This window comes from Pedobacter sp. A2324, assembly GCF_059693705.1.
The window spans coordinates 855,652-970,994 of sequence record NZ_JCASSK010000001.1 but is presented as its reverse complement, the minus strand read 5'-3'; the positions used below and the strand labels follow the sequence as shown (position 1 = coordinate 970,994).

The following is a 115,343-nucleotide window of genomic DNA, read 5'->3' as shown; positions in this document are numbered from 1 at the left end:
CAGATACTGGAAGTGAATGAAGATATCAACGTATCATATATCAATGAGAATTTGCTGGCCATCCATCAGAATATTGTTTACTATCTTCAGGAAAATAGTGAAACCAGGCGATATCATTACCTCCGGCAAGTTAAGAACGCCTTTAGGAAAATCGGCATCATTGCCATTCGTAATGTAGTTGACTTAAAAAGGAATATAGACAATACCTTTAAAAACGAGCCAAACTATAAAGTAAAGAAGGCAAAGTTGGAGCACCTGGATATCAAGCGCAATGATATCTCCAACCTAATAAATCTAACAGATAAGCTGATCTCGGGCGAAGAAGAACAGACATTTTTCAAAGTCGCTACAGATGAAGAACTGCAGCGGATTATCCAGATTCTAAAGAGCCAGCTTAATACCTGCAGGCATAACCTTATTGATAATCAAAAGCAAATCATAGAGTATTTGAACAGGCTTCGGGCCCAGAATATAATGGTTGAGAAAATCCGCCAGCTCAAATACCTTAAAGACCAGTTTGAGCTTAGGACCCGGACAAATATCGAACAGGTACTGGAATCTGAAAATCCCCTGCTGTTTGAGCCCAATCCATCCTACTCGCTAAAACTTTCCCTTGATCAACTACAAGGCGATGATAATAGTCTTGAGCTTATCAGAAAAGTTCACGGTAGGCAGAGATCCGGAAAGGCAATTAAACAGTCCGTTGCAGATACCGATCTAAGCGAATACCTCGATTCAGAATCAGAACAGGTTCTTCAGGTTAATCTCGAGGAGGTTAAAAACAGCTTTCTTGCGGGTAGTAATAACCTATTTGATTTTTTGCAGACTTATGATTTTGGGATGGACCTTAGCTTTGAGAAGCGGCTAACAGTGTACTGCCAGCTGATCTCTCAGTACGACATCCATTTTAGGCTTACTGAGACCTATCAGGTCAAACAAGGAACAGAATATTTAATGATATATCCCGAATAATATGAGCACAATACCAAAACAATCCTCCGACATATTCGAAATTCTGAGCAAGGGACAGTTCATCTGCTCCAATAGCACCAAAGACTATATCCGAAAGCTATATCTGGTGATAAGCGAAGATTTTGATGCCTACTATGAGTATTTTGCAGGCATTAACATGATTATTGAAGAAGGGGATGAATTCTACCATTTCGTACGCTCGGAAGTACGGGCAGAAGTAGAGCGCAAGCTTGAAATTGTTATGAAATGGATTGATATTATCGACTTTCTAAAAACATTCGATGTCAGCTTCGGTTCAGGCACACGCTTTAGAGCGGCAGATATATTGGCAAGACTGAGTGTCGACGCAGATCTGAAGAGCAAATTGGAAGGCCTTAAAAAATATGCTCCAGGTAAGGATAGGCATTCAGATATTATGGAAAAAGTTCTTGATCTGCTAGAGAAGGAGAATTTCATTGAAATTGAAAATGACATATCACAAGAGTATAAGACGCTGGCATCGTTCGCTTACTTAGAAAAATTAGTGCTGATTATTAACATCCCTGAAGAGATACAGAATGAGATACCTCAATAAGATTGTGTTTATCAATAGCGCCAATATCGCATACGGTGAGATTGGCATTGCCGGAAATGTGCACTTTATAGGAACACAGGGTGTAGGTAAGAGTACCTGCCTTCGTGCCATACTGTTTTTTTATAATGCAGATAAGCTAAGGCTCGGAATCGAAAAAGGAAAACGCTCTTTTGATGACTACTACCTACCCCATGGAAACTCTTTCATTATTTATGAGGTTAATACAGAGATGGGTGCATATTGTGTGTTGGCTTATAAATCTCAGGGGAGGGCCGCCTTCAGGTTTATCGATGGAGCCTACAATAGAAATAATTTCATAGACCAGGATAATAAGGCAATGCTTTGGGATAAGGCCCGAAATACCTTTTCAAGAGGTTCCGCCTATAGTCGAAAAATTGAGCGTTATGAAGAATATCGTGACATCCTGTATGGAAACAATAAGGGGTTGCCGCCGCAGTTCAGAAAATATGCGCTAATAGAAAGTAAGTCCTATCAAAATCTTCCTCGAACGATACAGAATGTATTTTTAAATTCTAAGCTGGAGGCCGAGTTCATTAAACAAACCATCATTATGTCGCTTAATGAGCAGGATGTTAGCATTGACCTCGACCAGTATGCACTGCATTTAAAAAACTTCGAACAGCAACTGGCAGATATAGGAAAATGGACTGAACAAAATAGGTCTGGGGAAGTTGTCGTCCGCTTTCTTGCTGCGAATATATCATCCCTACACAAGACCGTGGGCTTCTTGTTAAACGAAAAACAGCAGTTCGTGCAGTCACTTATCAATTCACATTCTGCCCTGGAACAGGCGCATCCAGGATTGGTCAAACGACTTGACCAGCATAATGAAAAACATGTGTTGGCTGTGAAAAAGGTTCAAGAAGCTGATGATAAGTTCGGCGAAAAGAAAGCTAAAATAACGAGAGAAATCACCCTGATGGATGCCAAACTATCCGAAGCCAGAAGTAAGAGCGATGATTACCAGAAGATAGATATAGCGGGCATAATCGAGCGTGTATCCAAGAAGTCTTCGTGGGAAAATAGAAAAACCAATATCCAAAAAGAAAGCGATCTTCTCTCCTTTCGCTATCAGGAGATTACCGCCAAATATGCAGCCTTGCTCCTTCAGCTAAGTAATCAATTGGAACAATTTATTAATGAAAAAGATAGAGAAGGTAATAACAGAAAATCATCATCCTATCAAACCAAGGATGATATTGGGAAACTATACGAGAAAATTGCCACAAACATAGAACTCGAGCATGCCGATATTAAGACAAACGCAGAACTTGTGGTAAGTGAAAAGAAGGAAGCCATACATGAATTGGAATTAAAGAAAAAAGAGGCTGAGTTAAAACGTTGGTTTGAGCTTGAACTAGCAGCTGTGCATAAGGTAGTTGCTGATGCTGACAAAGAATTAATGTCTATAAAAACAGATAGAACGAGTAGTAAGGCACAGATTGAATCTCTTCAGAAAAGCTGGAGCCTTGATGGTAAAATGCTTGAAGTTGATTTTGTATCCCGGCGAGACAGACTTAATGAACAAATTGCTGCAGCCAACATAAAAATTGATGAGCGTAAAACGATCATAGAATCCAGCCGCAATTCGCTCTACGAATGGCTGCATGAAAATAAGCCGGGCTGGGAAGATAATATTGGCAAGGTTATTAGCCAGCAGTCGGTATTGTTCAAGTCCGGGCTGTCACCGAAGAGTATTACAGGTGACGCGAATCTGTTTTACGGAATTGAGCTCGACCTTTCTTCCATTGATACGGTCGTTAAATCAATTGCTGACTATGAGCAGGAAATCCAGCAGTTTGCTGAGGAAATTATTGCATATAAGGCATCGCTAGCAGTTCTCGCGGAACAACAGGTCGAAGAAAATGAAAAGCTTAAAAGGAAATATCAACCTCAGATCAAAACACTAAAGGATTTGATAGCCAGAAGAGAATACGACGAGGCAAAATATACTCAACAGCGAGAAGTTGCCATTCTTGACAGGGATGAATGGCAAAGAAAGGCCGAATCAGAGCAAATGGCAGAGTTAGTAAATATCAAAGTTGGAATGCATCGTGCTAGCGAAGAAAAAATTTTGGCTGACGAACAGCTTCTTACAGTACAGAAAAATATAAAACGGCAACTCGAGGATAAACGGCGTGAAAGAGACCAAAAGATCTTGGCCGAAGATATGGAACTCGCCCAAGTTTTGAATTCAATACAAATCACTATTGATGTTGAGAAGAGCAAATTTGAAATCCGTGAAAAGCAGATTTCCACCCAGAAAAAAAAGGATTTAGAAAGTGAGGGAGCTGATGTTGAGCGCATCAGCCAGATTGAAATCGAGCTGGCAGAAATAGACAAAGAACTTTACTACATAGATAGCAACAGAGATAAGGTAGCTGAATATAATAAGGATAAACGAGAGCTCTTTGATCATATAGATGATTTCAAGTCAAAGAAAAAACTCGCCGAGGCGAAACTCTCTCTCGAACAGGAGCGTCATGAGACTGCGAAACTTAAACTTCAGGAAAGTGTCAATGTTTTGAACATACTTATATCATCTATAGAAGGGGAACTGCGCGATATGACCGAAGACTTGGAGGCCTTTGAAGACTTTTGTAAAACTGATGTTTACCTTTTGCTTAGTGCAGATGCCCAGATTACAGGAAAGCAAGTCGAAGTGAGCCTGCGCTTGACCAAACTTATCGCTTCTATCTACGAAAAAATTAATGAGTCGAGTTTGCGTATGAATGAGTTACGTGGCAGCGTTAATAAATTTCTCAGCAATTTTTCAGCTGGAAATATTTTTGGATTTGAAACCAGTCTTGCTGATGATGCGGATTATCTTCGTTTTGCAGATAACCTCAGCGAATTTTTAGAAGAAAATAAAATTGAGGAGTATGAGAAACGTACTAACGAACTTTTTGCAAGCCTCATTTTTCAGGTCGGAAAAGAGACAACAGAGCTGGTATCTAAAGAAAGTATAATAAGCAAAGTGATTTTTGAAATCAACCGCGATTTTGTGGAACGCAATTTCGTGGGAGCGATCGGGGAAATAGAGCTTAGGGCATCACCAAGTAAAAGCAAGCTGGTTACATTGCTCCAGGAAATTAGGACTTTTAATGATGAATATGCTACTAGCTTGGGCGGAGCGAACTTGTTCAGTAATAATGATTCAGCCCAGAACAATAAGAAGGCGGTAAGTTATCTTAAAAGCTTTGCAGCAGAAATTTCGGCATCGAAACAGAGTGAAGTGACTCTTTCGGATACTTTTGAGCTGCGGTTTAGGATTGAAGAGAATGGTAATGATAGTGGATGGGTCGAGAAATTGACTAATGTTGGTTCAGAGGGTACTGATGTGCTGGTGAAGGCAATGATCAATATTATGCTGTTAAACGTATTTAAGGAAAACGCCTCTAGAAAATTCAAGGATTTCAGGTTGCATTGCATGATGGATGAGATTGGAAAACTGCATCCTAACAATGTAAAGGGAATTCTAAAATTTGCAAATGATCGTAATATCGTGCTAATCAATAGCTCGCCAACGTCCTACAATGCGGTTGATTATAAGCATACCTATCTGCTAAAAAAAGATAGTAACCATGCTACCGTTATAAAAAGATTAATAACCAATAATATCACCAATGGAAATTAGTGGTGCATTAGCAGATAAATTATTGAGATTGGCAAACGGTGAACGTCTGCCGTCCAATACACTTCGGAGCGAAGTGGTTTCAGAGCTTATCGCGGAGGGCATTATCTTGGATCAGAGAAAAGGGCGTCAGAAGAGTCTACTATATATAGCTGATGCTAGAGCCCTATTTGCTTTCTTGAGCAATCATTATGCGATAGAGGACCTAAGTGCTTATGCTGCTGTTCTTCGAACGAAAGAATTGTCCCGAGCAGAGCTTAGCCGTGGGACATCGGATTCAAAGCTAAGGGCGGTTAGAACGTTCAAGGGATTTTTGGTGAATAGCTTTATGCCAATCCCTGCTTTGCTAGATGGAGAGCGGATAAATATTCATCCGCAGGCAGGAACATTCCAGTTTATCTACCGATACGAAAATTTCATCCCTGACCCAAGCGTGGTGATCGTAAATGTTGAAAATGCCGAAAATTTTAGCAGCATTAGCTTCCAGAAATCACTCTTTGAAGGAATTTCTCCCCTGTTTGTAAGCCGATATCCGCAAAATCAAAGTAAGGACTTGCTGAGATGGCTTCACGGCATCCCTAATGCTTATCTTCATTATGGGGATTTTGATTTTGCCGGTGTGAATATCTACCTTAATGAATATAAGCGCTCACTTGGCGACCGTGCTAAATTTTTTATCCCATATAACCTTGAAACGCTTATCTCCAATTTTGGTAACAGAAAACTTTACGACATACAAAAGCCCAACTTTGATATTACTGGAATTGAGGAGCATGGCATTCTAGATCTCATCAGGCTTATTCATCTATATAAAAAGGGGTTGGAACAAGAAGTTTTGATTGATCATACCTAACAGTAATCCATTAAGAATTTATTTGATAGCACCTCTTTAAACGCAATGCAAATAAAAATTCACCTGTTACCTAGATGGCTTAATCTCTAAATTATTCTACACCATAAAACAATTGCTACAAATGTTCATACCAGTAATAAACACCGAGAATATCGTAATTGTTGATCGTGAAAGTGTGACGATTGCTGCAGTTCTGACTTCTATTTTCTTTCGTGAAGGAAACTATCTGCCTCTATTTTCCTTTCCAGCAGCAAGAATGTTCAAAGGTGCAGAAGAAAATGAATATAATACGCTTTCAAATAGTCATTGCTTACACAGTGCTGTTTTTATCAATAATGCACTAGCGAGGCTTGGAAAATTTGATAAGGTAATTTTCGCTGGAATGAGTGATGAGCAAAAAAGTTATTTTTCATTGGGAGAATCAGAAATAATTGAAATTAATACACTAGAAGATATTTATGTCAATCTCAAGGCTCTCTGCTTCTCGTCTCTATCAGCCCTTAGAGTTCGTAGTTCAGAATGTTACCAGGGATTGATAAATGCATGCAATAATAAGAAGTACCTGATAATTGATGAAACTGCATCAGAAGTTGCTATTGTACAAACGGCAAATGAGGCGATCGTTGTCATTGAAGATGAGGAAGATTTAACGGTGATTATTGCAATGAATTATGCTTTATCTATAAAGGCAGACATCAAGATTGTCAAGGCAACCCATGAGGATGAAATTTATGCATTACACGGAAAAATTGAGGATTGGAAAGTGAGCAATAACGAAGATGCATACCTCGACATAGCGCATGAGATAGCTGAACGTACAAGGGATATTAATTTCGACAGTTATCAATTTTGCACATTTTTTACAGCAGGATTACCATATTCTCTTGTGCTGAAAAATATAATCCTAATGACCTACGTAAATATTTTGCAAAGGCCTGATATTTTTATCATGAACAATCTGCTGTTTGAAAAAATTACTACATTCTATTCCGGTGTAATTTTTTCACCAGGTTTTTTCACAAGTGAAGAAACGCGGAATGTTCAGCTGATATTGGATAAAAACAATTATTACAATCGAGAATTACTGGGTAAAAATGCGACAGTAAATAACTTAGACTACCATCTTCAGCATTTTCCTTATGATATATTCCATATCTGTAGCCATGGTGGTGAAGTCGGCGGCTATGAGGTCAAGCAAGAATTTGTCGACAGTGCTGGTGAAAGACATCTAATGGAATATGATGAGGTTGTCGGTTTCTCACCTGATACGAGCGATGGTATGGTAAAAGTTTCCAGTAAATCCATTTTCAAAAAACTTGATGGTTACCAGTGGAAAAGTAAGGAACTCAAAGACAAGACACCTGATTATGTCTTTCAAGATATGTTTAGGATTTGGAAGGCACATGAGGGAGAAAATCTAATAAGAACTCCAAAGGAGAGAATTGCAGGATCCTGTGCGATCGTCTGCACACACAGTCTTCACCAGGGGATGGTGAGAAGCCTTGCAAATCATAGCTCTCCTATTATATTCAATAATACCTGCTGGTCCGCAATGGAAATGTCCAAGATGTTTCTCAGTCAGGGTGCCCGTGGTTATATTGGAACACTCTGGGCTGTCAATACCGGAGTAGCTGAAGAATTTGCAAATAACTTTTATCTCAATGCTTTTGACCAGCCGATAGCTAAAGCATTCTATGAAAGTATCTACCTCACCAGAGAAACTGATTCTGCGGAAATTTATATCTTCTGGGGACTGCATTTTACTTCTTTTCAAAAATGTCGGGAGAAAAGAGAGGTTGTAGACTTCAGGATATTTATAGAGTTAATGGATGAATATCTTACCTATAAGAAAAAGCAGCTTAGCTCAAGTAAGGAGGTATCAAAAAACATACAAGAAATCATAATTAGAATAAAGGAAGATCTTCATAGCTTTCCTACCGCCTATTTTGAGCGTTGGCATAGCTATTTGAAAAAGAACGTACAGTGAACCATTATATAAGCGAACTTGGAGAACTCAGAAAACGCACCATTTAATGAATATTTCAATCTTAGAACGTTTGTGCTAATAGTGGTATTTGTCGGTTAGCAAAGTCCATATTAAACCTTCTTTATACATGTCCTGGAATTTGTAACTGGACTTATTTTTAATTATTAAGCAGCATTTTTTCCGTTAAAATAAATTACTTTTTTGCATCAGTGTGCGAAAATGTGAAGCCTATATCCTAATAACTTCTAAATCATCAAAAAAGTATTAAAATGGATCCAAGAATTTAGTTTTTCATGTAGGGTTCACTTTCATACCGGCTTTTTATTAGATAAGTTTACTTTTATGATTTCAGGATTCTCTTTTTTTCTCAATATCAAAGTTGCTACCGTCCACGTGCTGCTTTTCGGATGGTCAAGAAACATTGGTTGAATACCGCGATCGGCAAATAACATGTAACCCATTTTATCTATATCATCCAATAGGTTTTGAAGGATATAGGCTACCTGAATACGATCTAAGGTTTCTGACATTCCGCTTAAATCTCCATAATCTGTAATAGTTTCAAATACATAGGAAATAAAATCAGATTCTTCTTTTATCCTTGACTCATCATAGTCAGTGTTATAGCCATGTACTTCATTAATAATATTAAACAATTTTTTACCAGATGTTACTTGAGAAAGGAAGAGTGGCTTTTCATTTTCAGAATCAATGTCAATTGCTTTTTTTAGAACTGAGCGAACCCAATTGTCATGGTTAGTCTTAATATATCTTAAGATTTCTTCATTGTAAGTGTCCACCAGTTCATCTATTTCTTTGTGGTGGTTTCGGCATAGAAGTATCAAATTTTCATACTGGTCATAATTTATTATTTCTGGTATATGCCTCGGACCGTTCGTTTTTGAGCTAATAATATGACATTCCTCCCCAATATTGAATTCCTCGGTATTCCCTTCGCTAGTTACTAATTCAGTTTTACAAATTGCACAACGGTTACCCGATTTACCCCAAAGAAATTTTCTTGTTTTATCTGAAATGGCCATATTAGAAATTACATTAATGAAGTTAAGTTACTAATTTTAATTTTAGACAATCTCAGATGACCTATTAACAAATTTTAAAATAATTTGCAACTTTTGCCAATTCCTAAAAATCAATCAAGAAAAAATTCGAAATTTTCCCAGTCAGGGCTAAGGTGTAAAAGCCATATCATCTGGCACTTGTCCAGAATAAATAACCCAATAACTACGAGTCATAAAAAAAGATCTGCGGCCAGATAAGGCCAGCAAATTTTGATTTTCCTAGTTAATTATTAGCCTCATCTTTGCTAACCCCTATTGCATTTGCTCGCCACAGGATATAGCCTAGTCTACCACAACATTCAGCAACAAAATATTCAATATCCGCAGGCACATCGTTTACGATACGAAACCTAATTTTATACTTTGGGTTGTAGCTGAGGTAGATTACCAGATCATCAGATTGAAAACCTCTACCAAGTAAGGATTTTAAATGAACATGTTCAAGATCTCTAGCTGCATTTTGCAACCTGTCGTTCATCACTTTGGCTAACGCTTTTTGAGGTTTAAAATCAGTTTCTAAAATGGCAACCACGGTTACAGTCATACAGCAAAAATATATCTATAAACCATATTAGCAAACACTGACCGCTAATTATACTGATAATGAGCGGAATAATTTTTATTCTATTCTGACATGATAAGTCGTTTCAACATAAGGTATAATAGACATCTTACCCAAAGTGTCAATAAAAACAATTGCTCAATGAGAACTTTGCACGAAAGTTAATTGTAGATGGATTATTTCAGAATCAAAGAAAAACGGAGCTTGACAAAAGATGCGGTGATCCGGCTCTTGGGAAAAGAGTTGAAAATTACTGAGGATGAAACTCTCAATAGAACCCTGGACTTTATTTATGCCCTGGCAAACCTGGCAGTAAAAATAGAATTGAAAAAAGGAAGACCGAAAAAAGAACGGATTATTAAAAAAGATCTTAAATAAAAAAAAGAAAATGGCAAGATTAGCAGATTTATACATCAGGGTCAGTACAGATGAGCAGGCTGAGAAAGGGTATTCATTGAGAAGCCAGAAAGATGTATTGGAAAGATACTGTGATATAAACGGAATTAGGATTAGAAAAATCTTTACCGAAGATCATTCGGCAAAAACCTTTAATCGGCCCCAGTGGAAACAACTGCTTACGTTTTTAAAAAGATCCAAGCGCGAATCAGACCTACTCCTATTCACTAAATGGGACAGGTTCAGCCGCAATACCAGCGATGCATACCAGATGATTGCATTTCTTCGTAAGCTCGGGATTGAACCACAAGCTATAGAACAGCCACTGAACTTAGACGTTCCCGAAAATAAGATGATCCTTGCGGTTTATTTGACTACACCAGAGATTGAAAATGACAGGCGGGGATTGAGTACAAAAGCGGGTATCCGTCAGGCTAAAAAGGAAGGACGTTGGACTGGTCCCGCACCATTGGGATATGTAAATAAAACCAAAGAGGACGGCTCTAAATACATTTGCCACAAATTTCCGGAAGCTGCGATAATCAAATGGGTATTCGACCAATTGGAAAGAAACGTTTTTTCAGGGGAGCAGATATTGATCGAAGCCAGGGAGAAAGGGCTTAAATGCAGTAAAAACAACTTTTATTGCGTTATAAAAAACCCGATGTATTATGGGAAGGTTACTGTTCCAAGGTTCAAAGATGAAGAAGAGGAACTAGTAGATGGGAAACACCAGGCATTAATAAGCGAAGAGCAATTCCATAAAGTGCAGGAAATCCTAGCCGCGAGGGGGAAGGTACATGGTAGGCAGGTTTCTGTTCCTGAGCAGATGCCTCTAAGGGGATTTCTTATGTGCCCAAAATGCACAAGAAAACTCACAGGAAGTGCTCCTGGCGCTAAGGTTACTCGCATTTATTACTACCATTGTCATTCCAAATGCGGGGCTAGAATTAGGGCTAATGTAATGAATGCCAGATTTGTTGAGCACATCGAAAACATTAAACTGGAAAGTAAATTTGTTCCTTTAATCTCAATCGCCTTAAACGACGCCTACGAAAACCAATTGAAAGACCTTTTGGAAGAAAAGAAAAAACTTAAAGCACAGATCGAAGGCACTCAATATAGAATCCGGCAAGCGAGAGAAATGCTTTTGGAAGGTGCGTTGGATAGTTCAGACTTCAGGGTCATTAAGTCGGAAAACACTGAGAAACTCGAGAAGCTCAGCGCTTTACTCCAAGAGCTAAAAAACAAAAACAAAATCATTCTCGACAGAGAATATATCATCGGACACGCTCTAGGTTCTATTGAGAATCTAAACGTGCTTTTTACAAAATCAGATATCGAAGAGAAAAGATTGTTGATTAGTCATCTCTATCCAGAGGGAATAAGTTACAAACATGAAAAATTTAGCTATCATCACTTCAATAAAGCTGGACGGATAATATTTAACTCTTCATTAATTTCTTTATAAAGGCTGTTCGAAAAACCCTTGTAAAGAAATTAATGCTTTTTTATTAAAGAATGATATTGATTTGGCTGAACATATATTATTTCATTTCCAAAACAGACCTCATATGGCTAAAAGTTTTGGAAAATACATCGCCCGCGATACTTGCCTAACCTTTAACTTCCCACCCTACCAAATGGAAACTTATGTGTACCGACCTGGATTGAGGTGCTATGGATCTCTGAATCGCTGCTAGTAGTTTCTCCATAGCAAAAAAACGCCTAACAAACCAGTTTAATTTTGCTAAAAAAAGGAATTTTTCTTATCTTAAATGAGATATAAAATTCACTTACAAAAACTGCAGAAGTATGAAAACAGCAGACCTATACATCAGGGTAAGTACTGATGAACAGGCGGAAAAAGGCTATTCCCTGCGAAGTCAACAGGAAGTATTGCGAAAATATTGCGACCTACATTCTATTGCTATCCGGGAAATCTTTATAGAGGACCATTCAGCCAAAACATTCAAAAGGCCTATATGGCAGAAATATCTGGTTTATTTGAAAAGAAACAAAAAAAAATCAGCATTACTTCTGTTCACCAAATGGGATCGCTTTAGTAGAAATACCAGCGACGCTTATCAAATGATCACAAAGCTCAACAGGCAGGGAATCGACCCTCAAGCCATTGAGCAACCATTGGATCTCAGTATTCCAGAGAATAAGATGATGCTTGCAATCTACCTTACCGCACCTGAGGTGGAGAATGACAGACGAGGGCTTAATACTAAATCAGGCATCAGGCAAGCCAAAAAGGAAGGCCGTTGTACCGGAAAGGCGCCTCTGGGATATATCAACAAAAGTTATGAAGATGGCAGAAAATATATAACACCAAAAGAGCCACAGGCGAAGATAATGAGATGGGTATTCGAGGAATATGCCAAAGGGAATTATTCGGGAGAGCAAATATTAAAGGAAATGAATGATAAGGGGCTGAGATGTAGCAAAAACAACTTCTATCACCTATTAAAGAATCCCATGTACATGGGGAAGATCAGAGTTCCAGCAGAAAGAGATGAGCCGGAAGGATTAGTGGATGCCCTCCACCCTGCCTTAGTTACTGAGGAAATATTTGAGCAGGTACAAGTCGTTTTAGGGCAAAAAACAAAAGAAGTCAATGCTATCAAGGTATTTGACCCTAACGATCTACCTTTGAGAGGATTTATCAATTGTCCAAAATGTACGAGAGTTTTGACTGGAAGTGCATCAAAGGGCAAAACCAGTTATAGTCTATACTATCATTGCAAATCATCATGCGGCGTCAGATTTAGGGCCCTAGAAGCTAATGACTCATTCAAGGATTTGTTAACAATGTATATTCCGAGAAACCCCGATGAATGGAAAAATGAATTTGTTGATTCTTTCAATCAACAAATTAAGTGTAAAAAGAAAGATCTTAAAATATTGAAAGATAAGATTGCTGCCCTCAATACAAGAATAGAAACGTCAAGAGAAAGGATGTTGGATGATGAAATCGAGCCATCTGAATTTCGTAAGATCAAGGGAGAGACAAATCTTGAGATTGAGGCCTTGGAAACAGAACTTTTTAGTATCGAGCCGGAAAAAAACACCGTGGCCTCTATAAAACATACTATTGAACAAGCCATTCAATGCCTAAAAAATATTGACAAATATTATGATTTAGCAAGATTAGATATGAAAAAAGAGATCATAAGCACCATTTTTCCGCAAAAATTGCACTACTCTGAAGGCATAGGTCGAACCCAAAAGTCGAACTTTTTCGCAAGCCTAATTTATCTGAAAAACAGCGAGTTACGAGAAAAAAAAATGGGACAAAACCATTCGAAAATGTCTTTGTCCCATACGGGGTGGCTGATGGGGCTCGAACCCACGACCCTCGGCACCACAAACCAATACTCTAACCAACTGAGCTACAGCCACCGTATTTTTTAGTGTCACAAAAGTACGATTTTTACTATTCCCTCCAAATATTTTTTTCAAAGATTTGGTAACATTTTTTTAATCTGCTAAAATTCAATAGTTTGAAATGAAAATATTTTTTCTGGTACGGAGATCCTAACCGATTTTAATGCCAAAAACATACCTTTACGGCGTTTATGATCGAAATTTATACAGACGGAGCAGCCAGTGGAAACCCGGGACCAGGTGGTTATGGCACCATTTTAAGGGCCGGACAACATTATAAGGAACTGAGTGGTGGTTTTAGAATGACCACGAATAACCGTATGGAGTTGCTGGCAGTAATTAAAGGTCTTGAAGCATTGAAAAGCCTCAACCAACAGGTTACTGTGTTTTCAGACTCTAAATATGTAGTCGATGCCGTAGAAAAGAAATGGGTATTCGGATGGCAGACCAAAAACTTCAAGGATAAAAAGAACAAAGACCTTTGGATCCGCTTTTTACAGCTCTATAAACTACATCAGGTGAAGTTTGTTTGGATCAAAGGACATAATGACCATCCCGAGAATGAAAGGTGCGACCGTTTAGCTGTTGCCGCATCGCAAAACAAAGCCGAACAAGCCATAGATACCGCTTTTGAAGCAGAGCGCAAATTGTTGTAAAAGATCAGCAACCTCAGTCATTTTATCGTATAATTCCAAATTGCAAATCAGGCCAGTTATAATTTTGTTGCTATTTTGCAATTGAATAAACCCTTGGTTTAAAACCGTCAACATGGAGAGCACAATAGGCTTACTGGAAAAAATCAGACACCACGATAAGGTAGCTGTTGCACTAAATGAAAACTGTAAAATCTCCCTGCCCCAGGAGGTGATAGAAATTTTGTCCAAACCCCACAAGCTTTCCTTCTATTATTTCCAATACATTGACGAAGGAAAATCTACCTTTAAAACGGATTTAACTGAGTTTGGCGCAGGAGATGGCGACCTGGTTTTTGGTTTACCTAATCAGATCTTTACCAAGCTTCCCTACGATAAAAGCAATCAGCAATATGCCTTATCGTTCGATGAACATACCCTATCGCTCTTACCGGGATCTTATCCTTTCCTTGCCAACACTACAAATATCCATTCCATATCATTTGATGAGGCCTCACGGCAACGCATAAAAAACCTTTTAAAAGGGCTTTTCCAGCTTCTTCACAGTCCAGGAAAGCAACAGAAGGCAGAAGTGATACTGGCACATCTTCATACCCTGATGGTTGAATTTAATCATGCCTATTTCGAGCAGAACCCGAAACAGGAAATAGAAACCAACTTTAAACTATCCAAATATCAGGAATTCAAGCTTAGGGTTGAAGACAATTTGAGCAATCATCAGGATATTAAGGCCATCGCAGAACAGCTGTCCCTCCATTCCAGTACGCTATACAGCATTATTAAAGAACATACCGGGCTTTCTCCAAAAGAATGGATCACTAACCGACTGATACTGGAAGCGCAACGGAAACTGGAGTACTCTAACCCATCGGTTAAAGAACTGGCCTATGAACTTGGCTTTACCGATCCCGGATATTTCTCCCGCGTGTTCAGGCGCAATACAGGCAAAAGCATCACACGCTACCTCGCTGAACGAGATTCGTCCCACAACTAAAGAGATTCGTCCTCACGCCCCTTTTTTACCGGTCATATCTTTGCTGTATAATTTTTATAGACATGAAAACAGCATTAATAACAGGAGCAAATAAAGGAATAGGCTTCGAAACAGCAAAAATACTGGCACAAAATGGTTATTTCGTTTACCTGGGATGCCGCACATTAGAAAACGGACAATCAGCCGAACAACGGCTTAAAAGTGCAGGATTTCAAAATATTGAAGCGCTTTTAATTGATGTTACAGATGATCAATCAGTCCAGACAGCCCGTAAAACCCTTGGACAGAAGACGGCAACTTTGGATGTGCTTATTAATAACGCCGGTATCTCCGGTCCTTTTGAGCAATCTGCACTAAGCTCGGAAATTTCAGCTTACCAAACAGTGTTCAATACAAATGTTTTTGGCGTAGTCAGGGTAACCGAGGCCTTTATCGACTTGATGCAAAAATCCCCTGAACCGAGAATTGTGAATGTGAGTACAGCCATGGCTTCGCTCACAATGGCTGCAGACATATTTGGAAACAATTTCCCAAAAAGATATGTGATCTACCAATCTTCCAAATCAGCACTCAATATGTACACCATCAATTTAGCTTTTGAGCTTCGTGATACCAGGTTCAAAGTGAACGCTGTATGTCCGGGATACACCCAAACCGACTTCACCAATCACCAGGGTACCAGCACACCTGAGCACGCAGGTCAGCGAATCGCCAAATATGCACTTATAGACCAGGATGGGCCAACAGGTAAATATTTTAGCGAAGAGTACTTTCCTGAACCGGCAAACTGCCCCTGGTAAATTGCCGCTAATTAATGGCACTTCATATATAAAAACTGTGATTGGAGCATTTGGCTAGGATAAAAGCACCCAAAATCGGGCTTGCAGGCATTACGCCGGCACTTTTATAGGCCTTTTATCCTAGCATGTTCCCATCTGGTTCCTTTCTTGTTCCTTGCAGTATCCCAGCTGTTACCTGCGACGGTGCCGGGAAACTACTGGCAAACCCCTGCTGCTACTGGCAACCAAAGATGATTCAGAGGGAAAAACGCCTGTTATCTGGCTTCAATTTTTATCGTTCCGGTTTTCAGGTTTTTCCCCATCACATTTAATTCAATTGCTCCGGCCTTTTGATCAGCCTGCAAGGTCACCACCAGTTTACCACTAAACAACTTCATTGTGGGTTTAACAAAAGATTCTAATGATGTGGCATCGCCATTGCAAACCGCTTTGAAATGTCCAGCCCCTTTTACTTCAAAATTTAAAGCATCAGTTGCCGTCGGACATGGATTCCCATTTTGATCGGTAACCGAAACCGTTACGTAACACAGGTCTTTGCCATCTGCATCGATACGCACCCGGTCTGCAGATAACTTAATCTGATAAGGTTTCCCTGCGGTAACAATCTGTTCTTCCTTTACCGCTTTACCATTTTCATCCAGTGCCACTACCTTCAATGTTCCCGGTTCATATTTAACGTCCATCCACATCAGGCGGTACCTGTTCTGTGGCGAAGATTTATCTTTTTTCCTAATGCCTAAACTTTTACCATTCAGAAATAGTTCGGCACTGTCATAACTCGTATACACAAATACAGGTGTGGTTTGTCCTTCCCTGCCCTCCCAATTCCAATGCGGCAAAAGGTGTAATGTAGGTTCTTCTTTGTTCCAGCGGCTTCTGTACAAATAATATCTGTCTTTCGGTAAACCGGCAAGATCAGAAATACCAAAATAAGAACTTCGCGAAGGCCAGCTTTCATCATAAGGAGTAGGTTCTCCCAGATAATCAAAGCCTGTCCAAACGAACTCCCCGATTACCCAGGGTTTGTCGTCCTGCATCACAAAATCATCGTCGGGCAGGTTAGACCAGCTGCAATATTCCATATCATAGGAGGAGGACTGCAAATCAGGATACTTTTTATCAAAACCTTTTACAACCGGAAATTTATAAATTCCTCTCGAACTTACCGTTGATGCGGTTTCTGAGCCCAAAATGAATCCCTGAGGAAACGCTTTATTGGCATCTTCATATAAATGCACACGATAGTTTAAACCCGGAATATCCAGTAAAGCACCAAAGCCCGATTGCATGGTCGCCTTCACCTGATCCATACCCACCGTTACCGGACGGGTTGGATCTTCGCGGTGGAAAATTTCCTGCAACCATTTAGCCCTTTTTACACCTTCAGCACCAAACTGATCAGGAACTTCGTTACCCGAACTCCACATCACAATACAGGGATGGTTTTTCGTTGTCTTTACCAGGTTTACGATGTCTTTTTCAGCATCGGTGTTGAAATATAAATGGTAGCCATTTTCCACTTTCGCCTTTGCCCACTCATCAAAACTTTCGGCAAGAAACATAAAACCCATTTCATCACAAAGCTCCAATTGTTCGGGCGAAGGCATATTGTGGGAGCTTCTGATGGCATCGCAACCCATCTCTTTGAGTATGGTGAGTTGTCTTCTCAATGCAGCAGTATTGATTGCCGTACCTAATGGTCCGAGGTCGTGATGCAGACAAACGCCCTTAAACTTCCTCACCTGTCCGTTAAGGGTAAAACCTTTGGCCGCACTGTAGCTAATTTCCCGTACGCCGAACTTAGTTTTCACTACATCTTTAAGTTCGTTCCCCTCATAAACGCTCGATACTGCAGTGTATAAATAAGGCGTTTCAGGGCTCCAGAGGTTGGGGTTGCTCAACTGAATGTTCTGATCAGCTTCATTTCCGAAAACCGATCTGGCCGTATCGATAGCTACCTGCTTTCCGGTTGCATCCAGTATTTTCGTAATCAGGTGCAACCTGGCGTCCGATAACTTTGTTTTGATGTTTACCTTCGCAAATTCTTTTTTAGCAACTGGTGTAGCGACGGTTATGCCCCAGTGATCAATACTTTTTTCATCTTTAATAATCAGGTGAACATTGCGGTATAAACCTGCACCGGGATACCACCTCGATGATTTAGCCTTGTTTTTTAGCTGTATAGCCAGTTGGTTCCCTTTCGCATTAATGTCTTTCGTAATATCTAAATAGAAATAGTTATAGCCATAATTCCACTGCCCTATTAGTTTTCCGTTCAGGTAAACCCGGGGTTCACTCATGGCGCCATCAATCTGCAACAATACTTTCTGGTTCGGTTTAATCACCGGCAGATCCAGTTTCTTTCTGTACCAGCCTTCACCAACATAAGGAAGTGCTCCGGTCCTGCCGGTTTTTTCTGTCGGGTGGGTTTCCCCATTCTGGGTAATGGCTGTAACCTGTTTGTCGATTTCCTTATCAAACGGGCCACTAATGGCCCAGTCGTGAGGAACCGTTACATTTTCCCAGCGGCTATCGTTAAAGTCTGATTTAGATGCGCCGGTGAAAGCCCCTTTTGAAAACTTCCAGCCGGTTTCCAGCAAAATTTCTTTCCTTTGGGCAACGGCATTTACATAAGCACTACAGGCAACGACAAGTAAAAGGAACGTTTTTTTAAACTGATACATGAAGATAATTATTTGAGATAAATGGATTCAACAACAATACTAAGTGGCAACTCACCTGAAGTATAGCCAAAGGTAAGCTCCAGTTTTTCGGCATTGCCTAACTTAAAAGGCGACTGGTTTGCGCCCTGGTAATAAAGCGGCTGAAAACCCGGATAAGGCCTGGGTAACAATAGCTGATGGTCGGACTTCAGCTGGTTTAATGGAACTTCTATTAACTGGAACTTATCTGAGGTCTGGATTTCGGCAGAGAAAAATTGCGCATCGCTGTCAATCAAACCAATCTTCACTTTTGTACCATCCGTGTTCGATTTTATTTTAACGACAAGGGTTTTAAACTGATCCAGTTCTGTTGCCCTTCCTGCCGTTTTATCGGCAAAAAAAGTTTGAAAACCCATCAATTGTCCGGCTTTGGGTTTATTCATTGCCAGCCCAAGATTTAATACGGTAGGGTTTTCGTCGGTGCTATAGTCTACCTTATTATTTTGCCAGTCGGCATTGTAAATATTGATTTGCTTCCCGTCATTTGCGGCATCGAAAATTTCCAGGTATGCAGATGTAGCTGCAACATAAGATTGGTATTCCGGATACTCCAGGCGGTCCCAGGCAGCTGGGTCACCCTTTACACTTCCCGGAAAACTGAAGTATCCACCACTGGCCTGACGGACGATAATCTGATATTTAAGCAATCCATTCTTCACCAGCACAGCCGGTACTTCAGCGGAGTAACGGTAAGGTGTTTTGTTCTCCAAAGGAATCTTTTTCCAGCGACCCGCAGCATTTAACTGAACAAAAGCTGAATCACCCTTAGTCAAGCCAACAATTTCAGCATCAATTACAAAAGCACGCTGTTCGGTTAAGGTACTATAAGGCTGATGTTTAACCACAATGGTGTTTACGGACGACTTAGGCGCCACAAACTCACCCAAACGGATATTTCCATAAACAGTTTGGGCATTTAATTTAGTGTTCAAGCCTTTTCTGGTAAGCAAATATGTTCCCGGTGCAATATTAAAATGACTTCCCTCTGCATCGAACTTCACCGTATTAAGGGCATTTAAACCATTGATCATAAACCCATTTCCCAGATCAGGCAAATTGATTTCCATTGGAACCTTAACCCAGTTGATTAAGGTTACGGCTTTAGCGGGCGAAGCTTTTTCAAAAGGATCTTTCACCTGAATAGCATCAGGCATCACTTCAAGGCGCCATACCCCTGGTTCAATCTGGTCCAGAAAGTAAGCACCCCTCCCCTGATAGTTAACTACCTGCGAGCTTCCTACACCGGCTATATGCTGCAAGGTTTTTAACTGAACCGGAAGCGAAGTTGTGCTATTCGAATAGTAAAATGCATTTGGACTATTCATTTCGCTCAATCCTTTTTTATAATCTATTTTAAAGGGCCCAAAGGCATTCGGGTTTTCGGCATCAGCCAGGCGCTGATTTTGGTGAAATACATTTGAGGCAATCAGCATGCTGATTGCTTTAGAAGGCGTATAGGCCAGGTTTAAATAATGGGTTTGATATTCCGTATTGGCATAAGCCGTGGCCATCGGATCGTAGGCAAACTGTGTAGCCCATTGAAAGCCTGCTGTTCTGAAACTTCGCGCCATAGCAGGATACATTACAGGAGCCATTACATCACCGGCATCGAATTCATAAATAACCTTAGCCCGCCGGTTGAAAGCCGGAATGGTGTCGAATGGTATTTTATAAGAGGCTACATTGGGCAGATAGTTCCCCTGCAAGGTATGCCCGGCAACCAGCCCGGTTGGATACCATTGAAAACTATGTCCCTGAACGTTAGCCTTCACAATGGCACCAGCATACCATGGCGATTCACTGATATTATAGAAGATGGGTTTAGTCCAGCCTGAACTTTTTATTGCAGCCACCATACGGTTTACATATTCTGTTACCAGTGTTTTCGGGCCACTATGCTGAGGTTCATTATTCACCTCAGCGGCCAGAATATCTGTATCCTGCTGATAGGTTAAGCCGGTGTAGGGATTTTTATGCTTGAAAAACTGTTTGAGGTAATTCTCCTGCGCTTTAAAAGCAGCCTCATCTGTCAGTGCCCTTTGCTTACCAAATACATTCGAAAAACTACCTGTAGCTTCATCTTTTTCCGGATAACCATTTCCCCAAAAGGCAATTGGCGTTACCAGTGTTTTGATATGGCGTTTTTTTAATTCTGCAATCAGAAAATCAAACAGGCGTAAATGCTCATTATTGAGCAGGTTACCATTTAGATCAGCTATCTCCTGGTCCCACACATGCACACGAAAAGCATCAAATCCCAACCTCGAAAAGTGATAAACATCGTCGTGTATAGCCTGTTCTGCCGTTTTTCCTGTCTTTAGTATTGCCCTGTAACCATAAGCAAAAGGTGCGGTATAGTTGGTACCGAAAAATGCGGCTTCCTTATCATCTTTTTCCCATCTGATTACGCCTTTTGCATCCACATAAATGCCTTGTCTGTTTTGTGCATTAACTGTAAGGCACAAGCACGCAAAAAACAAAACCACGGAAATTTTCTTCATTAAATCCATAAACGAATATAACAGCCTTTAAGCTAAATCATTTTTTTTATTCTAATTGATATTAAGGCAAAAAGCCATCCATAGCAACTGTCGGTTTACCCGAATCATCAAAAGCACCAAGCTTGTAACCACTCCAGCTATTGTATGATTGTGGTTCCCAGTAGAAAACCCCTAACCCTTTATTATTCGGCAATGATTTATTTTTGGCAATCAGATCTTTGATAAAAGCTTTACAGGCCACCGCTTCTGATACCGGCATACCCAGTTCGCAGATCATCACCTCTGAACCATAACGGGATACCATATCTGTCATATTGGTTAAACATTGTGTGTTCTTCGCCGACCAGTCGGTAGCCGATGGATACATCGACATGCCAATCACGTCCCATTTAGCACCATTATTTTTTAACCCATCGAAAATCCACCTGAATAAACTATTATCATAACCATTGGAAATATGCACCACTACTTTAGTGGACGGATTTACTGCTTTCACGCCATTATAACCTGATAGTATCAGATCAGCAAAATTCTTCATATTTACCGAAGCCTTTCCATCATTCCAAAGCATGCCGTTATTGGTTTCATTCCCTACCTGTACCCATTCAGGAACAATTTTGTTGGTTTTTAAAACAGTCAATACTTCTACCGTATGGTTATAAACCGAGGTTTTTAGTGCGGCAAAATCCTGGTTTACCCAGGCCGCAGGTTTGTTCTGCTGCGCAGGATCTGCCCATGAATCGCTGTAGTGAAAATCAATTAATAGGCGCATATTGGCAGCCTGTGCCCTTTTGGCTTTCGCCAATACATCAGCGGTATTGCAATAGCCTGATGCCGGATTTACCCAAACGCGCAAACGAATGGTATTGATCCCTTTATCTTTTAAAATACGGAGTAAGTCCTGCTGCTCTCCTGCAGCATTGTAGAATTTTTTCCCGTTTGCTTCCATTTCTGTTAACCAGCTCACATCTGCACCCAGGGCATAAGTACCAGCTGGATCCGGTAAAGGATAAATTTGTGTTTCGCCCTTAACTGATTTCTTGCAGGCCGCCCCTGCAATAATAAGTAACAAAACAACTGCGAGCCATTTTGTGCGGTCTAATTTTATGTTCTTTAACATTGTTTCCTTATTTAACCGAATACGTATAATTTCCATCACCGGCACTTAAATCTAAAGTCACCGTAAATACTCCTGTTTTGGCTACTGGTATATTAATACCGCCCCAGTTTGGTGCGCCGGCAAAAACCAAAGCACCTGATGCATCAACTTTATAACTGATGTCGTAACCGCCGTTTGCGGTAAACACAAAAGTTTTACCTGCGGTAAGTGATACATTTGCTGCTACCCATTTCATGGTAGTTGCATTGTACACTAATGGCGTTGCAGATGTACTCCAGCCGTTATCATCGCCCGAGATATAAAATTTCACTGGTGTATAGCTAATCGTCATTGCCGTTACATCTGCATTCACCTTCATATAGGCGGGTGCCGGCGTCAGGTATAAATTACCTCCGGTTAAACTCATAGCAGTGGCTGTTCCACCCCAGCCATAAACTTTTGTGGCATCAAGTGAAGATACCAGCTGAAAGGCATCACCTCCGTAACCATCGGCATTGGGTAGGTTCAAATACCCTTCGTATTTATTATTAAACTTAGCTGAAGTGAGTACAAATCCGTTCGATCTGCTGGCTGGCGTTTTCCAGGAGTTACCGCCTTTGACGATTAATGCCGGATACTCAATGATTGCTTTATAAGGGTTTACACTTAATGTTAAGGTAGCAAAAACCGGCTTGATAGCAGATGCAACACCCGTATTCTGGTTAACCTCAGCTTTTAACCGGACTGCGAGGGTGCTTGCTGCACCTGTAGGTAACATCAGCTGGTTGGCCAGAAGGGAGTTGAAATCTGCACCAGTGTAAACTTTTGTCAGTGTTCCGGCCGGAAGTTTCACCGATACCGCATTTGCCCAGGCGTTTGCGCCAGTTGTATCTGTAGGCAAGTCAAATTCGAGCGAGTAGGTTGGCACCACGCTTGCCCCAAAATTTGCAGCATTGAAACTAAAGGTCACTACATTGCTGGCATCAGTAGCTGCCGATAAAACTACATTGGTAGCAGAGCTTTTAAAGGACAGCGAACCTGCAGCAGGAGGATTAATTACATTTGTACTGGCCTCTTTTTTACAGGCCTGAAAAAGGCCAATCAAAAGAAAACTGTATATAATGGTGAGGAATATTTTTTTCATCGTTTTAATTTTATGTTCATGATTGATGAAGCTGCCCTTGTTTTCATGTCCTGATGATGTGATCAGGGCAGCTTATCCTGCAAAAGATTAATAGCCAGTATTCTGACGTAAGTTTGGATTAGCGGACAAATCTGTCGGTGGCAAGGGAAACAGATTGTATTTACTGTTTACAGCTGTTCCTGCTTTTACACCGCCTTTCCAGGCCCATAAATAAGCCGCTGTAGAAAATTTACCAAAGCGGATTAAATCGGTTCTGCGCGTAGCTTCATACCACAGTTCCCGTCCACGCTCATCAAGAATAAAATCTGTTGTTAAGGCTGTTGCGTTGATGTTACCTGCCGTACTGCCATTATAAGCACGGGTACGTAACCTGTTTACATAATCCAGGGCGGTGGCTAAACTACCGCCGGCACCTCCACGCAAAACGGCTTCTGCATAAGTGAGATAGGTTTCACCAAGGCGGAAAAGCGGGAAATCGATATCGGAGAAATCCTTCGCTACATCCTGGTGCGGAGCAGGCCCACCAGAACGGGTTTTGTTTCTAAATTTTGTACTTGAATAACCATCTGCTGATACATATAAATCATTTACCTCCAGGTTTTGTCCCGACATATAAAACTGTGCACGGGTATCAGTTGCACCGGTTTTATCGGCGAACAGGTTTACAAACTGCTGCGTAATTCTTAACCCACCCCAGTTACCGCTTGAACCGGAAACATCGGCAGGAACACCTGCAGGCCCATGCATCAGATAGGTTGTACCTCCATAGTTCTGTGTGCTGGTACCATCGTAATTAATGGTGAATATATTCTCGTCTGTATTCAGATGATTATCAGCAATGGTTAACTCACGGTAATTGCCATGCAGGGTATAACCTGCAGCCGTAATTTTATTGCAGTAAGTAATTGCATCTGTGTACCTTGCTGTTCCGGTGTACACTTCGGCATTTAAATAGATGCGTGAAAGTAAAGCCCAGGATGCCGCGCGGTCGGCCCGGCCATATTCGTTAGCCTTGGGTGCAGCCAAATCGTTCTCAATAGCCTTCAGTTCTGATTCAACATAGCTGAACAAATCTTTCCTGGCAATTTGTTTTGGCAAATCCTTGCCTCCAATTTCAGTGGTTTCAGTTACCATAGGCGGGTTACCATAAATGTCCATCAGCACGGCATACTGATATGCCCTGATGAAACGGGCTTCAGCCCTGAAACGGCGCACCTGATCGGCATCAGCACCCACAATCCCTCTTTTACTTAAATTATCATCCGATGACTGATTGATAAAGTCGTTACAAAGCGTAATCTGAAAAAAGGATCGGTAATATAATCCGTTAATGATTGAATTGATTGAACCCCAGGTGAGTTCGTGCAAACCCTGGATACCTGCATCATTCTGCCACGACCAAACGGCCTCATCGGTGGTCAGCTCCTGTAAATTCCAGTATAAACGGAGAAAATCAGAGTTTCCTTCATCTTTAATTATTTCTGCAGGAATATCCGCCTGCCCTACAGAAGCGTTTCCGGTAAGTGCAAAAGCACCATAAACTTTTGCCAGGGCCTGTTTATAACCCGCCGCTGATGTGTACACCTTATCGGCAGTGAGGTCATTGGTAGGTACCAGATCCAGTTTATTGCACGAGCTGTTTAAAACTGCGGCTGTGCAAAGCAGCATGAATAGTTGTAAAACACGTGGTTTCATATATTTATTGTTAAAGCTGTTCATCATCTTAAAAATTAACATTTAAGCCCAAAGAGAAAGTACGTGGACGTGGATAGATGTTGTTATCTACGCCTGATGCTACCTCAGGATCCAGTCCCTGATATTTGGTAATTACAAATACGTTTTGTACGCTCGCTGTGAGTTGCAGGTTGGCTTTGGTTTTCAAAATCTTGCCGAAAGCATAGCCCAGGTTAACATTATCCATCCTTAAGAATGAGGCATTCTGCACATAGTAATCACTCAGTAACTGCTGTGCTTTAAAGTTTGTAGTCAGGTAATTTGGTGAGGCATTTAGAATAACCGAGGTGCCCAGAATCTGATTCAGGTTACCACTCTGACTATAATTGTTATTGTAAACATAGTTGCCCAGATTAGCCCTTAGCGTGAATGATAAATTCCATTTTTTATAGCTCAGGTTATTACTGAAACCCAGAAATAATTTCGGATCGGCTTGTTTACCTTTCTTGAAATCGTTTTCATTAATCACCCCATCGCCATTCTGGTCTACATAAACCCCTTCAACCGGATTTCCGTTCTGATCATAAACTTGTTCGAACAGGTTGAAGGTACTTTTCGGACCGCCAACAGCATTTATGAAAGCATTTTGTCCGCCTATCCCACCGGCAATGGTGCCGCTTGGAAAACCAGCATAATTAGGATCGTTAGGAACCACAGTAAGGTTAGTAATCGTATTTTTATTATAGGTAGCATTAAAGCTAAAATCCCAGTTGAAATCATTTTCCCTCACCGGATTAAAACCTAAGGTCAGCTCAACCCCTTTGTTCTCCATATCACCAACATTTACAATGGCATTAGCTGCAAAGTTGGTACCTGCTGGCTGTGGGATCAGGTTGAGCAAATCGCTGGTTTTCTTTTTATAGAAGTCCACACTACCCGTAATGCGGTTATCCATCAATCCAAAGTCTAAACCAATGTTCAGGGTTGCTGTTTCTTCCCATTTAATATTGGAGATATAGGCACTTGGTCGGTACATCTGATAAAAGGTATTTCCAAACTGATATTGTGCATTTAATGAACTTAAACCATAGGTAGACATATAGCTGTAGTTGCCAATGCCATCCTGCTGCCCGGTAATACCATAACTGGCACGCAATTTCATAGTAGAAATGGTTTTAATATCTTTCAAAAAGGATTCGTTCTTTACCGTCCAGGCTAATGCTACCGATGGAAATACGCCATATTTAAAGGCCGGACCAAAACGTGATGAACCATCTCTCCGAATGGTTCCGGTAAGTAAGAAACGTTCGTCATAACTGTAATTCAACCTTCCGAAGTAAGATATTAACCTGTATTGCGGCTTATTAAAAGCAAAGGCCGGATCTGAATTGATCACCTTGTTTCCGTAAGCATCAAAGCTCGGGAAATAATATTGGGTAGTTAAATAGTCATTATAGGAGTAACCTGCAGTTGCATCTACCCTGCTTTTGATTGATTTAAATTCTTTAACGTAATTCAGGTAAAAATCGAGTACGGTATTTCTCCGGTTTTGTTTGTATTGATTACTAACGCCGTTGCTTAAGATAGATTCCGCAGCATTTGGATCTACGTAAACGGTACCCTTCCCTGATGCCACATCGTAAGCAGCATTCAGGTTGGCATGCAATTCAGGCAGGAAGTGGAATTTATAATCCAGCTGGATATTGCCAATACTGCGCATCGGCTTTGCCCTGTCTTCACGTTGTTCCAGTAAACCCACCGGATTCCGGCCAACCAGATTCACCAATCCTGTTGGCGTGCTGGGATCCAGCCATTCCCAATAGCCGTTATAATCGGCACGGTTGGTATAAGTGGCCTGTGTAGGATCGAAACTCACTGCTCCGCCAATGGCCGAAGTATTTGCAAAACGTGTCTTTTGCATACTACCCTTCAAATTTACATCCAGCTTCAGGTGATTATCAAAGAACCTGGGATTAAATACAATGGCTGCAGAAGTTTTCTCCAGCTGATCGGTTCTTAACACGCCAGTCTGGTTTTGATAACCAACGGATAAACGATATGGCAGCTTTTTTATCCCCCCGCTGATGCTGATGTTATTATCGGTAGAAAAACCATCCTGATAAATCAGATCCTGCCAGTTAGTATTGAAAGTTCCAACCTGAGCCTTCTGTGCTGCTGTACCTTTTGCATTTACAATCGAACGTATATCATCGGCGCTTAAAACATCAAGCTGTTTGGTTAAGGTGGAAACCGAGTTCACCGAATTGAAGCTTACTTTTAGTGCATCACCTAAACCTTTTTTGGTTGTGATAATAATTACACCGTTGGCAGCTCTGGCACCGTAAATTGCCGCTGCTGAAGCATCCTTCAATACAGTAAAAGTTTCAATATCATTCGGATTGATAAAGCTTAAGGGGTTTGATGCGCCGGATACGCCACCGTTTTCCAGCGGTACGCCGTCGATTACAAATAAAGGATCGTTACTCGCATTTAGCGATGAACCTCCGCGAATACGGATGGTACTACCGCTGCCCGGCTGTCCGCTATTGGATGTGATGGCCACCCCTGATACTTTACCCGATAACATTTGTTCGGGCGTACTGATGCTTCCCTTCTGGAAATCTTTTACACTTACTACTGCTACAGAACCCGTCAGGTCTTGCTTTCTGGTTGTACCATAACCTACAACAACCACATCATTTAGTGTGGCAGCGTCTTCTGATAAGGTTACTGTAAGTGTTGTGGTGGTTGATACTGCAATTTCCTGTGTTTTAAAACCAATAGAAGAAAATTCCAGTACACCAGCCTTCGCCGGAATCCTGATGGTAAACTTACCGTTGGCATCCGTAGAAGTGGCAATTGTAGTACCCTTTAAACGAACACTCACACCCGGCATTCCCAGATTATCAGGAGCGGTTTTCACAATCCCGCTAATGGTAGCCTGCTGTGCAAATAGATATCCGTGGGTAAAAATCATGAGTAAAAGCATTAAAATCCGCTTGTTACTCGTGAGAAAAGATGTAAAAATGTGCATAGAAAATATGGTTAGAATTAGTAGCTACAAATCAAGTCTAATTCTCCATTTTCCTTTTGTGCTATCGTTCTTTTATTTTGTGCTATCTAACATAATATGCGTTAAAGCGATCGTCGAAAGCATTTTTCGCCTATTACTGAAATAAAACCTTAACTTTAACCTCCAGAAAAACCTGATGACTTCACTAACCAAAAACTTCTTATTTTTTTTGATTGTATTTTCTGCAGGACAAGCTTTTGCCCAGAATTTAAAGTTTAGCCACATCAGTGTGGAAGACGGTTTATCGAACAGTACCGTTGAATGCATCTTTCAGGATTACCGTGGATTTATGTGGTTTGGAACCCGGGATGGTTTAAACAAATATGACGGGAATCAGCTCACGGTTTTTAAAAACGATAAATCCAGAAATTCGCTAAGCGACAACTTCATCAGGTGCTTCTCCGAAGATCAGCACCATAACCTCTGGGTAGGAACATCAGACGGATTGAACAGGTTTAATGCAGAACAGAATAACTTTATTACTTATAAAACAAAAAGCAATAAAAATAGTGTCACCGCTATCCTGGAGATCGGGAAGAGCATTTTTGTAAGCACCTACGGCGGCGGACTGAATATTGTTGATCAGCAAACACAAAGTCTTGCACCGTTTACATATCACACTGCCGGCCAGCTCAGCAAAAAAGATTTCATCAACGATCTGTTTAACGATGGACTTGGCAATATCTGGATGGCAACCGATCAGGGCATTCAAATCCTCAACCTGAAAACCAAAAGGGCTAAGGCAATTGCTGGTTTAGACAAATATGTTATCCGGAGTATCAAAAGATCGCCTGGCGGCGATTATTGGTTTGCGACAGAAGAAAGCGGACTGATCCGTTATCAGTTAAATACAGGCAGCATCAAAATTTATCAGCATCAGGATAAAAACAAGAACAGTATTGCCAGTGATCTGGTGAGAGCGATTGCTTTTGACCAGCATCAGCATTTATGGCTTGGCGGAATTAACGGTGGCCTGGATCTTTTCAATCCCGCTACAGAAACGTTCCGGCATTACGAGAATGAGCCAGGCAATATTTCCAGCCTTTCGCAACGAACTGTATCTGCCCTATTTGCAGACCGGCAGGAAAATCTGTGGATTGGTACGCACCGTGGTGGTGTGAACCTCTATAGTCCAAAGGCAGAAAAATTCAGGCTTTTTCGCCAGGAACCGTATAAAAATAGTTTAAGCTATAACGACGTAAAAGCTTTCTGCGAAGATAAGCAGGGCAACATCTACATTGGTACAGATGGCGGAGGTCTTGATATTTACCAGCCAGGCACAAACACTTTCAGGCATCATCGGTATAATCCTTTTGATCAGAAAAGTATTGGTGCCGATGCCGTACTTGATGTTACCCAAACCAGCAATGGCAACATCCTTGTAGGCACCTGGGCTGGTGGATTGAACCTCGTGAACAGCGACGGGTCTTTTACCCGTTTTACCCACAGCAGTAATCCGAATTCTATTTCTTCCGATTATGTGCAGAAAAGCTTTGAAGACAGCGAACATCAAATCTGGATAGGCACTTACTATGGTGGCTTAAATCTGTTCGATCCACAAACCAGGCAGTTCAGGCGCATCACTACCGGAAAAAACGGCGGCAAAATCATGGGAAACAATGTGGTTTCTATAGCCGAAGACCAGGATAAAAACATTTGGATAGGCACGGATGACGGAGGTTTGAACTGCTATAATCTGCGCACACAGCTAGTAAATCATTATTTTTTGGGTGGCAAACTACCCGACCTCAGGGTTATTTTTATCGACCGGAAAGGAACGGTGTGGGTTGGACAAACCGGATTGTACCGTTTGAATAAAGCCAGAAACAAGTTCGACCTCTATACCACAAAAGCGGGTTTAGGAACAGAATTTATCAAAGGAATTGCAGAAGACAGGCAGGGAAATTTCTGGATATCCACCTCGAAAGGCTTAACGCAGTTTAATCCCGAAAAACAAACTTACAAAAAATACAATACCGGCGATGGCCTGCAAGGCCTCGAATTCGAAGCTAACGCTTACCTGCAAACCAGAAAAGGTGAAATCTTCTTCGGCGGCGTGAACGGATTTAATGCCTTTTTCCCCTCTGATATAGCAACTAATAAATTTGTCCCTCCGGTTTTTATAACCGAATTCCGGATTTTTAATCAGAAAATTATCCCCAATGCACCGGAAAGTGTTTTAGATCACGATATCAGCTTTACCGATGAGATTGAGCTCGACTACGATCAGGCATCTATTTCTTTCCGCTTTGCAGCGCTAAACTATGTATCGAGTGAAAATAACAACTATGCCTATAAACTAGAGGGTGAAGATAAGGACTGGATTAATATTGGAAACCTGACTCAGGCTTTCTATACCAACCTCGATCCGGGCACTTATACTTTTCGGGTGAAGGCATCAAATAACGACCATGTATGGAATGAAGCCGGCAAAACCATCAGGGTTGTTATCGCGCCCCCTTTCTGGTCCTCATGGTGGTTCAGACTTATTGCCATTTCACTCGCAGCCTACATTGCCTATGCTGCACTGAGCTTCAAGAGGCGATTAGAATTGAGAAAAATTGAGGAAGAGAAACGTGAGGAAATCCACCAGACGCAGTTACAGTTTTTCACTAATATTTCGCACGAATTCCGAACACCGCTTTCTTTGATCCTCGGACCGATAGAACGTCTGCTCAGGGAAGATACCAGCGAATCCTTTGTGAATTATTACAATACCATCCACCGGAATGCAAACCGCCTGCTTAGGCTAATTAACGAGTTGATGGACTTTAGAAAGGCCGCAACAGGTGCCCTTAAACTCAACGTGATTGACGGTAACCTCAATTTGTTTATCGATGAAGTGGCGGAAGAATTTTTGGAGATGGCCATGGAAAAACAGATAACATTTGAGGTAGAAAAAGTCAGCATCCCCGCTGAGGTTTGGTTTGACAGGCAGGTTATCGAAAAGATTATCCTGAACCTAATCAACAATTCCATAAAATATACCCAAACAGGGGGAACACTGAAACTTCAGATACTTAATTCATTAAATGGCATAGCGCCAGCCTTCGGGAATCAGCTGAGCGTCAAAAGCAATTATGTTGGCCAGTCATACGTTTATTTCAGGGTAATAGATAGCGGCATTGGCATATCAAAAGAATCGATCGGACATTTGTTCGAACGGTACTACCGCATCACTGAAAGCCATTTGGGCTCAGGGGTTGGCTTAGCCTTTGTAAAAAGCCTGACACTTTTGCATAAAGGTGTAATCCAGGTATCGAGCGAAAGAAATAAGGGTACCGAGATTATCATTGGTATTCCGGCAAATAAGGGAGATTATTCCCTAGCCGAGCAATTTAATCCGAATCATGCGCCCGGAGGTACCCGTTTGGAAAGCATTACCTATCAACTGGAAAAAGCTTCGCAAACCGCATCTATTCCACAAACTGTAGAAAATGTGGATGTATCAATACTGATTGTAGATGATAACGAAGAACTCCGGACGTTTTTGACAGAGACATTGAATCCCTTTTACAGGATTATCGAAGCCAGCGATGGTGCAGCCGGATTGTTTCAGGCACGGGCGGAAATGCCAAACCTCATCATCAGTGATGTAATGATGCCAGGCATGAACGGTACCGAGTTTTGCAGATTGCTCAAAGATGATATCAACACCAGTCATATCCCCTTTCTCATGCTTACGGCTAAAAACAGCATTGAAGCGGAAATTGAAGGGGCATCATCGGGTGCAGACCTTTATTTCACCAAACCCATCAACATAGATTTGTTACTCATTACGGTAAAAAACATTCTGGCGCAACGCGAGAAACTAAAAGACCATTACCTGAATAACAAGGAAACAGCACCCCAGGAACTTGTCCATTCAGAAAAAGATAAGGTTTTCATGTCGAAGCTACTCGCCATCATTGAAGAGCAGATGATTAATCCAGAAATGGACATTGATTACCTGTGCAGGGAAATCGGCATGAGCCGCACCAAGCTTTATCAGAAAATCAAAACCATTACCGGACAGTCGATAGGTGAATTTGTACGGTCGGCCAGGCTTAGAAAAGCCGTAGAAATTATGAAGACGGAAGATGTATTAATGACCGAGGTAATGTACCGCATCGGCATACAAACCCAGTCTTATTTCACAAAAGCCTTCAAGAAGGAATTCGGGCAAACGCCAACAGCGTACCTGCAGGCGATAAAGAAAAAAGTATCTTAGTCGTGAATAAGATTAGCTTCCACGTTAGCAATTTTACCATTTTCAAACACAAAATCAAAAGTCCCGCCTATTTCCTGTTCAGCGAAGCTTCCTTTAAATACAACTTCCAGGTGTGCAGTATTACCAGCGACGGTGAGATCCACCTGTCTGGTTCGGGTTTGATAGCCGATGAAATAGCTGTCAAAGTATGATTGGATTTCCTTTCTTCCACTGAAAACCCTGCCTACCGAGGGATCATCAAGAATGGCATCAGGTAAATAAAATTCAAGATACCTGTCGGTATCAAAAGAATTGCCTGCAGCAATCCACTCACTGATAAAATGTGTGATATTCATGTTAGATATACTTAATAGTTCCTTTTAGCGGAACTTGGGTTAATTAAAAGAATGCCTGAATTCGAGCGGAGAAAGGTTGGTTTTATTCTTGAACAGTTTGTTGAACGACTGAGGGTATTCGAAACCAAGTTGATAGGCAATCTGGCTCACTGAAAAATTGGTTGTGCTGAGGATATCCTTGGCCCTGTCGATCAGTTTCTGGTGAATGTGTTGTTGTGCATTCATACCGGTGAGTTCCCTTAGCAGGTCGCTCAGGTAGTTGGGAGATACATTCAACTTTTCTGCCAGATCCTGCACCGTTGGCAATCCTTGCCCTAAAGTAGTTCCAAAATTGAAGTGCTCGTCCAACAGCAGGTCCATTTTTTCGAGCAAGGTATGGTGTTCTACTTTTCTAAATAAAAACTGGCGGTTATAAAAACGGTTGCTGTAGTTTAGCAACAGTTCAATCTGACTGATCATTACATCCTGACTGAAATGGTCCAGCCGCTGATTGAGCTCGTTTTCAATCTGCCTGAAAAGCGTAAAAATCATTTCCCGCTCCTGCGCGGTTAACTGAAGCGATTCATTGGTTCCATAGGAGAAGAAACCATATTTTTTGATGTTGGCAGCCAGCGAATAACCTTTTAGAAAGTCAGGATGAATCAATAAGGTCATACCCGAGCAATCCAGGGAACCGTCTGCCTCTGCAACCAACTGGCGGGGCGATAGAAAAGACAGTCCACCATTATTCAGATCATAGTGATCCTGTCCATATCTGATCCGTCCACTCGAAGGCTCTTTGTAGGAAATCTTATAAAAGTCCATCATAATGCCTCGGGTAAATTCCGTTACATCAACAGAGATATCCTTGTATTCATTCAGGCAAATGAGCGGATGCTTAGGTTCGGCCAGGCCCAGCGCACTATTCATGGCTGCGATGGAGTGAAATACTAAGGGGGTATGGATGGACTTTTTCATAAGGTAATGCTACAAATTTAAATAAATATTTTCCGCTTATCCTACATTTGTTGGGCAGTAGGTCTGATGATCATCTCACTCACGTCCACGTTTTCAGGCTGATCGATAACATAAGCTACAGCCCTTGCAATGTTTTCTGCAGCAATAGCCACCTCTGCCAACTGGCCAATCATCGGTTTTACATTTTCATCGGTTATGGTATGCGTTAGTTCAGATTCTGTAACTCCCGGAGAGATGATACTGGTACGAATGTTATAAGGTTTGACTTCCTGGCGCAAGCCTTCGCTAATCGCCCTTACGGCAAACTTCGTTCCCGAATATACGGCACTCGACGGTGCTACCAGATGACCCGCCACAGAAGATACGTTAATAAAGTGTCCACTGTTTTGCGCTTTAAAATGTGGCAATACTGCGCCGATACCGTAGAGCACACCTTTGATATTCACATCAATCATTTGTTCCCATTCCTGGTAATGCAGATTTTCTAAAAGCGATAAAGGCATAACCCCAGCGTTATTAAACAAAACATCTATCTTTCCGAAGGCATTTAGCGTGGCCTGAGCCAAAGCATCCACTTCTTCTCTTTTGCTTACATCTGCTGCAAAAGCAATTGCTCTGCCACCCGCTTCAGTAATTTCTGAAACCAATGTATCCAGTTTATCCTTTCGTCTGGCAGCAAGGCTTACTATCGCACCCTGTGCAGCCAATAATTTTGCTGTGGCTAAACCAATCCCACTGCTGGCGCCTGTGATGATGATTACTTTTCCTGAAATATTGTTCATTGTTTTATGTTTTTTGTATAGCCCAAAGATGGGGCAGTACAAAACATAAACTGTATCCAGACCCACGGAAGGTGTATCCATTTTGAGCGGGTGTGACGTATGTCACATTCGTCAGCAACATTTCTGAATGTGACCTACATCACCTGCTTTTCTTTTTTATTAGCCTCACTTTTGAACTATCAACAACGGAGGTACATCGCAAAGATTCATTGCTGTGTGTGCCGTCAAAACAACTGTAGAAATTCAATATTAAAAGAAAAATAAAATGGAAAAAGAACTCATCGTAAAATGGAGAATCAAAGAGAGCGAAACTCCGGCAATTTTAAACCTGTTGGAAGAACTGGTTGAAAAAACCAGAAACGAACCAGGTAATATTTCTTACCATATCTACCAGTCTGCAGAAAACAATAACGAACTCATCCTGCACGAGCGCTATGTAGATAGTGATGCTGTAGAGTTGCATAAAAGCTCAGATCATTATCAGCAAATCGTATTTCAAAAGATCATTCCACATCTGGAAGTCCGCGAAGTAAACATTTTAAAAAAACTTTTCTAACTCAAAATATCATGTCAAAAAAAATATTAATCATTGTTTCCAATGCAAAGGTAATTGGACCAAAAAACAGAAAAACAGGTGTATTTCTTGATGAAGTAGCCCATCCCTATGTAGCTTTTGATGATGCCGGCTACCAGATCGACTTTGCCAGCATCACCGGTGCGGTACCAGCTCTTGATAATATGGAGGCAAAAGACGAAGAATCGAATTCGCGATTCCTGCAGGAAGGCGGCTGGGAAAAAATGCAGCACAACACCAAACTTGCTGATGTAGATGCCAGTATTTATGATGCGATTTTTGTTCCTGGTGGTTTAGCTCCGATGGTAGACATGCCCGAAGATGCGCTGTTGAAAAAAGTGATTGCAGAAACCTACGAAAGAGGCGCCGTAGTTGGCGCAGTATGTCACGGGCCGGTTTCATTATTAAATGTAACACTTAGCGATGGCACCTATCTGGTAAAGGACAAAAACATCACCTCTTTTACCGATGAAGAAGAAAATCACTATGCAAAAGAAGATGTTCCGTTCCTCCTGGAAAGTGCGCTTACTGAACAAGGTGGCAGGTTTCATGCGGCAAGCCCATGGTCGGATAACAGCATTGCAGATGGAAATCTGGTGACTGGTCAAAATCCGGCATCTGCACATGGTACAGCGCTAAAGGTAATTGAAATTTTAGAAGCATAATATTCGTCACCAGATAAAAAGGCTGTATCACTAAATAAAAAATGATACAGCCTTTACCTGCAATCGGCAGCGTTTAATACAACCGGCTGAGTGTTTCCCTCGATACGCCAAGGTAGGCTGCAATCAGTTGTTTAGGGACAATATTATAAAGTTGCGGGTACATGGCCAGTAGCTCTTCATAACGGGTTTTGGCATCGTTATTCATGAACGATAACAATCTTTTCTGCGAGGCTACGTAACCTTTATTGGAGCGCCATCGAAAGAAATATTCCAAAGGGTAAATTTCTTTGCACAACTTCTCTCTATCCTCACTGGTCAGGCATAATACCTGTGCATCAGTAACACAGTCAAGGTTTACTGTTGCAGCCTCGCCATTATATAAAGCATTGTAATCCGAAGCCCACCATGTTTCCATCGCAAACTGCAGGATAAACATTTTCTGATCATCATTAATGTAAAAGGTCTTCAAACACCCATCTAATACAAAATACTCACAATCCACCCTGTCGCCAACGTTGATAATTGTCTGGCCTTTTTTAAACGACAGCGGTTTAAAGTGCGAATAAAAGTAGTCAAACTCTACATCAGTAAGCTCAATGGTTTTGTTAAGGTGATTTTTCAAAATATCCTGTGAAGACATATAGTACGGGTTCTGATGGACAAAGATAGCGAATTCAGGGAAGCTGTACCCAATTGCAATTTGACGAAAAAACTTAACAATAACTTAACAGGTTGTATTCGGAAAGTGAACTGATTTATGTGGTTATTTGATTGAGTCGCAATTCTTCTATTTAACGATTCCACATTTTATATGCATCCAGCTAATGTAGTGCTACCCTTTATCGGCGAAACCCATCTGAGTATTCCGCTTACCATTATTTTTTTAGTTTGCCTGCTGGCTGTAGTTGGCTTCGAGTTTGTAAACGGATTTCACGATACCGCCAATGCTGTTGCTACAGTGATTTATACCAAAGCACTGAAACCGGTCATTGCTATTCCCTGGTCGGGCTTTTGGAATTTCATGGGCGTTTTCACGGGAGGTATCGCTGTTGCCATGGGCATTCTCAAACTCGTACCCCTTGATGCCCTAATGGATCTGCCCGTAGGTGTTGGGGCTAGCATGGTACTGGCTGTCTTGCTGGCCTCTATTGCCTGGAACCTCGGAACCTGGTATCTGGGCATCCCATGTTCCAGCTCCCATACCATGATCGGTGCCATGATTGGTGCCGGACTGGCCTTCACCTGGTATTATGGTGGCAAGGGCGTGAATTGGGGAAAAGCAGAGGAGATTGGCTTATCACTTATCCTTTCACCGGTCATCGGATTCGGACTGGCTGTTTTACTGATGTATTTTTTAAAGCATATCATTAAATACCATGCGCTTTTTCACATCCCGCATGGCGAGAATGATCGTCCACCGCTGCTGATTAGAGGTTTATTGATTACCACCTGTACATTGGTGAGCTTTTTCCATGGCAGCAACGACGGGCAGAAGGGTGTTGGCCTTTTAATGCTCATCCTGATTGCTTTCCTGCCGGCCAGGTTCGCCGTAAATCACCACATTCAACAGGATAAGGTGATGCGTGATTTGAACAGCACTGAACAGATTATCCAGAAAATAGCCGTTCTAAATCATGGTAAATCTGTTAATGTCGCCGATTTCACTTCTAAGATAGAACAAACGAAAAAACATCTCCTGTTGAAGAGCGAGACAGATAAAGAAAACACCTATAAGTTCAGAGAACAGATTGAAGCCGTAATAGCTGCAATCAAAATAGTTGAAGACGACAAATCGCTTGTTATTTCTGCAGAAGATCACCGGAACCTCAGCAGCAATAAAGATGAGCTTTCGAAGCTTGTGGATTTTGCACCATTATGGGTAATCCTCACCATTTCCATCTCACTTGGCCTTGGTACCATGATCGGTTGGAAAAGAATTGTAGTAACCATTGGCGAAAAAATTGGCAATGAACACCTGAATTATGCCCAGGGGGCAACTTCAGAAATTGTAGCAGCTTCAACCATCGGACTAAGCACGGCCTTCGGTTTGCCTGTGAGTACTACTCATGTCCTTTCAAGTGGTATCGCGGGGGCAATGGTTGCTTCTGGAGGAAGAAAAAACCTTAACAATAATACCTTGAAGAATATTGGCCTCGCCTGGGTACTTACACTCCCGGTATCCATCATTCTTGCTATCTTGTTGTTTATGCTGTTCCACCTTTTTATCTAACCTGATTTTTAACAAAAACTTGCCATGAAACAAATACTTGTTGCTACAGATTTTTCAAAAAGTGCAGCCAATGCGTTTACCTATGCCTTGTCGATGGCTAAGGTATTGAAAATGGAGGTTGCCGCTATTCACGCCATACATCCAACCGAAGGGATCAACAATAGCACTTACAATGCCATATTTATCGAATCTTATTACCAGAATAAACGGAATGCGCTCGAGGCTTGGGCAAACCTGATCCGTGAAGAACAAGAGCTCACAGAGATTAATATATCCACAAGCTGTGAGGTGGGTTTCCTGAGATCGGTTATTCTTGAATATACGAAATCGAATCCGGTAGAATTGCTAATTATGGGTATAACCGGCGCCACAGGTATTGCCGGTATCGTTGGGAGCAACGCCAGTATGGTAGTTTCCAAAATGAGAATCCCAACCCTGATTGTGCCTATAGAAAGTATTTTTCCGGCCGAGCCCGTCATCACCCTTGCAACCGACTACGAAACCAGGCTATCACACAAAGATGTGGTTGCGCTTAACGAAATGCTTAAGGCTTCGGGTAGCAAAAGAATGCAGGTGCTTTATGTAGCAGAAAAATCTGACGAGCAACACATACAAACCGGTGAGCACAGCATCCGGACACTCCTACCACACACCCAAATTGACTTCAATTATATCCGGCACAACAGTGCCCCTAACGGTATTATGGATTTTATTGAGCAGAACCATACCGACGTTTTATGTCTGGTTAAACATCATCACAACATTATTTACAGGCTGTTCACCACCAGTACAGTAAATAAGGTTCTAAACAAATCTGTAAAGGCGATATTGGTACTGCATGATTAGTGTGAGCAAACCATTTAAATACGGGTGTAATATTTAATACTTTAAATGCGCTTCTATTTTAATGGAATAGTAAAAGTAAATACAGAACCTTCTCCTAAATTACTTTCAGCCCATATCTTTCCGCCATGAAGTTTCACGATTTCAGAAGATACATATAGCCCTATTCCAAAACCAGAAATCAGGTTATTGTTATCTACACGGTAAAAGCGTTCAAATAATTTTGGAAGCTCTTCTTTCCTGATGCCGATTCCCTGATCCTTCACACTAACTTTTATCTCATCCTGATTAGAAGTACAGGAAACCTGGATCATGGAATCAGGCGCAGAATATTTGACGGCATTCCCAATCAAATTTGCAATTACCTGTCCCAGCTTACCTTTGTCGGCATTGATTACCTGGCTTTCAACCGGTTCAAAAATAAACCTATGGGTACTGTAAAGCATGGTAACTTCTTCCTGCGCATCTTTAATTAAATTAGCAATGTCGAAATCAGACCGGCTCACTTTTAGTTGAGCAGCTTCCAGCCTGGAAAAGTCAAGGAAACCGTTGATCATATCAGTCATGCGTTTGGTTTGTTTTACAGACTGTGATATGGCCCGGCGGATAACCTGATCAGTGTTTCCCTGAGAACGCATTTCAAGCAACTGCAGGTAGGCCGATAATGAGGTTAATGGCGTTTTCAGCTCATGGCTCACCATACCCATGAAATCGTTTTTCCGGATATCCTCCATTTTTTGCTCTGTGATATCCATCACCACACCCGTAAAAGCCGAAAAAGCACCTGATGGGTCTGATTTAAGGTTACCAATAGCCCGCAGCCAGCGCAATCTTTGATCATGTAAACCGATAACGGTATAGGTAACATCGTAGTCTCCGTTGTTATAAATGGCGTTTTCAAGCTTTTCTGAAACATAATCCTTATACTCGTCGGTAATTTGCGCGATGGCCTGCTCGATAGTAAGTGGTTCATCAGGGTAATATCCATGCAACTCTTTCAACCGGGCATCGGTTATGAATTCCCGGGTAACTGAGTGAATGTACCAGGTTCCAAAATTTGCAGCATCAATAGCCAGGCGAAGGGCCTGTTTACTTTCCTCAATGGTATGCTTTGCATCCAGGAGTGCTTCATTTGCAGCAGTCAGATCTTCGTTTGCTGCCAGAATCTGTTCGTTGGATGAAGTAAGTTCCTCATTTATAGCAGCAAACTCTTCATTCATCGCCTGCAGTCTTTCTGCGCTTTCCTTCAGGCGCTGCTCCCACTGGTCTCTTTCTGTAACATCCCTCGTGGTTCCAGATACGGCAATTACCTCTCCACTTTCATTAAATACAGGATTTAATATATAATCATAAAGCCTCCTGCCCAATGTGGCATGCGGAAATGCAACCTCGCCCCGTATACTACTCCCTGTTTCCCTGATGCTGTCAATTTCACGCTCGTGCATTTCAGCATGCCATTGCTCGTAACCATTTTCAATAAGTCCCTTTCCAATGGCATCATCCCACGTTTTCCCCCACATGTTGAGGAGGGCTGTATTGGCATACGTGAAGCGGTAGTCCAGATCAAAAACATACATTAAATCAGGGGTACCCGAAGTGATGGTTTCATAAGTGCGTTTTTGCTGCTCCAGAATTTCCCTTGATTGCGCAAGGGATTGTTCAGCTAATTTCCGTTCGGTAATATCCGACGCTAAACCAAACCATTCAGTAATCTCGCCTTCACTATCAAAAATGGGCACTGCACGGGAAAATGTCCACCCAATTCCTCCATCTGCACGGTTCACCCGATGCTCGAGCTGAAAAATACTTTTGTTTGCAATGGCGTATGCTATTGCAGCCTCTACCATCTCAAGGTCTTCATGGTAAACATTTCTGGTTTTCCATTCTGGTGTTGGCTTATCGGCATCCAGCAAAAAGCCCCTTCCATCCAGCTCATGCATGATGCTCCAGTCAGGATTCAGACTATACACGACGTCGGATGTCGCTTTCAGTAAAGCTTTGAACCGCTCATCGTTTGTGGAAGTTGAATGTGGCTTGCCAGATGGTTTAGTCATAAGGTCGTTTCAGATATTATTTTTAAACGGAAAAATAAGAAAAATGTTCATGAAGGTAGCCATATTTCGCAGGGTTTTCATACGTCTCGAATCTAATAGAAACATAACACTCTAAATCAAAGTGCTTTTCTGTCGTTGTGAGCGGTTCGTAAGGTACTGCTGGGTTTTGATATTTTCCCACATAATCAACTTGTCTTCAATTTTTGAAAATACCCTGATATCTCCATCCTGAGAAATCACCAATCCAAGGGAATTCGGATGTTTCCAGCAGTAGGCAATCATTGAGCGGTGCCGGGTACCGTAATGTTTAGGATCATATGGAACCAGTGATTTTGGCGTAGCGGTAGCTGTTGAAGAAACATAGATTTTTTTGGGCATCCCTTTCGCCCTCAGTACCGCGCCGAAGCCATTGGTAATCATATTTCGATCAAAAAGGACCACTCCATCTACACAGGTTTGGGAAGCAATAAAACTGATCGAACCCTTAATCTCATCCGCGGTACCTTTCTTTTCGCTTAAGGCCTGCGATTCCCATTGGTATAGTTTCCTGCTAATTGAACTTTTCCCAGACTGAAACTGGCCCTCAATGGTATTTTCGGAAACGAAGTTATCAATTGCTGATTTAGCATGAGCAATCATGGCAAGTGTAAGCCGCTCATAGTGAATCTGGTATTTGATATCCAGGTCTGCACGATCATCGGCAATCAGAATGGCGCCACCGTGCTGATAATTCTGAATCTTGAGCAACAGCCTTGAAAATGTTTGAATCCAGAGGCCATCCAGATATTCTTCCCAGTCCTGATATTTTTCGGCAGGATGAAATTCATCCAGATATTGATGTATAGCTATCTTCAAAAACTCTGCATTCCGTTTAAGCATTTTAGATATTGGCCCGATTGTCAATACATCCAGATAACGTTTTACCAGCACATTCTGCTTCAGGGTAGCCAATAACTCATAGTCGAAAAAGACGTGGAGCGTGCCAATATCACTTACGGCAACCTGAAACAGGCCCGGCTGTTCAGAATCCGTATCCGACTCATAGTTTAAAAAATTCTGATAATGCATCGCCTGGTCAATCATTCCCCATATGTAAAGCCCGCCCTTATCATTGAAGTATACTGCAAGCGATGAACTCGAGGGATCTGCAGCCTTTGAAAGTTTTGCCAGTGCTTTTGTATTCATTGCGATTGGCTTTTCAAAAGCCACGCAGCTCCACCTTTCCGGAACAATAAAACCCGGTGGCTTTGGATCGGGATTTTCCGGATCGATGAAAGTAACCGTTACTTTAATCAAATCACTCTCCTCCTTGCACATGCTCGAGTAGAACAAACAATCAAACAGGGCCTCCAAAACGCTCAGTTCAGGAACAGGCACCCTGCTTCTATTTAATTTCAGCTTATTTTGGACCAATACGGCAAGGTCCTGTGGACGGGAATTTTCCAAATCGAATGAATTTAATGATAAACAACAAGCCAAAGCAAAGGTTTTGCTTTCACAATAATTAAGTGATTACCAATCAAATGCCCGAATATGAACCCACAATAAACTTGCTCACAAATTTTGCCCACACAACCGGATTATAAAGTTACCTTAAAAAAGTATATGACAACTCGAGCCCCTAAAAAGAATACCTGAGCCCCAGTTGAATTAAATAACCTGAGTTGACACTGTTATCCTTTCTAAACGTACTTTCAACGAGTTTACCCGCAATAGTGGCGAACTGAAAGCTTGGTGCCGTACCATTTGCACTTACCTGATCCAGACTAACCGGAATCAGAATAGAACTTGCATTTACCAGTTTTCGTACACCCCAGTCTGAATGGAGCAGGTTACCCAGGTTTAACACATCAGCACTGATTGTGAGAGAATGCTCACGAGCACTTCCCTTTATCAAAAGATTCAGACTGACTTTCAAATCAAACTGGTGCCGCCAAGGCATCAAAGCCCCGTTACGTTCCGCATATTCTCCGGCTCTCCTGCTTAGGTATTTATCCTGACTGATATACGAAAAAAAAGCTTTCTGCTGGTCGAGTGCCGAAAAAACAATTGCAGAATTAGTACCTGATGCCCTGATCGGAGAAAAATTAATTTCAGAAGGATCTTTTGGAATATAAATGAGCGACCGGTTTGCACCGTCCCCAGTTAGATCCCTTCCGTAGGTGTAAGAAAACCTCCCGTCTGAACTTCCCTGATAAAAAAGTCCGAGATCTAAACGGATTCTGCGTGCAAGCTCAATGGGCATAGTGAGGGCAGATACGATCCGGTGTGGCATAACGAAACCAGCATCCGCCAGCGGGAGGTCATTTATCCCGTTTACCGATGGGGTAGAATTCAGGGCAGAAAGTGTTTGATCGCCCTCTCCATCATTGTAATTTTTAGCCTTGCTTTTTACATAACTGATTGAAATATCCAATCCTGAAGAAAATTTGCGTGTTAATGTGAACAGCGCCGAAGAATAATAACCCTTTGAGGAATTCGAGATTGATACCACACTCATCGCAGAATTCCCCGAGGCATCTCGTTCCCCCTTCGCATTCAGGGGATTAATATATTTTAAGTTATTTCGCTGTGGATAAACCAGCCGGTGATCAGGATATCCGCTAATATTCAATGTTAGTGGCTTAACGAGATTTAAATCACGGAAAGAAATGCCTCGTATATTACGGTTAAAAGTAAGTTCAAACTTTCCTTTTAGGCCTCCTGGCAGTTTCATTTCGAGAGATAGTGTACTTTTCCAGCTTTGTGGCATTTTAAAATCGCGCGAGAGGACACTGACCACAGCCGGAATGACATGGGTTCCCTTTGATACCGAAAGCTGGCGGGGATCCGGGTCGAAAGATACCGGGGTATTTTGCTGTCCCTGCCAGGTCTGACTGATCTGATTCACGCCCGAGTACCTTGCCTGAGAGATCACCCATACAAAAGGGATCCTGCCGGTGAATATTCCTGTTCCCGCTTTCATCACGATCGCCCCATCAGCTGACAAAGCATATCTGAGCGACAGCCTTGGAGAAAGCAGCAAAGCCGGGCTGGGAAGCAAAGCGGTGTTTATCCTTTCTCCCTCAGCATATGCAAGGGATGATACAGCTGGATTGCTTGCCAGATTCCGTGGGTAAAGTGCCATGTCGCCCCTGGCGCCCAGATCAAGCTGCAGGCGCTCACCGCCATGAATGGTGTGTTGCGCAAAAGCCGATAGATTAAGGTAATCGAAGGCGTAAGATGGATCGTTATCCATTCCCTCCGGCACAAAGGTTAGAGCATAGTCGACAGGTTTGTTACCCGATACAAAGTCCTGCCACGAAGCAAACGTATAATAGCCCGAAGCAAAAGGCATGTAGCTGTTTTGCGTTTGCATATAGTCGGCCTGAAATCCGATTATCCAGCTGTTCCGGCCTGGTTTCCAGCGCAGAATATCACTCACAGAGTATAAAGATACCAGACGCTTGTTATTCATCGAAAAGGGTTCATAACCAAAAGAAGTGAAAGGAAGTCCGTCCTTTAAGATATCGACAAAAGGGAAAGGTCTGCTATCCGAAACCCGATATTCATGTTGTCGGGTAAAGGAGGCGCGAAGGGCGTTATTCACAGTGGACGATAAACGGTAATCCCACTCTGCAGAAAGCGAATAAAAAATGGATTTGGTATCGAAATTTGAATTGCTGAATGGGAGTGCATTGATACCACGCCTTCCTGCACTGGAAGAAAACGGGGTAAGCGGACTACGCGAACCATTTACAAGTTCAGGCCTGTTGCTCATGAGCTTATTGTAACGAAGGCTCAGTGTATTATTCTCCCCAATATTCCAGTCTAAACGGCCCAGCAAACGGTTACTGGCAGGTTTAAAGTTGTAATCCTGATAAGCTCCGGTATGATACCCATACTGAGTTGATAGATAGTTGCTGATCTGATCGAGCTCGGCTGTATTTGGCCGGGCAATATCAGCCGCACTTCCATAGGGCATATCGCTGGTAGCTGCGTGATAAATCTGCGGCGGATATACTTCAGTTTCCCGTTCCAGACTAATAAAATAAAAAAGCTTATCTTTTTTAATGGCACCTCCCAATCTAAATCCGTTGAGTGCATAACTGATTCCTGTTCTCCCATGATTACCAACAGTAGCCAGGCTCACGTTACCCGCCGACTCACGCAAAAAAGAATAGGCCGATCCCTGAAGTGTATTGCTTCCTGAGCGACTGATGATATTTACGGCACTGCCAATGAAACCTGATTCCCAAATTGCATCATAAGGCGCATTATTCAGGTAAATTTCTGCAATGGCATCCAGGGAGATGGGCTGCGATCCGTTTCCCGGGAGGTTATCCCCAACACCAAAGTTATTATTAAACTCCGAGCCATCTACTGTAATAAAGTTTTGCCGATAGTTTCCACCTGCTATTGCAGCGCCGTTTGCTCTTGGATCCAGACGGATAAAATCGGCAATGGATCGCTTTAGACTGGGAAGCATCCTGATTTTATCCTGTGGAATTTGTATACCATGAGCGGCCTGCATGGAACTTTTTGACGCCGCTTTCTTTAAAACAGCTATATTGATATCAGCTAAAATAATCGGTGCGCTTTCCAGTACGATATTGATTTCCTGGGGTTGCGCAAGGGAAAAATAAAGCTCAGCACGGAGGAATGGGAGCGCGCCCGGAGAAGAAGCCTCCAGTCGGTAAGGGCCACCTGGAATGATGCCGGAAATCTGATAGCCGCCTTGTTGATTGCTTACGCAACCATAAGTTGTCCCCTTACTTAAATCCCTAAGCGTAATCGTAGCTACAGCAATTGCAAAACCCTGATCATTAGTTACCCTGCCCGACAAACTTGTCCGGGTTGTCTGCGCAAGCACAGACAAATTAAGCAGCAGCAGTAAAATGATCAGGGTACGCATATTGCATCTAAGTGGACTTGATTAAACCACTCCTCCCATTAATGGGTCTGTCTTTCCTTCTTTTCCTGTTTCTACTCGTCCCGCAAAACGTTCGAAGAAGTGTGACTCATTTTTCACACTGACCTTGAAATCGTACCAGCGGTAGCTTTTAGCAAGGTCCATTATAACCGAAACTTTTGCTTTGGCAGCAAGCTTAATTGTTTTCAAACCGGTTTTATAGGCCATATCTTCAATATCCACTACAATTGCCTTATCGCTGGTATTGTCCAAAGTGAAATCAAGGTTTCCAGATAAACTGTTTTTCAACAAACCGGACTGATAATTACATTTCACCTGAAGCGCTGAGTTAACCGAAGTACCGGCAAATTCACGAAAAAAGCCATTTGGACCATAAGCCCTGAGATGGTATTGCCCGTTTTCAAAATCCTTGGCTAACCATTCATCGGTCAAATGATCTCCGGCGCTTACCGTATAATCCCAAACCCGTAAAGTTTCTCCTTTAAAAGGGCTCATGGCGTAAACGGTAAAAGGGGCACCGGAAGCACGCTGACCAAAAACATGATTTGCCGCAGCAAAGTTAATTTTGATCCGGCCATCAGTCTTTGAGCTATCCACATACAATTCATAAGGTAGTGCGCAGGCTGCACGGATTCCTTTTTCCTGCTTAGGAAAATAAGGAGAACTAGCCGGATCAGTATTAATCATATCGATCTCTTCGGCGCTCAGTTTTCTGTAATTATCCGGGAGTTCTTTAAATTTAGCGGAATAAATATGCTGCATAAACGCTTCCTTTACCAAACCCTTCGGATACGAAATCTGCTCACCGTTGTAAGGACGAAATACTGAGCTCAGGTCTCCGCAAATCGTTCTTCTCCACGGGGTGATATTCTCCTCAAGAACCTTCTTTTTGTACTTTTTTTCAATAAAGTGCTCCAGGAACTGCAGTGAAGATGTATGATCAAACACCTCTGAATTCACATAGCCACCCCTGGTCCATGGAGACACGATTACCATCGGTACCCGATAACCCAGCCCAATCTGGCTTTCGCGGATATTAGCCTCTTTCATCGACGGGTTAGTTTGCTGATCTTTGGTAGCAAAATCCATCTTCGTATCGATTCCCTCAGAAACTTTTCCTGAATGTGCTTTAAAAGGATGTGGCGGTACAAAAGGTGGTATATGGTCGAAATAGCCATCATTTTCATCGTAAGTCATGATGAAGATTGTTTTTTTCCATTGTTCGGGATTTTTGGTCAGGATGTCCATTACCTCACTTACAAACCAAGAACCAAACCAAGGCACACCCGGGTGATCAGAAAAGTTTGCCGGAGTCATTAGCCAGGAAACTGTAGGCAGTGTTCCCTGGTCAACATCTTTTCTAAACTGGTGAAGGATGTCGCCTTTAGGGATATTCAGCTCGCGTTTTTCGCCTTTATCCTCATAAGTCATTGGCTGAAGGGCATGGAAATGCTCATCGCCGGCATTCACCGTAAATGCATTTGCATTCAGTTTTTGAGCTTGTGTAGAAAGCTTCGCATGGGCATCCGTGGTATATTTCTGCTCTTCATCCTGAGTTTTAAGGAGCAGTTTTTTGATTGCTTCCAGCTTGGTTTTTTCCTCTTCACTTAAATTTTCATTGCCCGATTCGGCAATTTGTTTTAAAAGCAGTTCCTTTTTTTCCTGAAGATTGGAAATTGCTCCTGGTGTCAAACGCACATTATACTGCTCGAAATATTCCATCACATTAGTTCCGAAATTACTCAGCCAGGAACTTGATTCTCCGTTCAGTCCGAAACCCATGGTCAGTTCATTCTGGTAAATTTTCCATGAAACTCCATTTTCTTCTAACCGTTCGGGATAAGTTTTCCAGTTTAAAGTGGGCTTATCGTAGTTGCTGATGTTCCATAAATGTGCCACACCTTCAGGCTTATTCTGTTCCCTCACGGTACCTGTCATCCAGTAATAACGGTTCGGGTGTGTTCCGGCAATTACCGAACAAAAGTTTTGATCACAAACGGTAAAAGCATCAGCAAGGGAATAATAAAATGGGAAATCTTCGCGCTTGCAATAACCGATAGTCAAAGGCATGTGTGCATAGGTAGCTTTGTAGGGCTTTTTAACATCCAGCCAGCGGTTGTACTTGCCGCCATTCCGGGCATCCGTCTGGTCGGTCCAGTTGTGCGGGGTCGATCCCATCCAGGCAATCTTGGTGTCCTTAATATCCAGGTGCCATGGTGCATAGGTTTCACCATCTTTATTGGTTTGCAGCCAGACTTTATTTTTATCAGGCAGGTTAATTGCCCTTGGATCATTGAATCCCCTTACTCCCTGCAACATTCCAAAGGCGTGGTCGAAGCTCCGGTTTTCCTGCATCAGAAACACAATGTGCTCGGCATCATAAAAAGTACTGCCTATTGCCGGATTAATAGCCAGTGCTTTCTGAATTGCTGGCGGCATTGCTCCGGCTAAGGCAGCGCCTCCTGAGAGGAGGGCTGCCTTTTTAATAAAATCTCTACGTGAATCCATATTTATAAAAAGTGCTTTAAAATGAGTATCTCGCACCAAGTTGAATTTGGTAAGGCGTGCCTGCCGCCTGGGTTACCCCCACGTTTTCGTTTACACGATATTCATACTGTTTTTTTGTTTGATCGAAACGCGTAACAGTAAGTAAGGTCTGGTCGCCAAGGTTGTAGTTTACCCCCCAGTTTTTATTGAGGAGGTTGGCAAAGTTGAAGGCATCAAAACTTAAAGTCAGTTTCTGGTTCTTATAAGTTTTGAATTCCTTCTGAACGCGGATATCGAATGTTCCTGCAAAAGGGTTGATACCTCCGTTACGGTCGGCAATTTTACCCAGACTTTTAAGGATGTATTCTTTCGATCTGTTATCAGGATTATTCAGCACTTTTTCCATTGAAGCCTTGTTGGCCGCGCTGGTAAGCGGACTGTTCGGATCGAAAACAAAAGCGAGGTCATTATCATTACCCGGGCCACCAACAAAATCACCGTTTATATCCGCATCAACAGTCATAGAATAACGCGTTCCGCCAATACCCCTGAATGTGGCAGCCGCCGAAAAGCCTTTCCAGCTTGGTGTACTTCCGTAAACAACAAGCTTATTTCTGAACTGATTATCAGAGTAAACTACCTGCGATAAATCTCTCGGATCCGATTTTACCGGCCTGAATGTAGAAGTGTTAGCCACGTTACCATTGTAAGATGAATTATCTCTGGCATCATTCAACGTGTAGCTAACATTGATATAGCCATCTTTTAAATAACGAAAGCTTGCATCTAAAATCATCGCTTTCTGTTCCAGCGTGGCACCATTGGTAAGCATCAGTACACGGCCTACTTCACTGGTTTTACGGCCTAAAACATTATTGGTAATTCCAGCTGCTGTAATGGATGCAGCCGGTACAAACACCCCCCTGTTTTCTTCATTAGCCAAAGTGAAATACGGATTATCCACCAGGTTTTTATCCAGATAGACGTAGTTATTTTTCGTGTAGGAATACAGCAGGTTGATTCCCAGTCGCAGGCGATCGCCGATAATTTTGTTATAGCTCAGGTTAGCTTTGAAAATTGAAGGCATTTTCAGGTTCGGGTCATTCAGGTTGATTGTGGACACTACAGGTGCGCCTGCAATTACACCCGGAACGGTTGAGGGATCCTGGCGGTATAGCGGGAAATTTGGCGTTGGTACCAGGCTTGGCCCGGAGGCTGGTCTGGATACATCAATCGAAGCGACCTTAGTTCCGCTATTCTGAATATTATTCACCTGGGCATAGTTTACCGGATAAGATGAGAACAATCCGCCACCTAAACGGATGATGTCTTTTTTCTCACTGTTAACATCCCATGTTAGTTGGAATCTGGGCTGAATTTTACCTGCGTCTGTAATTTTGCTATCAGTACGAAGTCCCAGCGTCCGCTCCACGACAGGATTGTAATCCGCATGGGTTAAAAAGCTGGTTACATCATAACGAAGACCAATCATCGCATTTATGTCTTTACCAAGGTCGGTTTCCACCTGCCCGAATAAGGATAGGTTTAACAAATATTGCTGTACCGTTGGGATGCCATTAATTGGCGCTTCCCTTGCATAGCGTGATGCATTAAGGTTGTTGAAGTCGGCCAGACTATTGAAGATAAACCGGCCATTCTGCTCGCTTGAAAGATAAGTGTCCATGTAAGTCAGGGTATTATCCGTACCGAATGTGAACTTATATTTACCCACATTGTAATAAGAGGTATTGATTAACTGGACCTGGTTCTCCAGGTTATTTTCCGGAAAGAAACGTTGTCCGCCTAACTGAACCGTTCTGTTGCCCAGCGTACCGTTAGGTAAGGTTGAGCGTACGGTAACAATCGCTCTTGGAATATTTCCCGCCGGAAGCTCGCTGTTGGGTACATAATCCCGTGTAGCGGTTTGGTACTGCAATTTAAATTCGTTTAAAAAATTTGGACTGAATTGTGAGCGCAGTGAAACCAGTGTACTATTTTCTTTGGATTTAAAATCGCCCCATACTTCAAAAAGGTTAATATTGGAATTATCACTGTTACTTACAGGATTTAACCAGTCGCTATAATTGTTTCTGATAGTTAACCGATGTTGATCATTAATCTGCCAGTCAATCCTTGCGAAGAAAGTATTGGCGAGGGTTTTCCTTTGGAATTCGCCCACCTGAGGGCCCGATCCCAAACCATATTTTGCTCTGCCAATGTTCACCACACTATCAAGGGCACCTTTGCTGATCCCCAGACTTATCGCATCAGCATCATCCCTGATATCGGCGATAAAAAACGGCATCGTTTCATCCTGACGATCAAGGGCGGTAAAAAAATGAAGCTTGTCCTTGATAATTGGTCCACCCAAACTAAATCCATATTGATTGGTGGTGAATTTCTGTACCCGTTTGTTTCCACGGATATCGTAAGGGCTCGCAAGGAAATCCGAGCGATAATAATCAAATACCGAACCTGTTAAGGTATTGGTTCCTGATTTTGTTACGGCTGACACGGTACCACCACCTTCTCTACCCCTGCTTACATCATAAACATTGGCCGCGACCTCAAATTCCCGGATGGCCTCCAGCGATAAGGAATACGGACCACTACCAATAGCACCTGAAGTAAGGTTGTTCCTGGCACTGGCACCGTCAATTAAATAATTGGTAGAAGATGCCCTTTGACCTGAAATATTGGTTCCATTCGTTGTAGGTGCAAGAGCAGAAAGGTTGTTAAAGTTTCTGTTTTGCGTTGGCAGTTGTTGAATGTTCTGCGCCGTGATGGCTGTACTTGATCCAAGCCTGTCGATACGTTTAGTTAGCGTATTCGCACTTATGTTTACCTCATTCAGCTGGGTATTGGATTCACTCAGTTTAAAATCGGCCACGATATTGTCCCCCTGGTTCAGCGCCAGGTCGGTTTTAGCCTGCTTTGGATAGCCTATATAACTAACCGTTACGCTGTAGGGTCTGCCCAGTGGCAATTGAATTAAGGCGTAGGTTCCATCTTTGCCGGTGGCCGTAACGGTTCTGAAACCAGTTGATTCATTGCGTACAACAATAGAGGCTCCGGGGATTGCTATCCCCTTTTCATCAGTAACCCGGCCACGGATAGAAGCATCGGTACTTTGACCATAAGAACTGGCGGCAGAAAAAACTAAAAACAGGCAAATCAGCAGCGGCTGAGCCCAAAACAAAATATTTCTTTTCGAAAGGTTAAAAAAATGGTAATAAACTCGCATATTTATTTGCTTAATTGATTTTTGGAAATTGATTAGTATAAGATGCCACTGCTTCAGCAGCCATCTTCCCCGGGTTCCTATTGGAGTAGGAATCCGGTTCTTTTTTTTATTTAACTTTACTTCATCTTGCCGGATTAAGGGTGATCATTTGATTGGTTTGTTCGTAACTCACACCGGTATTGCGGGCTATCTCAAGCAACGCATCTGCCAGCGGCAGGTAACCTAGTTTAAACGAGTATTTTCTTGTTTCAGGTCCGGATATCTTCACCGGAATATTATACTGGCGGCTAAGCACCTGGGCAATTTGAGCTAAATCCATCTGATCGATATATACCGATCGGTCGTTTTTCCAACTGCAGAGCTGTTTCTGGCTGTCTCTGGTAAGTGCTGTTTCACCGCTTCGCAAATCGTAACGGATCACCTCGCCGGGCGTAAGACCGGCATGTAGTGTACGTAACGCCTTGCCCTGTGTTTTTTCAACTTTTACCTTTCCTGTATTTACCGCTACCTGATAAGCTCCGGTTTCAGGATAAAAGTTAATATTGAAGGAGGTGCCTAATACTGTGGTAATGAATTGACCTGAAGAGATACTGAAAGGGTGTCGGGCATCGCGTTTTACTTTGAAAAATGCTTCTCCCCGATCCAGCATCACGATTCGTTTTTCAGATCTGTTCAGATTCTTCCGTACACGAAGGGAGGTAGCAGCATTCATGAAAACCTGCGTACCATCGGAAAGTGTTATTTCTTTTACCTGCCCTTTTAAGGTAGTGAAAGTATCGTAAGCAACTCTTTCAGCCGCTTTCTGATGGGCATGATTTCTCAGAAACAATATCGTTCCCGCAACAAGTAAAATGGAAGCGGCAACAGACCAGCTCGCTATAGCACTGAAAGATGTTTTGCGCTTGCGGGTGGTTTTAGAAAGTATACCCGCAAAAAGCTGAGCAGCAAGTTGCTCATCCTGCTCAGAGCTTGCCGCCCCCTGGTATTCTGGTTCAGAGAACCAGCGGTCAATAATTGTTTTTCTCTTCTCATCCAGCTCCCCGGCTTTATACTGCATCAGGATTCTGGAAAGGATTTTTCGCTCTTCGGGTTTCATTCATCCATAAAGCGTTTGAAAACGAAGAAAGTACTTTAAGCGAATATTAACATTACGTTAATTTTAATCTGCCACGCAAACGCCTAAGCGCCTCAGAAATATTGTTTTTAACAGTTTGCTCTGACAGGTGTAGTTCCCGTGATATTTCGCGTACCGACTTGTCATCTTCACGGCTTAGTTGAAAGCATAACTTCATATTTTGAGGCATCTTTACCAACTCTGCATCAATTTCTGTTTGCAATTCTTTTAAACTAATGCTTTCTTCGATTCCAGAATGATTTTGAAGATCGGCGATTAGCAGATCCACTCGCTGTAAACGGACCTTATTCTTTCTAAAAAGATCAATCACGTCGTTTTTGGCAATCCGGAATAGAAATGGCCACAGCGAATCGGAAATAATTAGGCTGCCACGCTTGTCCCAAAAGGTAACAAATGTGTTCTGAAGAATGTCTTTAGCCTGATCTTCATCGCCTATGAGCTGAACAATGGCAGCAAGCAGCCTCTGCCAGTAAGCATCGAAAACACATTTAAATGCTTTTTCATCTCCAGCCTGGATGGCTTGTAGAAGCTCAATATCTGTCTTGCCGTTCATCATGATTTGTTGCCGGCAAAACTAGATATTCAATTGTTAAGGCACCGTTAAGCTTAAATGAACAACGGCTTTGTTACCTATCCGGTTTATATATTTGCTTAATAGAAGTTCATGAATGTAATCAACGAATCAGGCCTGCTGGCAATTTCCACCAGGTTGCAACGCCTGAGCGAACAAATCAGGAAGGATGGCTTTCTGATCTACAAAGCGAATGGAATTCCCTTCGAACCTAAGTGGTTCCGGGTAATCTACACACTGCATTTCAAACCGGTATTATGCCTTGTAGAACTGGCTACAGAAATTGGTTATACCCATCCCTCTACGATTACCCTCTTGAAAGAACTGGAAAAGGAAAAGCTAATCTCATCCAAAAAGGCAGATGCAGCCCGTTTGGGGCATTATCACTTCATCAATTACTGAATTAACAGACACACAAAACAACCTAATGAAAGCTATTGTTGAAGTAGAGCAACAATTAGCGGAAAAAAGCTTTTTCGAAAGGGCAAAGGATATCATGAAAAAAGCAGAATAACTAGCTCACCAAAAGAGCTTGATTAACCCGCCCTACCAGCTGATAAATATCAAAAGGTTTGGCAATGAAGTCATCAGCTGTACATTGAAGTTTCATCTGGTCAATTCTTTCATGAGCACTCATCATAATAATTGGAATATGACCTGTTTTTTCGCCAGATCTCAGAAATTTACAAACTTCAAGACCGTTTCCGTCCGGGAGCCTGATATCCAATAAATAAAGGTCAGGTTCATTCACAATCTTGCGGGCCATAAAGGAGGAAACATCTGAAAAGGCATATACCTCATAATCCTCGCCTTCCAGCACCAGGGTAATTACTTCTCTTATGTCGGCATCGTCTTCGAGGATACATATTTTTTTTGGCATGCTTGTCTTAATAAATCACTTCGGGTTGACTGCATAACAACAACTTTTAGATATTGTTTACAATTTGTTGCCACATAATGAAAATATCTGATTTAAGACTAAAAAATAAGAGTATTAAAAATCCCGCCACAAGGTTTCAAAATCACCTTTTGCATGAAATAGTAACATTATACAATCGAATCTGCGTAATGCCATTGATAAACATCCGAACAGATTTCAGCAACTCCTTTAAAACAAATGCTTGATGAAGGTATTTCGTCTTGCTAGATTTATTAAACCATCACATCATCGTTTCGCTAAACTTTTAATACCTTTACGAAAAATGCGCTCGAATGTTTAAAAAATACTTCCTCCTGATTTTATCTCTTTCATTTCTCACCATCCTATCCTGCTCACACCAACCGAAATTAACTTCGAAAAACGATGTTGATATGCTGTTGACCATATTGAAAGCTAATCTTTCACAGCAATACTTTGATAAAGCAAAAGCCGTGGATTTGGTTAATAAATTAACGAAAATGGAAAGCCAGAAAAAATTCGATCATTTGACCCCGACACAAGCTGCCAGAATGATCACATCGTTTCTACAGGCAGAAACACACGACAAGCATTTCAATGTAACAGCATACCCGGCTAATCCTGAGAATGCGGAGGAAGTAAAACCGCTTAAGCAGTCTGTTGCTGGAATTAGTGATTACAGGATTTTAAAAAACAATATTGGATACATTAAATGGGACTTATGTATTGCAAATGAAAACGCATTCAGGGAAATTCGGAAAGTCCTAAACACACTTACGGGCTGTAGGGGTTTGATTTTTGACTTAACAGAGAATCCGGGCGGCGATGGCGCAAGCAGTGCATTCTTTAATCAGTTTTTGTATCGCGATAAAGGATATCAAACGCTATTGAAAAAGAAATGCACCGGAGATAAAGAATGGCATGAGAGTGAAGTAATTTTCAATTATAAGGATGGTCCGACTTTTTTTGACAAGCCAATCTATATCATAGCATCCAAAAACACATTTTCAGCTGCTGAATATTTTGCATTTACGGCGAAGGAAATGAAAAGAGCAATAATTCTTGGTGACACTACGGCAGGTGCTGGTAATCCGGGTACCTCACAAGGATTCAGGACACCCGAAACAGATACCATTTTCTGGATGTTTATTCCAAACTGTCAGATCGAAACCAAAGATGGACATTCCATAGAAGGCATTGGAGTTGCACCTGATGTGCTACTGAAAAGTGACCAATGGCTTCAGGAGACTTTGGTTTACGTTGCTAAACATGCTAAATGATTTTTCAGCCGCAACTCAGGGATACTTCACCATGCTACAGATTTCATTAGCTTGATAATACCAGACTGGCAATGGGTTCCACGATCGAAGTGGAACTGATATTGATAACCCGGCCCCACTTGTAACTGATCATATGCGGAACAGCCAGCATAGTGTTTTCTACAACTATTTTTAGCTTAACCGGTAACTTCAGCCTTTTTTGAATAAATTCACATAGGCATTTACAGCAGTCTGAAGAAATTCCCTGGTTTTCCCCTCTTTCAGCTTCCCCTCCTCATCAATCGATTCGCCGATTTTTGCCAGATAGACTTCAGGTTGCTGCATGATCGGCATATCTAAAAATACCAGACTTTGCCTTAAATGGTGATTGGCACCAAAAGCAGCGAGATTGCCCGGTGAATTACTGAATATCGCTGCAGGCTTACCGCTCCAGATACTTTTCCCATAAGGGCGAGAGCCGACATCAATAGCATTCTTTAATACTCCAGGTACCGATCTGTTATATTCCGGTGTGATGAAAATGACGCCATCAATAGTAGCCATTTTTTCTCTGAAGATGGTATATGCTTCGGGTACATCGCCTTCATCATCAAAATCCTGATTGTAAACAGGTAGATCAGCGATGTTAATGATCTCAAAATCAAAGCCTCCAGGGGCCATATCCACTACCGCTGCTGCGATTTTCTTTGAGAAAGAAGCTTTACGCAAACTTCCTGCTATAATTCCAATTTTCTTGCTCATATGTTCCTGCTTTAGTATCTTAATATACATCATTTCAACGATACTGAAATATTAAACCAGACAAGATGAACAATGTTTGCAGGCATTTTCCGATTTTTTACTTAGCTACATCTGTAATTAATAAATTATTCGGCAACAAAAATTCCTTATAATTGTTAATACGGAAACTATGAGCAAAGTATTTACAATTACAGAAGGACTTGAGAATTTAGGAGCGCTGCGTACCGGAGGACAAGGCTCCGTATACAAAGGAAAGCGTATTGGTGCAATTTACTCTGCCGTAAAGCTCATCCCAACACCCATTTACACGGAAGACCGCAACGATAAAAATTACCGCAATTTTGAAAATGAAGTATCAAAATTGCTCAAGGTAAACGAGAATCCGAGTCCCAATGTGGTGAAGATGCTCAGTTTCGGCATCACCGAAAGCGGATCATTCCCTTTTATTGAAATGGAATATATTGAGGGTCCGGATCTTTGTGAACTGCTTCAGGAACCACATGAAAAGATTTTCACCATACAGGAAACAGTTAAAGTAGCCCATCAGCTCGCAGCGGCACTGGCGCATTGCCACAATCTGGGCGTAAAACATGGTGATGTAAAGAGCAACAACGTAAAATACAATGTGCATACCGGCAACTATGTGCTACTCGATTTTGGCCTGGCTATATTGAGTGATGAGCAACGCAGAAGCAGTATCAGGCATGCCGGTGCAGTTGAGTTTATGGCGCCCGAACAAAATGAAGGCAAAATGCTTCTGCAAAGTGATGTATACAGCTACGGCATTATTTTATATGAATTACTGGCCGGACAGGTACCTTTCCCCCTACCCGGCAACAGCGACACAGGACGCAATACCGTCATGATCGGGCACATGGAAACTGAAGTGCCCAACCTACTCGATTTACGTCAAAACAACCTGCCAGCCAGCTGGAGCGAGGAACAGAAAACCCGGGAAATGCGAGTGCCGGAGTGGTTGCTCAGTCTGATCAATAAATGCCTTCAGAAAGACCCGATGCTGAGATATGCCGACGGAATGGTGTTGCACGAGGCCGTATTAAATGGTGGATTGATAGTACCACCAGCCCCCCAATCACCAGCAATCCCGTCCACCCCTGTAATTAACCCCGACCTGGAATTTCTTCGGACAGAAAACGAATCTCTTCGTCAACAAATTGAAACATTAGAGAACACCGTAGCGCCTGAAGGAAGTGGCATACAACTATCACATTTTGCATTTGCCTGCCTGATTATCGTGATTGTTGGTTTGATGGCTATTGTCGGCTATTCGCAATTCGGTAAAAAAGAAGAAATGCAGGAAGTAGTCACTCCTGTAGATTCGATTCCATCTGCGCCCGATACCACAGACGCCGAGCGAATAAGACTGGCTCAGGAACGCAAGGCCGCAGCTGCTGCAGCAACCAAACGCGTGGTGGATAGCGCCATTAAAGCCGAAATAAAAAAAGCGCAGCAGAAAGCCGCGGACAGCACAGAAGATCTTACGCCAGATACTTCGCTTAAACCGCTACAGTTTTAATAAAATAATACATTGGCCCTTTTTGGCTTTTTACACATTGTAATTTATGGAGACAAAATCAAATTTCTGGCGTCGCATTGGCATTCAGGATTGGTTTCTGACGGATGAAACCAAAAGGAACATAGAAAAGCTGCCGCAGCTTACCCCGGATACCATATATAGCTTTATTGTCGATAAATTCCAGGAGTCAATTAACGAAATGTCGTTTGCCGACCGCGTCGTTTTTTATCACGAATTCATCATTACATTTAATGCAGAAGACTACCAAGCCTTTACCGACAATAAACAGGGTATTTTTGGTTTAATTGTGCAGGAATCGGTTAAAAAATTCTACGATATTTTGAAAGAACATCGTCAGGCAGGTAAAACGGTAGAACCTTCGGGATCGAAATGGGTCTTCCGCCTGGTTTCCCATCCTGATTATGCCCGTGGCGACAAAGGCTTCATTGGAAAATTGCTTCCTGGAAATAACCAGAAAGCTGAGAATCTTCGTGTTACCTTTATTCCCCGTCAAACCGGTATTGCCCAAACCTTCGATGTGAATAATGACATTTTAAAAGGCTTTACCTATTACAGCGATGGCTACATGGAGATCCCCTACGAAGCTCAGCTCGAATATACAGAGGGTAGTCCTGCTCAGGCAGTGCAATCTGTAATTGCGCGCCTGGAAACCATTATCCCCGACAAGCAGTATGCCGGTAAAAAAATAGAGTTTCTGATTAAAACAGCAGACACTATTGTTTCCGGGAATGAAGATGAGCGGGATGACCCGAATATCTTTAAAATTGCTACTGAATGGGCCAATTCCCCACACCTGCATATTCGTTATAACCAAGCCGACGGCAACTTTTATCTGGCTTCTTTCGGGGAGGTAACCACCTTAAATGAGGTTCTGGTGCCCCAAAGTGAAATCAATGCGCCACAGTGGGTACCATTGCCGCTCAATTCAAGGATGTTGCTAAACGGCATTATCGGCTTAAACCTGTTTAAATCCTAAGTATATGTCGCAGTTACTTTCCATTCTGCTGTTAACCCTCGTCACCGCCCTTCTGGTTGTACATTTTAAAGACATTAAAAATCCCCGAAACTAATATGAATAAGTACTTTTTCGGAATCACAGATACTGGTAAAAGCAGAGATAACAATGAGGATAGCTTTATTGCAACATCGCTTACCGAAGACCGGCTAATCCTCGCTTCGGTGATAGACGGCGTTGGAGGCTATCATGGTGGTGAAGTGGCTGCTGCAATCGCCAAAGAAGAAATCTTGAAGCAGTTTAAAGGTCTTTCGGTAGATCCCATTGCAGAAATGATCAATGCTTTCAATAAAACCAATGAGGTTATTGCTGTCCGGAAAAAAACAGAGAAAGAACTTTCGGAGATGGCCTGCGTGGCTACCCTTGTGCTGGCAGATATTGAACACAATCAGTTTTATTATGCCCACGTTGGCGATACCAGATTATATTTACTGCGTGACGGATCGTTAGTCAAGATTTCTAAAGACCATTCTTTTGTGGGTTTCCTGGAAGACTCGGGAAGGCTGGATGAGACCGCAGCCATGCAGCATCCCAAACGCAACGAGATCAATAAGGCGATAGGTTTTAGTGATCAGATGAGCAGCGATGAAAGTTACATCGAGACGGGCCAATCGCCCTTTCTTCCTGGAGATTTATTATTAATCTGCAGTGATGGACTTACCGATATGGTAAATAAACAGGACATTATTACCTTGCTGCTTCAGGGAGACGACCTCTCCAAAAAGGCGGAAAACCTGGTAGCCATGGCCAATGAGAACGGAGGACGAGACAACATTACAGTGGTATTGGTCCAAAATAATAAAAAGCTTCAGCAAGCTGCACCAACCAAACCGCGCCCGGCACAGCAAACCGCTACAACTGCAGAACCAACAATGCAATCTCCTATCAATAATAATCATCATAGCCCCTCAACAGCTCCGGCAAAACCAAAAAGGAACTTCTGGTTTACCGCGTTGGTGTTCTTATGCCTGATCCTGCTCGGCGCTACGGTATTTTTGTTTTTACAAACCCGGCGCACACCCGAACCGGCATCACCCCAGGTTTTATCGCCGACAACCACCGTCAGAAACAGCCAGGAAAAATTACTCCAGGATGCATTCGATAACGCTGTAGGTGATACAGTAGTACTTTCCGACTCGATTTTTAAAAGTCCCGTGCTCATTAGTGATACGCTCAGAATTAGAAAAGATACCTTATATATTCTCGCCCGCGGGTTGGTATTGCAGGCTGATACCGGATACAAGGGTGCAGCACTATCCATGCTTACCCCGGCAAAGTTATTGGGTCTGGACAGCCTGCAGTTCAAAGGCTTTGCTAATGCGGTCTCCATTTCGAATCAGGCATTGCTGCTTAAAAATGTGCGCTTTACGAGTTGCAAATTACATGTCAACAACAACCTTAATTTTCCTGATCAGCAAATGGTAAGTGCCGGGTTCCCAAACATAGTAGTATCCAGCAATACATCCCCTAAATCCACAGATTCAAAAAATGGAGCAAAATAAAGGGCCAGTTATCATAAGCCGTTCACGGGAAAGAATATTCATATCAGCCATTGGGCTGGTGCTGGCTTTGTTCTTTTACCAGCTGTATAGCATCATCCAAACCAGGTTTGCAGAAGTAGCCCCAAGATTAAAAGCGGGCACGATGGTGAACCTAAACGCCGAAAACCCGGCTACAAACATTAAAAATCTGCTGAAAAAAGGATATTACTTTGAAGACCGACGGGATGTAGACCTGATTGAAAAAACCGTAGCCAATGCAACGGAAAGCAAACAGGAACTTGATAACATTGGCGAAGTAAATAAACGCCGCTACTTCCTGCTGGCCGATGAGGCATTCAAAAATGGAGGTCAGTCGTTTAAGGCAAGGGTACTGGCATCGCGCGCATTGCTCGGTTATACAGGCGAAGATTCGCTCACCTTTGCCCGCGAACTACAAAATCCCCCTCAATACTCCGCTTTAACAAATATTGGACTGGGAGCGCACAGCATAAGCGGGACGATTGTCGAAAATGATCAAGCTGTTCAGGGTGTATTGGTTCGGTTGGAAATGGTACTGCCGCAAGATAGTTTATACAATGATGAGCCTTCAGAAGCGGTTAAAAACACCGTAGAAAAAGGAAATGGCATAACAAAGGTCTTCATACCAGACAGTGCCGGCAAACGGAAATTGCAGCAATTGACCGCCTATGCAAGATCAGATGCCAACGGTGAATTTCATTTCAATGGGTTGCCGGATAAAGCTTTTAAAATACTTCCTTTGAAACCCGGTTTTCAATATGGTGCATCAAAAGGAGTGCAGAGCCTTACCGAAGATGCCGAATTCTCTTTTGAGCAACGCCCGCATACCATAAAGCTGTTTTCGACCAGAGATTTCAATATTCTTAAAAAGGAAAAATCATTAATCATCCGAACCCCTCAGGAATTTAACAATTGGTTCTTCGTCATCTGCGCCAGTCTGATTGGTGGTTTTTTTCTCGTTCACCTGGTTTTATCCTGGAAGTTCAGTACCGCCGATCAGGTCATATTACCGGCAGTAATGTTGCTTACCGGCATTTCATTCCTCACGTTACTGAGTTTGCAGGATCCGCTACGTGATCGTTTTTTAGCCAAAGATTCACTTTTATATTTACTAATGGGCTTCGCTAGCATACTGGTAATGCAATGCATCAAATTACGCCCCTTCAACACCGATACGGTAGTTTACCGACTGCTTTTTTTTAAAAGTATTCGGTCTGCCGCCAACGGATGGCCCTGGGCATTAGCTGCCATCGGCTTACTGGCGATTACCATTTTATTTGGAACCGGGCCCGAGGGCAGCGGTGTAAAAGTCAACCTTTTTGGCTTTCAGCCCAGCGAAGTGGTCAAATACCTGATTATTTTCTTTCTGGCCGGATTTTTTGCCGTGAACGAGAAACTGATCAGTGAATACACCAGCTGGAACAAAAGATGGTCATTCTTCTCCTTTGCCCTGGTGGCCATATTGCTTACCCTGATGTTTTTCCTGGTACTGGGCGATTTAGGTCCCGCGATGGTGGTGTGTTTCACTTTTATTATTTTATTTTCATTCTCGCGGGGCGATTTTATGTTCATGGCCGGAGCAGTGGTATTATATGTGCTCGCATCCTGGCTGTTCGATAACGTCTGGATCGCTACCGGAATCACCCTGCTTTTGGTTGGCATACTGATGTTCTTCCAACGCAGGCAACTCAGCGAATCTGCAATCATGGTACTGGTGATTATGTCGGCCTTCTTAACTATTGATCAGATTCCGTATCTCGATCGCGTTTTTCCAGGCCCCGTACAACGCCTTGGCGACAGGAAAGCCATCTGGAATGATGCCTGGAACAATGAAGTTTACGGTGGAGATCAGGTAGCAAATGGCTTATGGGCCATGTCTACCGGCGGCGCAACAGGTCAGGGAATTGGTCAAGGCTTTGCGAAAACCATTCCGGAAGCACACACAGATATGATTCTGCCTTCCATAGGTGAAGAGTTCGGACTTACCGGAATGTTATGTATCTTTTTGCTTTTCCTGCTATATCTGCACCGGTCGATCATCATTGGTCGCCGAACCGGATCCCCGTTTCTGTTTTATCTGAGTGCAGGGATCGGCGCTTCCACATTTGTTCAGTTTTTATTGATTGCAGGCGGCTCAACCGGTGCCCTGCCTTTATCGGGGGTATCACTCCCTTTTCAAAGTTATGGCGGGTCGTCGCTGGTGCTCAACTTCCTGGCGGCAGGATTTTTACTTTCGGTTTCAAAGGTAAGAGGTACCGCATTGCAAATGGAATACGTTGCCAAACAACAGGATAAAAATCTGGTACCCGCGCTGATTGCGGCATGTTTTGGCGTTGTTTTACTAGGTGCTAACGTGGCAGGATATGTATTAAATAACAAAAAATGGGTGGTGCAACCTGCGCTCGTAGCCGACCGGAGTGGCGCAAGGATGTTCAGCTATAACCCCCGGATTGCCATACTCATGAACAGGTTGAAAGCTGGTAGCATACACGACCGTAAAGGCGTATTACTGGCAACAAGCGATGCCGATAGCGTAAAGGCGCAACATTTTAAACTCCTCGGCGCCGGTATTTCAAACTATAACCTGGATTCTGCCGTACACCAGCGTCTAGACCGTTTCTATCCCTTTGAAGAACAATTATTCTTTTGGACAGGCGACGCAAACTCCGGGGTATTTAACGGCAGCATCAACGGATACTTTGCGGATTACGAACATGCAGCCGAACTTCGTGGTTTTCAGCTCCCCGCGAAGAGCTTTGATGTAATTGCAAAAAGATACAGTGAAAACCGTTTCCTGGCAAGGGGCGTAAAAGAAATGACGGTGGTGAAAAAAGATTATGCAGCGCTGTCGCCACTACTGCTCGCCGGTATCAGCAGCCAGGAAGTAGAAGCATTTAAAAATAAAAACCGCGATGTGCAACTTACAATTGACGCCGGTTTACAGACAAAAATACAGAAATCAATTGCACAGGATACCTCGCTAATGGATAACCGGGTATCTGTGGTGATTATGGAAGCCAGCACTGGCGACGTACTGACTTCGGCAGTTTATCCCCTACCCCCTGTACACGACTGGGAAAGGTTAACCATGACCAATGCAGAACAGAACCAGCTTGCCGGCTGGCTTACGACCTCCGACCTGGGTTTCACCACCTTTACACAACCGGGTTCTACGGCTAAACTCATCACTGCCATGGCGTCTTTTAACAAGCTTGGTATGGCTGCTCCCGAAAAAAAATATCAGGTGGAAGCCAGGGAACGCATCCGTACCAAAGGAATTGAACCGGATGAAACAGGATGGATTAACCTGGAGCGGGCTGTAGTCAAATCCAACAATGTATATTTCATTAAACTAGCCAATCAGGAACAATTGCAGGAAAACATGGGCGATCTGTACCTGAAAACCGGAATGTTTCTTCATGGTGCAGGAGGATATTACTACAATAAGCCCACCGAAAATGTGGCTCAGCAGGAAAAGTGGAAACAACTCTGGCGAAAAACAGAATTTAATACCAAACCCAAATATGATCCTGACAACATCCGTAAAACGCGGGCCAAAGGTATATCTGGCATGTCATGGGGTCAGGGGGCGCTAATTGCAACACCTGCAGCAGTAGCACGCATGGCAGCAGGGATCGCAAACAATGGCGACATGATTGCCAGCAGATTTGTGCTGAAGGTTAGCGATCAGTCTCAGCCGCAAAAGTCTGGTACGGAATTAGTAAATGATCCGCGGTACGCGCAGCTAATGAAGGAGTATATGATTAAGCAAAGTGAGCTGAAGTCAGGGATACTGGGTGTTAAGGTTGCCGGAAAAACTGGTACACCGGAGCGAATCTGGAAAAAAGCCCAAATCAATGATGGCTGGTATGTATTTTTTGCACCAACTGCAAATGCTAAGGGAAATATTGTTGTCTGCGTGCGTATTGAAGCCACAAAAGGCTCTTCAGATGCCGTAAAACTCGCGGGTAAACACGTAGTGCCGTTCTTAAAGGCTGGCGGCTATATTAAAAGCATCGTACCGGCTGATGAAAACACAAATGATGCACAAATGCCTTAATCACATTAACTGAAATGAAAATGATATTCGACCTATTTAAAAGCAAAGGCGACAGCCAACCGGATGATGTTAAAGGAATCAGACATGAGGTACTTCAGTCTGTGAAACAGGAGCTACAGAAAGCCGAGGGTGGCGAGGGTGCAAACATTAAAGGACTCGCGCTTTATATCAACTGTTCATCGGCAGAGCGCCAGGTTTACGAAGCCGCTGTATATGCAGATGAACCTGAGCAGCTTAAAAATGAAATACAACGCATAAGCGATGACTACTCCCTGGATTTACCTGGGAATTGGTTGCTTACCATTCATTTCGATGAAACCCTTCCCGATGAAGCCATAAAGATGCCGCAATTGCCGGTAGCACTTTTTGTAAAAACCAAAACCCATTTTGTTAAACTGCAGGCAACTGCCTACATCAAAGCACTTAGTGGCAAAACCTCCCGTCCAGGATATCTGATTAGTTCAGAGGGAGGCAAATATAATATCGGAAGAGATGAAAAAGCACAGTCTGACGAAGGTTATTTCCGCACCAACCATATCGCATTTCCATCAGAAAGTGATGATGAACGGAATAAATACATCAGCCGCCAGCATGCCCACATTGAATGGAATAAGAATCTCGCTAAATTTGTAATCTATGCAGATGAGGGAGGAATACCACCACGAAATAAAGTAAAGCTCCGTTCAGCACTCACTGAGAAGATAGTGAAACTCCACGCCACACAAATCGGTCAGGAGCTTGAAGAAGGCGATCAGATCATCCTGGGGGAATCAGTAGTGTTAGAGTTTAGTTACGAAATCCCAGATGCTACTCCTGAATCTTAATCCGTACAGGGCCTTTAATGTGATCAACGTCGACAGGTATTCCCTTTTGTGTGATCACCACTTTACCCTGGCGATGCAATTCGATAGCCGTATCAAGAACAGCTTTCATATGCTTACGCCAATCGTTGGGAAATAACATACGGGCAATTTCCGACGGACAAGTACTTTTCTCAGGACCACGTTTTGCGGCAGTAGATAAGATTGTTGAGGAGATATCCATTTCTAATTAGTACGTGGGTGGTTTAATAATGATGTTGATAAAATATCAACGTGATATTCAAACTTATCAGGATTTTAAATGTTTTGCATTTTTATGTATATTTGATTATGAGTAATAACAAAGAGTTCGATCGTATTATACACTCGGATAGTTCTGGAAAGCTTTACATCAAAAGTAATGATTTTTTCAGCCAGCCTAAAGTTAAGCAGATGGTAAGTTCGATGATGGAATCAAACATCTTCAAAAAAATTACCAAGGAAAAAAATCTGAAGTAGTATGCCATTTAATCTCCTGCTTTTCCCCCTGGTAGGCGGTTATTACATTCTAATTCGTTTCGAACTTCTGCGCTATATTCAATATAGGCTAGAAAGTCAGCGGATTCTTTTAAATTCAGCTTTTGCAGGAATAATATTATTGGCTTGCTGTTTCGTAATGAGGGGTTTAGTCAACATCATATTACCTTCTGTGATCCAATACCTTGGAGAACATATGCCCGTAAAGTCTCAATATTTCGGTACCACAAGTTTTTCATTAGTTGCAGCCGTTTTATTCACAGAGATCGCAAATCTTTTCGTCAACAGGAAAAATGCAATTAAACAATCCTTAAAAAAAGCCGGCAATGAACTCGAACTATTAATGAGTTCATCATTTTTTGATGCACATTTACTACAATTTACCATGGATAGTGGTAAGGTATACATTGGCTGGGTAAAAGAAATTCCTAAGCCATTTACCACCAATTATATTAGAATCACACCGGCCTTAAGCGGTTATCGAAATGAAAAAAAGGAATTGGTATTTACTACACAATACCTGAGCGTATATGCCTCCTATATCACCGATGGCTCTGTGTCAGATCAAAGCGAACTGATGACAGACCTTGTGCTCAAGGTCGACAAAATTAATACAGCATCTTTTTTTGATATGGAGATGTACAAACGGTTTAATCCTGAAGAGGAGGAAAACCCAACAGCTCATTAAATTTCATGATATCAAGCAATTTTATCTTGCCATTGATATCATATTTTACACCCCTAACTTCAAAAAATTCAGTAATACTGCCTTTGGAATAGCCAGACTGCTGGTTCTGCTATACCTGGCGATGGTTATACCCAGCAGATGTCCTTTACGGTCAAATAGCGGCCCTCCACATTCTTCAGGTTTAATCGCAATATCGTGAATAAATACCTTCTCAAAACCATCACGACGGACTGATTTGCCTCCTGCAAACTGCTCTGCCGGATGTTTGGATTGCGCTGATAAACGTGAAGCCAACAGGATTGGTTTAGTATAGCTACCAAAATCATTTTTCCATTTAAAAATAACCACATCACCGGGCCAGAAACTCATGAGAGCTGGTGCAAATTCATCCGCTTTCGTAATCGTCTTGCCATTAATACTCAGGAGTTCATCTCCGATTTTCAAACCTGCCTCACCCGCCGGACTATCTGGTTTGATCAGCGAAAACTGTGCAGGCTCGGAGTTGTACATTACCATTGCTCCAAGGTAAGGCTGACTGCTCACCTTTGGCACACTCAAAAGCTTGCTGCTCACAATACCATCGCCGATGGTTCCATCGCCCGTTAATGCATAAATTAATTGACCAGGCCTTAACGGAGATGAATCTTTCATCAGACTTCCTACATCAATTCCGCCAGGTATTGGATGCTGAACTTCAATCAGCACAAGATCGTTCGCCTTATCCCTTGACAAAACTTTCAACTGGTTTTCCGGATAGCCTGTAAGTTTAGGATTTTCACCAAGCATAGAATTTTTGCTGATCAAAAAGTGCCTCTTCGCCCCACTACCTCTGCTGGTAAATAAAGTACACTGGATAGGCTGAGTCTGGCCGTTAAGCAAGCTGGTTAGTAAAAAAAATTGTTCCTTTATTCCAGGTGCAGCGGTGGGCTGCCTCAACAAGCCTTTGTTTAATGCTGTCAGAGAACGGGAATGGCCTGTGATGGCATCCTCCTTTTCGGGAAAGGATGTATAAGTACGCGCTTCCGCTAATGCAGTCCGGTATTTGCGGTAAAGGTCTACCGGAATTTCAAAATTCTGATCTTCCGCAACATCTATTGCGCTATGAAGCCCAATCACCCGGCCAGATGCGTCAAACAGCGGGCCTCCGGAATCTCCGGGCTCCATCTTACAGGTCGACCTGATAAACCCGTATTGATTTTTTACTTCGGCCACTTTCCCAATCCTGATGGTCGGCAGGTTCTGGTTCAGACTTTCAGGGTAAGCAATACTGAGGCAAGGCTCATTCGTAACCAGATTCCCCGAATGTCCCATTTCTGCAAAGGGCCAAACACCTTTATCGGTTATTTTCATCAGCCCTACATCGGGCATTCCCGGCGTAGCCGGGTTATCAATCCTTCCTAACGCTAAAGCAATACATTCCCGGCCGTCAGGAAAGAAAACTTTATAATTTGTTCCCGGAATGGTGGTATGTGCAGCAGTTAAAATGTAGCCGTCAGCAGTGACCACTACCCCACTGAACTGGGCACTTGTCCGCTGATTTTGATGAAGGTCGAAACCCCACATCCTTACAGAAGCAGGGTAAGCTTTTTCGATGGCCAGGTTAATGGCATCTTCGAAACGCTTAATCTTTTTTTGTTGTGCATCAGCACCGATATGGATCAGTAAGAAAACCATGCAGGCACAAAAGTTTTTATAATTGTTTTTCATTCGTTTGGGTAATAAATAACCCGGTATACCTTTAACAGGTAATACCGGGTGTATAGGTAGATGGAGGGCATTAATCGTAAATCTTTAATTCTTTAGGTGTGGCTGGTTAAAGACCTCTGCAAGTTTTTTATTAAGCGGTTCGCCTCTTAAGCCGTTACCGATAATCTTACCCTGAGCATCGAGCAAAAAACTTGCAGGAACTGCACGTACACCGTACAGGCGGCCAACCTCATTATTCCAGCCTTTCAAATCTGACACATGTGTCCATGCCAGCCCGTCTTTTTCGATAGCTTCCAGCCAACGCTCTTTTACATTATCCAGTGAAACAGAAATGATTTCAAAGCCTTTGTCTTTATAAGTTTGATATTGCTTTACCAGGTTGGGGTTCTCAGCCCTGCATGGGCTGCACCAGCTGGCCCAGAATTCTACCAGCACTACTTTCCCTTTATAATCAGCTAAAGACACCGGTTTTCCTATTGCATTGTTTTGCGTAAATAATGGTGCTTGTTTACCTAAAGCGGTGGTAGTATTCGCTTCAATCCGCTGAGCAAGCTCTTTACCTGTATCGGTTTCTCTGAATGCTTTTGGCAATGCATTAAAAAGTGGAGTTACTCTTGCTACATCAACTTTACTTCCGGCAGCCTCAGAAAGCGCTACGAGAGCAAAATAGGAATTTGGATGGTTCTTCGCGAAAAGAAACTGCTTCTCATTACGGTCCTGAATGTTCTTACGGAAACGTTGATCTACTGCCCTCGTATAAGCGGTATCTTTCTTTTGTGCTTCCGTTCCCCTGTTGAAATCAATATTCACCGCCTTAGTTAAAGCCATAATCGTTCCGCCAATTTCCTTATTATAAGCTTCCGATTCATCGTACACCTTCGAACCCTTGAAAACCGCATTTTGTAAGGAATCTTTTGAAGTAATTGAAACTTGCTCTTTGCCGAAGTAAAAGTAAATCACATCACCAGTATACACTGCCTTTCCTTTACCCCCTCCTGTATGGTCGAGTGCCATACGGGCATAGGCATTGCCTGAAACATAACCCGAGAACTTAAAACTGCCATTAACCAGTGCTACAGAATCTTCATGTCCTACCCCATTGTCCATGTAATCAATATAAGCCATAGCAGGCTTATCGAGTGTTCCGATTTTGCCGTTTAAACTGAAATTGGGCGCCTGTGCAAATGCACAAAAAGGCAGCAATATTGCCAATAAAATGATGTTGTAAGTTTTCATATGAATGTGTTATATCTTATTTTTTAATTTGGTGTTCATTGGTTGATTTAAATTATTTTCTGATTACGATATCTACCGGGGATCCGGGAATGCCATTAATGGTCTGAGTAACGACGCCGTTTTTTCCTACGCTTACATCAAGTGTATACACCGATCCCGGGATTCCAACTGTAAGGGTGTTGTCGTCGGCACTGATTTTGAGCATAGAGACTTTTTTACCTCCAAAATCCGCATCTAGCGCCCGCAGATCTTCATTCAGTGGGTTATAGCGATAAATCTTATCGTTCGAAGTGAAGTAAAATACATTAAGGCTGTTGCGCTGCCATTTCGTGTCGGCATTAATAAGTGATGTTCCTTTAAATAAGCGCTTGCTTTCGGCCTTTATTTTCCTGTTTACCGAGTCGAAAGTATAGGTAAAGCTTAATTCATAGATGTTTCCATCAGGAGATTTGAAATAGGCGTAATATGTACCCGCCTGGCCGGTCTGCATGAACAGCAAATCTTCCATACCAATATTTTTGGGATCAAATGCTTTTCCATCAGCATCTACCAGATAATCCTTGCCCAGATAACTTCCGTCTCCTGCAAATGTGACAAAGCCTTTTGATTTGATATCGAAGCCAAAGTAAAAGCCGGGGGTACGGGTAAAGTATTTTGACAGGGTATAATCGCCCGCCTGATCATTGGCAAACTTCCCATAATCCGGTGCGAACGGGGCGGTAGACAAAACACCTACATACAAACGCCCATTGATTACACCAGTTGGCACTGTACCCATATAAGCTTCCAGCCGGCCTGTCGTAATCGTGGATGGAGGCGTAAAAAACTGGTCGTTAAAATACGACTTGCGCAATAAAGTGCTGGCCTCTAAAATCGGGCTCTTTTTATTCGGATCATTGCATAGCACCCAATACTGCTGATTGGTAATCGGCTGGTAAGGCAGCGGATCGTTGAAATACAGCTGAACTGGATGAGTCGGTAACTCATCGCCGTGAAACGATTTGTAAATATCCGCAATAACAGTTGTATTGTCGGGCTTTACAAATGACAGCTTAGCGACACCATTATCATCACTTAACACCAGTTTACCTAAACTAAACTGTGTGGTGCCCAATATTTTAAAGGGAATAACATATTTTAGTCCATTGCGTTTGTCGGTAATCGTCAATTTCGCATTTCGCAGTCCGGGAGCCAGATTGTAAACAATTTTGAGTGGATATCCGGTATAAACAGCACTTCTCAGTTCCTCGTTTACTTCTATGCTCCACTGATATTCAAGATCTGTCTGTGGGTTGGCATCAGCCAGGCTAATACCTGGTTTCAGGATCAGCGAATCGCCTAAAAGTGCTGCAAAAGTCGAATCCTTGAAAGCGGTCAGGGTAGGCTCTGAAGGCGGGTGATAATCGTAATTACCTAAATCCTTTTTGCAGGCCGTATATAAACCAACCATTATGGCCAGTACTAATATCAATTTAAATTTCATTTTTAGGTTGCCTTAATGATTGTTAAATAATAATCTGTTTTCCACTTTCATCAATAAAGAAATAGCCATTTACCTGTGCAAAATATTTCAGGGTAAACCGTTTGGTGGGTGCGGCTTCGCTATAAAATTCATAATCGTCCGAACCGCTTTTTTTCACCAGCACATATCCTTTGGCAGGATTTCTGGCAATCCAGGTGGCGGGGTCTTTCAGAAAGATGCGGAAGTTATCGATGTAATAAAGACTTCTGGGAATCTCCATATAAGCGTTAGGTTTAGACTGATCCACGAGGTCTACCGTTCCGGAACCGATCAGGAAAAGCTGATGCTTGATCCGGCCATAGTCGCCCAGCTGCCCCCAGTACACCCACCAGGCTGGTTTTTCCAACCGGTTGGAAAAGATATACTTCTTAGTGCGCAGCGCCAGCGGCATATCGCCTGCGAAGTCGCCACCGCTTACTGTTCTTAATCCCAGTGTAACCGATTTGTTGGCCAGTGATTCATCAGTATTTTTTAGAATCAGCGGAATGCGTAACGTCGCTGAATCAGCAGGCAAAGTATAGCTGGCTTTTAAAGGCTCATAATGCGTTCGCTGTATTGCTGTAGTGAGCGAATCAACCACTGCCAGGTTAAACTGGCGGTTTCGCGAAACGCGTGGTCCGGTTACCACAATCGGAATCCATAGGGTATCCTGCGCAAGGCTGGGATTATAGGCAAATGAATAGCTGAGGGTAGTGGTATCCTGATTACCATCTTTATCCAGATAACGGAGGTACACGTTATCTTTCGAGCTATAGGGCATCATGTCATTCTTTTTACAAGCCCACAACATCGTGCTCAATAGCAGGAAATAAATTAAATTATTTTTCATTTTCTGGTGCATGTTTAATTTCTATAAGATTGCTCATCAACGGGAAGGGGAAATACGAATATTTTATCAGATGCCGGATAGATCAAACCGGAGGTGGTGACCACACTCAGGTTCAGTCGCTTATGCATAAAGAAATTCTGGCTCTCACCATAAAATTCTTTGCGGTATTCGCCTTCCAGCAGCCCAATAAAATCAGTCCTGGAAATGGTTGAGGCAATGTTTGTGCCGATGCCTCTGTGCGTTCTCAACGTATTAAAATAATCAACAGCTGCAGAAGGATTAGTATCAAAACTAGCTTCTGCCGCAATGAGGTACATCTCACTTAAGCGCAGTGCAGGCGCCATGAGCGGATGCAGATTTACTAAAGGGGTGGAATTCACAACATACTTTTGAAGGAAAAACCTGTCAGAACTATTCGCCGCTTTAACCAGTTTAAACCATTGTTTATAACGCCAGTCATCTGCCCCAACAGTGCCAAGGTTATAAATGGAGTTAATCTGATCAGTTGTGGCAGTGTAATCCGGATTGGTATTGGAAAACAACCCGGTTAGCTGATCCTGCGACTTCGGAACAAACCACCCAAATAATAACTCATTATAGAAAATGCGGTCTCTTGCAGAAACATTGTCATTGAAGAAATCTTCCTTTACCGTCCAAGGGAACTTCAATGATTCAATCACTTCTCTGGCATTACTCAGGCTGTTCACCATATCTCCCTTATATAGATATACCCTTGCCAGTTCACCCGTTACGGCAAAGTAATTAAGCCGGTGTCTTCTTTGCTGTAAAAAAAGTGAAGTATTTTTCAATTCCGTGCCCTTTTCCGAGTTGGCATATCCAACCACATAACTGGCTGCCAAAATCGGGTCTTTACCTTTGAGCAATGCTTTCGATTCATTTAAATCGGCAATAATTTTGTCCATCACCTCGCTAACCGTAGAAAACGGCGTGGTTTTGGTGCCGACCGTAGTCACATAAGGAAGTGCCTTAAACGAAGGATTATTTTTATACGAAGTACCAAACATGCGCAGCAGATCGAAGTGCATATAAGCCCGGAGGGCAAGGGCCTCCCCTTTTATAATTTCGTAATTCTGACCTCTGAATACGCTTTTACGCTGATCTACCACTTCCAGAATCTGGTTCACATTGCCAATTTGTTTATAGGCATTGGTCCAGATCACGCTGATTTTACTTACGTAGCTGGGAAGCGTATAATCAAATGCAGCAATGCTCATGAAATCGGTATTGGTAAAGGTATAGTTCTGCGCCATGATATCGAGGTTGCTGAACGTCAGGTTTCCACCGTAAAGGTTTGCCCCGGCAAATCCCACATAGGCACCATTCAAAGCTTCCTTAAACCCATCTTCGGTTTCAAATAGTTCTTCCTTTGAAACCTCAGATTCTGGCTGAATATCCAGAAATTTCTTACAGGATGATAAGGCAATGATACTGATTAGTATGAATAAGTATTTTTTCATGTTCGTAGAGTTAGAATGAGGCCAGTAAGGAAACCGTTAAACTTCTGGCAAAAGGATAGCTCGTTCCCCTTTCCATTAAAATGCTTGATGTCCGGAATATGTCATTCAGGGTTAAGGATGTACGCAGGTTTTGAAAACCATATTTTTTGATCATCTCCCGTTTGAAATCGTAGGAAAAGTATATTGATCTCAATTCCAGCAAATTATCTTTTTCCACAAACCTGGATGATACATTCGTGATGGATAAATCGGCAATATTCTTAAAAAAGGTCTGGTCGCCTGGCTTGATCCACCGCTGATTAAGCACCCTGCTGTCTACATTGAAACGCGGATCGGCATTTTCAACCCGGTCTACCAGGGTTTGGTTATAACTATAGCCACCGAAGCGATAATAAAAGCTTAAGCTTAGCATGAAGCTTTTATAAGTAATGTTAGGATTGATATTCCCTTCTGCTTTTGGCGATCCATCTGCAATGGGCATAATATCTTTCACGTCCCAGTTATAGGTCACCGAGCCATCTCTCTTCAGGAAAATTTCTTTTCCGGTTTGAGGATCAATACCCAGAGAGCGTACGGCATAAATCATACTCATCGACTGCCCCTCGTTGTACCGTACCAGGGGTGTAGACTGGGCTTTTTTATCCGGATCAGTCTGGTACTCATCTATTTTCTGATTCAATGTTTTCAGCGAGTTAGAAAGGCTTACCAGCCTGTTTTCCTGATGCACAATGTTTGCTGTAATATTAATATTGAAATCGTTTGTCCTGAGAGCATTTGCAGTAAGGTACATTTCGTAACCTGTGTTGGATACATTGCCTAAATTTTCTTTATAAGTAGTAAAACCGGTTGAGGGTGCCAAATCGATATCAGTAATCAGACCCTTTGTTAGCTTATAATAATAACGGGGGGTAATCACCAGTCGGTCTTTAAAAAAGCCCAGGTCTATTCCTGCATCATAAGTAGTAGTTTTTTGCCATTGCAAATTACTGTTACCATATCCCAGCACTTGTGCACCTAAACCGGTAGAGTACCAGTTATCTGGTTGATACTGATATAGAGATCTGGACAGGTATGCTGGAAACGAAACAGAACCTACAACACCCACACTCCCTTTTAAGCGCAACTGGCTAATGAAAGGGAGGTTTTGCATAAAAGATTCTTTATGCATATTCCAGCCCAGGCCGGTTGACCAGAAAGGTGCAAAGCGTTTATTGGCACCAAAAGCCGATGAGCCCTCATACCTGAAAGAAGCATCCAGTAAATATTTATTTTTAAAGGAGTAGTTACCGGAAAAGAAAGCTCCTGCCAAACGTTTTTCGGTAACATTTCCTCCAGGTGCTGAATTCTCTTTATAAATCCTGGCGAAACCGATATTTGTAAAACGGTCATTCGAAAAGCCTTGCGCCTCAACCAGTTTATCATCCGTTTTTGAAGTCACAACATTTGCACCGATGACCAGATTCAGATACTGATCGCCGATTTGTTTGTTGTAACCTAAAGTTGCCTTACTGTCGATCGCCAGGTAATCACTTTCGAGCAAGGTATACGATCCTTTATTATTCAGTTTATCCGTAGCGTATTCATAAAAAGCATTACTTAGCGGCGAAAGGAATTTATCGTTGCTGGTCTGGCTTTTATTGATGCTTACCTGACTTTTAAAATTCAGACTCGGACTCAATTTCCAGTCAACCGAGAACGCATCTATCAATTCAAATTGTGCTGTTTTATCAAAACTGGCGAGGGTTCCCTCAAATAAGGGGTTAAATATATATCTGGGTTTATATTGATCAGGACCAGACTGATGGGTATCCACCCTCCATGTAGCCAGTTCCTGAACAATATCGCCATTGGCATCTTTGATAGGATAATAGGGGTTCATCCGTACATAGGTAGAAAAATCACCATAAGGAGAGTTATGTCCAACCACCTGCGTTACCGTAACCTCATTTCTGAACAGCAGTTTAGACGTGGGATTGTACGTAAAATTCATCCCGCCACTGTATCGGTTCCGGTCTGATTCGAGCATTACTCCGGGAGTTGTTTCATAACGTAGATCCAGCCCATATCTGAATTTCTGATCGCCACCCTGCACATAAATCGCATGTTTCTGGCGGTATGCATTGCGTAAAGCCTGCGATAGCCAATAAGTATCTACGCCGCTTGCTACATTTTTTAAACGGTTAAAATACTCGGCGTCAAGCTGCTCAGAGGAATATCCGGTATTTTGCATAGAATCATAAAGTCCCGCCAGTTTTTCATAGGCCAGCTTATCCTTTGCATTCAACACATGATAATCTGTTAAATCGGGGGCATTTAAACTCATTTCATAATTGTACGATAGCTGAAGCTTGCCGGCCACAGGCGCCTTCGTCGTAATTACAATTACCCCATTTGCTGCACGCGAGCCATAAACCGCAGTCGCAGCTGCATCTTTTAACAACGTTACCGATTCAATGCGATTAATATCAAGGTCTGTTACCTTTTGTAAGGTAACCTCAAAACCATCGAGCATAAATGCCGGCAGGTTATAGTTACTGGATAGATTATTACGATCCAGAATATTGTCAGTATCTTCAATGGTAGGTAATGCCGTAGCTCCCCTCACATTTATTTTAGGGAGTGCGTTAGGATCGGACCCAAACAAATTATTATCGAGTACCTTAAAGGATGGATCGAAAGTCTGAATACTTTTCAGCAGGTTTTGCGGATTGTTACGCTTGAGGTCATCGCCTTTAATGGTTATGGCATTACCGGTGTAAGTATCCTTTTTAATGGTTTGATAACCTGTAACCACCACATCATTCATCTGCGTAGATTTGGGTGATAGCTTAATATTGAGGTTCTTTGTACCGCTAACCTTCGTTTCAAACAGCTCATATCCAACATAGCTAAACACGAGCATAACACCCTCGTCCACGCTAATCCGAAATTCTCCTTTATCATTGGTGATGCCTAAGCTGGCCCCGTTTTTAACAGAGATATTTACTCCGGGAAGGCTTTCGCCGCTTAGCTTATCAGAGACCACACCTTTTATTTCAATCTTCAGGTTGTTTATACTCACCGGCATTATTTCCTTCTGACTGATGACAACGGTCTTATTCACGATATTGAAACTGAGGTCCTGATCGCGAAGCGCTGCGCCCAATGCATCAACTAAAGAGGCTTTCTTAAGTTCAATATCAACGCTGGGCTTGCCCTGAAGCAGTTGCCCTTTATAGAAAAAAAAGTAACCGGTTTGCTTTTTTATCTCCTTAAACAGGCTTTTAAGGGGAATGGTTCTGCGGGAAAGCGTTACGGTTTGGGAAAAGCTGGCTGCCGACAAATGAAGCGCGCAGGCCAGTAATAAAATTGCAGTCAACTTCATGACCATTAATAGTTTAGTCTTTACCCTCCGCGTTTCGCACACGGGGTTGTAAAGGGTAGTTAATTTCATACCTTTGTATCAAATGAGGTTAATAATAAGCAGCCGGGTCTAAAACAGGCTGCTTGTTCCGAATTCTGACCGGAAGCGTTGCCGCGCTTTCGGTTTTTGTTTTTAGGTGTGAAGCTAACGCTCTGGTAGTTTTTTCATCATAAAGTTCAGGTTATTGGTTGGTTTATTATTTAGTTAATTTACTGTAGTTAACGATGACTTAATTACCGGTAACGGTTAGTGTTTTTCCCGAAATATCAATATGAACGTGGTTCAGTTCTAATATTTTGAATACTTCAGAAAGGTTATTGTTTCTTGGAATTTCGCCGAAATACCGATCGTTTGATATCTTACCCTGATACACGACGTCTATATCATACCATCTTGAAATTTGCCTCATTACCGTTTTCAAATCATCATCATTAAATGAGAATACATCATTCTTCCATGCGGTCTCCTGCTCTACATCAACGTCACGAATCGTGGTTAGCGCATTATTAGCCAATGTCAGCCTCGCCTGATCTCCAGGATTTAACCTCACTTCAGTCCCCGTATGGTTTACTTTCACCGATCCTTCAAGTAGGGTTGTTTTGGTTGAAGGTTCATCCCGGTAAGCATTAATATTAAAGTGAGTGCCCAATACTTCGACCGTCTGCTGTGCAGTTTTTACCCTAAACGGGCGTTTCTGATCTTTCGCTACTTCAAAATAAGCTTCACCATTGAGTTCTACCACTCGTTCATTACTGGCAAAAGCAGACGGATACTTCAGTGAAGTGGCAGCATTAAGCCAGATTTTGGTGCCATCAGGCAAACTGACCTGGTACTGACCACCCCGCGGGGTAGATATCGTATTTGAACCAGCAAGCCCCGATGCATCCTCCTGGATTTCGTACTCAAGCTGTCCGTTCTGAGATTTACGGATAATGATACCATGTTGACTGGCAATTTCACCATTTTTTGCCTGATCCAGATCAACAACCCGGCCATTAGCAAGGGTAAGAATCGCTTTATTTCGGCCTGGCAGTACATCTTTCAATTGCGTTTTAGCCACAGGCGTAAGCGTATTGTTGATGCCAACAAAATAGATTAATCCTGCAGTAATACAAATCAGAATACTGGCGGCTACAGCAATATGCTTTAAACGGATGATAAACCCCGGCTTTCCTGTCAGCTTTAATTGTTGATAAACCTCTTCTTTACTTGCCTCAATCAAGTGGTGATCAGGTGCTTTTCTTTCAAATGGCAAACGGAGATACCACTCTTCAACCATAGCCTGTTCCTCGGGCGTACAGTTACCAGAAAGGTACTTTTCTAAAAGCTTTTTTGCATTATTTTCCATTTGTCAAGAAAGTTTGTTTGGCTGATTAATGTATATACGGCAAAGCCTGCATCATGGGGGTATCTGCAATTCAGTTTTTTTGTAAAAAAAATTGAATCAAGCGGAGCAGAAGAGCGAATAACTGGCGAAAACGGAAAAAAGAGTGATTTAATGGTGAATTTTAAGCAAAAAAGCTAAATAAATAAATACTCCTAAACGGGATTTTAGAATTCGGAGTGCTTTTTTCACCTGTGTTTTAACCGTAAGCTCTGAAAGGCCGAGTAAGGCGGCAATTTCTTTGTGAGATTTATTTTCTTTGCGACTTAGTATAAATATTTCACGCATTTTGGGAGGCAAGGCGTCTATTTCCTGTTCGATGAGGGCGGCCATTTGCTTTTCTCTTACACGGTAATCGGTAAGTATGTGATCCTGGTCCAGGAAATGCTGAAGTGAATCGACATATTTGGTTTCTACCTTTTGATGAGAGAATACATCCAGCACGCGGTTTCGGATCGATGTATACAGATAGGCCGATAAATTACCGTCGGGTTCAACCTGGTTTCGTTTGAGCCACAGAGATTCAAATAATTGCTGCACCACATCCTTTGCTTCCTCATCGTCATTCAAACGCCTTGATGCATGGATAAACAGCAAGCCATAAAAACGGTTGTAAATTTCGGTAAAAGCGTGTTCATCATTCTGTGTTAACAGAAAAGCCAATTCGTTATCAGAATATGAACGGTAAGCATGCATAAGGATATAACAAATATAGTCTAAATTGACCTGAATCCCATAGTAGCATTGGGTGGAAAATACTACGCCGGGTTGTATTTGCTGTTTAATGCGAGAAATCCGTAACTGCAAAGTCCAACACCCATCAACAGGAATCCCAGATTACCGTAGAAGCCTGGCCACACCGTTCCCTTGATCACCATTTCACCCAGCAAGGTGAATAATACACCGACCACCTGAATCGCTTCCACCGTTAACAGCGCAATTTGATTTTTGCTAACCATCTGCATGGCTTTGAAAAATAATACACTTCCTACCACTCCCGACAGTAGCACCGCCAGAAATGAAGTCTCCAGCTGCATGACCGATGGAAAGCCTGAAGTGTAAAATCCATAAACAGCGAGGCAGATCAATATTGGTAACGCGCCAATCGTCATGCCCAGAATTCTTTGGGTTGCATCCAGCGTGATCTGCTCTTTTTCCAGCTTCAGCATCAGTTTGCGGTTGCCCAAAGGCCATAAGAATGCTGCAAGAATAGCCATTAAAATACCACTGATGGCCAGACCCAGGTTTTCAAGGTGACTCAGTCTTTCCATTTGCATCACCAATAAACCAATCACCAGCAACACCGAAAGAATAATCGCTTTTTTGGAGATTGTTGCCCGGTGGTCGTCATAAATAAATGGCGAAATAAGCACCCCCGCTAACACAGTGGTCATAAATCCCGCCGTAACCAGCCAGCCCGGAATCATTACAATTGCATAGGAAAGCAAGGCATAGTATACGCCAAATCCCAGGTTGCCCCAAAGCAGAAAGGTTTTAGGCAGTTTCTTCATGGCCTTGATTAACCCCATGAACTTGCCCCTTGCGCACACCAGAATAAAAAGCACCGGTACCGAAAGCAGAAAACGTAAAGAAGCCGTCCACGCCCAATTGTTTCCACGAAAAGAATTCAGACTATTGATAATGAGACCGGATGATAAAAACATCGTACTCATCAGCGCTAAAATAAAGGCATATATAATTTTTTTCCGGGGCATGGTGTATCGGCTTGACTAAGTTTGAAATATTCAGTCGCAAAGATGCTCCGGCTTAATGCAAAAATGCTTTTATGAACTTGCTGCTTTAGTTGTATAATTGTGCTGTGGCAAATAACGGTTTTTGAATGCAACGGGCGTTTCTGAACGGTGTTTTTTGAAAAAGGTAGTCAGGTGCGACTGATCAGTGAAGCCCAGATCATAAGCCAGCTGCTTAACAGAAATATTGCTGCCCACCAGGGCCGCTTCAATTTCAGCCAGCAACCTTTGGTTGATGATATCCTGAACCGATATCCCCATTGTCCGAAAGGTAAGCTCATTAAGTTTTCTCGGCGATTGCCCCAGTTCGGCAGCATAAAAGGAACTGGTTCGTTTCGATCTGAAGTTGGCTTCAATCAATACTTTCAGTCTTCGTACAACTTCAGTATCTAATCCCGAAATGGTGAATCCATTCTGCTGAAGGTATTTCTGCCCGGCATGCAGCAGTAGTATAGACAGGTAGTTCTGTGCAATATCCATATTGATACCGGTTGAGAGTTCCTGTACCAATAGCCCGGCAATGCTGTTAAGGATGTTTATTAAGCTGGCATCGAGGTCAACATAGGGTATGTTGTTGAAGTTGTCGAATAAGCCATTCTGTTCCTGTTTTGGATTCATCTTCAGAAACTCGCGGAAACACATCATATTAAACAGCACCATCCACCCATCTTCCGGATATTTTGATACCTGGTGAACCTGATTCTGATGCAGAAAGAACAGCCGTCCGGGATGCATTTCAAAGGGACTGAAGTCAATGCTATGCGCTCCACTCCCGCTCACTGTCCAGTAAAGCATGTAAAACTCATGCCGGTGAGGAAAATCAGATGAAGGATCATGAAAGCCGCTCATCTTCAAAATCTGGATCGGCGCAGCTTCAAGCATTGCCTGAAACGGAAGGGGTTGGGACATGCCTAAATAAAAGAAATTATTTTCAGGAAAGAAAGACATGATACTAAAATTATTTAAGATCGGATCCTTGAACCGCTTATCAGATTCCTCTTCATTTATCCGCTGTAGGATTTTTGTGGATATTTTGGTGTATTTATGAACTTTATTTAATTATAATTGTATATAAATATACAGCCCTATATTTAGCCGGATCAAAATGATGTATAACCTTGTGAATGAACTACTGGCACTGGTAAAGCGTTATGAAACCAGTGGTTTAAACCCACAGGATAATCTTAATGCTTTCCATATGTGGCTTAACGGGCAGGCAAACGATCAGTCAGCAACTGAACCGGCCACGCCCGAATGGAAGGGTAAAGCCAGTGGACGATCGGCAGATAGTGTCATCAACACCTCGCTCGTGCACCTTTACCGTTATGCTAAAAGTCACGCCCGTAGCGCAATAGCGGGAAGTAACTTTTCCACTCCCGATGAATTTATTTACCTGATTAGTTTGCTTTCTGCAGGGAGTATGAGCAAATCGGCCCTCATTAAGCACAATATTCACGACAAGCCGGCGGGTACGTTAATCATCAAACGGCTGTTCGATAAAGGACTGATTGAACAGGAGCCTTCAAATATAGATAAGCGAAGTAGTGTGATCCGGATCAGCCACAAGGGAACTGAGGAACTGGAAAAAATCATGGATAAAATCCGTTTGGCATCCGCCAGTGTTACCGAACCACTTTCGCCCGATGAGAAAATTAAATTGATTACCTTACTGCAAAAACTGGAAAATTTCCATCATGAACAGGTTTTCGAAAAACATAAAATTTTAAACAGATAGCGTTTACGTTCGCTCGACAAAATGATCAATACAATTTGTCTATCATTATGAAAAATATTTTTGACAGGGTTTCTGCACAGTGCAGTGAGATAGTAACGAAAAATTATAGTACCAGCTTTTCTTTGGGTATACGTACGCTGGATAGAACCTACCGGGATCCCATTTATGCTATATATGGATTTGTTCGCCTGGCGGATGAAATTGTAGACAGCTTTCATGATTATGATAAACCATCGTTACTGGCGAAGTTCAGGAGAGATTGCATGGAGGCCATTGAATTCCGGATCAGCTTAAACCCAATATTAAATGCCTTCCAGCAGGTTGTGCACAAGTTCAATATCAAAATGGAGCTCATTAACCTGTTTCTGAAAAGTATGGAGATGGATCTCCAAAAAGAGGAATACACGCCTGAAAAATACGAACAGTATATTTTAGGCTCGGCTCAGGTTGTGGGATTAATGTGTCTGCATGTTTTCGTTAATGGTGATGAAACCAGTTACCAAAAATTGAAAGAACCAGCCATGAAACTGGGTGCCGCCTTTCAGAAAGTAAACTTTTTACGGGATTTGAAAGCGGATTACTTTTTATTGAACCGAAGTTACTTCCCAGGAGTTAACTTGTCGGCATTTTCGGAACAGGAGAAACTGATAATCCAGCAGCAGATCACGGAAGATTTCGATGCTTCTCTGAAAGGTATTCTCCAGTTACCCAAATCATCCAGAAAAGGCGTTTACCTGGCCTATGTTTATTACAGAGCGCTTTTTGAAAAGATTAAAAAGAAATCAGCCACACAGATTATGGATCGCCGGATCAGGATTTCGAATATGCATAAATTTGCGCTGATGTGCGGATCTTGGGTGCAGGGGAAGTAAGCAAAAGAGCAGTTCGGTTAAAAGCTGCTCTTTTAGTTTCTGCGTGCGGCTACTTAAAATCCGGAACAGGCAGCAAATACCCTCCAAATAGAATGTAAGCCCATAATAGTGTCCAGAAGATATTGAAAATCTGCGCAACTACAAAAGTCAATGCCGGCTTACCCCCCTGCAGTTTTACCAGCGATGAAAACTTAGCTTCCATCCCTATAGAAATAAAGGCAATCGCAAACCAGATGGTTCGAAGGCCATTCAGTGTGGGTGCCACACTCTTCGCTGTTTCTACTGACAGCAAAAAAGAAAATATAAGCGATGCGACTATGAAACCCAGAACGAATTTTGGGAAACGCTCCCACACTACTTTTAATCCGGGGCGCTCTACTTTGATGGATGCTGCAAGCGCTCCGTTGTTCTTCGGTTTTTTATAGGCCCACCAGATCGCAATAAAAAAAGCCGCAACACCAATAAACACATTTTGCGAGAATTTGGCAATCACACCAGCCTTCACCGCTACCGGACCAACCAGATCTCCGGCTGCAGTAACTGTAGCGGTAGTATCTAAAGTCCCCCCTAACCAGGCCCCTCCGATCACTTCCGGAATATGAAAGTATTTCACCGCCCAGGGCAGTATCACCATCATTGGAATGGCCATAATGAGTACCAGTGTAGTCACGTAGGATAACTTACGCTTGTCGCCGTTAATTACACCCGCAGCTACGATAGCAGCAGAAACCCCGCAAATGGAAACTGCCGAAGCCAGAATGATCCCGAACTCATCGTCGACTTTCAGTTTCCGGCTTAACCAAAGCGAAAAGAACCATACTGCACTGACCACAATTACGGCCTGGATTACGCCCGGTAGGCCCGCTTTGATCAAATCTGCAGAAAGAATAGTTGTTCCCAGGATTACCAATCCGGTTTTGATGTAAAACTCTGACCGCACGGCTTCTTTCAGCCAGGCTGGTAAGGAAATCAGGTTACCCAACATAATACCAATAAGCAGGGCAAAAACCACGTATTCCAAACCATAGTAGGCTACATTTTTGTTTCCTCCAATGATGAAGGAAACAGTGGCCAACAGGTAAACCAACAGAAAACCTGCAGAAAAGCGTAACACATTTCCTCCTGAAAGAAATATCGCAAAGCCCGCCAGCACCAGAAAAATAACACCTGTTTCCAATATAAGGAGCAAATTTGCCGGTGAAAGGATTTTTTCGAAAAGATCGGTCTGGCTACTCCATTTGTAGGCGGGCAAGCTGATAGTGGTTCCGTTTTGGGTTAAATAAAGTACTACCCCTATAATGATAAACCCAAGAATAACCGCCCACCAGTCTTCGGTAATGGACTGAAAAAAGGTTTTCTTATCTGGTACAATCCCCGAATCTGTAAGTGCCGCTGATTGGTCTATAGCAGTGTTCTCTGTTGACATGTGATTTGTTTTTATCTGATTTTAATGTTAAAAATATCTTTTAAGGCAGCTTTAGCTGCGTGGTACCCGCACATTCCATGCACGCCCCCACCCGGAGGCGTTGAGGATGAGCAGAGGTACAATCCTTTTTTGGAAGTTTTATAGGGCGATAAGCGCAATGCCGGACGGGTAAAGAGCTGACCGATATCCAGTATCCCGCCGTTGATGTCGCCACCAACATAATTGGGGTTATACGTTTCGAGTTGATTGGTATTAAAGGTATGCCGCCCGATAATTCTGTCCCTGAATCCTGGTGCAAACCGTTCTACCTGTGCCTCAATTGCGTTTGTCATATCCTGCGTTGAACCATTGGGAACATGGCAATAAGCCCAGCCTGTTTGCTTGCCCTCCGGTGCCCGTGAGGCATCAAAAAGACTTTGCTGTGCCAGTAGCACAAAAGGTTTTTCAGACTGCCTTCCCCGGCTGGTTTGCCATTCACCCTGGGCAATTTCCTCAAAAGTATTACCCAGGTGTAAAGTGCCGGCCTGCCGGCATGCTTCGGCGGTAAATGGTATAGGTCCATCCAGTGCCCAGTCGATTTTGAATACACCCATTCCATACCTGTAGCGCTCCAGCTGCCATTTGTAAATCGAAGAAAATTCGTGTCCGGCAATTTTTAACAACTGCTTGGGGGTGATATCAAATAACACAACATGTGAACCAGGCAACTGGGCGAGCGAAGAAATATATGTTCCGGTTTCAATTTTACCGCCAATCGACTTAAAATAACCTGCCAGCGCATTGGCGATAGCAACCGACCCACCCTTTGGAATGGGCCAGCCCTGTAAATGACCTGTAGTCATTAACACCAGACCAATGGCTGTAGTACTCAGATTGGTTAATGGCTGAATGGAATGTGCTGCCATCCCGCCAAAAAGACCGCGGGCATGTTTACCTTTAAACCGCTTCACAAAATGGCTGGCGCTGGTTAATCCCTTTAACCCAAAACCTGCCATCTCCAGCGGATGCTCCGGGAAATGCAGGGGTCCAAGGGCATCTTTATCAATCAGTGGCCAGGTATGGCTGAGTGATTGCATCAGTCTGGTGTATTCTGCAGCATCTACCCCGAGATACTCAGCTGTGGCGGCTATTGACTGATCAAGTACGGCCACACTTCCGTCGTCGAACGGATGTGCTGCAGAACGCGGCGGATGGATATACTGCAAACCATGTTCAGCAAGGGGCAGTGTTTTAAAAAAAGGAGAAGCCAGCGCCATCGGATGAATAGCTGAGCACACATCATGCGTGAAACCGGGCAGGGTGAGTTCCCTGGAGGCAAGCCCACCACCGATATCATCTTTACCCTCTATAATCAGTACCGACAAGCCTTGCTGCTGCATTAAAATTGCCGCCGCAAGGCCATTCGGTCCCGATCCCACCACTACCGCATCATAATCACGCTTTTCGAGTTTCATCTGCTTTATTTTAAAGATTCGGGCTTAAATAATACCGAACCGTCTTGTTTAATTTGCCAGGCTGTAACCGGATTCATATGATAGCCACCAATATTTGGTCCCCTAGCCTCAATTAACTGTTTCAAAGTGGGCTGAAGGTATCCTGTTTCATCGGTCACCCGGCTCAGTATTTCCGTAGCCTCACCATTCCAGTTCCAGTCGAACCGGAAATAAGTATGGGCCTTGCTCAAAACCGGTTCCTGGAGCACGGCTTTCTGCCAGCTTTCTCCCTTATCGGTGCTTACCTCAACCTGGTCTACCTTCCCCCTGCCGCTCCACGCAATCCCACGGATCTGCACGTAACCCCTGGCAACTCTTGCCGGGTACGACGGATAAGTGATGATGGAACGAGCATCCAGCTCAAAGCTAAACATTCTTATTTTATCCTTTACCGGATATGTATATTTTGAAGTTTCCTCTCTGGTCATGTATGGTTCCTCAGAAAGTTTGAGTCTGCGCAGCCACTTGATATTCATATTCCCTTCAAATCCGGGGAGTAATAAACGCATGGGGTAACCTTGCTCCGGCCGGATGGCCTCGCCATTTTGCGCGTATACAATCATCGCATCATCCCATGCTTTTGCAAGCGGTATGGTTCGGGTCATCACTGCTGCATCCGAACCCTCAGCCAGAAACCACCTCGCCTGCGGATCGATCCCGACTTCATTAAACAGCACCGACAACATTACCCCTGTCCACTCACTCTGACTGGTAAGTCCAAGGATATCCTGAGGGGTCATTTCTTCTTTTCCCGTCCTGAAATTTCCGGCACACTCAATAAAACAGGTCCGGGTAACCGATGGGAATTTTTTCAAATCAGCCAGCGTAAATTTCATTGCCGTACCAACCAGGCCATGTATCAGCAACTCGTGTTTTGCCGGATCAATTGTCGGAACACCGGCATGGTGGCGTTCAAAATGCAAATCGGCGGGCGTAATGGTACTGTGCAAATCCTGCAATGGTGTGCGTGAAGATATATCTGAAGGCTTCTTAACCGGGTTTTCAAAAGGCGATCGTTTTCCAAGGGTACCTGGCCCGGGGCCGGGTACTTTGGTCGGATCATCGGCAAGCCCGGCCCTTCGCGCTTTCGAATCTTCGAATGCCAGCAAGTCGCCCACCGGCAATACCGCAGCAGCGAGCACCCCCCCAAGTAAAGTCCTTCTGCTGATCTTCCCTGTTTGCTGTTTTATCTTTTCCTTTCCTGCCATTTACCTGATCTCCTTTCCGCCGGTTCTATTATCCATCACAAACATTTTTCTGGCAGGCATCACAATTTGAGGGAGGTTGACGGCATCCATCACCACCGTTTGCCCGATAATTTTGTTGGCATGCAACAGGTAAGCACTTAAAGCGTAAACCTCATCATTGCTCAGTGAGCCTGGAAGATTGTAAGGCATGGCCCGCCGGATGTAGTCGAAAAGCGTTGTGGCATATGGCCAATAGTTGCCGATGGTTTTTTCCCTGCCGCTACTTAGGGAATCACTTACCAGTGCTCCGCCCAACAGCTTGACTCCCGGAGTTTCCTTGCCCCCGGCGCCATGGCATAGTGCACATTTTTTAACGAAAATGAGCCGTCCTGTTTTCACATCACCCTTCCCTGCCGGCAAGCCCTTGCCGTCTGGCCTCACGTCGATATCCCAGGCAGCGATTTCAGCTTTTCCTGCTGTGCGGCCGAAGCCAAACTTTAGCATCCGCTTCAAACTATCCGCTGGCGTAGCATAGCGGAACTGCGCAACTGAACTTTCGTTGACGGCACAACACATCGCCAGCGATACAAAACAGAACATGATCATTACTTTTCTCATCTCTTAGTATTTCCCTGCGTTTAAATCGCTTTTCGACAGCACATATTTTCTTTCATAGCGGTTTAACACCACATAAATAGAATCGCTGTTTTCATTTTTTCCATAAAGGATTATGCTCGAACCATCTGTAGTCTGATATTTTAACACCATCCGGTTTCTTTTCAAATCCCGTGGCTTTTCTGCAAATTCCCTGTCGCGCCGGGTAGACCATGCCCATCGATCGATCATTTTATTCTCATCACCAATGTGCTTCCAGGCGCTCTGGCTGATCCAGTTTACAGAAGAACTATCCTTATTCCCTGAAGTATCTGCCGTTTTTACATTTCGCAGCGCCATCACATTCTTATCCTGAAGGTATAGTACCTTATCCAGCGTGTCAGCATAATAGTGGAAAGCCCGTTGTCCACCTGCAACCCCGCTAATTTCAAAAGTACGCTGAATATCACGCATCGGGCTCCCCCCACCGTTAGAGGGGTCGACTAGTACAGGGCGGTTGACCCTAAAAGTCAGGGTACTCCAGTTTTCAAAAGTGGCTTCCTGCCATCGCGTCGAGTCGAGCGGGCTGTAGGGAATATCCACGCCATTAATTTTGAATTCGCTTATACGGTAGTTTCCACGAAGATTCCTGACGCCTGCAGTTGCAGGTTGTTTATACGGATCATATTTAAAATTGATGATCTCGGTGTAAGTCATTACCCCAAAAAAGATAACAAAGGTAAGTACCTTCAATCCAATTCTGGTGTACTTCAATAGTGGCTTCCTGAAATCCGGGTAAATCCTGAAGGGAACCGTGTACCTCTCTAAAATCAGCAGGTTATAAAGTTTAGGAAAATCGTCGGCTGCGAGGAATAGCCCGAGTACAACGAAATAAAAAGCATATACATGTACACCACCATCGTAAGCATAATTTACAAAAGTGATATCTCCGAGTGCTGCAATCAGCAGTATGGCACCAAAGGTGGTGGTTTTCCGGAAGAAAAGCAGCGCACCCGCCAGAATCTCCACAACGCCTCCAAAAACCTGATACCATGGAACAATACCTACCGAAAGCCAGTAAATTTTCTGGGCAGTGAAATCTCCGAAATTGGTATTTAAAAGTCCCAGTGAGGGAAAAGGCATCTGCGTTGGAAACAGCTTGGTAAAACCAAAACCAATGATGCCGATCCCTGCACGGTAGCGCACTACAACCCTGATCCAGTAGTATAGTATGGGATAGGATTTTGATCTCCGATCAAATGCCGACCAGATCAGGGCACCGATTAATCCAATAAGCAAAGCTATCCCCCAATCAATATAGTCAATTAGAAATCCCCTTTTCGGTGGCATACCCGTAGCAGTCTGGTTAGCAGATTTCTCTTTTTTCAATTCTGCAGGCTCACCCTTCTGACCGGTTTTCTTTTTCTTAGCCTCATGATCATTTGCTCCTGGAGCATCCGTAATATCACGGTTTCGTTTACCACTGAATAAGGAAACGAAAGCCGGCTGAAAACGTGCAATATCATAAAGATCGCGGTAATGCGGCCGCGTCCAGTCTAAGGTAAAAAGATTTTTATACCAGTTAGATGAAAATGGAATGCACATGGCCAGCATAAAAATGAAAAGCACCCTGAAGCCAAAACGTTTTGGCCCTGACCATGGTCCCGGAGGAGCCAGCTTCACCTGGGTTGCTGTAGCTGTATTCTGTTGTATATCCTCAGACATATTATTTTTTTTTGCGTTGTGGTTAAAGTTTCAGGGTTTTTCTTCGCCCAAGTTTAACCGGATATTTTTTATGGAGCCTGACTAATGTTACCGCTATTGAATCTCCGATTTCGTTTTGTCCGGATAAAATAATGGTTGCCGTGTCTGGCCTGCTGAAATTAAAGCGTAGCTTCTCCTGCAGATAATGGCTGTTTTTATTTTCAAGCAAAAGTTGATTTTTGAGGGTATCCAAGGTATAAGCGTAATAGTGCCTTCCGCCAGAACCTGCCAGCTCGTAGTTCCGGCTTTTATCATCCGAAAGAATTTGCTCATAATTGGCAGAATCGGTGATTACAGTACGCGGGGAACGGATACTGATCGTTGCCCACTTTTCGAAAACTACATCCTGCCAGCGCGAAGTATTTGAGGGGTCATATGGAATGACTTTTCCATTCAGCTTAAACTCAGTTACATTGTAAATACCTGCCGACCTGGCCAGTCCCGCTTTGCGGGGAAACTGATAAGGATCTCTACGCAGGCCAAAATAGGTTTTCAGACCGTAGAAGAACACAAAGAAAATCAGGACAAATGCCTTTGCCACCAGGCGCAATGACTTCATTGCAGGCCTGAACGCCGGTTGATATAAATTCGGTTGAGTAGGAAGCTCCAGAGAAATGAGGCGATAAATTCGTTGTGCATCGAACCACAACACAAAAACCGCAAAGCTGACGAGGTAAGAAGCGTAAACATATTCCCCACCACCATAGCCCAGATTGGAGATGAACACGTTACCGGTAAAAATCAAAATGATGATGGCCCCGATAGAAGCGGTTTTACGGAAAAGCAGGAGTAAGCCCGCTACAATTTCCACGCCTCCTAAAAAAGATTCGTAACCCGGAACAATCCCCAGGCTCATGGAAAAAATTTTCCATTCAGAGAAATCTCCATAGGCCGTGTTCAGATTGCTGATTGACGGAAAGGGCGCCTGCATTGGAAATAATTTCAGGAAACCATAACCAATAATTCCGATAGCGAGCCTGTAGCGGACAATTGCCCTTAGCCAGTAATAAAGTTCATTATAGTTGTAGTTTTCTTTTTTCTGTTTCGACCATAAAAAAGCACCTGCAGCTGAAAATATGGCAAGGATGATCCAGTTTAAAAAACTATCTGCCCCCGGAATAAATTTCGCCGATAGCCGGCTAATGTTAAAAATATCTCCATAACGGATATGGAACCAGTTGAAACCAAAAACGATATGGAAAAAATCGACACTTAATGGAAGGGACTGAAGAATGAAGTAGATAAAAAAGAACCTGAAAAATCCCTTTTCAGTGACGGTCCATCCACTTTCGTTGCTTATACTATTGTTATTCATCGCCATTTTATCAAAAAAATATGAATGTCTGTTTATCGGTTTTTAGGGTTTGCCCGCAGCGGCAGTGGTTAACCGTTTCTCTTTAACCACCTGCCTTTTAGATAAATCATATTTTTGTCCGGCGCGCAGAAAAAAGAAGGGCCCGCTGGAAGCGGTAAAGTCCTCGCTTCCATTAACCACATGCTTGTTTTCGCTGCTGATGATGGTTTGATAATCATATATTGCGGCTACCGAACGTCCTAAAACCTGAAGGCTATCGCCTTGCACAAGCACCGCAGTGGCCTCATCAAGCCCGATCCCAATAAAGTCAGGTGCGCTTCGAATAAAATTCACAATATCAAACTGGCGGTTACGAACCAGCAAATGCTGATCGATTGCCGAAAACTTAAGGAAGCCAAGTCCTTGTGTATGATCGCCCACCAAAAACTGAGCACCCTTCGTGTCGCCGCGCCACAGGAAAGAACCGAGAATAGATGCGCCCGCCGAACTTCCGGCAATTATACCTCCCCTGTTCAACACATCAATAAATGCCTGATGGCTCAAGGTGTTGAGGTAAGAATCGGCAATCCGCCATTGCCTGCCCCCCTGGAAATAAACTGCTGTAGCTTTCTGGAGTGGTGCAATAAACTTTTCGCTGTTTGCCTCTTTCAGGTCATTGGTATGAAACAGGGTAACATTCCTGATCCCGGTCTGGCGCTTTACTTCCTCTACCCCTTTTTGATCGTAAGCCGCAGAATCCCCGCCGGCAGTGGTCACCACCACTACAACCGCTTTTTCCTTTCCGCCGGCAAGCGCTGTAAATTTATCCCATATGTCGCGCTGACTGCCTACGTTACCTCCAATAATCAAAAGACTTCCCTTTTCCGGACCATGCCGGGTAACGGATTGCTTCACCGTTATTGGAGAACGCTGCCCAAAAACAACTGGATTAATTGCAAGTACTGCGAATAGTAGTATAATTAATTTTTTCATGATTAATATCCGGGATTACGGTTCGAACCGGCAAGCTGCGGGTCAACCAGGGTTTCGTTATAAGGTATAGGGAACAGATACAGGTGTTTGTCGGGCAGGCCTAAAAGTGTTTGTGCCCTGTCAGTCCGCACCAGATTAAACCAGCGGTCGGCTTCAAACGGAAACTCCACCTGGCGTTCTTTTTCAATGGCCAGCAGGATATCTGCCTGTGTAGCGGCCGTGCTGGCGGTAACAGCAGCCCTCGCCCTTACGGCATTCAAATCGCTGATGGCGCTGTTTGTACCTGTAAGGTTACCTTGATAGGCCCTGGCCTCTGCACGGATCAGGTAAAGTTCTGAAATGCGGATTACATAAGCCGGGTCGGTACCTAAAGGGGTACGATAGTAAAGTTTTCCATACCATAAATTCCCAGGAGCGGCTGTTTGTGCAATCAACGCACTGCGATTGCCTCCTATGGCCGGGTTGTTCAATAAAGCAACCAATGCATCGTTAGGAGACCATTCTCTTCTGCCACCTAAAGCTGGTGGCAGCCACCAGTTGCTATGTCCGTTGGTATTAGAAGTGGTGTAGGCCAGCTCCAGAACGGATTCGCTCGTGGTAACGGCACTGTTGGCAAAAAAAGCACTATATGGCGTTACCAGGGCATAATTTGAAATATCGCCAATCACCGAAGTGGCAAATTGCTCTGCAAGTGCCCAATTTTTCTGGTACAGGTAAAATCTGGCTTTAAGTGCCTGAACGGTTTTTAAGCTTACCCGGTTTCTGTTTACCGCAACAGGAACAAGCCCTTCAGCTGCATTAAGGTCCTTCAATACCTGGGCATAAGTATCTGCGAGGCTACTGCGTGGAATATCTGAATTGTCTGTAGAAGCATTGGTGGGTTTTAGGATAAGTTGAACACCACCCCATCCTCTGGCCAGATCGAAATAGGCCAGGGCCCGCACAAAGTAAGCTTCACCCAGATACTGGTTTTTTAATGTGTTCGTTAACAAGGGATCGCCCACAGCCGGAACTTTATCGATAATGTGATTGGCCTGTGATATCGTTTTATAAATCGCGGTCCATGCCGACTGCACATAGCCATTGGTGGCCGAAGTGAGGTGCTTGGTAATTTCATTAGGGTCAGATTGAGATCCGGACCACTGAATATCTCCTGCCGACAGATATGACAGTGCCGGGAAGTTGGAGCCGTAATAGCTGTTACTGGCCAGGAGGTTAAAAAGCCCGTTTGCCGCTGTTGATGCTGTGCCTGCATTGATAATGGCCTGCTCCTGGTCAACCTGTAATTGTGGCTGTGTTTCGAGGAATTTTTTGCAGGATGAAAGCAGCAGAACGGAAGCGAAGAGGTATATAATCTTTTTCATTTTGTAATTGCTTAGGAATTAAAAGGTGATATTTGCGCCCAACTGAAAAGTTCTCGGCATTGGAGGCGTGCCTAAATCGTAGCCCAGAACAGTGGCCGACGATGAAACATTGATCTCCGGATCCGGACCTTTATATTTTGTCCATAAAGCCAGGTTCGAGCCGCTGGCATAAACCCTTACCGCCGACATCCGGGCTTTTTTGATAAAAGCTTTGGGCAGGTTGTAGCCCAGTGTGATGTTGCTTAAGCGGATGAAAGAACCATCTTCGATATTTCTGCTGGTTGGACTTAACGTATAGTTCTGGCCATAGGCAGTAAGACGTGGCAGATCAGTTATGTCGCCAGGCTTCTGCCACCGGCTCAGCTGATAAATATCCATTGCCCTGTTGGCATCGCGGGTACCCCCACCTTCCAGAAAATAATTATTGTTGTTATACACTTTATTTCCGTACACGAAATTGAAAAACACCGACAAATCGAATCCTTGATAGCTGAAGTTGTTGGTGATCCCGCCGCTAAACTTTGGCAACGCATTCCCTGCAGGCACCAGGTCATTCGAATTGATCACGCCGTTTTTGTCAGCATCCTCGTAAACCGAATTACCGGTTTGCGGATCGACATAAAGCTGGTTATAAACAAAGAAAGTATACATCGATAAGCCTTGAACCATTCTCTGGGCAGCATAGGCAGCTACCACAGGTGTTGGCAGCTTTTCAATTTTATTAATGTTTCTGGAGATGTTGAAGTTGGTATTCCACTTCAGTTTATTGTCGATATTGGTGCTGCTGATGTTCAGCTCAAGCCCTTTGTTGCTCATTTCCCCGGCGTTCGTTAAGATTGAGGAGAAGCCTTTGCTGGATGCCAACGGAAGATTGAGCAAAAGATTACTGGTGTATTTTTCGTAAACATCTCCGCTAATGGTCAGGCGGTCTTTAAAAAGGCTTAAATCAAGTCCGATATTCGTTTGACGCGTACTTTCCCATTTTAAGTCAGGATTAGCAAGCTGTGAAGGGGTAGTTCCGGGATTGTTCAGGTAGTTTGCACCGGCACCCCAAAGGCCACGCGAAGCAAAATCATTAATGCCGTTCTGATTTCCCGTGATACCAATGCTTCCACGAAGTTTTAAGTCGCTAATAAAGGTTACATCTTTCAGGAAGTTTTCTCCTTTAACCCTCCAGGCCAAACCGCCCGATGGGAAATAGCCCCATTGATGGTTGGTACCGAAACGGGATGAGCCGTCGCCACGAATACTAAACACCGCATAGTACTTGCCATTGTAGTTGTAGTTTAGCCGGGCAAAGAATGAAGAAAGCTTATATTTTGATTCCTGAGCGGAAGAGGTAGTGGTTGCGGCAGAAGCAATCTGCTGGAATGAATCGTTAGGGTAATTCGTTCCGGTGGCCAGTACCTGATTGGTTACCGAACCTTGCAGCGAGTTACCAATTAAAGCACCAAAAGCATGCTTTCCAAACGTATGATTATAATTTAAAGTTTGCTCGTTTGTCCAGATGGTATTATTGCTTACACTGTTCGAACCCAGGTTTTTATTGGCAATGCCCAGGTTAGTGAGGCTGTTCCAGTACTGATATTCGTTATACTGGTTATAATCCACACTCCAGCTGGTTTTGAATGTCAGGTCTTTAAAAATCTTCACCTCGCCATATACATTGCTGATTAAGCGGTTACTGGTACTGTTCATATTGGTATTCGCCAGCAGAATGTCGAGGTTATCAAATCCTGCCCATTTTCCTGGTGTGCCGTCGGCATTTACCTCGGGCAGGTAAGTTGGTGTGTGCAGGGCCGACTGGAGAATACCGCCCTGAGGACCATCCCCTACCCGGGCATTGGTGCGGTAGGTTTGCGTAATGATATTGCTTGTACCAATGGTAATGCGGTCGCCGATTTTCTGATCCAGATTGATTTTAAAACTGCCACGGCGAAAGTCGTTCGTTTTGAGTGTTGCCTCCTGCTTATTGAGGCCCCCACCGATGTAATAAGTGGTTTTATCATTTCCACCTGATACCGATGCATCATAATTCTGCAGAAATCCGGTGCGGAAGGCTTTGCTTAAACGGTCGTATGTTTTTTGATCCTGAGGCAAGCCCCGGGGTGCTGGTGAAGCACCAGGGTTATCTGTCAATGCCCTGAAAGGCTGAAAGCGATAGGTGGTAACCGGTGCTGTACCGGTAGCGGCTGCCGCTGCAATGGCATCAGCGTTCGAATTCCGGTAGAATTCATTGATCAGCTCTGCATGCTGAGGTCCTGTTACCAGCTCCCACAGCTTAGGATTTTTAGCGAAACCTATATAGGTATTCAGGCTTACTTTCGGTCCGGTGTTATATTTACCACGTTTGGTGGTAATCACAATCACGCCGTTTGCCGCCCGCGCACCATAAATTGCCGTGGCATCAGCATCTTTAAGTACCGTTACATTCTCAATGTCCTCCGGATTGATGTCGGATAGCGGATTATTGGCCTGTCCCTGGGTAGTAATGCGTTGAAGGGAACTGTTATTGACATAAACGCCGTCTATCACATAAAGCGGATCGTTACTGGCATTGATAGAAGTTGTTCCCCTGATTCGGATAAACAGTCCATCACCCGGAATACCGGTGGATGTACTTACCTGTAATCCGGGTGCCTTACCCTGTAGCTGTTCTGCAAAAGTTGCGGTTGGTTTATTTCTCACTTCATCAACTGCGATTGTGGAGACAGAACCGGTTAATGATTTTCGGGTCTGCGTGCCATATCCAACCACCACCACGTCGTTTAACTGACTACTGGTTTCCTTAAGCATAATGGTTACCGGACTCTGGTTTACCACAATTTCTTTGGTTTGATAACCGATGTAGCTTAAAATTAAGGTATAGGGAAGCTTTTGTCCGGTAACAAATACAAACTTTCCATCTCCATCTGTGGATACTGAGTGCGTAACGCCTTTAATCCGTACCACCACACCCGGAAGGGGTTGCCTGGTTAAAGAATCCTTAACGATCCCCTGGAGGTTGGAATTGATTATTGGCGGCGGTTCTACCTGGGCAGATGCACCTGCGGTAATAAGCAGAAGAAGAAAAACAAGGCTCGACCGTATAAAATACTTTTTCTTATGGAGAAATATGTCCATATTTAACTGGGTTTTATGTTAATGATTCGGTTCATTGGCTGAAAACTGGAGGATATCAACGCGTGATTGGCGTTACAGAGTTGATATTCCTGAGCAACCGGCAAGGCTTCCTTGCCGGTTATTTTATGAGGTGTTTTAACACATATGTTTAAATTGAGATAGGACTGGTTGGAAAATATCTTGATTTGGAATTATGGCTACCTACAACAGGGAATCAATTTCGGGGAAGAGATAAGATGATTCAAGATCCTGTAATCAAATAACTTAAATGCTTTTAGCAGTGGTGGTAATGCTTTGTTCATGATGAAGCAAACATAGAAAATTAAATTTAATCTACCAAAACCATAGATTATATATTTATTTAATAAAATTTACCAGGACCCTTATCATAGAAATCCTTTATTCACGATGCCACATGTTTGCTCAGCAGATAACCGGCGAATAAGCCTGAATAGATTCACCAAAACAATTTGCGGTTTTTTGTATTTATAGGGGTATGATAATGAAGAGATTCCCGAGTCCGGTTATAGCCGGATTATTTTTGATTGTACTTTCTGCGCTACTGTTCATGTTTGAAGGTTGTAAAAGAAGTCGTTCGGATATTGGTGCCCTGGTGGCAAAAGAAAGCGGAAATAAAGTTTTTAAAGAAATTGATGCGGAGGTTTTTGCAGAAAATCTGAAAGCCGCTATCACAGCAGACAAAAGCTTACGCAATCCGGATTTCACCGCAGCGCTATATGCTGCCAAAGATTATGAACCGGTTTTAACCATGAAGTTCCTGGCTGACAGCAGCATCAAAAAAGCCGCACTCCGTATTGCCGGGGTATCGGCCCACGGTCTGCCCGTGGAAATGTTCAGACTGGAAAAACTAAATGGCTTCATTAGTAAAATCTACGATAAGGAATCAGTTAAAAATGTAGACGAAGCTTATGCTGTATTGGTGGGACTGGAAATCGCTGCTGCTTCAAGCCTTACAGATTATGCAAATGCCATGCAGTTTGGTGTCATCTCCCCACGACGCATTTATGCACAATATTATACCTCAACAAAAAGACCAGATTCAGTGAGCTTTACAAAAGTATTTGAAACCAAAGACCTGGACGCTTTTCTGGATAGCATACAACCCAAAGATAAGGCTTATTTATTGATGCAGGCTGCCTTAGCAGATAAGCAGACCGCCCCGGGTTTTTCGGCAGAAGAAACAGCCCGCATCCTCAAAGTAAACCTGGAACGCATGCGCTGGAAAAACAGACCCACACAGGATAAATATGTATTTGTGAACATACCTGATTTTTCTCTTCAGGTGATCAACCAGAACCGTGTTGAGCTTGCGATGAAGGTTTGTGTAGGTGAAGGTCGTAACGATAACGCCGCTGTTGCCCTCACTGAATATGATGAAAATGACCTGAAAAAAGACAGGCCATTTAACCGCGAAACCCCACAGCTGAGCAGTGAAATCCACAGTGTTCAGGTGAACCCGGTTTGGAATATACCCGAAAGCATCGCTACAAACGAGATAAGCGTACAGGCTGCAAAAGACCGCTACTACCTTGCTAACAATAATATCGATGTGTTTTACAATGGAAAAAAAGTTGATGATCCGGAAACGATCGACTGGTCGGCTGCCGGAGTAGGAAAAACTTATACCTTTAAACAACGTCCGGGAGATGATAACTCCCTTGGTAAAATCAAGTTTCTTTTTGATAACCAGAGCAGCGTTTATCTGCACGATACTCCCGCGAAAGCCGCTTTTTCACTACCGGTTCGGGCGGTGAGCCACGGATGCGTGCGGGTTGAAAAACCACTCGAACTGGCGCAGGCATTATTTGGTAGTGGCAGCAAATTTGAAAAAATTAAAACAGAGATGGCTAGCAAAACACCAAAAGCAGAAAATCTCTCACTGGATAAAAAAGTACCTGTTTACCTGAGCTATCAAACCTGCTGGATGGATGCAGGAACAGGAAAGCTCAGGTTCGCAAGAGATATTTATGGACTTGATGCGGTGCTTTTCACCTATTTAGGACGCCTTTAACAGGCTTAATCCACCGTAGCTGAAGCATAAGTATAATCACTAACATGTTCAGGGAGGTTCGCGTAAACTGCAGCCTCCTTTTCATTTAAATAGCTGGAGTGATATTGCTGATCAGATTTATTGATGAAAAGCACACTTCCTGATCCAAGCGTGTTAATGAGCTGATCAGAAAGCTCTGGCGACACCGCCGGGCAGCCCTGACTACGACCCAGGCGGCCAAGCGCAGCAATGGTTCCTTCACTCACATAATCCGCACCGTGGATGACAATTGAACGCAAACGTGCATTGTCGTTAAACCCCGGATCCATACCTTCCAACCGCAACGAGCGACCATGTTTACCTACATATTGTTCTCCGGTAAGGTAAAAACCAATACTGCTGCTAAAAGAATCATTTTGATTGGAGAATTTTACAGCATTATCTTCCCCACTACGCTGCCCGTGGGCAACCCAGGTATTGAGCACAATACTATCTTTTTCCAGGTCGATCACATATAAACGCTTTTTGGTACTCAGCTGGTCAAAGTCGGCAATAGTAAGCAATGAATTGTGTGCAGCCTTCGCATCTTTACCCAGATTGTAATAACCCGTTAAGGCCTTTTCAAATACTGGAAACGCTAGTCCGGCCTGCTGGAGGTGTGCGGCATCATATACATGCTTCGCATAGCTTTCATAGGCTTTTTCAAGCGGCATGGCCTTACTGTTGATTTTGTTTTCGTCTTTGCGACTGCTGCCTTTATAAGCAGTAAACAATAGTGAAGAAACTAGAATAAATAAACCTGACAATCCTAAAACGTATTTTCTCATAAATGATTGATTTGATTAGGTAGGTTTTTTTCAATAGGCGATTAGTAATTTATTTGTTACAAATATAACCAAAAGATATTTCCCCTACAAATCACGAGGCTAAAGATTGCATAAATGTGATGATTATGCCCGCGGCTGGTCATCAATCCACTCCTTATAAAAAGGAACTTCCCGTTCGTATTTCTGGCATATTTACCCACTGTTTACCCAGTGCTTACCCAGTGCTCACCCAGTGGTTACCCAGTCAGCAACTGTGCAAGGATTGGGTAAGTTTTGTGTAATATTCTTATAGGTTTTGCATAAGATACTGATTATGATTATCTTCAATAAAAAACAATATTATGGGAAAACTAAAAAATGGAATCCTAAATGGATTTTCGGGAAAAATTGGCCCTGTTGAGGGCTATCAAACTGGTGAGGAATATTTCATCCGCGCAAAGCGCAGGCCGAGGACGAAATTCACGCCGAAGGAATTGTTGAGCCAGGCTAAGTTTAAAATGGTTCGTACTTACCTTTCACCTTTTATTGACGTGCTGAGGGTTGGCTTCGCTGGTTATTATACCAAGACAGGTGGCTTCAGAGGGGCAATCTCTTACACAATGAAAGAAGGGGTTCAACAAAATGCAGATGGCTTTTTTATTGACCCACAGCGGATAAAGATTAGCGGCGGTATACTTGCACCAGCAGTAAATCCCCAGGTTGAAATCGGAGCTGGTAAAGAAGTGAGCATTAGCTGGGAACAATCGAACACCGGATGGCAACACAGAGGTGATCAGCTGATGGTTTTAGTGTATGATGCAATTTCAGGGGTAGTTGATAAAAGAATTTTCGACGGTGCTTACCGGCAAGCGGGCGAATTCAAAATGATACCTAAGGTAAAGTTGCACAATAAAGAGGTGGATATTTATATTGGTTTTCTGGCTGCCGATCGGAGTGCTCAATCTGACAGCCAGTATTTAGGGCGGTTTATGCTTTAACCATTAAATGACGTGATGAACAGCCTTAGTCTACTCCACCTATGATGCCAAGATCTGCCAGCTTGGCATCTGCCTTTTCTGCAGTGGAAAAGGGCACGTCTGTGTATTGCAACATCATTTGTTCTGCCAGTTCTACCATTTTTGTTGACCCCACGAAGATGGGAACACGCTGGTGTACTTCTGTTGGCTGGATGTCGAGAATACGTTCAAAACCTGTGGAAGCCTTCCCTCCTGCCTGTTCAATGATGAACGCCATTGGATTACACTCGTAAAGTAATCTGAGTTTGCCTTCCGGTGACCGGGCTGTTGTTGGATAAATGTAGATTCCGCCGTTGATTAAACTTCTGTGGATATCGCCAACCATCGAGCCGATATAACGGGAAGTATAAGGACGGTTTGATGCTTCATCTTCCACCTGGCAGTACTTGATGTATTTTTTTACGCCCTCAGGGAAGTGTACATAATTGCCTTCGTTAATGGAATAGGTGGCACCTGTTTCAGGTATGGTCATTTCCGGATGGGATAAACAGAATTCACCTATGGAAGGATCGAGGGTAAAACCATTAACGCCTTTTCCTGTAGTGTAAACCAGCATAGTCGAAGATCCGTAGATGATGTAACCCGCAGCGACCTGTTCGGTACCTTTCTGCAGCACATCGGAAATACTTGCCCTGCCTTCCAGTGACTTTCGCCTGTAGATAGAAAACACGGTGCCTACGGCCACATTCACATCTGTGTTGGATGAACCGTCCATCGGATCGATACATACAATGTATTTGGCGTTCTGTGAAACCGGCGATTCGATATGAATGATTTCTTCTTCTTCTTCAGAGGCAATAATGCAGCATTCTCCACCACTGGTAAGCGCAGCAATGAATTGCTGATCGGCATAAACATCCAGTTTCTTTTGTTTTTCACCCTGAATGTTAGTGGTTCCGATGTGGCCGAGTATATCCACCAATCCTGCTTTATTGATTTCCCGGTTTACGATTTTGGCGGCAATCGCAATGTCGCGGAGAAGCCTGGAAAGTTCTCCCTTTGCATAAGGGAAATCTGCTTGTTTTTCTATGATAAATTGTCCTAGTGTTTTAACGCCACAAACCATACTTAGTGTAATTTTTACATTATCTACCCGATAACTCTATTACTTCTAAGGTATGAATATTTTCATCAGTTATACAAAAACGGATCAACGTTCTTACTTTATGCCAGCCGTGTTTTCCCGCTGCGCCCGGGTTTATGTGGAGGCATTTAATTTTTTCATCGTACATCACCTTCAGAATATGCGAGTGTCCGGTAATGAATAATTTCGGCGGCTTAGTGTATATTTCAGGTTTAACGAAATTAGAATAACGTCCCGGGTATCCGCCAATATGTGTCATCCATACGTCTACAGCCTCACAGCTAAATCGATTTTGTTCAGGAAAGGCTTGTCTGATGTCTGCTGTATCAATGTTTCCGAACACCCCGCGCAAAGGTTTAAAGGCTGCAAGGGGTTCGGCAACATTAGGCCCGAAATCACCTGCGTGCCATATCTCATCCACAGCATCAAAATGCTTAAATACCGCTTCATCGAGGTATCCGTGAGTATCTGATATTAAACCTATTTTTTTCATTTTTAAATTTGAAGATAACGGATTTTACTGAAAACCGTTCTGGTTTTTTTGTTTAAATGATCCGTAAATAAATGGCATATCTGAAGTGTGCCGTTTTTATTTTTATCATTTTACTGTTATACTGCTCAGACAATATTGTACAATCTTGACATGGATTGCAGATTGATTTTCCGTTAATAAGCAAGAAAAAAATCCTTCAATACCTCTTGATAAGCCAGGGTGTGTTGTCTTGGTCCATCGTAAATAAAAAAGTCAGTTTCCACTAATTCACTGGCTTTTTTGCCAAAACAGATGATTTGCCTGAATGCCGGTTTCGTTTCATCGGAACGGAGGTTTAACCTACTGGTGAGAAATATGTCATAGTCAATCGCAATGGCGGCTACTTCAGCAGCCTGTTTCACCGGCAACACCAACCAGAATAAACCATCATCTGCCAGAAGCTTACTAATTTTATGAACCAGTGCGGCAAAGAAAACCGAATCAGTATGCCGCGCAATTTCCTTACGCTTTTCCTCACTTTTCATATCATTTACAAAAAACGGAGGGTTGGATACAATCAAATCAAATTTTCCGGCTTCAGTATAGGATTCAATTGCCACGTGGTTACTGTTTAAACGATCAGCAAAAATGGAGTTCCTGAAGTTTTGCGCCGCCGTTTCACTGGCTTGCTGATCGATTTCTACCGCCTCCACGTCGGCAGTGGGAAAGCGTTGTGCCAGCATAAGCGCGATTACCCCGGTACCCGTGCCAATATCCAAAATACGTCGGGGCGATCTGTGGGACGCAATGGCACCGAGTAGTACGCCATCGGTGTTGATTTTCATGGCGCAACCCGACTGGTTAACCTCAAATTGTTTAAACTTAAAGCTGCTCATGTACTGCTGACTTTAGAAGGGGTAAGTGAGTTATGAAACGTGGGCTATTTGAAACTGACGACCGGATTTGACTAAGCTTCATATAGTTCTAAAGGTAATCCATCCGGATCGGCGAAAAAAGTAAATCTTTTACCAGTAAACTCATCTACCCGGATGGCTTCAGTAATAATACCATGACCATTTAATCTTGAGATTTCTTCTTCAATGTCGGCCGCTTCGAAGGCTAAATGACGCAATCCCTGTGCCTCAGGCCGCGAAGGGCGTGCCGGCGGGTTTTCGAAAGAAAAAAGCTCAATCTGATAAATGCCATTTACTGCAAGATCTAACTTCCAGGATTTCCGCTCTGCCCTGTAAGCCTCAGAAACGACTGTAAAGCCTAATTTATTGACATAAAAATCTTTCGATATTTCATAGCTGGAACAGATGATGGCAAGGTGATGAATTCGAAGGAACATAGTTTTATCTGGTTTTGAATAAATGAAGGATCGAATCGATTAAGGATTGAATGAATGTGTGAATGATTGAATGAGTGAATTATGAAGCAAAGTTGCAGAAAAAAGCCTAAATTTGCGCTTTCAAAAAAAAAGCATGATTCATTTCTTCCTTAGTCAATCGCAGGCGGTTTTTGTAGTTCAAACAGACAAAACGCTTTCTCCAGATGATATTACTAAACTTGAATGGTTATTTGGCGGTGCCAAAATCTCGCAGGAAACAGCTTTAAGTGGCTTTTTCGTTGGACCAAGAGCGGCCATGATTACACCATGGAGTACCAATGCTGTGGAGATTACACAAAACATGGACATGCAGGGACTGATCAGAATTGAAGAATTTAAAGCAGTAGCCGAAGATTTTTCTGATTACGACCCGATGCTTTCACAAAAATATGACAAACTTGATCAGAAAGTGTTCAGCATCAACATCAAACCTGAGCCCATTCTTGAGATCAGCGACATTGCAGCATTTAATAAACAAGAAGGTTTATCGTTAAGCGATGAAGAAGTTGAGTATCTGGATTCCCTTGCGAAACGATTAGAAAGACCTTTAACAGACTCAGAAGTTTTTGGCTTTTCGCAGGTAAACTCTGAGCATTGCCGCCATAAAATTTTTAACGGTAAATTTGTGATTGATGGTGTAGAACAACCTACATCATTGTTTAAACTGATCCGCAAAACATCCGAAGAAAACCCCAATGATATTGTATCGGCCTATAAAGACAATGTAGCTTTTATCAAAGGTCCGAAAGTGGAGCAGTTTGCACCGAAGCGTGCCGATGTTCCGGAATACTATGCTACAAGTGAATTTGATTCGGTCATTTCCATTAAAGCCGAAACCCATAACTTCCCAACTACTGTTGAGCCTTTTAATGGCGCAGCAACTGGTTCAGGCGGTGAAATCAGAGACCGGTTAGCGGGTGGACAAGGTTCTTTGCCATTGGCAGGAACTGCAGTTTACATGACTGCCCTTTCCCGTCTGGAAGACAATCGTGAGTGGGAAAAAGGCGTTGAAGAACGCGAGTGGTTATATCAGACACCAATGGATATCCTGATCAAGGCCTCTAACGGCGCAACGGATTTCGGAAATAAATTCGGTCAGCCGTTAATCACCGGCTCAGTGTTAACATTTGAGCACGAAGAGCAATCGCGCAGGTTGGGTTACGATAAAGTAATTATGCTTGCCGGTGGTATCGGTTATGGTAAAGCCAGTCAGGCACAAAAACAAAAACCACAGGAAGGCGATAATATCGTTATCCTGGGTGGAGAAAACTATAGAATCGGAATGGGTGGAGCAGCAGTTTCATCTGCAGATACGGGTCAGCATGGTTCGGGTATTGAATTAAATGCGATTCAGCGTTCTAATCCGGAAATGCAGAAACGTGCAGCAAATGCAGTTCGCGGAATGGTAGAAAGTGAAGAAAACTTTATCGTTTCCATCCACGATCACGGTGCGGGTGGTCACCTGAACTGTTTATCGGAGCTGGTAGAAGAAACCGGTGGATTAATCAATCTGGATAAACTTCCGGTAGGCGACCCTACCCTTTCGGCAAAAGAAATTATCGGAAACGAATCTCAGGAAAGAATGGGATTGGTTATTGGAAATGAACATATCGAAACCTTACAAAAAATTGCAGATCGCGAGCGCTCACCAATGTACACGGTTGGTAAGGTAACCGGTGATCATCGTTTTACTTTCAAATCGGAAACAACTGGTGTTAAACCAATGGATTTAGAGCTGAAAGACATGTTCGGCAGTTCTCCGAAAATTGTGATGGAAGATCATACAGTTGACCGCGGTTATGAAGCGGTTGCTTATGATTCAGCACAATTGAATACCTATTTAGAGCAGGTATTGCAACTGGAAGCGGTGGCATCTAAAGACTGGTTAACCAATAAGGTTGATCGTTGTGTAGGTGGCCGCGTGGCAAAACAACAAACTGCAGGCCCTTTACAATTGCCTTTGAACAACTGTGGTGTAATGGCTTTAGATTTTCAGGGTAAAGAAGGTATTGCCACTTCAGTAGGTCACGCGCCACTTTCGGCTTTGATTGATCCTGCTGCCGGTAGCCGCAATGCCATTGCTGAATCTCTGTCAAATATTGTTTGGGCACCTTTAAAAGACGGCTTGAAAAGTGTTTCGCTTTCAGCCAACTGGATGTGGGCCTGTAAAAACGAAGGCGAAGATGCCCGTTTATATGCAGCGGTTAAAGCCTGCTCGGATTTCGCCATTGACTTGGGAATCAACATCCCAACGGGAAAAGATTCACTGTCGATGAAACAGAAGTATAAAGATGGCGATGTCATTGCGCCGGGAACCGTAATTATTTCTGCTGCCGGTAACTGTAACGATATTACAAAAGTGGTGGAGCCGGTATTACAAAAAGACGGTGGTTCCATTTATTATATCAACCTGTCTAATGATACTTATAAATTAGGAGGATCATCATTTGCCCAGATTTTAAATAAAATCGGTACTGAAACTCCTGATGTTAAAGATGCTGCCAAATTATCTAAAGCATTCAATGCACTTCAGCAGTTAATAAAGGATGGAAAAATTGATGCAGGACATGATGTTGGTAGCGGTGGTTTAATTACTACCCTGTTGGAAATGTGTTTTGCGGACCGTAATTTAGGTGCAGCCATTGATTTAACATCCTTGGCAGAGCAGGATATCATTAAATTATTATTCGCGGAGAACATTGCAATTGTTTTCCAGGCTGATGATGCTGTAGCGGATGCATTAAGCCAGGCTGGTGTTGACTTCCATAAAATTGGTACAGTTACGAGTGAAGCTAAGCTGAGTGTTAAAAATGGAACGACCGACCTGAGTTTTGACATTGATCACCTGCGTGATATCTGGTTTAAAACTTCTTACTTGTTAGACAGCAGACAAACTGGAAATGGTTTGGCTAAAGAACGTTACGACAACTATAAAAATCAGGTTTTAAAATATAATTTCCCTAATCAGTTTGATGGAAAGAAACCGGTTATAGATGCTTCAAAACCAAGACCTAAAGCGGCGATTATCCGTGAAAAAGGAAGTAACTCTGAACGTGAATTGGCGAATGCCATGTACTTAGCTGGTTTTGATGTAAAAGATGTACACATGACCGATTTAATTACCGGCAGGGAAACACTTGAAGATATTCAGTTTATCGGAGCAGTCGGCGGTTTTTCTAACTCTGACGTATTGGGATCGGCAAAGGGATGGGCTGGTGCCTTCCTTTATAATGATAAAGCCAGGGTTGCACTGGAGAAATTCTTTGCACGCGAAGATACTTTATCAGTGGGTATCTGTAATGGCTGCCAGTTATTTGTGGAGCTTGGCCTGATTAACAAAAACCATGATGCTAAACCGAAGATGTTACACAACAAGAGTGGTAAGCACGAAAGTATATTTACCTCGTTAACGTTACAGGAAAACAATTCGGTGATGTTGTCGACTTTAGCTGGTAGCACACTGGGTGTTTGGGTATCACATGGTGAAGGAAGATTTTCTTTACCTTATGCCGAAGACCAGTATAAGATTGTAGCTAAATACGCTTACGAAGGTTATCCTGCCAGTCCGAATGGTTCTGATTACAACACTGCTATGATGTGTGATGAAAGCGGTCGTCACCTGGTGATGATGCCACACATTGAGCGTTCATTATTCCAGTGGCACTGGGCAAACTATCCGGCAGGCCGTAAAGATGAGGTTTCGCCATGGATGGAAGCTTTTGTGAATGCGAGGAAATGGATTGAAAAAAAATAAAATGTAGTTGTCGTCATTGCGAGGCACAAAGCAATCTATATAATGATCTTATCTGATCCTTCGAAAAAGATTGCTTCGTGCCTCGCAATGACGATTATTTTTATTGATTACATCATCTGAAAGTTAATCGCCATATTATACCTTACGCGTACAGCGGTTCCTTTATTTCTACCTGGTTTCCAGAGAGGTGATTTCTTAATTACTTTCATGGCTTCTTCATCACAGCCGAAACCGATTCCCCTGATTACGGATACATCAGTAATTGAACCATCCCGTTCCACTACGAAGCTTACGAATACTTTTCCCTGAATATTTTCTTCCTGGGCACGTGACGGGTAACGTAAATTGCGTTCCATGTATTTCGACCATGCTTTCGCACCGCCCGCAAATTCAGGATACTCATCAACGCCTTCCAACCCTACAGGTTCGTTTGATCCCGTGCCTTCTCCATCTTTTGCCGTTCCGTTTCCATCGCCGGTTCCTGTGCTTGTGGTTACTACAGCCGCAGGGCTGATGATACCCTCCTGAGTTTTATCACTGATTACCGCATTTTCGATTTCTTTTACAGTTGGAGGATCAGGTAAATCAACCTTGTTTACCACGACAATATTCTGAGAAAGTGCAACAGTTTTTACTTTCACAGGCTCAGCTTTTGCAGGTTCAGCTTTCTTTTCAGGTTCTGTTTTAGGCTTCATCTGATGGATCACATTATCAAGTGTTACCAGTTTCGCCTTATCCTCTACTATAATCTCTTTAGGAACCAGTTTGCTGTAGATGAGCGGACTGCAGAAGAGTAGCAGGAAAAGTGCTGAAGCAATAAAAAGTGCTCTTGTTGTGATCGCAGAAGATTTGGATCTTAACTCATAAGCACCATAGTTTTTGTTGCGGTTAGCAAATACAAGATCGAGCCACTCGGTTTTGTACAGATTGAATGAAGAGTTGAACATAGTTTTAGTTTTTTATACCATGATGCAACAAAATCGGCGATTCCATAAAACGATGAAAAAATGCATTTTCTTTACAAAAAATGAAAAAACCTGCTTAAAAAACATTTTTTTATTTCACTTTCTGTAATATTGATATAAAAAATACGATTGTTTTACAAAAATTAATAAAATATGCTATTTTTGACAAAAAACAAAATAGATTAATGAAAAGCTTAAGAACCATCGCATTAAAAGAGGCTCAAAACAGAATTTCACCTGAAGTTAAATCTCCTTCATCGAAAATTTCTGACTTTTTCGGCGCTAATGTATTTGATAAGAAAAAAATGAGAGATTTCTTATCTAAAGACGTATATGAAAAATTAATCTCATCTATTAACCAGGGTGAGCTGATTAATTCTGACGACGCGAACCAAATTGCTACAGCTATGAAAGCATGGGCAATGAGCGCTGGCGCCACTCACTATACGCACTGGTTCCAGCCTTTAACAGGCACTACAGCTGAAAAACATGATTCGTTTTTTGAGCCAAGTGGCGACGGTGCTATCGAAAAATTCGCAGGAAGTGCTTTAGTTCAGCAGGAGCCTGATGCATCGAGTTTCCCGAATGGTGGAATTCGTAACACTTTCGAAGCACGTGGTTATACCGCATGGGATCCATCATCTCCAGCATTCATTATGGAAAGCAAAGCAGGAAAAACACTTTGTATCCCAACTGTATTCGTTTCATACACTGGCGAGGCATTAGATTACAAAGCTCCATTGTTAAAAGCATTAGCTGCACTTGATAAAGCGGCTGTTGATGTTTGCCAGTATTTCGATAAAAGCATTACTAAGGTAAATGCATCTTTAGGTATTGAGCAGGAATATTTCTTAGTTGATGAGTCATTATTCAATGCCCGCCCGGATTTATTATTAACCGGCCGTGCATTATTCGGGCACATGTCTGCTAAAGGTCAGCAATTAGAAGATCATTATTTCGGTTCTATTCCTGAGCGTGTTTTCACGTACATGGTAGACTTCGAAAACGAAGCTTTGAAATTGGGTATTCCTTTGAAAACCCGTCACAATGAGGTTGCACCATCTCAGTTTGAGTGTGCTCCGATTTATGAAGAAATCAACTTAGCTATCGACCACAACCAATTGTTGATGGACTTGATGGAAAAAGTTGCCCGCCGTCACCATTTCCGTGTATTATTACATGAGAAACCATATGCAGGTATCAATGGTTCAGGTAAGCACAACAACTGGTCGTTAATTACTGACACTGGTAAAAACTTACTTGCACCAGGTAAAACACCTAAAAATAACTTAATGTTCCTTGCTTTCTTTGTGAACACAATTAAAGCGGTTAGTGAGCATGCAGACTTATTACGTGCAAGTATTGCATCGGTAAGCAACGATCACCGTTTAGGTGCTAACGAGGCGCCGCCAGCAATTATCTCGATCTTCTTAGGTTCACAATTGAACGATGTATTAGATGAGATTGAGCACTCACGTATCAGCAAAAAAATCAAAGAAGACAACGCATTATGGTTAGGCATCCCTAAAATCCCTCAGATTTTATTGGATAACACCGACCGTAACCGTACCTCACCATTCGCCTTTACAGGTAACAAGTTTGAATTAAGAGCAGTTGGTTCTTCTGCAAACTCTTCAGCGCCAATGACCATTTTAAATGCGATTATGGCTGAGCAATTAACTAAATTTAAAGTTGAGGTTGATAAACTGATCAAAAAAGGTGATAAAAAAGATATCGCTTTATTAACAGTAATTAAAAAATACATCAAAGAATCTAAAGCGATCCGTTTCGAAGGAAATGGTTATAGCCAGGAGTGGGAGGATGAAGCTGCAGCACGTGGTTTATCAAACATCAAAACTACACCAAAAGCTTTAGACGCTTACTTAACAGATAAATCTGCTGAGTTATTTGCAACAACCGGTATCTATAGCGCACGCGAGATTCATGCCCGTCATGAAATCATGTTGGAGAACTTCTACAAAAAACTTCAGATCGAAGCACGTGTAATGGGTGAAGTGGCTAACACAGCAATTATTCCTGCTGCTATCGCTTACCAGAACTCATTAATTGCTAATGTTAAAGGTTTAAAAGAAATCGGTGTAGAAAGCAAAGCATCTTTAGAAATTGTTAAAAAACTATCTGAGCATTTAGATATCGTTAAGACAAACATTGATGCCATGCTTGAAGAGCGTAAAGTAACCAACAAAATCGAAGATACACGTGAGAAAGCCATTGCTTACGACGAGAAAGTTAAATCTTACTTCGACACTATTCGTTACCATGCTGATAAATTAGAACAAATCGTTGATGACAGTGTTTGGCCTTTACCAAAATTCAGAGAATTGTTATTCATGAAATAAAAACCCTCAGGTTTTAAGCTTTTAGAGGCGTAAGGTGAAAACTTTACGCCTCTTTTTATGCATAAAACTTCTGATTTCTTCCTTCTGACTCCCGACTTTTTCCATTATCTTTGCGGCAACATGAGTGATAACAGGTACAATCAACGTGGCGTTTCTGCCTCAAAAGAAGATGTGCACAATGCCATCAAAAACATCGATAAGGGTATTTTCCCGAAAGCATTCTGCAAGATCATTCCCGACATTTTAGGCAACGACGAGACCTTCTGCAATATCATGCATGCCGACGGTGCAGGCACGAAATCTTCACTGGCTTATGTTTACTGGAAAGAGACCGGAGATTTATCGGTATGGAAAGGCATTGCACAAGATGCCATTATCATGAATATTGATGATCTGATTTGTGTTGGTGCAACCGATAACATTTTGTTATCCTCTACTATCGGCCGTAACAAAAACCTGATTCCTGGCGAGGTAATTGCCGAAGTAATTAATGGTACTGAAGATATTTTAGCCGATTTACGCGAACAGGGAATTTCCATTTACTCTACAGGTGGTGAAACTGCTGATGTGGGTGATTTGGTTAGGACCATCATTGTGGATTCTACGGTTACATGTCGCCTGAAACGTGAAGAAGTGATCAGCAATGATAATATTAAACCGGGAGACGTTATTGTCGCTTTGGCATCATATGGTCAGGCAACCTACGAAACTGAATATAATGGCGGCATGGGTTCGAATGGTTTAACTTCGGCCCGTCATGATGTTTTTGAAAAATCGGTGGCCGAAACTTATCCTGAAAGTTTCGATCCGGCGGTTCCGTTCGACCTGGTATTTTCTGGTCAAAAACAACTTACAGAGGAAATTGAGATTGAAGGTTTCGGTAAAACTACAGTAGGGAAACTGGTACTCTCTCCTACCCGTACGTATGCACCGGTGATTAAAAAGATACTGGAAAGCTACCGCAGCCAGATCAACGGTATTGTTCACTGCAGTGGCGGCGCGCAAACCAAAGTGCTTCACTTTGTTAATGATGATATCCATGTGATTAAAAACAACCTTTTCCCTGTTCCGCCGCTGTTTAAGCTGATTCAGGAGCAATCTGGTACAGAATGGAAGGAAATGTATAAAGTATTCAATATGGGTCACCGTATGGAGTTGTATGTGCCGCAGGAGATTGCTGATGATATCATTGCCATTTCTAAAAGCTTCAACATCGATGCGCAGGTTATCGGGCATGTGGAAAGCGGAACGCAAAAGCAGGTGACTATAGAAAGCGATAAAGGTACATTTGTGTATAATTAGATCGAAAGAAATATACATGTGAAGGTCCTGAACTTGTGTTCAGGGCCTTTTTTTGTGTAAAATTTAGCGCACAATCCAACAGCGTACCTTGTGACTGCCTATCTTCGGGCATGAAGAAAATAACAACAGCAATGTCCCTAATTTGCATTGCACTCTTGTTTTGTTCGTGGGGCTTTTTCGGACATAAAACCGTGGCCACCATCGCAGAACAACACCTCAGCATAAAAGCAAAAGAGGCTGTAAAATTACTTTTGGAGAATGAAAGTATGGTAGACGTGGCCTCATGGGCCGACGAAGTTCGCAACCAACCGGCTTATAAGAACACTGCTAACTGGCATTTCGTGAATCTTCCGGCAGGATTAAACAGGCGAAAGTTCAGGGATAGTATTACCACCTTAAAAACTGATAATTTATTGAGTGCACTGGAGCTGAATGAACAAATCATTCAGGATCCTAATGCTACAAAAGTACAAAAGGTAGTGGCGCTCAAGTTTATCATACACCTGGTGGGCGATGCTCATCAACCCATGCATGTGAGCAGAGCAGAAGACAAAGGAGGCAATACCATTCAGGTACAGTTTGACGGAAAGGGAACAAATTTACATAGCCTGTGGGATAGCCGCCTGCTCGATCATCAGGGTTTGAGCATCGCACAGCTATCGTCAATAGATCGTATAGGAAAAAGGAAGATCAGAAGATGGCAAAGAGCCGCACCGGTTGATTGGCTGTATGAAAGTTATCGGATCAGTAGTAAGCTATATGAGGAGATTGAGGCCAATAACAAACTCGGAGAAGATTATTATCAATCGCACATTGATATTGCAAATAGACGCATTGAAATGGGCGGAATTCGCCTAGCAGGTGTACTGAATCAGTTGTTTGAAAATGGAGTGGTTTATAAGTAGCCGGAGATAAAATACCGGATAAAAAAAAAGCTTCGCGTCGATGCGAAGCTTTTTTTGAGATATTTTGTTAAACTTATTCAACGGGCACAAAAAAGCCCCAACCGATGGTTGGGGCTTAATATATAGGAATTAAAAGCTTACAGAGCAGCTCTCAACCCAAATTCTGACAGTGCAAATGTGTATTCAGCAAGTGTTACATTCGCTGCATCCTGAGCTACAATAATGATACTTGTACCTCTTGACTGAGAAGAAGCGCCGTTGCTAACTGTGAAAAGGCCTTTGCCAATTGAACTTAACGGGAATGTATAGGTAAGTCCCCAAACAGTGTTAGCTGAGTTACCGTAAGCGCCAATTGAAGTTACAACAGGTGCACCAGCAACCGGTGAAGCGGTAGCTGCCAACGATACGTTTGTAGCAGTGTAAAGTTGAGTCCTTACAGAACTACTTACAGCAGTTGCGCTGGTTTGTGTGTTGGTAAGATAGAAAACGGTTAGCTTAGGAATTACTTTAGAAGGAAAAAGTTTTTCTCCAACAATGTAATTTAATGTTACTACACTTGTTCCAACAGTACCTGTAGCGGAAATTGGATTACCTTTTGCTAATTCAATGGTTGTACCACCGGTACCTGAAACTTCTTTTTCAGCATTAGGGTCCTTTTTGCAAGCGCTCATTGATAATACAATAACGCTAGCTGTGACCATAATTTTTGATAATATATTTTTCATTTTAATCAATTTAAAAATTTACAGCCTTAGTTGAAATTATAACGTACACCAAACTGCATGTAATAGGTTGATGAGATGGTTTGTGAAGTACCATATGAATCTCTAACGATATCACCTTGCGTATTGGCTAACCTGAATGTGGGTTTGGTTGTGGTGCTGATTGATGAAACGTTCTGAGGAACAAGAATCGCTGAGTTGTTAGCGAAGTTGACGTTGCCCCATTTACGATTCAACAAGTTACCTACGTTGAAAATATCTACTGTAAACTGGAATGAATTTTTAGATTTTCCGTAGTTTCTGAAAACTTCCTGAGTTAATCTGAAGTCAAACTGATTTCTCCATGGCAATAATGCACCGTTACGCTCAGCATACTGACCTTTACGTTTGCTTAGGTAAGGATCATTATTGATGTAATTCATGAAGATATCACTTTGCTCCTGTGCACTATAAGCTCTTGCATAACCTGTTGTACCTGAAGGTATGTTTGTGAAAGTAATTTCGGAAGCATCACGCGGAATATAAATCAAATCATTTGTTTGTCCATCGCGGTTGAAATCTGCACTATAGTAGTAAGAGAATCGTCCTTGTTGCTGACCTTGATAGAATAATGAGAATGATGTAGCTAAATTCTTGATATATTCTTTTCTGTAAGAAATGCTGGCAATAAAGCGGTCAGGTACTAAATTCTGAGAATAACTTAATGTTGGATTATTCGAATTAGTTGAAGTGTATGGAATAGACCATAAGTTTAATAACTGGTCACCACTACCATCACCGAAGTTACGTTGATCAGAACGGGTGTAAGCAATCATTGCAGATAAACCACCCTGGAATTGTTTTGTCAACTGAGCTGTTGCTTGCCAGTTATAACCACCTTTAGCATTTGTCATCTGAATAACGTTCAACGCAGAAGTACCAGTTGTGCTTGGAATACCTGCACTTGTGATATTTACAACCTGTCTTGAAGTTACAGAGCTTCCGTAAAACGGTCTTGTATCAGGATATCCAGCTATAGTTAAAGCAGTTGGTTCTTGTAAGTTTACGTTTTTAGCAACGGCAACATTCAGGTCCTTACCATAGATACCTTCTAAAGTAGCGACTACGCCACCAGGTAATTTAAAGTCTACAGCTAAACTTGACTTCCATGTTTGAGGGAATTTCAAATCAGGAGCCATAGCGCTGATTGTTCCAGGGATACTTGTTCCTGCAGCTGGAGCAGCAGTAGTTAAGTTTGGAGCAATGCTTGGATTAAATAATGGTGTTGAAGCACCAGAATAAACCTGAGTATATTGAAGTAAACCAGCGTCACCCGATTGAGAAACGATCCATACAAAAGGAACACGGCCAGTGAAAATACCTGAACCACCGCGAACCTGTACTGAACGGTCGCCCATTACATCCCAGTTGAAACCAAAACGAGGAGAATATGTTAATTTATTTTCTGGTAAAACACCTGTATCGATTTTTTGACCGTTGGCAAAAGTTTGAGCAGCTACTAATGGATGTGTTCTAATTTCTGAAACATTAGGATATGTTGCCTGTTCAAAACGGATACCTGCAGTTACTTTCAAACGATCCGAAATAGTAAACTCATCCTGTAAATAAGCAGAGTATTGAGCAAACTTAAAGCTTGGGAAAGCTTGCGATCCATCGGCAGTTAAAGGGTAAGTTACTGAATACTGTAATGGTCTTGCATTGTTATAAAAATCAGCATAAGAAGCAAAAGTATAGAAACCAGTACCAAAGCGTTGGAAACCATTTTTAGTTGTACTGAATTCAGCTTGCACACCTAAAGTAATGTTATGTTTACCTAGGGCCAAACTTAAATCATCACTGTAGGTATATCCTTTAACATCTCTTAAGTTACCGTAAGTAAACGGTTCGTAACCGAAAGTAGTTAATACGCTACCAGCAGATGTTCCCGATTGGGTATTGTTTAAGATATCAACCAAAGGAAAAGGAGAACTATCAGAAGTTCTTGGATCGTTTTGGTGAGAATAAGTAGCACGCAATACGTTGGTAACTTTACTACCGAAGTTGGAGTTTAACTCAGCAACTGCAGAATACAAGTTAGCCGCCTGATAATAGTTGGAGTTTGAAAAATTTAAACCAGCATTGGTATTGCTACCAGACCTATTGTTTCCGTAACCTAAATTACCAGTTACACCCGAACCAGTAACTGAAGTACTTGCTGAACTTGGTGAGGTACTTTCTACCTGATTATAACGCACACTGAAACGGTGATTGCTTGTAATGTTCCAGTCTAAACGGGCAAACATTTTTTCATTATCACTGATGTTTGAATATCCCTGGTATACACCCGGGTCATAACCATATTTAGAGATTAAGTATGATTTCAATTGATCTAAATCCGATGCAGTAGCTGGTGCAACAGTTGAGACACCACTGTTATACGGTAGTGCAGCCGTTGCAGCAATTCTGTTATTTCCAGGCTCAATAGTATGTTTTTTCTCGTAGTTAACAAAAAAGAATAATTTGTCTTTTACAATCGGACCACCTAAGCTAAAGCCATAGTTTTTCTCATCTAACTTCTGTAAAGTTGGTATCCTGTAAGTTTCACCAATTCTTTTTCCCTGTTGTTCTTCACCACGCATGGTATAGAAAGCGTTACCAGAAAAAGTGTTAGAACCCGACCGGGTTACAGCGGTAACAGAACCACCGGTAAAGCCAGACTGGCGAACATCATAAGGCGTTACATTGATGGAGATTTGCTCTAACGCGTCGATTGAAATTGGAGATCCTCCCGCGGGAATATTCTGACCAATTCCGAACTGGTTGTTAAAATTAGCTCCATCAACAGTGAAGTTGTTAGAACGGTAATTACCACCACCGATAGCAGTACCATTTGCCTGAGGTGTTAAACGGGTTAAATCGTTTACACTACGGGTAATGGTTGGTAAAGACTGGATTTGTTGTCTGGTAACTACAGTATTAGCACCGCTTTTGTTAGAGTTCATGATCGCATTGTTACTCTGACCAACAACTTTTACCTCGGCAAGTGTAGAACTGTTATCTACTAAAGTTACGTTTTCCAAATAAGGCTCACCTAATTTCAAATAAACTTCAGTTTGTTTTTCTGGTCTGTAACCTACGAAGCTTATTTCGATGGTATAAGGACCACCGAC

Annotated in this window: 80 protein-coding genes, 1 tRNA gene and 1 pseudogene (2 of these 82 only partly in view); 32 read left to right on the top strand and 50 right to left on the bottom strand. The window is 42.6% G+C overall.

Translation table 11 applies throughout. The features are described from left to right. The 5 genes from AC570I_RS04080 to AC570I_RS04060 all read left to right on the top strand — a co-directional run. Positions 1-972, top strand: partial view of a hypothetical protein gene (locus AC570I_RS04080; RefSeq protein WP_497404455.1) — the 3' portion only. Its footprint begins 228 nt before the window's first position; the window shows 972 of its 1,200 coding nt (coding positions 229-1,200); the start codon falls outside the window, past its left edge; its stop codon occupies positions 970-972. Between the two features lies 1 nt (position 973). Further along, positions 974-1,546 (top strand): condensin complex protein MksE, encoded by a 573-nt coding sequence (locus AC570I_RS04075; RefSeq protein WP_497404454.1) that lies wholly within the window; start codon positions 974-976, stop codon positions 1,544-1,546. Then, the gene (locus AC570I_RS04070) at positions 1,530-5,204 is read left to right on the top strand and encodes an ATP-binding protein (protein ID WP_497404453.1); all 3,675 of its coding nucleotides are present in this window, start codon (positions 1,530-1,532) and stop codon (positions 5,202-5,204) included. The genes AC570I_RS04075 and AC570I_RS04070 overlap by 17 nt, the downstream gene beginning before the upstream one ends. Next, positions 5,194-6,054 carry a DUF7281 domain-containing protein gene (locus AC570I_RS04065; protein ID WP_497404452.1) on the top strand — a complete coding sequence of 287 codons (861 nt, stop codon included), beginning with the start codon at positions 5,194-5,196 and terminating at the stop codon, positions 6,052-6,054. Before AC570I_RS04070 ends, AC570I_RS04065 begins: the two co-directional genes overlap by 11 nt. A 121-nt stretch (positions 6,055-6,175) precedes the next feature. Continuing rightward, entirely contained in the window at positions 6,176-8,041 is a 1,866-nt protein-coding gene (locus AC570I_RS04060; RefSeq protein WP_497404451.1) for a hypothetical protein, read from the top strand. A 308-nt stretch (positions 8,042-8,349) separates the two neighbouring features. Here the strand turns inward: AC570I_RS04060 and AC570I_RS04055 are convergent, their stop codons facing one another. Together AC570I_RS04055 and AC570I_RS04050 are read right to left on the bottom strand one after the other, a co-directional pair. Then, the gene (locus tag AC570I_RS04055) at positions 8,350-9,084 is read right to left on the bottom strand and encodes an HNH endonuclease (RefSeq protein WP_497404450.1); all 735 of its coding nucleotides are present in this window, start codon (positions 9,082-9,084) and stop codon (positions 8,350-8,352) included. Positions 9,085-9,346: 262 nt separating this feature from the next. Next, positions 9,347-9,667: a hypothetical protein gene (locus AC570I_RS04050; protein WP_196100072.1), complete on the bottom strand. Its 321-nt coding sequence runs from the start codon at positions 9,665-9,667 to the stop codon at positions 9,347-9,349. A 189-nt stretch (positions 9,668-9,856) separates the two neighbouring features. On the opposite strand from AC570I_RS04050, the gene AC570I_RS04045 reads away from it, so the two are divergent. The 3 genes and pseudogenes from AC570I_RS04045 to AC570I_RS04035 all read left to right on the top strand — a co-directional run. Further along, positions 9,857-10,063 carry a hypothetical protein gene (locus AC570I_RS04045; protein ID WP_196100073.1) on the top strand — a complete coding sequence of 69 codons (207 nt, stop codon included), beginning with the start codon at positions 9,857-9,859 and terminating at the stop codon, positions 10,061-10,063. Positions 10,064-10,073: 10 nt separating this feature from the next. Beyond that, on the top strand, positions 10,074-11,552 hold the full coding sequence (locus AC570I_RS04040; protein ID WP_497404449.1) for a recombinase family protein: 1,479 nt from the start codon (positions 10,074-10,076) through the stop codon (positions 11,550-11,552). A 344-nt stretch (positions 11,553-11,896) separates the two neighbouring features. Next, a pseudogene (locus AC570I_RS04035) lies at positions 11,897-12,667 on the top strand (recombinase family protein); the annotation flags it as partial. 748 nt (positions 12,668-13,415) lie between these two features. Here AC570I_RS04035 and AC570I_RS04030 read toward each other — a convergent pair. Next, positions 13,416-13,489, bottom strand: a tRNA-His gene (locus AC570I_RS04030). 176 nt (positions 13,490-13,665) lie between these two features. Between AC570I_RS04030 and rnhA the strand changes: the two genes are divergently transcribed. From rnhA to AC570I_RS04015, 3 genes are all read left to right on the top strand, one after another. Then, positions 13,666-14,130 (top strand): ribonuclease HI, encoded by a 465-nt coding sequence (rnhA, locus tag AC570I_RS04025; protein WP_047797283.1) that lies wholly within the window; start codon positions 13,666-13,668, stop codon positions 14,128-14,130. 112 nt (positions 14,131-14,242) lie between these two features. Further along, positions 14,243-15,121 carry a helix-turn-helix domain-containing protein gene (locus tag AC570I_RS04020; RefSeq protein ID WP_497404448.1) on the top strand — a complete coding sequence of 293 codons (879 nt, stop codon included), beginning with the start codon at positions 14,243-14,245 and terminating at the stop codon, positions 15,119-15,121. A gap of 62 nt (positions 15,122-15,183) precedes the next feature. After that, on the top strand, positions 15,184-15,921 hold the full coding sequence (locus tag AC570I_RS04015; RefSeq protein ID WP_497404447.1) for an SDR family oxidoreductase: 738 nt from the start codon (positions 15,184-15,186) through the stop codon (positions 15,919-15,921). Between the two features lie 254 nt (positions 15,922-16,175). On the opposite strand, the gene AC570I_RS04010 is transcribed toward AC570I_RS04015, so the two are convergent. The 6 genes from AC570I_RS04010 to AC570I_RS03985 all read right to left on the bottom strand — a co-directional run bounded on the left by AC570I_RS04010 (position 16,176) and on the right by AC570I_RS03985 (position 28,096). Next, the gene (locus AC570I_RS04010) at positions 16,176-18,605 is read right to left on the bottom strand and encodes a DUF4982 domain-containing protein (protein WP_497404446.1); all 2,430 of its coding nucleotides are present in this window, start codon (positions 18,603-18,605) and stop codon (positions 16,176-16,178) included. 8 nt (positions 18,606-18,613) lie between these two features. Then, entirely contained in the window at positions 18,614-21,145 is a 2,532-nt protein-coding gene (locus AC570I_RS04005) for a membrane or secreted protein (RefSeq protein ID WP_497404445.1), read from the bottom strand. Positions 21,146-21,206: 61 nt separating this feature from the next. Continuing rightward, positions 21,207-22,265 carry a glycoside hydrolase family 53 protein gene (locus tag AC570I_RS04000; protein ID WP_497404444.1) on the bottom strand — a complete coding sequence of 353 codons (1,059 nt, stop codon included), beginning with the start codon at positions 22,263-22,265 and terminating at the stop codon, positions 21,207-21,209. A gap of 7 nt (positions 22,266-22,272) precedes the next feature. Continuing rightward, a complete protein-coding gene (locus tag AC570I_RS03995; protein ID WP_497404443.1) occupies positions 22,273-23,388 on the bottom strand; it encodes a SusE domain-containing protein in 1,116 nt (371 codons plus the stop codon). A gap of 87 nt (positions 23,389-23,475) precedes the next feature. Further along, positions 23,476-25,083 carry a RagB/SusD family nutrient uptake outer membrane protein gene (locus AC570I_RS03990; RefSeq protein WP_497404442.1) on the bottom strand — a complete coding sequence of 536 codons (1,608 nt, stop codon included), beginning with the start codon at positions 25,081-25,083 and terminating at the stop codon, positions 23,476-23,478. A gap of 28 nt (positions 25,084-25,111) precedes the next feature. Beyond that, positions 25,112-28,096, bottom strand: coding sequence for a SusC/RagA family TonB-linked outer membrane protein (locus AC570I_RS03985; RefSeq protein ID WP_497404441.1), 2,985 nt, complete (start codon positions 28,094-28,096; stop codon positions 25,112-25,114). A 175-nt stretch (positions 28,097-28,271) separates the two neighbouring features. Here AC570I_RS03985 and AC570I_RS03980 point away from each other — a divergent pair, with 175 nt between their 5' ends. Further along, a complete protein-coding gene (locus AC570I_RS03980; RefSeq protein ID WP_497404440.1) occupies positions 28,272-32,345 on the top strand; it encodes a hybrid sensor histidine kinase/response regulator transcription factor in 4,074 nt (1,357 codons plus the stop codon). On the opposite strand, the gene AC570I_RS03975 is transcribed toward AC570I_RS03980, so the two are convergent. Genes AC570I_RS03975 through AC570I_RS03965 form a run of 3 tightly spaced genes read right to left on the bottom strand, consistent with a single transcriptional unit; the run spans position 32,342 to position 34,419 of the window. Continuing rightward, on the bottom strand, positions 32,342-32,680 hold the full coding sequence (locus tag AC570I_RS03975) for a YybH family protein (RefSeq protein ID WP_497404439.1): 339 nt from the start codon (positions 32,678-32,680) through the stop codon (positions 32,342-32,344). The two genes, AC570I_RS03980 and AC570I_RS03975, sit on opposite strands and share 4 nt — an antisense overlap. 39 nt (positions 32,681-32,719) lie before the next feature. Beyond that, the gene (locus tag AC570I_RS03970) at positions 32,720-33,637 is read right to left on the bottom strand and encodes a helix-turn-helix domain-containing protein (protein ID WP_497404438.1); all 918 of its coding nucleotides are present in this window, start codon (positions 33,635-33,637) and stop codon (positions 32,720-32,722) included. Between the two features lie 41 nt (positions 33,638-33,678). Continuing rightward, positions 33,679-34,419: an SDR family oxidoreductase gene (locus AC570I_RS03965; RefSeq protein WP_497404437.1), complete on the bottom strand. Its 741-nt coding sequence runs from the start codon at positions 34,417-34,419 to the stop codon at positions 33,679-33,681. A gap of 265 nt (positions 34,420-34,684) precedes the next feature. Here AC570I_RS03965 and AC570I_RS03960 point away from each other — a divergent pair, with 265 nt between their 5' ends. Both AC570I_RS03960 and AC570I_RS03955 read left to right on the top strand, forming a co-directional pair. Beyond that, positions 34,685-34,975 carry a putative quinol monooxygenase gene (locus AC570I_RS03960; protein ID WP_047797292.1) on the top strand — a complete coding sequence of 97 codons (291 nt, stop codon included), beginning with the start codon at positions 34,685-34,687 and terminating at the stop codon, positions 34,973-34,975. 11 nt (positions 34,976-34,986) lie between these two features. After that, positions 34,987-35,658, top strand: a complete 672-nt coding sequence (locus AC570I_RS03955; RefSeq protein ID WP_497404436.1) for a type 1 glutamine amidotransferase domain-containing protein — start codon at positions 34,987-34,989, stop codon at positions 35,656-35,658. 73 nt (positions 35,659-35,731) lie between these two features. Here AC570I_RS03955 and AC570I_RS03950 read toward each other — a convergent pair whose 3' ends face one another. Beyond that, positions 35,732-36,298, bottom strand: a complete 567-nt coding sequence (locus AC570I_RS03950; protein WP_497404435.1) for a Crp/Fnr family transcriptional regulator — start codon at positions 36,296-36,298, stop codon at positions 35,732-35,734. Positions 36,299-36,469: 171 nt separating this feature from the next. Here AC570I_RS03950 and AC570I_RS03945 point away from each other — a divergent pair, with 171 nt between their 5' ends. Together AC570I_RS03945 and AC570I_RS03940 are read left to right on the top strand one after the other, a co-directional pair. Next, positions 36,470-37,888: an inorganic phosphate transporter gene (locus tag AC570I_RS03945; RefSeq protein ID WP_497404434.1), complete on the top strand. Its 1,419-nt coding sequence runs from the start codon at positions 36,470-36,472 to the stop codon at positions 37,886-37,888. A 24-nt stretch (positions 37,889-37,912) separates the two neighbouring features. Then, positions 37,913-38,734, top strand: a complete 822-nt coding sequence (locus AC570I_RS03940) for a universal stress protein (protein WP_497404433.1) — start codon at positions 37,913-37,915, stop codon at positions 38,732-38,734. A 53-nt stretch (positions 38,735-38,787) separates the two neighbouring features. Here the strand turns inward: AC570I_RS03940 and AC570I_RS03935 are convergent, their stop codons facing one another. The 7 genes from AC570I_RS03935 to AC570I_RS03905 all read right to left on the bottom strand — a co-directional run bounded on the left by AC570I_RS03935 (position 38,788) and on the right by AC570I_RS03905 (position 53,119). Further along, complete coding sequence (locus tag AC570I_RS03935) at positions 38,788-40,785, bottom strand: ATP-binding protein (RefSeq protein ID WP_497404432.1); 1,998 nt, start codon at positions 40,783-40,785, stop codon at positions 38,788-38,790. 111 nt (positions 40,786-40,896) lie between these two features. After that, positions 40,897-42,231, bottom strand: a complete 1,335-nt coding sequence (locus AC570I_RS03930) for a putative sensor domain DACNV-containing protein (RefSeq protein WP_047797298.1) — start codon at positions 42,229-42,231, stop codon at positions 40,897-40,899. A gap of 175 nt (positions 42,232-42,406) precedes the next feature. After that, the gene (locus AC570I_RS03925; protein ID WP_497404431.1) at positions 42,407-45,679 is read right to left on the bottom strand and encodes a TonB-dependent receptor; all 3,273 of its coding nucleotides are present in this window, start codon (positions 45,677-45,679) and stop codon (positions 42,407-42,409) included. A gap of 21 nt (positions 45,680-45,700) precedes the next feature. Beyond that, positions 45,701-48,205 carry a phosphocholine-specific phospholipase C gene (locus tag AC570I_RS03920; protein WP_497404430.1) on the bottom strand — a complete coding sequence of 835 codons (2,505 nt, stop codon included), beginning with the start codon at positions 48,203-48,205 and terminating at the stop codon, positions 45,701-45,703. A 16-nt stretch (positions 48,206-48,221) separates the two neighbouring features. Continuing rightward, on the bottom strand, positions 48,222-51,428 hold the full coding sequence (locus tag AC570I_RS03915) for a TonB-dependent receptor (RefSeq protein ID WP_497404429.1): 3,207 nt from the start codon (positions 51,426-51,428) through the stop codon (positions 48,222-48,224). 121 nt (positions 51,429-51,549) lie between these two features. Beyond that, entirely contained in the window at positions 51,550-52,524 is a 975-nt protein-coding gene (locus AC570I_RS03910) for a FecR family protein (protein ID WP_497404428.1), read from the bottom strand. Between the two features lie 52 nt (positions 52,525-52,576). After that, complete coding sequence (locus tag AC570I_RS03905; protein ID WP_497404427.1) at positions 52,577-53,119, bottom strand: RNA polymerase sigma factor; 543 nt, start codon at positions 53,117-53,119, stop codon at positions 52,577-52,579. 108 nt (positions 53,120-53,227) lie between these two features. On the opposite strand from AC570I_RS03905, the gene AC570I_RS03900 reads away from it, so the two are divergent. Next, positions 53,228-53,536 (top strand): hypothetical protein, encoded by a 309-nt coding sequence (locus AC570I_RS03900; protein WP_497404426.1) that lies wholly within the window; start codon positions 53,228-53,230, stop codon positions 53,534-53,536. Between the two features lie 112 nt (positions 53,537-53,648). On the opposite strand, the gene AC570I_RS03895 is transcribed toward AC570I_RS03900, so the two are convergent. Beyond that, positions 53,649-54,014: a response regulator transcription factor gene (locus AC570I_RS03895; protein ID WP_497404425.1), complete on the bottom strand. Its 366-nt coding sequence runs from the start codon at positions 54,012-54,014 to the stop codon at positions 53,649-53,651. Between the two features lie 332 nt (positions 54,015-54,346). On the opposite strand from AC570I_RS03895, the gene AC570I_RS03890 reads away from it, so the two are divergent. Next, positions 54,347-55,312 (top strand): S41 family peptidase, encoded by a 966-nt coding sequence (locus tag AC570I_RS03890; protein ID WP_497404424.1) that lies wholly within the window; start codon positions 54,347-54,349, stop codon positions 55,310-55,312. 189 nt (positions 55,313-55,501) lie between these two features. Here the strand turns inward: AC570I_RS03890 and AC570I_RS03885 are convergent, their stop codons facing one another. Continuing rightward, positions 55,502-56,053, bottom strand: coding sequence for an NADPH-dependent FMN reductase (locus AC570I_RS03885; RefSeq protein WP_497404423.1), 552 nt, complete (start codon positions 56,051-56,053; stop codon positions 55,502-55,504). 169 nt (positions 56,054-56,222) lie between these two features. Here AC570I_RS03885 and AC570I_RS03880 point away from each other — a divergent pair, with 169 nt between their 5' ends. The 5 genes from AC570I_RS03880 (at position 56,223) to AC570I_RS03860 (ending at position 65,030) form a co-directional block, all read left to right on the top strand. Further along, positions 56,223-57,590 (top strand): serine/threonine-protein kinase, encoded by a 1,368-nt coding sequence (locus AC570I_RS03880; protein ID WP_497404422.1) that lies wholly within the window; start codon positions 56,223-56,225, stop codon positions 57,588-57,590. Positions 57,591-57,636: 46 nt separating this feature from the next. Next, complete coding sequence (locus tag AC570I_RS03875) at positions 57,637-58,587, top strand: hypothetical protein (RefSeq protein WP_497404421.1); 951 nt, start codon at positions 57,637-57,639, stop codon at positions 58,585-58,587. A 95-nt stretch (positions 58,588-58,682) separates the two neighbouring features. Next, positions 58,683-60,128, top strand: coding sequence for a PP2C family protein-serine/threonine phosphatase (locus AC570I_RS03870; protein WP_497404420.1), 1,446 nt, complete (start codon positions 58,683-58,685; stop codon positions 60,126-60,128). Beyond that, positions 60,115-64,206: an FtsW/RodA/SpoVE family cell cycle protein gene (locus AC570I_RS03865; protein WP_497404419.1), complete on the top strand. Its 4,092-nt coding sequence runs from the start codon at positions 60,115-60,117 to the stop codon at positions 64,204-64,206. Before AC570I_RS03870 ends, AC570I_RS03865 begins: the two co-directional genes overlap by 14 nt. Before the next feature lie 14 nt (positions 64,207-64,220). Beyond that, positions 64,221-65,030, top strand: coding sequence for an FHA domain-containing protein (locus AC570I_RS03860; protein ID WP_497404418.1), 810 nt, complete (start codon positions 64,221-64,223; stop codon positions 65,028-65,030). On the opposite strand, the gene AC570I_RS03855 is transcribed toward AC570I_RS03860, so the two are convergent. Next, positions 65,014-65,250, bottom strand: a complete 237-nt coding sequence (locus AC570I_RS03855; RefSeq protein WP_497404417.1) for a DUF3253 domain-containing protein — start codon at positions 65,248-65,250, stop codon at positions 65,014-65,016. The two genes, AC570I_RS03860 and AC570I_RS03855, sit on opposite strands and share 17 nt — an antisense overlap. 276 nt (positions 65,251-65,526) lie before the next feature. Between AC570I_RS03855 and AC570I_RS03850 the strand changes: the two genes are divergently transcribed. After that, a complete protein-coding gene (locus tag AC570I_RS03850; RefSeq protein WP_047797310.1) occupies positions 65,527-66,231 on the top strand; it encodes a hypothetical protein in 705 nt (234 codons plus the stop codon). 45 nt (positions 66,232-66,276) lie between these two features. Here AC570I_RS03850 and AC570I_RS03845 read toward each other — a convergent pair whose 3' ends face one another. The 10 genes from AC570I_RS03845 to AC570I_RS03800 all read right to left on the bottom strand — a co-directional run bounded on the left by AC570I_RS03845 (position 66,277) and on the right by AC570I_RS03800 (position 80,489). Beyond that, positions 66,277-67,938 carry a trypsin-like peptidase domain-containing protein gene (locus tag AC570I_RS03845; protein ID WP_497404416.1) on the bottom strand — a complete coding sequence of 554 codons (1,662 nt, stop codon included), beginning with the start codon at positions 67,936-67,938 and terminating at the stop codon, positions 66,277-66,279. Between the two features lie 84 nt (positions 67,939-68,022). Beyond that, a complete protein-coding gene (locus AC570I_RS03840) occupies positions 68,023-69,174 on the bottom strand; it encodes a redoxin domain-containing protein (protein WP_497404415.1) in 1,152 nt (383 codons plus the stop codon). 52 nt (positions 69,175-69,226) lie between these two features. Then, entirely contained in the window at positions 69,227-70,657 is a 1,431-nt protein-coding gene (locus tag AC570I_RS03835; protein ID WP_497404414.1) for a PKD-like family lipoprotein, read from the bottom strand. Between the two features lie 22 nt (positions 70,658-70,679). Then, entirely contained in the window at positions 70,680-71,525 is an 846-nt protein-coding gene (locus tag AC570I_RS03830; RefSeq protein ID WP_497404413.1) for a DUF4843 domain-containing protein, read from the bottom strand. A gap of 14 nt (positions 71,526-71,539) precedes the next feature. Continuing rightward, entirely contained in the window at positions 71,540-73,003 is a 1,464-nt protein-coding gene (locus AC570I_RS03825; RefSeq protein ID WP_497404412.1) for a RagB/SusD family nutrient uptake outer membrane protein, read from the bottom strand. A gap of 10 nt (positions 73,004-73,013) precedes the next feature. Beyond that, positions 73,014-76,367: a SusC/RagA family TonB-linked outer membrane protein gene (locus AC570I_RS03820; RefSeq protein WP_497404411.1), complete on the bottom strand. Its 3,354-nt coding sequence runs from the start codon at positions 76,365-76,367 to the stop codon at positions 73,014-73,016. A gap of 268 nt (positions 76,368-76,635) precedes the next feature. After that, complete coding sequence (locus AC570I_RS03815) at positions 76,636-77,754, bottom strand: FecR family protein (RefSeq protein ID WP_497404410.1); 1,119 nt, start codon at positions 77,752-77,754, stop codon at positions 76,636-76,638. 147 nt (positions 77,755-77,901) lie between these two features. Beyond that, positions 77,902-78,486, bottom strand: coding sequence for an RNA polymerase sigma factor (locus AC570I_RS03810; protein WP_497404409.1), 585 nt, complete (start codon positions 78,484-78,486; stop codon positions 77,902-77,904). Positions 78,487-78,548: 62 nt separating this feature from the next. After that, on the bottom strand, positions 78,549-79,505 hold the full coding sequence (locus AC570I_RS03805; RefSeq protein WP_497404408.1) for a multidrug resistance efflux transporter family protein: 957 nt from the start codon (positions 79,503-79,505) through the stop codon (positions 78,549-78,551). Between the two features lie 69 nt (positions 79,506-79,574). After that, positions 79,575-80,489 (bottom strand): AraC family transcriptional regulator, encoded by a 915-nt coding sequence (locus AC570I_RS03800; RefSeq protein ID WP_497404407.1) that lies wholly within the window; start codon positions 80,487-80,489, stop codon positions 79,575-79,577. Positions 80,490-80,646: 157 nt separating this feature from the next. Here AC570I_RS03800 and AC570I_RS03795 point away from each other — a divergent pair, with 157 nt between their 5' ends. Both AC570I_RS03795 and AC570I_RS03790 read left to right on the top strand, forming a co-directional pair. Continuing rightward, on the top strand, positions 80,647-81,276 hold the full coding sequence (locus tag AC570I_RS03795) for a MarR family winged helix-turn-helix transcriptional regulator (protein ID WP_497404406.1): 630 nt from the start codon (positions 80,647-80,649) through the stop codon (positions 81,274-81,276). Between the two features lie 47 nt (positions 81,277-81,323). Then, a complete protein-coding gene (locus AC570I_RS03790; RefSeq protein ID WP_497404405.1) occupies positions 81,324-82,148 on the top strand; it encodes a phytoene/squalene synthase family protein in 825 nt (274 codons plus the stop codon). Positions 82,149-82,197: 49 nt separating this feature from the next. On the opposite strand, the gene AC570I_RS03785 is transcribed toward AC570I_RS03790, so the two are convergent. Genes AC570I_RS03785 through AC570I_RS03745 form a run of 9 tightly spaced genes read right to left on the bottom strand, consistent with a single transcriptional unit; the run spans position 82,198 to position 95,386 of the window. Next, positions 82,198-83,574, bottom strand: coding sequence for a YeiH family protein (locus AC570I_RS03785; protein ID WP_497404404.1), 1,377 nt, complete (start codon positions 83,572-83,574; stop codon positions 82,198-82,200). Positions 83,575-83,585: 11 nt separating this feature from the next. Beyond that, a complete protein-coding gene (locus tag AC570I_RS03780) occupies positions 83,586-85,028 on the bottom strand; it encodes a phytoene desaturase family protein (RefSeq protein ID WP_497404403.1) in 1,443 nt (480 codons plus the stop codon). 5 nt (positions 85,029-85,033) lie between these two features. Then, on the bottom strand, positions 85,034-86,275 hold the full coding sequence (soxC, locus tag AC570I_RS03775; protein ID WP_497404402.1) for a sulfite dehydrogenase: 1,242 nt from the start codon (positions 86,273-86,275) through the stop codon (positions 85,034-85,036). Next, positions 86,276-86,872, bottom strand: a complete 597-nt coding sequence (locus tag AC570I_RS03770) for a c-type cytochrome (RefSeq protein ID WP_497404401.1) — start codon at positions 86,870-86,872, stop codon at positions 86,276-86,278. A 3-nt stretch (positions 86,873-86,875) separates the two neighbouring features. Then, positions 86,876-88,573 (bottom strand): MFS transporter, encoded by a 1,698-nt coding sequence (locus AC570I_RS03765; RefSeq protein ID WP_497404400.1) that lies wholly within the window; start codon positions 88,571-88,573, stop codon positions 86,876-86,878. 22 nt (positions 88,574-88,595) lie between these two features. Next, on the bottom strand, positions 88,596-89,927 hold the full coding sequence (locus AC570I_RS03760) for a DoxX family protein (RefSeq protein ID WP_497404399.1): 1,332 nt from the start codon (positions 89,925-89,927) through the stop codon (positions 88,596-88,598). A 42-nt stretch (positions 89,928-89,969) separates the two neighbouring features. Beyond that, positions 89,970-90,899, bottom strand: coding sequence for a cyanophycinase (locus AC570I_RS03755; protein ID WP_497404398.1), 930 nt, complete (start codon positions 90,897-90,899; stop codon positions 89,970-89,972). Positions 90,900-90,901: 2 nt separating this feature from the next. Further along, positions 90,902-92,263, bottom strand: a complete 1,362-nt coding sequence (locus AC570I_RS03750) for a RagB/SusD family nutrient uptake outer membrane protein (RefSeq protein ID WP_497404397.1) — start codon at positions 92,261-92,263, stop codon at positions 90,902-90,904. Between the two features lie 18 nt (positions 92,264-92,281). Next, positions 92,282-95,386, bottom strand: a complete 3,105-nt coding sequence (locus AC570I_RS03745) for a SusC/RagA family TonB-linked outer membrane protein (RefSeq protein WP_497404396.1) — start codon at positions 95,384-95,386, stop codon at positions 92,282-92,284. A 502-nt stretch (positions 95,387-95,888) separates the two neighbouring features. Between AC570I_RS03745 and AC570I_RS03740 the strand changes: the two genes are divergently transcribed. Then, positions 95,889-97,418, top strand: a complete 1,530-nt coding sequence (locus AC570I_RS03740) for a L,D-transpeptidase family protein (RefSeq protein ID WP_497404395.1) — start codon at positions 95,889-95,891, stop codon at positions 97,416-97,418. 5 nt (positions 97,419-97,423) lie between these two features. On the opposite strand, the gene AC570I_RS03735 is transcribed toward AC570I_RS03740, so the two are convergent. Beyond that, complete coding sequence (locus tag AC570I_RS03735; RefSeq protein ID WP_497404394.1) at positions 97,424-98,224, bottom strand: murein L,D-transpeptidase catalytic domain family protein; 801 nt, start codon at positions 98,222-98,224, stop codon at positions 97,424-97,426. Positions 98,225-98,565: 341 nt separating this feature from the next. On the opposite strand from AC570I_RS03735, the gene AC570I_RS03730 reads away from it, so the two are divergent. Continuing rightward, complete coding sequence (locus AC570I_RS03730; RefSeq protein WP_497404393.1) at positions 98,566-99,201, top strand: DUF6266 family protein; 636 nt, start codon at positions 98,566-98,568, stop codon at positions 99,199-99,201. Between the two features lie 25 nt (positions 99,202-99,226). Here the strand turns inward: AC570I_RS03730 and fbp are convergent, their stop codons facing one another. The 4 genes from fbp to gloA2 all read right to left on the bottom strand — a co-directional run bounded on the left by fbp (position 99,227) and on the right by gloA2 (position 102,147). After that, positions 99,227-100,306, bottom strand: a complete 1,080-nt coding sequence (fbp, locus tag AC570I_RS03725; RefSeq protein ID WP_497404392.1) for a class 1 fructose-bisphosphatase — start codon at positions 100,304-100,306, stop codon at positions 99,227-99,229. Between the two features lie 19 nt (positions 100,307-100,325). After that, positions 100,326-100,817 (bottom strand): metallophosphoesterase family protein, encoded by a 492-nt coding sequence (locus tag AC570I_RS03720; RefSeq protein ID WP_497404391.1) that lies wholly within the window; start codon positions 100,815-100,817, stop codon positions 100,326-100,328. A 173-nt stretch (positions 100,818-100,990) separates the two neighbouring features. Then, entirely contained in the window at positions 100,991-101,692 is a 702-nt protein-coding gene (locus tag AC570I_RS03715; protein WP_497404390.1) for a tRNA1(Val) (adenine(37)-N6)-methyltransferase, read from the bottom strand. Between the two features lie 71 nt (positions 101,693-101,763). Next, the gene (gloA2, locus tag AC570I_RS03710) at positions 101,764-102,147 is read right to left on the bottom strand and encodes an SMU1112c/YaeR family gloxylase I-like metalloprotein (RefSeq protein ID WP_497404389.1); all 384 of its coding nucleotides are present in this window, start codon (positions 102,145-102,147) and stop codon (positions 101,764-101,766) included. 133 nt (positions 102,148-102,280) lie between these two features. Between gloA2 and purL the strand changes: the two genes are divergently transcribed. Next, a complete protein-coding gene (gene purL / locus AC570I_RS03705; protein ID WP_497404388.1) occupies positions 102,281-105,940 on the top strand; it encodes a phosphoribosylformylglycinamidine synthase in 3,660 nt (1,219 codons plus the stop codon). A 107-nt stretch (positions 105,941-106,047) separates the two neighbouring features. On the opposite strand, the gene AC570I_RS03700 is transcribed toward purL, so the two are convergent. Then, entirely contained in the window at positions 106,048-106,887 is an 840-nt protein-coding gene (locus AC570I_RS03700) for an energy transducer TonB (RefSeq protein WP_497404387.1), read from the bottom strand. Positions 106,888-107,090: 203 nt separating this feature from the next. On the opposite strand from AC570I_RS03700, the gene AC570I_RS03695 reads away from it, so the two are divergent. From AC570I_RS03695 to AC570I_RS03685, 3 genes are all read left to right on the top strand, one after another. Continuing rightward, positions 107,091-109,265 carry a glutamine synthetase III family protein gene (locus tag AC570I_RS03695; RefSeq protein WP_497404386.1) on the top strand — a complete coding sequence of 725 codons (2,175 nt, stop codon included), beginning with the start codon at positions 107,091-107,093 and terminating at the stop codon, positions 109,263-109,265. A gap of 120 nt (positions 109,266-109,385) precedes the next feature. Further along, positions 109,386-110,567 carry an AIR synthase related protein gene (locus tag AC570I_RS03690; RefSeq protein ID WP_497404636.1) on the top strand — a complete coding sequence of 394 codons (1,182 nt, stop codon included), beginning with the start codon at positions 109,386-109,388 and terminating at the stop codon, positions 110,565-110,567. A gap of 110 nt (positions 110,568-110,677) precedes the next feature. Next, a complete protein-coding gene (locus tag AC570I_RS03685) occupies positions 110,678-111,472 on the top strand; it encodes a S1/P1 nuclease (protein ID WP_497404385.1) in 795 nt (264 codons plus the stop codon). A gap of 137 nt (positions 111,473-111,609) precedes the next feature. Here AC570I_RS03685 and AC570I_RS03680 read toward each other — a convergent pair whose 3' ends face one another. Together AC570I_RS03680 and AC570I_RS03675 are read right to left on the bottom strand one after the other, a co-directional pair. Then, positions 111,610-112,197: a hypothetical protein gene (locus AC570I_RS03680; protein ID WP_316798327.1), complete on the bottom strand. Its 588-nt coding sequence runs from the start codon at positions 112,195-112,197 to the stop codon at positions 111,610-111,612. A 26-nt stretch (positions 112,198-112,223) separates the two neighbouring features. Continuing rightward, on the bottom strand, positions 112,224-115,343 hold the 3' portion of the coding sequence (locus AC570I_RS03675; RefSeq protein ID WP_316798326.1) for a TonB-dependent receptor. The gene runs 225 nt beyond the window's last position; 3,120 of the gene's 3,345 nt are visible here — the last part of the coding sequence; the start codon falls outside the window, past its right edge — the gene reads right to left on this strand; it ends in the stop codon at positions 112,224-112,226.

What these genes read in the sequence shown, in the direction of transcription:
- AC570I_RS04020 (WP_497404448.1), top strand. Translation starts at nt 14,243, where the DNA reads ATGGAGAGCACAATAGGCTTACTGGAAAAAATCAGACACCACGATAAG.
- fbp (WP_497404392.1), bottom strand. Translation starts at nt 100,306, where the DNA reads ATGGTTTGTGGCGTTAAAACACTAGGACAATTTATCATAGAAAAACAA.
- AC570I_RS03960 (WP_047797292.1), top strand. Translation starts at nt 34,685, where the DNA reads ATGGAAAAAGAACTCATCGTAAAATGGAGAATCAAAGAGAGCGAAACT.
- AC570I_RS04050 (WP_196100072.1), bottom strand. Translation starts at nt 9,667, where the DNA reads ATGACTGTAACCGTGGTTGCCATTTTAGAAACTGATTTTAAACCTCAA.
- AC570I_RS03765 (WP_497404400.1), bottom strand. Translation starts at nt 88,573, where the DNA reads ATGTCTGAGGATATACAACAGAATACAGCTACAGCAACCCAGGTGAAG.
- AC570I_RS03825 (WP_497404412.1), bottom strand. Translation starts at nt 73,003, where the DNA reads ATGAAAAAATACTTATTCATACTAATCAGTATCATTGCCTTATCATCC.
- AC570I_RS03885 (WP_497404423.1), bottom strand. Translation starts at nt 56,053, where the DNA reads ATGAGCAAGAAAATTGGAATTATAGCAGGAAGTTTGCGTAAAGCTTCT.
- AC570I_RS03680 (WP_316798327.1), bottom strand. Translation starts at nt 112,197, where the DNA reads ATGAAAAATATATTATCAAAAATTATGGTCACAGCTAGCGTTATTGTA.
- rnhA (WP_047797283.1), top strand. Translation starts at nt 13,666, where the DNA reads ATGATCGAAATTTATACAGACGGAGCAGCCAGTGGAAACCCGGGACCA.
- soxC (WP_497404402.1), bottom strand. Translation starts at nt 86,275, where the DNA reads ATGGCAGGAAAGGAAAAGATAAAACAGCAAACAGGGAAGATCAGCAGA.
- AC570I_RS03685 (WP_497404385.1), top strand. Translation starts at nt 110,678, where the DNA reads ATGAAGAAAATAACAACAGCAATGTCCCTAATTTGCATTGCACTCTTG.
- AC570I_RS03790 (WP_497404405.1), top strand. Translation starts at nt 81,324, where the DNA reads ATGAAAAATATTTTTGACAGGGTTTCTGCACAGTGCAGTGAGATAGTA.
- AC570I_RS03760 (WP_497404399.1), bottom strand. Translation starts at nt 89,927, where the DNA reads ATGAATAACAATAGTATAAGCAACGAAAGTGGATGGACCGTCACTGAA.
- AC570I_RS03810 (WP_497404409.1), bottom strand. Translation starts at nt 78,486, where the DNA reads ATGCATGCTTACCGTTCATATTCTGATAACGAATTGGCTTTTCTGTTA.
- AC570I_RS03800 (WP_497404407.1), bottom strand. Translation starts at nt 80,489, where the DNA reads ATGTCTTTCTTTCCTGAAAATAATTTCTTTTATTTAGGCATGTCCCAA.
- AC570I_RS04010 (WP_497404446.1), bottom strand. Translation starts at nt 18,605, where the DNA reads ATGTATCAGTTTAAAAAAACGTTCCTTTTACTTGTCGTTGCCTGTAGT.
- AC570I_RS03695 (WP_497404386.1), top strand. Translation starts at nt 107,091, where the DNA reads ATGAAAAGCTTAAGAACCATCGCATTAAAAGAGGCTCAAAACAGAATT.
- AC570I_RS03880 (WP_497404422.1), top strand. Translation starts at nt 56,223, where the DNA reads ATGAGCAAAGTATTTACAATTACAGAAGGACTTGAGAATTTAGGAGCG.
- AC570I_RS03855 (WP_497404417.1), bottom strand. Translation starts at nt 65,250, where the DNA reads ATGGATATCTCCTCAACAATCTTATCTACTGCCGCAAAACGTGGTCCT.
- AC570I_RS03745 (WP_497404396.1), bottom strand. Translation starts at nt 95,386, where the DNA reads ATGGACATATTTCTCCATAAGAAAAAGTATTTTATACGGTCGAGCCTT.
- AC570I_RS03690 (WP_497404636.1), top strand. Translation starts at nt 109,386, where the DNA reads ATGAGTGATAACAGGTACAATCAACGTGGCGTTTCTGCCTCAAAAGAA.
- AC570I_RS03865 (WP_497404419.1), top strand. Translation starts at nt 60,115, where the DNA reads ATGGAGCAAAATAAAGGGCCAGTTATCATAAGCCGTTCACGGGAAAGA.
- AC570I_RS03730 (WP_497404393.1), top strand. Translation starts at nt 98,566, where the DNA reads ATGGGAAAACTAAAAAATGGAATCCTAAATGGATTTTCGGGAAAAATT.
- AC570I_RS03740 (WP_497404395.1), top strand. Translation starts at nt 95,889, where the DNA reads ATGAAGAGATTCCCGAGTCCGGTTATAGCCGGATTATTTTTGATTGTA.
- AC570I_RS04045 (WP_196100073.1), top strand. Translation starts at nt 9,857, where the DNA reads ATGGATTATTTCAGAATCAAAGAAAAACGGAGCTTGACAAAAGATGCG.
- AC570I_RS03815 (WP_497404410.1), bottom strand. Translation starts at nt 77,754, where the DNA reads ATGGAAAATAATGCAAAAAAGCTTTTAGAAAAGTACCTTTCTGGTAAC.
- AC570I_RS03700 (WP_497404387.1), bottom strand. Translation starts at nt 106,887, where the DNA reads ATGTTCAACTCTTCATTCAATCTGTACAAAACCGAGTGGCTCGATCTT.
- AC570I_RS03860 (WP_497404418.1), top strand. Translation starts at nt 64,221, where the DNA reads ATGAAAATGATATTCGACCTATTTAAAAGCAAAGGCGACAGCCAACCG.
- AC570I_RS04000 (WP_497404444.1), bottom strand. Translation starts at nt 22,265, where the DNA reads ATGTTAAAGAACATAAAATTAGACCGCACAAAATGGCTCGCAGTTGTT.
- AC570I_RS03965 (WP_497404437.1), bottom strand. Translation starts at nt 34,419, where the DNA reads ATGAACAATATTTCAGGAAAAGTAATCATCATCACAGGCGCCAGCAGT.
- AC570I_RS03845 (WP_497404416.1), bottom strand. Translation starts at nt 67,938, where the DNA reads ATGAAAAACAATTATAAAAACTTTTGTGCCTGCATGGTTTTCTTACTG.
- purL (WP_497404388.1), top strand. Translation starts at nt 102,281, where the DNA reads ATGATTCATTTCTTCCTTAGTCAATCGCAGGCGGTTTTTGTAGTTCAA.
- AC570I_RS03875 (WP_497404421.1), top strand. Translation starts at nt 57,637, where the DNA reads ATGGAGACAAAATCAAATTTCTGGCGTCGCATTGGCATTCAGGATTGG.
- AC570I_RS03755 (WP_497404398.1), bottom strand. Translation starts at nt 90,899, where the DNA reads ATGAAAAAATTAATTATACTACTATTCGCAGTACTTGCAATTAATCCA.
- AC570I_RS03830 (WP_497404413.1), bottom strand. Translation starts at nt 71,525, where the DNA reads ATGAAAAATAATTTAATTTATTTCCTGCTATTGAGCACGATGTTGTGG.
- AC570I_RS03715 (WP_497404390.1), bottom strand. Translation starts at nt 101,692, where the DNA reads ATGAGCAGCTTTAAGTTTAAACAATTTGAGGTTAACCAGTCGGGTTGC.
- AC570I_RS03895 (WP_497404425.1), bottom strand. Translation starts at nt 54,014, where the DNA reads ATGCCAAAAAAAATATGTATCCTCGAAGACGATGCCGACATAAGAGAA.
- AC570I_RS03835 (WP_497404414.1), bottom strand. Translation starts at nt 70,657, where the DNA reads ATGAAATTTAAATTGATATTAGTACTGGCCATAATGGTTGGTTTATAT.
- AC570I_RS03990 (WP_497404442.1), bottom strand. Translation starts at nt 25,083, where the DNA reads ATGAAACCACGTGTTTTACAACTATTCATGCTGCTTTGCACAGCCGCA.
- AC570I_RS04015 (WP_497404447.1), top strand. Translation starts at nt 15,184, where the DNA reads ATGAAAACAGCATTAATAACAGGAGCAAATAAAGGAATAGGCTTCGAA.
- AC570I_RS03735 (WP_497404394.1), bottom strand. Translation starts at nt 98,224, where the DNA reads ATGAGAAAATACGTTTTAGGATTGTCAGGTTTATTTATTCTAGTTTCT.
- AC570I_RS03950 (WP_497404435.1), bottom strand. Translation starts at nt 36,298, where the DNA reads ATGTCTTCACAGGATATTTTGAAAAATCACCTTAACAAAACCATTGAG.
- AC570I_RS03910 (WP_497404428.1), bottom strand. Translation starts at nt 52,524, where the DNA reads ATGAAACCCGAAGAGCGAAAAATCCTTTCCAGAATCCTGATGCAGTAT.
- AC570I_RS03890 (WP_497404424.1), top strand. Translation starts at nt 54,347, where the DNA reads ATGTTTAAAAAATACTTCCTCCTGATTTTATCTCTTTCATTTCTCACC.
- AC570I_RS03850 (WP_047797310.1), top strand. Translation starts at nt 65,527, where the DNA reads ATGCCATTTAATCTCCTGCTTTTCCCCCTGGTAGGCGGTTATTACATT.
- AC570I_RS03920 (WP_497404430.1), bottom strand. Translation starts at nt 48,205, where the DNA reads ATGGATTCACGTAGAGATTTTATTAAAAAGGCAGCCCTCCTCTCAGGA.
- AC570I_RS03770 (WP_497404401.1), bottom strand. Translation starts at nt 86,872, where the DNA reads ATGAGAAAAGTAATGATCATGTTCTGTTTTGTATCGCTGGCGATGTGT.
- AC570I_RS03900 (WP_497404426.1), top strand. Translation starts at nt 53,228, where the DNA reads ATGAATGTAATCAACGAATCAGGCCTGCTGGCAATTTCCACCAGGTTG.
- AC570I_RS03750 (WP_497404397.1), bottom strand. Translation starts at nt 92,263, where the DNA reads ATGAAAAAGATTATATACCTCTTCGCTTCCGTTCTGCTGCTTTCATCC.
- AC570I_RS04070 (WP_497404453.1), top strand. Translation starts at nt 1,530, where the DNA reads ATGAGATACCTCAATAAGATTGTGTTTATCAATAGCGCCAATATCGCA.
- AC570I_RS03980 (WP_497404440.1), top strand. Translation starts at nt 28,272, where the DNA reads ATGACTTCACTAACCAAAAACTTCTTATTTTTTTTGATTGTATTTTCT.
- AC570I_RS04055 (WP_497404450.1), bottom strand. Translation starts at nt 9,084, where the DNA reads ATGGCCATTTCAGATAAAACAAGAAAATTTCTTTGGGGTAAATCGGGT.
- AC570I_RS03840 (WP_497404415.1), bottom strand. Translation starts at nt 69,174, where the DNA reads ATGAAAACTTACAACATCATTTTATTGGCAATATTGCTGCCTTTTTGT.
- AC570I_RS03795 (WP_497404406.1), top strand. Translation starts at nt 80,647, where the DNA reads ATGATGTATAACCTTGTGAATGAACTACTGGCACTGGTAAAGCGTTAT.
- AC570I_RS03805 (WP_497404408.1), bottom strand. Translation starts at nt 79,505, where the DNA reads ATGCCCCGGAAAAAAATTATATATGCCTTTATTTTAGCGCTGATGAGT.
- AC570I_RS03780 (WP_497404403.1), bottom strand. Translation starts at nt 85,028, where the DNA reads ATGAAACTCGAAAAGCGTGATTATGATGCGGTAGTGGTGGGATCGGGA.
- AC570I_RS03985 (WP_497404441.1), bottom strand. Translation starts at nt 28,096, where the DNA reads ATGCACATTTTTACATCTTTTCTCACGAGTAACAAGCGGATTTTAATG.
- AC570I_RS03935 (WP_497404432.1), bottom strand. Translation starts at nt 40,785, where the DNA reads ATGACTAAACCATCTGGCAAGCCACATTCAACTTCCACAAACGATGAG.
- AC570I_RS03820 (WP_497404411.1), bottom strand. Translation starts at nt 76,367, where the DNA reads ATGAAGTTGACTGCAATTTTATTACTGGCCTGCGCGCTTCATTTGTCG.
- AC570I_RS04075 (WP_497404454.1), top strand. Translation starts at nt 974, where the DNA reads ATGAGCACAATACCAAAACAATCCTCCGACATATTCGAAATTCTGAGC.
- AC570I_RS03975 (WP_497404439.1), bottom strand. Translation starts at nt 32,680, where the DNA reads ATGAATATCACACATTTTATCAGTGAGTGGATTGCTGCAGGCAATTCT.
- AC570I_RS03945 (WP_497404434.1), top strand. Translation starts at nt 36,470, where the DNA reads ATGCATCCAGCTAATGTAGTGCTACCCTTTATCGGCGAAACCCATCTG.
- AC570I_RS03970 (WP_497404438.1), bottom strand. Translation starts at nt 33,637, where the DNA reads ATGAAAAAGTCCATCCATACCCCCTTAGTATTTCACTCCATCGCAGCC.
- AC570I_RS03995 (WP_497404443.1), bottom strand. Translation starts at nt 23,388, where the DNA reads ATGAAAAAAATATTCCTCACCATTATATACAGTTTTCTTTTGATTGGC.
- AC570I_RS03720 (WP_497404391.1), bottom strand. Translation starts at nt 100,817, where the DNA reads ATGAAAAAAATAGGTTTAATATCAGATACTCACGGATACCTCGATGAA.
- AC570I_RS04005 (WP_497404445.1), bottom strand. Translation starts at nt 21,145, where the DNA reads ATGAAGAAAATTTCCGTGGTTTTGTTTTTTGCGTGCTTGTGCCTTACA.
- AC570I_RS03925 (WP_497404431.1), bottom strand. Translation starts at nt 45,679, where the DNA reads ATGCGTACCCTGATCATTTTACTGCTGCTGCTTAATTTGTCTGTGCTT.
- AC570I_RS03955 (WP_497404436.1), top strand. Translation starts at nt 34,987, where the DNA reads ATGTCAAAAAAAATATTAATCATTGTTTCCAATGCAAAGGTAATTGGA.
- AC570I_RS04065 (WP_497404452.1), top strand. Translation starts at nt 5,194, where the DNA reads ATGGAAATTAGTGGTGCATTAGCAGATAAATTATTGAGATTGGCAAAC.
- AC570I_RS03785 (WP_497404404.1), bottom strand. Translation starts at nt 83,574, where the DNA reads ATGTCAACAGAGAACACTGCTATAGACCAATCAGCGGCACTTACAGAT.
- AC570I_RS03915 (WP_497404429.1), bottom strand. Translation starts at nt 51,428, where the DNA reads ATGCGAGTTTATTACCATTTTTTTAACCTTTCGAAAAGAAATATTTTG.
- AC570I_RS03905 (WP_497404427.1), bottom strand. Translation starts at nt 53,119, where the DNA reads ATGATGAACGGCAAGACAGATATTGAGCTTCTACAAGCCATCCAGGCT.
- AC570I_RS04060 (WP_497404451.1), top strand. Translation starts at nt 6,176, where the DNA reads ATGTTCATACCAGTAATAAACACCGAGAATATCGTAATTGTTGATCGT.
- AC570I_RS03870 (WP_497404420.1), top strand. Translation starts at nt 58,683, where the DNA reads ATGAATAAGTACTTTTTCGGAATCACAGATACTGGTAAAAGCAGAGAT.
- AC570I_RS03940 (WP_497404433.1), top strand. Translation starts at nt 37,913, where the DNA reads ATGAAACAAATACTTGTTGCTACAGATTTTTCAAAAAGTGCAGCCAAT.
- AC570I_RS04040 (WP_497404449.1), top strand. Translation starts at nt 10,074, where the DNA reads ATGGCAAGATTAGCAGATTTATACATCAGGGTCAGTACAGATGAGCAG.
- gloA2 (WP_497404389.1), bottom strand. Translation starts at nt 102,147, where the DNA reads ATGTTCCTTCGAATTCATCACCTTGCCATCATCTGTTCCAGCTATGAA.